Source organism: Stenotrophomonas sp. STEN038 (genome assembly GCF_056759895.1).
Genome location: NZ_JBRRDW010000003.1, coordinates 56207 through 171549 on the forward strand (window position 1 = coordinate 56207; position 115343 = coordinate 171549).

Consider the following 115343-nt stretch of genomic DNA (forward strand, 5'->3'; position numbering starts at 1 on the left):
GCATTGCCAGCCTGGTCGGTCATTACGACTTCAAACTCATGCTGACCGTCGGCAAGCTCGACGTCGGGCGTGAAAACCCAGCTGCCATCATCGGCGACCAGCGCCCCACCAATCACCTGACCGTTGTCGATGATGGTGACGGTAGCACCAGCCTCGCCCTTGCCCGACAGCGTAGGCAGGGTGTCATCCGTGCCACCACCATTGCCTATCGCGCCGGTGTGTGGCCCAACATCATCCAGCACCTCGCTGATCGAGGGTGGCTCGGGAGCCACTTTGTCAACGAAGATCACATACGGTGCGGACAGATCGCTGACATCACCGTCCTCGTACTCGTGCAGGATGCTGATGCTGTGCCTGCCATCGGACAGCGGGAAAGACGGTGTGAACGCCCATGCACCATCTGCCGCTACCCGGACACGTCCCAGCAGTTCAAAGCCGTCGTAGATATGGATGAGATCACCGGGGTTGCCTTTGCCCGTTATCTCCGGCCGACCATCATCGGTATAACCACCGTTGCCGATATCCCCCGTCCTGCTGCCCTGATCATCGATGATCGCGTCAATCACAGGTACGCTGCCAACGGCATACACATCGGGATGGTCGAGGATCGCCATCTGCCGGATCTGGTCGTAACTCACTGCGCTCATTTGTTGTCTCCATTGATTTCAATAAACCACGCAACCGCTTTGAAGCGACTGTCTGCCTGATGTCGGAACGCGGCGTGCTGGTGATCGCGCCATCTGCGGGCGCACGGCGGCGCGGCCTCCGGCACCGTTGCTGGAGATCGTTGCCGACAAAGGCGGGGCTCATCGCGAAGGCTGGGCAAACAGCGTCAATCGTCGGCCCTGGCTTTGCGCCGTAACGCTCCAATCAAGGGATTGGAGATGCTTCAACTTCCTGCATCCAGTTCCCGGTCTGATATTGCCTACAGGCCAAGGTCACCCGGTGATCCATGTATCACGCAAACAACCTCAAGTCCCAGCATCGGGAACGTGTTCCTGCCGCATCCGTCCATACCTGGAGGACCCTCGCTTGACGGGTCTGCTGCACGTTCTCAAACGCCGCGACGACTGTGTTTGCTTGTGTTCAACGCATTGATTTGAAAAAGCCTGCGCAGCGTCGGCGGCAGGATTATCGGCATCAATCCTGGCCGGAAGAATGAGAATCAGCTCGAAGCAAGGCTTTTGTTACAACCTTGAAAACCCAGATTTCAGGTAAGAAACCAGATTGGCGATAACCACCAGATATCGCCCATCCACTCATCACAGGTGGAACCTCTTGGCGATGCATCCGCGCCGTTGAATCTGCCATTCGCCACGAATGGCGAACGTGGACTGATACAGGCGGCCAGCGCGTTATAGCCAGATTTGCAGAACAGCTCGGACGACACCTACCCATCCGGTGCTGCGAAGACCACAGGCCACGCACTTCGTCTTGAGTGGCCGCCAGCGTGACTGCAGCGCAGTACTGCAACCAGGACGATGCGGCGCCCGGACGTAGGCCGACGAAGGTCGGCCCACGCCAACTCAGGCTTCGCGATAGCCTTTGCCCAGCTTCTCGGCCACCAGCTTGTCCATCTCCCGGCGTGCACGCTCGGCGCTGTCGAAGACTTTTACATTGCGCTGACCATTGCTGCCGATACGGCCATAGTTCACCGCCAACTCGCTGCCACTGACTGACACGCGCCAGAACTTGTTCGAGCTGCCCTGATCGAACACCAGGCTGCGGCTAACAGACGCCTCTGCCAATTGGGGCGGCACGTCGTCCACGCTGGCATGCACGCTCTGCGCGGGCAGCGGCTGCGCAACCAACACATCAAATGCTTCGTCCGGTTCTGCTTCCACGCCCTGCAGCGCCGCTTCGATGCGCGCCAGTACCGCGTCAGGTGCGCGCAGCCAGTCGCGTCCCGGCACATCGATCACCTTCCAGCCAAAACCACGCAGCACGCCGGGGCGGAATACATACCGTTCGCAGGTATCGGCGATGGCCTGCTGCGGATCATCGAGCAGGATCGCCAGCTGGTAATCGCCGCCAGCCGGATCAACAATGGCCAGATCGCAGCGGAACTGCGAGCGCCCCACCTGTTCATGCACCACATGCCCGCGCTGACGCAGGGCAGCGGCCAGCGCCTGACGGATTGCGTCGGGCGACGGCGCAGCCGCGAACGCCTCGCGTGCGCCCGCGTTGAGTGCGCCCAACACCAGCTGTGCGCGTTCGAAGTCACCACGCGCATTGGCCTGGGCGAACTGCAGGAATGCGCGCAACGCAGCAGCACCGTCGTTGTGGGTGTTGGTGATCGCCTCGGCGTGAATGCTCGATACCACCGCCATGCGCAGCCGCGCGCGGCTGAAGATCACGTTCAGGCGCTTCTCACCGCCACGCTGGTTGATCGGGCCGAAGTTCATCAGCATCCGACCATCCGCGCCCGGCGCATAGCAGATGCTGAGGATGATCAGGTCACGCTCATCACCCTGCACGTTCTCCAGATTCTTGACGAACAAACCATTGAACTGGTCCTCGTCCTCGCGCACGTATTCGCGCTCCAGCTGCAGTGCGAACTCCGGGTCTTCCAGGGCCAGGGCTTCCAGCGCCGATTCGATCTCCGCCTGCTGCGCCTCGGAGAAGGCAACGATGCCGATGCTCTGGCCGCTGCCACGATGCAGCAGCTCACGCACCATCTGCGCGATGTAACGCGCCTCGGCTGGATTGCGGCGCGCGCCGTACACACCATCGGCAACATGGTGGAAACTGACCGCGCGCTCGTGCAATGCGTCCGCACCGATCCCACCGGCATCTTCCTGGGTCGAATGCACCGGCGCCGGCACATCGGTTGCTGGTTCGATCCGGCGGTCCGGAATGGTGACCAACCTGCCGTCGTAGAAGGCAGCGTTGGAGAAACTGATCAAGGCTTCGTGGCGACTGCGGTAATGCCAGGCCAGCAGGGTTGCCGGCAGGTTGCGTGCGGCCTGGTTCAACAGGCTGTCCGAATCCATGTTGATGGCGATGCGCTCGCCATCTTCTTCCACCACCACTTCTTCCTCTTCTTCGCCGGCGGCGGCGGAGAAGAAGCTGGTCGGTGGCAGCTGCATCTCGTCACCAACCACCACGATCTGCCGCGCCCGGCTCAATGCCGGCACCGCTTCCTCGGTTGGAATCTGGCTGGCTTCGTCGAAGATCACCACATCGAACAGATCCGGCGACAGCGGCAAGGTATCGGAAACCGACAGGGGACTCATCAGCCAGATCGGCTTGAGGTCGTTGACGACCAGCCCAGTCTCATCGTCGGACAGGTCACGGATCGAGCGATGACGCATGCTCTTGCCGAATTCGTGTTCGAGCTCGCGACGGCCGGTGGCATAGCGCTTCTTGAAGTCCTTGCCGGCCGCATCGAGCTGGGTGGCCGACAACGACGAGGCTTGCACGTTGCCTGCAAACAGCCGATGCAGGGTGGCCTGCACCACCTTGGCATTCAGCCCCAGCAACTCGCGCTGGCCATCGCCGATATGACGGGCGGTACCCGCCAGCGCAGCACCGTCGAAGCGCGCCAACTCCGGATGCGCGCGTTCCAGCCGGCGCAGCGCCTCGTCGGCAACCAGTGACTCGATCTGCAGCACCGGCAGCGGCAGCTGCCGCAGTGCCGCACTCACCGCAGGATCACCCGCGTGCACCGCACGCAGCAGCGGCAGCAGATCCGGTAGCTCCTCCAGGCCTTCGCGCAGGTCGCGCATCAACTCGGCAACCTGCTCCAGGCGCTGCTCCGGCTGCGCGTCCACGCTTTCGCCCAGACGTTGGATCAGCTTGTGCAGCGGCGCGGCGGCCACGGTCTCATTGCGTGCGGCAGTGACCGGATCCAGCGCGCGATCCAGATGCGCCAGCATCGCCTGCATCGGTGCGGAACTGCTCTGCAGCTCGCGCAAGCGGGCCAGTGCGTCCAGCAGGCCGCGCATGCTGGTCACGCCGAACTGGCGGCAGCTGCGGGCGTCAGCCTGTGCCAACCCGGCGCTTGCGGCATGCTCGGCCGCCAACGCCTGCAGCACCCTGGCATAGCCCGGGTGCACCGCATGCTTGCCGAAATCGTAGCGTCTGCGCAGCTCGCCACGCAGGCGCCACCATGCTGGCTGCAGCCAGCGTGTCAATGAGCCTTCCAACTGTTGCGCCAGGGCCAGTGCAGCCTGGGTGTCGTCCTGGCTCAACTTGTCGCGCCAGTGGGCCGTGGCCTGGGCGCATGCGTGCAGGACTGCCTGCTGCTTTTCCAGATCGTCGCTCGCACGTTGCAGTTCCACCGCCTGCGAGGACGCTGCGTCCAGCAGCTGCAGGTGCGCGGCCATGCCGTTGTCGAGCAGCCAACGTGCCTGCTCGGCCAGCTGCAAGGCCTGCGTCGGCGTCAGCGTCGGCTTGATCAAGCCCGAACTGTCCTCCAGCACCGGGTCCAGTTGCTCCAGCAGGGTTTCGCAATCGTCCACCAGCTGCTGCACGCGGCCGAACGCACGCTCATCCGCCACCAGCGCAGCGGACAGGCGACCGAATGGATGCGCGGCCAGACTGTCGATGCCGAAGCGTTCCTGCAGGTTGCGCTGCACGCGCAGGGCAAGTTCGCGCTGCCCATCCCATGCAGCCAGGTTCGGCAGCACTTCCCGCCGCGCAGCATCCAACTCGGGCATGGCCGGCAGTTCGGCCATGCGTCGCACCAGCTGGCGAACACTGGTGCCCAGCGGCTCGGGCACTGACGACATGGCCTGCTCGAAGGCATCGATGCGCGCCTGCAGGTGTTGCAGCTTGTCCAGCACCGCATCGCGCTGCTGGTTCAGCAGCTCGCTGTCGTGCGGTTGCGCGACCCAGCGTTCGTAGCAGCCACGCAGGTCGGCGATGAAGGCCTTCTTGTCGGCCTGCGAGTCGTGGATCAGGCAGCACAGCGGATCCAGCCCAGCCTGCTTGAGGCGGTGGAACACCACGTCGAGCGCAGCACGCTTCTCGCAGACGAACAGGACGCGCTTGCCACGTCCCGCGTAATCGGCGATCAGATTGGTAATGGTCTGTGATTTGCCGGTGCCCGGCGGCCCCTGGATGATGAAGCTGCGTTGGCTGCGCGCCAGCCCCACCGCTGCCCCCTGGGTGGCATCGGAGGCGATGACGTTCCATTGTTCGCGCAGCGGCAGCACGTCCGCCGCGCCTGCATCCAGCGCGCGTGGCTCGATCGAGAACACACGGTCGAACGCCGGATTTTCGTTATTGCCTTCCAGCAGCTGGGTGTAGTCACGCACCAGCGACATTTTCTTGTAATTGAAGTTGGCCAGGGTGACCTGGGCAAGGTCCAGGTCCCAGGCATAGCGGTGCCCTTCGGCCTCCTGCAAGGCATAGCCGACGCGCTCTGCATCTGCGGCTTCCACCATCCGTGCATGGCGCGGGCCTGCGCTCGGTGCGGCGCCGGCTTCGAAGCGCTGCGGCAAGGCGCTCGGCCGCACCCAGCGCTCGAACAATGCCTGGCCCAGCGGCCGGTAGTCTTCGCGTTCGTAGCTGTAATCCGGCAGGTGCGCGCTCAATGCGCGGTTGCTGCGCCCGCTGGGGCGGCGGCGTTGGAACTGCTGCAGACGCTGCAGTGCTTTCTGCCGCACCAGCTTGATCTGTGCCTTTTCCAGCAGGCGCAGCTCGACCGAGGGTTCGGTACGACGGATCTGTGCCAGCAGGTCGGCATGGATCTGCGCGATGCTGGTTTTCTGGAGGTCCACCGTTTCCGGCAACTGGATGTCATAGAGCTGGCGCAGCTGGTGGCGCAGCACCGGATTGAACTCGGCCTCACCGTCTTCGGCCTGCAGCACGTACTGGTCACGCACGCCCTTGCGCTTGACCAGTTCCACCGGCAGCCACAACAGCGGCGTGGTGATGCGCTCTTCCGGGAATTCCTTGAGGTTGTGCCAGCGCAGGAACGCCACCACCAGGCGCAGGTTGCTGAAGCCGTATTCGGCGCGGTCGCGGCGTGTTTCCTGGATCAGCTTGTCCAGTGCCGAGGGCAGGAACGGCTGGTCGTCGAAGCGCAACCAACGCTGCAGGTCCACCGCCTTGCCGGCCATCAGCTCGGCCGCGAAAGGCCCGCTCCAGGTGCAGATGTGTTCGGGTTGGATGCTCTCCACCTGCAGCATCAACGGCACGCTGGACACGGTGATGTTGACCGAGCCCGCCGTGGGCCGGAAGAACAGCAGGCGATTGCGTCGTGACAGGTCGAACAAACGATCACGCAGATGCGACAGCACCGCGCCACGCCGCGACGACAGCCCGCTGACGCCGGACAGGGCACGCGCCACATCCAGCACGTCGGGCTGATCACGCCAGGTGCGCAGGCGCGCCGCCAGCCCGCCCAGCTCCGTGGCGCGGTCATGCCGATTGAGCGCGGTCATTTCGACGATGACGCTGGCCAGCACCGGATGCAGTCGCGGCGCCAGCACGAACAGGTTGTTGCGGTTGCCGGCGAAGCTGCGCAGGTCGTCGGTATCGTCGAAGTCCAGGCCACAGGCCAATGCCGCCAGCAGCATGCCAAGCTGGAAGATATCGGTCAGCTCGTCGTGCTGCCCCAGTGCCAATTCCCAGCTGCGATACCCCGGCAGATAAACCGGCTGTTCAATCGGCGCTTCGGTGTCGGCCTGCACGGCCAGGTCATCCACCTGCTCACGCCCGTCGGCATCATGCGCCAAGCGCAGCGCGCCGACGATGTTGAGGGTGGAGCTGGCAGCAGGCTGCACCCGGTTCATGAGCGCGGCGCTGACCGTGGTCGCGGCCTGCCCGCTGATATTACGCAGCGCCAGCGCACCCGCACCGTCCAGTACGATCACATCCGGCGACAGCGCGGCCACGCGCCCGGCCTCATGCAAGGCGGTCACCTGGGCGAACAGCGGCAGCACCAACAGCAGTACGTCATCGGTGGCGAGCGCTGCACCGGCCTGTGCATCGATCAGCGCGGCGAGGTTGCCGGAAGACAACGGGGTTTCATCGATCCCACTCATGCCCGCATCGTCCGTTCGGTGTTCTTCTTCAACTTGTCCAACTCACGTTTGCCTAGCCGCGCATCGCGCTTCAGATTCAGCTGCAATGCGTTCTCGCTGCCCAGTACATGCGCCAGCGTGCTCGCCCGGAGCAGCGCGGCGTCCTGCACGTCGTTGTCGACCAGCGCAAGATCCAGCATCAGCGCATTGAGATAGCCGCGCACACTGTCATCCACTTTCATGTCGACGATGGCCTGCGCCGACAGCGCTGCCTCGTCCGGCGTCCAGTCCGGAAACAGCTGCCGCACCTGGTTGAGCACCAGCTCGCTGCGCAATGGCTGCTCCTCGAGGAAGTGCGTGAGGAAGCCGCGCGTCAGCTGCTCAAGCCTTGTCTGATCGAGCAGATCCAGCGCTCCCAGCGACAAGCTGCCGCAGAGCTTTTCACGGACCCATTCGGCATGTTGCCCGGCCCCTTGCCACCACAGCTCCAACGCGCGTGCGCGGATGAAGGTCTCCGGATGGCTGCGCATGTTGCTGGCCTGCTTGTCGCCGGCATCCACTTCCGCGGCCTGCCGCAGGTAGGCCGCCGGATCGGGGTTGGTCATACCGGTCTGCACCTTCAGCAAGGTGCTGACCGCCGGGCTGGGTGCAGCGGCAGCCACGGCGCCGCCGCGGTCAGCGAACAATTCGGTATGCAACGAGTAGCGACGCAGGGTTTCGGCATGACTGGCCGTGGCCTGTGACGATGCCAGCGCATCATTGAGGATGCGGTCGGCAACGTGGAAATCGCCGTCCTCCAGCGACCACAGCAGGTAGTGCGCAAGCTCGTGGCCAAACAGGGCCAGCCGCTCGTCCTCGGTCAGCCGCTCCAGCAGCGGCCCCTGCAACACCACGTGCACCTCACCGGGCACGAACAGCAGCGCTGCGTTCATGTCCTGGGCACCGGCCTGGTACAGCGTGGCCGGCGCTTCCACCCCGAGCCGCTGCATCGCCAGGCGCAGGCTGGCATGTATCTCCGGATGCGCCTGCGCCTCCAGCCGGTAGGTATCACGCAGCAGATCGGCACGGACCTGTGCGAGGTGTTCTTCGCGGATCTTCTGCGATGCCGCCCAGCGCCACACATCGGGTTCGTGCTGCTTCAGGTGCGCCACCAGTTGCCGGTGGTAATCGAGCGGCGCCAGTGCGGGCCGTTCCCCGGTTGTGACATCCATGCTGGGTTTCCGTGCGTGTCCAACAGCGAGTTTAGGAGATTCCTCCAGGTGACAGGCCGCCAGGATCGGTGGGCTCCCGGCATTGGGACGTGTCCGGTAGCCACATGCCGCTGTTTGCCATCCCGATCGCTGGAAACAGCCAATGGCGCACGAACAATCAGAACGAGGGAAGTTCCCTTTTCTTCACCTTAATTTATGTACTGGTCAGTTTGATATTCAGGGTGGATTCCGTCGGCTAACGGATAATTCACAACTATCGAACGGCCACAGATTCAGGCCGTAACGATCAAGACCAATAACGAGGTAATGCCGAAATGAAGACTTCTTTGATCGCTCTGGGCCTGCTGGCCGCCCTGCCGTTCGCCGCTTCGGCTGCCGATGGCCTGTCCTACAACTATGTGGAAGGCGGCTATGTGAACACCGATACCAAGGGCGGCGACGCCGATGGTTGGGCGGTGAAGGGCTCGGTTGCGGTACATCCGAACTTCCATGTGTTCGGTGAGTACAACGCGCAGGAAACCGACAAGTTCAAGGCTGACGTCGACCAGTGGCGCCTGGGTGTTGGTTACAACTACACCGTTGCCCCGAACACCGACCTGCTGGCCCGTGCGGCCTACCAGAAGCTGGATCTGGAGTACGGCCCGAAGTTCAACGGTTACAGCGCTGAAGTCGGCGTGCGTACCGCCTTCACCCCGAACTTCGAAGGCTATGCCCTGGCTGGCTACGAGGACTACAGCAAGAAGAACGGTTACAACCCGGACGGCGAGTTCTACGGCCGCGTCGGCGCGACTGGCAAGTTCAACGCGAACTGGGGCCTGACCGGCGAAGTGAAGCTGGCCAAGGCTGGCGACAAGGAATGGTTCGTCGGCCCGCGCTTCACCTGGTAAGCGACAAAGCAACAAGCGACAAGTAGTGGTGTTGTATGGCGCGTGACCTCTCTCCCACGCGCCGCTGGAAGCCCGGTCCTCCCCCGACCGGGCTTCTTTTTTTTTGGGCGGCGCCCGGCGGTAGTGCCGAGCCATGCTCGGCAAGGCTGGCTTTCTGTAGTGCCGAGCCATGCTCGGCTGAAGCTTCACCGGTAGAGCCACTGCCGAGCATGGCTCGGCACTACAAAAAAAAGCCCGGCATTGCCGGGCTTTTTCTTTGATCGTCGCTCATCCTTACTTGAACAGCGTGTCCGGGTACTCCGGCTTCTGTTCGCGGGCCAGCAGCTGCTGCAGGCCTTCGGATGGGCTGAGTTCGCCGTGCAGTACCGACTGCACTGCCTTGGAGATCGGCAGGTCGATGCCGTGGCGGTCAGCCTGACGCATGACTTCGTCGGCAGTCTGCACCGATTCCACCACCTGGCCGATTTCCTTCACCGCATCGGGCAGGCTCTGGCCGCGGCCAAGCGCCAGACCCAGGCGGCGGTTGCGCGACAGGTCGCCGGTACTGGTCAGCACCAGATCGCCGAGGCCGGCCAGACCCATCAGGGTTTCCGGCTTGCCACCGATGGCAGCCGCCAGCCGCAGCATTTCATTGAGGCCGCGGGTGATCAGGCCGGCACGGGCATTCAAGCCCAGCTGCATGCCATCGGCCACGCCGGTTGCCACTGCCAGCACGTTCTTCATCGCCCCGCCCAACTCGGCACCGACCATGTCGTCGCCGGTATAGGCACGGAACGCCGGGCCATGCATGGCGTCGGCCACCTGCTGGGAAAACGCATCGTCATCACCGTGGACGGTAATGGCGGTGGGCAGGCCCAGGGTGACTTCCTTGGCGAAGGACGGGCCGGTGACGACGGCCAACGGCACGTCCGGGCCCAGCACCTCACGCGCTACTTCATGCAGGAAACGGCCTGAGCCGGGCTCGAAGCCCTTGGTCGCCCAGGCCACACCTGCCCCGGCCGGCCGCAACGGCGCCAGCGCGCGCACGGTTTCGGCAAAGGCATGCGAAGGCACCACCACCAAGATCCAGTCTGCCCCGGCAACGGTGGCAGCCAGGTCGGTGCTGGCGCGCAAAGATTCTGGCAAGGGAATCCCCGGCAGGTACCGGGGATTCTCATGACGCTGATCAATCGCCTCGATTACCGCTGCATCACGTCCCCACAGCACGGTCGTATGACCGTGCCGGGCCAACAGTGTAGCCAGCGCGGTGCCCCAGGAGCCCGCGCCGACAACGGCGATCTTTTCTGCGTCGTTCGTACTCATACAGGAACGCAGACGCCGATCAGGCGTTGCCAGCCGGCTCGGAGTCGGCCAGCGACGGCTCGCCCTGCTGCTGACGCTGACGCAGGGTTTCAGCGTACAGGCCTTCAAAGTTGATCGGCTGCAGGTAGAACGGCGGGAAGCCGCCAGCCTGGATCAGGTCCGAGACCATCGAACGCACGTACGGGAACAGGATGTTCGGGCACTGGGTGCCGAGCAGCACGTCGATTGCCTGCGGCTCCAGGCCGATCAGGCCGAATACGCCAGCCTGCTCGACTTCGGCCACATAGGCAGTCTTGTCGCCGGCCTTGCAGGTCAGGGTCACGCCCAGCACCACTTCGAAAGCGGTGTCGGACAGGCGCTGCACCTTCTGGTTCAGGTTCAGCTGCAGGTCCGGCTGCACGTTCTCGTTGAAGATGACCGGGGAGTTCGGCGACTCGAACGAAACGTCCTTGACGTAGATCTTCTCGATGGTGAAAGCCGGGCCGTTGGCGGATTCGTCGGCCGGGACTACGCCGTTGGTGTTCTCTTCGGACATTGCTCAAGACTCCAGAACAGATTGTTCATTGAATGGGATTAGTACAAGACCAGCGATGGGGGCGGTTGCCCACCTACACAAGCCCTGACTGAAAATTTGCTGACTCAGTTGCGGCCTTTGACCAGCAGCAGATCTGCTGCCTGCCATGCCGGCAAACCGCCATCAAGCACATAAACCTGCTCATAACCGGCTTTTTTCAGCGTTTTTGCTGCTGTTGCCGAGGCATTGCCGGTACGGCACAGCAGCACCACCGGGCTCTGCTTGGCGTTGGCCAGCAGCTTGTGCGCGGGGGTCAACTGTGCCGGCTGCACATTGCGGCTACCGGCAATATGGCCCTTCTCGAAGTCGGCGGCAGCCGACAGATCGATCACGGTCGCACCGCCGGCATTGATCATATGGGTCAATTCAGACGGCTTGAGCGACTTGTAGCCACGGAACAGGCGGGCGATCTCGGTGGCAATGATGGCCACCGTCAGGCCGACCAGGGCCAGTGACAGCATCGGATTTCGGCCGGCGAAGGCCAGCAACTCTTCGTAATTCACTCAGGTCACGGGTCGATAAGAGGGCATGGATTGTCGCACAGCCGGTGAAAATGCAGCCAATGCCTCATTGGCCCTGCCAGAAGTCCGGTAAACCGGCTGCCTGCCACCAGCGCTTGGCTTCCGGGTCCCAGCGCCAGCGCTCGTTCACGACGACCGTACGCTCTGCCTGGGTATTGCGGTTGATAACGCCCATTTCGACGCGCCGCTCGATGCTGCCATCGGCGCCAGTGCCGCCCGAACGCTCGCGGTAGCTGGACACCTGCACCTGCCGGTAGCGCTCGCGCTGCAGGTCGGTGATTGGATGCTGCTGCAGGTACAACGGGTCGATGAACTCTTCCGCCTTGTCGAAATCGCCCCAGCGCACGGCCGCAACATAGGCTTCCTGGGTAGGCACCAGCTTGTTGCGCTGTGAGCGGCTCGGGCCCTCGGCCTGGGCTGCACCAGCGACCAGCAACAGGGCGACGACAACTGACTGGAACAGGTTTCGGTACATGCAGGCCCCCTCGGTGATGGCCGATCTTAGCCTTTGCCGAGGGCAACGAAGCGCCCTTCAAACTCGGCGGCACCACCTTCGATCGCCGCCCGCACCGTCACCCGCGCGCGCCCGCGCTTACTGAACAAGGTCAGGAAGCCATCCCAATCCTGGTCCGGGGCCAGCCGTGCGCTCGCCAGCAGGTCGCCATAAACCGGCGCGCGGTAGCGGATATTGCTGTCGGCCACGTACACCTCAGCCTGCTTGCCGGCCAAGCCCAGACGCATGCTGACCAGCGCCCAGCCCGACAGGGTCATCACCGAAGCCAGACTGCCGCCGAAGGCATTGCCCTTGTCATTGATGTTCGCGTCCAACGGTGCCTGCATGCGCAGCACGCCATTGTCATAGCCGGCAATGCGAATGCCCATCGCCGCAACCGGCGGCATTGCGGTGAGAGTGCGCTGAAGGTGTTCCAGCAGCACGGGGTCAGCAAAATGTTCGGACATGTACGCGCACGCAAAACGGAAAGCGCCCGCATAATGCATGGAATGAACCGCCCCGCCTATGTGCCAGCCGACACGGTCTGGCATCTCATCTCGATGCGTCCGCAAGGGCAGCACGACACCTTGCGCAGCGCAGCTGCGCGTTTGGGTGCACGTACGCTGGCGTTGTCACCCTGGCGGCTGCAGATGCGCACCGATGAATCAACGCGCGCGCAGCTGAACGCAGCACGTGACTACGATCGACTGGTGTTCACCAGCCCCGCCGCCGCCGAAGCCGCCGCGCGCTTGCTGCCATTGGCCGAGCTTCGCGCAGGCAGCCTCATCGCCGTTGGCGAAGGCACCGCACGCGCCTTGCGTCGCCGCGGTGCGGCCAGCGTACAGGCGCCGACCCGGATGGACAGCGAAGGCCTCCTGGCCTTGCCAGCCATGCGGCACCTGCACGGTCTGCGCGTGGCCTTGGTCACCGCTCCAGGTGGTCGTGGCGTGATTGCTGCGCAGGTGCGCGAGCGCGGTGCCGAGCTGCAACGCATCGATGTCTACGAACGCGTGCCGTTGCCGGTCAGCAAGGCCACCATTGCGCGCCTGCAGGCACTGCCTATGCCTTATGTGGTGGCGATCAGCAGCGGCGAAGCGCTGCAGACGGTGCTGCCGTATCTGCCGCCAGACCTGGTGCAGCAATGGCAACAGGCCGCAGCGGTCGCCGCCAGCGCACGACTTGCCGAACTTGCCTCCGAGCTTGGCTTCCGCAACGTCAGCATCGCCACAGGCCCCCTGCCTGCACAGCTGGCCAGCGCCGCCCACGCCGCGCTTTTCCCGGCCGCAGGCTGAGCGCAACAACAAGGGCGACTTGCAGGCATTCGGCGCGCGGGCGATGCTTTGCCTGCACCAACAGCGTGGTCACCCTTGTGTCGTGGCCATGCCCGCCAAGGATGTTGCCCCCTGATGAATGAAGACGTCGCACCCGCTCAACCGCGCCGGCCCCTGCGCTGGCTCCTGCCGCTGATCGCCATCGCCGCATTGGGCGCCGCCGGCTGGTTTGGCTGGCACAGTTGGCAGAGCCGCCAGCAGCAGGCCGATCTGGCCCGCGACAACGCGACCCAGCAATTGACCGCCATGCAGCAGGGGCTGGAAGCCCTGCGCCGCGACCAGCGCGCCAATGCCCGCAGCATCCAGGACGCCGCCGCCACCAACCGCGTGCTGCGCGATGAAGTGCTGGGGCTGAGCCAGCGCAATGCGCTGCTGGAAGAAAACCTCGCCCAGTTGGCCGACAGTTCGCGCCAGGGCGCGCAGGCCGTACGCCGCGAAGAGGCCGAACTTCTGCTCAATCAAGCCCAGCAACGGCTGACCTTTGCCGGCGACCTGGATGGTGCGCGTCGTCTGTATGCACTGGCCGCCAGCGCGCTGGAAGGCATCGACAGCCCCGACTACCTCAACCTGCGCCAGGCCCTGATCCAGGAGCGCAACGCGCTGGACGCATTGGGCCCGGGTGTACGCGCCCGCACCGCTGCCCAGCTTGAGCAGTGGTCCGCTGAACTGGAACGCCTGCCCGAACACCTGCAGCTGCCCGCCGACAGCCAGCAGCCATGGTGGCAGCAGATGCTGTCGCCGCTGGTGCAGATCCGTCCGGCCGACGGCAAGGTACTGGTTGCCCGCTCCGAGCGGATCGCCGCCAATGACTCGCTGCAGATCGAGCTGAGCCTGGCCCGCGCTGCCCTCGAACGTGGCGATGACAAGGCCTGGCAGCAGGCACTGGACCGTGTAGATGACTGGCTGCAGCGGCTGTGGCCGGATTCGCCGCAGCGTCAACAGCGCCGCCGTGAACTACGCGAGATGCACGGCGTGGAACTGCGCCCCAACCTGCCCGAGCTTGGCAGCACCCTGCAGCAACTGCGCAGCACGCGCACCGCCAAGGACGCACCATGAAGGCTTTCCGCTCGCTGTTGCTGGTGCTGCTGGTCGCCGCTGCCGGCATCTTTGGTGCGCAGTGGCTGGGCCAGGACTCGGTACGCAGCTTGGGCGAAGTGATCGTCCGTGCCGGCGACCACGACTACATCGCCACCTTGCCGCAGGCTGCCTTGGCGGTACTGATCGCCGCATTGCTGGTCTGGCTGCTGTGGTCGCTGGTCAGCACCCCATTCCGGGCCTGGGCACGGCATCGCCGCAAGCAGGGCCGCGCGCGCCTGATCGATGGCCTGCAGGCACTGGATAACGGCCAATGGCAGCGCGCCGAAAAACTGCTGCAGAACGCCGCAACGGAGAAAGCCGTACGCCCGATCGCACTGGTCGCCGCCATGCGTGCGGCCGAAGCACGCGAGGACAACAGCAGCGCCGGCCAGCACCTGCAGCAATTGGCCGAAGCCGATCCGCACCTGCACGCCCTGCACAGCGCCGAGCGTTGGCTGCAGCTGGACAAGCCGCTGGAAGCGATCAACGCGCTGGACCTCCCGGCCCTGCAACCCTTGCCGCCACGCGGCCTGTGGCTGCGCACCGAGGCATTGCAGCGCGCCGGTCGCGCTGAAGAGGCGTACGGCCAATTGGGTGCATTACGCCAGCAACAGGTGCTGCCGCCGAGCGCCGTTGCCGGACTGGAAACCACGCTTGCCCTGCAGATGCTCGACGAAGCCAGCGACGTCAATACCCTGGCTGCTCGCTGGGAGGTGCTACCCAAGTCGCTCCGCGTCAGCCCGCAGGCGGTGGCGCGCTACGCACAGCGCGCGGTGGCACTGAACTGGACCGACGTCGCCCTGCGCAGCATCGAGCAGACCCTCGACAGCCACTGGGACGAAGCGCTGGTCAGCCTGTACACGCAGCTGCCGGTGGAGAAATACGATTCGCGCCGGGCAAGCGCCCAGCGTTGGCTACAGTCGCATCCCAACAGCCCTGCCCTGCTGTTGGGTTTGGCGCGCCTGGCCGCTGGTCAAGGCCAATGGGCGCAAGCCGAGGAATTCCTGCATCGCGCCATCGCCCAGGATGCCGGTGCGGACGCCTGGGAAGCCTTGGGCGAGGTGTTTGCCGCACAGGATGAGCAGGCGCTGGCAAACCAATGCCTGCTCAATGCGGTGCGTCAGCGCCGCGGCGAAACGCCGCAACCGATCCAACGCCGCAACCTGCAGCAGCAGATCCAGGACCAGGCCGTGGCCGAAGAGCGCGATGCGCATGGCTTGCCGCGTTTGCCGGGTTGAGTCTCTGCAGGTGCACCTTCGACGCTTTCCGTAACGAGCCGCAATGAACATACCCCCGGATATCCACGCGCGCGTGGTCGCACTGACCGACGCCATCCTCAACGCCTGCGAAGATGGCGAAGAGGACGCCAGTGCATCGCTATATGCACAGCTGCATGCTTACTGCGATTCAATCGCCGCTGCCGGCCGCGATCATCCATTCCTGTGGGAAACGCTGGCCGACTTCACCAGCGATGATCACCTTGCCATCAAGTACTACACCCACGCCTTGATGCTTGCCAACGCTGCGCAGGCGATCAACTACGAAGCCTCGATCTGCCTGGCGCTGGCCGAACGTCACTCCAACCTGGGCGATGTTGCCGCTGCGCACGAACACGCGCTGCGCGCAGATGCATTGGCACAGCGCACGGAAGACCTGCCACTGCGCCAGGCCATCAGCCAGTTCCTGCTGGATCACGCGCAGGCGACCAACGAGGACTGAGCTGGCGCTGTATCGTCCTGGCGTATTGCGCTTTCCTGGGCTTCGTTGGCCGCTGCCGAACTAGTCGCGGCGATACGGATAGCGTGGCAGGCGCGCCAGGAACGCCGGCGATACCCCGCGATACACAGCCAAGGACACATCGATCTTCCTGGGCTTGAGTATCTGCATGCCGATCAGGCCCCACAGCACCATCACCAGGAAGGTCAGTATTCCCAGGCCGATCACCGCACCGCTGTCGAACAGGAAACAACCAAACAGCGGCACCAGCGACGCCCATGCCATCAGGATGAAATTCAACCGCCGCTTGCGGTGCGCCGAACGCAGGCCGACGTTGTGCACTGCCGTCTTGCGCACCGCCAGTGCGGCAATCAGATAGACCAGGAAGTGCAGCAGGATCAGCAGATACATCCACGGTGAATGCCAATAGAACTTGCGCTGGCGGTATTCCAGCGCTGGCTTCCCGCATTTGACACAGTAGCGCGGCAGATCGCTATGCGGCAGCGCCAGCAGCTGATCACCGTCGCGCCAGCAGGTCCCGTTATCCGGGCTGGTGTTGGCAAGCGGCGGCGGCAAGGCCTCCGGCGCCGCATACGGGTTGAACTCATCCATTCGTTACGTCCCCTGTGAGATCCAAGCGGGCCGCCTCTCGAGCGAACCGCAGCTACGCCGCTGGCGTGGCAGCGCGGTGTGCGGCTGCACAATCCATCGGCGAACCGGCGCTCAGAACACAGCCCAACGAACACACCGCCAGCTACGCCGCTCAGCGCCGCCCTTGTTGTGGCTTGACGTCGCTCGCATCGTCACTGGCAGCTGCATCTGCAGCCACTCCCGCCGCATAGGCGGCATCTGCGGCTGCGGCTGCGGCGGCAGCTGCCGCATCGGCGGCGGTGCGGGCTGCGGCTTCCGCGGCCTCCGGCGAAATCGGGCCCGCTGCCGTCTCCTTGGCCGGCGGCGGTGCATTCGCATCCACCGCCATGGTGTTCATCGGGTTGTTGTCGGCGATCAGCTGCAGCTGCTGTGCAATTTCGGCGACGTACTGGCGACGCGCGCGCTCGCGGTCCTGTCCACGCACCAGACGCTCCGGAAGCGGCTGCAGGCGCTCGAAGCGCGCGCGCGCGGAATCGAAACGCGACAACCTGCGTTCCCATTCGCCCAGCAGCATCTGGCAGTACAACCAGGACTCGTCCTGATCGGCGACGGCGCGCGCATCCGGGCATTGCGGCGCGATCGCCGCCGATGCGGCTTGCACGTAACGTGGATATTGCTCAGGCGAAGCCTGCCAGGTCGCACTCTGCAACACCCCGGCACGCTCCTTCAACGGCGCATCGACGGCTTCAAACAGGCGCGCCAGCAACCAGTAGCTGGTTTCAGTCCCACGCATGCGCTGGTACTCGTCGCTTGCGACCACGGCGGACAGGCGCTTGATTTCCTCGGCACTGTAGTTTTTTTTGTAGATGACGAAGCCGTTGCCCGGACAGGACACCAGTGGCCACGGCGATTCGATGGGGCCATACAAGCGTCCGTCAAGGAAGCGGCTGTACGCCGTGCCCGAACCCATTTCCTGGGCACTGAAGCGTTCACCGCCAATGGGGCAGACATGCTCCACTTTCATGAAGGTCATCGCAGCAGCCGGTGCCGCCCATCCTGCCAACAACACCGCCAAACCGATCGCAATACGCTTCATGCCCTACCCCCGTCCTTTGGTCAGCAGACAATAGGGGTGCCGGGCCGGCCCCCGCAAGGGCACCGTAGTGCCGACCCATGGTCGGCAAACGGCATTACCGGGCACGCAACTGCCGAGCATGGCTCGGCGCTACATCAACTGCAGCAACGCTCAACAATAGCGACCGCGCCGTAGTGGCGACCCATGGTCGGCAAACGGCATTACCGGGAACGCAACTGCCGAGCATGGCTCGGCACTACACCAACTGCAGCAACGCTCAACAATGGCGACCACGCCGTAGTGCCGACCCATGGTCGGCAAACGGCATTACCGGGAACGCAACTGCCGAGCATGGCTCGGCACTACATCAACTGCAGCAACGCTCAACAATGGCAACCACGCCGTAGTGCCGACCCATGGTCGGCAAACGGCATTACCGGGAACGCCTCTGCCGAGCATGGCTCGGCACTACAAACAGCGCATCAGCGCTCGACGATGGCGACCACGCCCATGCCGCCGGCGGTGCAGATCGACACCAGTGCACGACCGCCGCCGCGGGCAGCCAGTTCCTTGGCCACGGTACCGATGATGCGGGCGCCAGTGGCTGCGAACGGGTGGCCGGTGGCCAGCGAGGAACCCAGCGGGTTGATCTTGGCCGGATCGATACGGCCCAGCGCTGCATCCAGGCCCAGGCGGTTGCGGCAGTAATCCTCGCTTTCCCAGGCGCTCAGCGTGCACAGCACCTGCGCAGCGAAGGCTTCGTGGATTTCGTAGATATCGAAATCCTGCAGGGTCAGACCATTGCGCTTGAGCATTTCCGGCACAGCGGTGGTCGGTGCCATCAGCAGGCCTTCGCCATGCACGAAGTCCACTGCTGAAACCTGCGAATCACGCAGGTAGGCCAGCGGCTCGTGGCCGTGCGCACGTGCCCACTCTTCGCTGGCCAGCAGCACCGCGGCGGCGCCATCGGTCAGCGGGGTGGAATTGGCGGCGGTCAGGGTGCCGCGGCCAGAGGCCTTGTCGAAGGCCGGCTTCAAGGTGGCCAGCTTTTCCAGCGAGGTATCCGGGCGCAGGATGTTGTCGCGCTCGACGCCGCGGAACGGTGCGATCAGGTCACTGAAGAAACCGCGTTCGTAAGCGGCAGCCAGCTTCTTGTGCGAGGACACCGCCCATTCGTCCTGCGCTTCACGCGAGATGTTCCATTCCTTGGCCATGTCCTCGCAGTGGTCACCCATGCTCTTGCCGGTGCGCGGCTCGGCCACGCCGGGGAACTCGGGCTTGAGCTCGGAGAACTTGAAGCCCTTGAGCAGGGTGCGGATCTTGTCGCCGGTGCTCTTGGCACGGTTTGCGGCCAGCAGGCGCGCGCGCAGCTTCTTGCCGTAGACGATCGGCACGTCGGAGGTGGTATCCGAACCGCCGCCGATGCCGGACTCGATCTGCCCCAGGGCGATCTTGTTGGCGACGGTGATGATGCTGTCCAGCGAAGTACCGCAGGCGCGCTGCAGGGTGATGCCCGGGGTCAGCGGCGACAAGCCGGACGACAGCGCGGCCTCGCGGCCCAGGTTCCAGTCGCTGGGATGCTTGATCACCGCGCCCATCGCCACTTCGCCCAACTGCTGGCCATGCAGGCCAAACCGTTCAACAAGCGCCCCAAGCGTACGGACCGACATGCCAAGGTTGCCAACGTCCGAATAAGCGGTGTTCTGACGGCAGAACGGAATGCGGACACCACCGAGGATGGCGACGGGTCGAGCGCTGGGCATGCGGGTACCTGACATGGGAAAGAGTGTTCAAAGTGGCCTGCACGCGATAGCAGGCATAATGGTGTTGAGTGTAGCTTCGAGGCCGTGATGGGCCAACCGCGAATCATGAGCAATTCAAACCCCGACGTGAACGCCCTTGGCGTAGTGGCATTGGAACTGGCTGGCGGCGAGCAGCCCGGCAAGGCAGCCTTGGGCTCCGAGCAGGCTGGCGAACTGGTCGCATTGATAGGCCGCGACCTGACCAAGCTGGTCCCGCAGGTCAGCGAGCTGGACCTGGTTTTCGCCGCGGCGCATTTCGACCCGGCCGAAGTGCTGCGCCCCGGCCTGCCCATTCATCGGCGCCTGGAAGAACTGCAGATGCGCGCGCCCGGCCGCAACCACGGTGCGCGCCTGCTGGCCTTTGGTGCCGATGCCAATGGCGACATCCCGCTGCCACTGCAGGCCGATCCCGCGCTGACCGGCGGTGCGCTGCGGCTGCTGCCGTTCGTGCTGGCTGGCGGTGAAGCGGCAGTGCGCCAGGACGTGCGCGATGCGTTGGAAGATGTGCTGCTGGCCAATGGCATGGCACAACCGGATACCGCGCTGCTGGCACAGAACAGCTTTGCCGCGCAGATCGAACACGCGCGCTATTTCACCGTCAACGACCTGGCCGCGATGATGGCCATGCAGTACGACAACCAGGGCCTTGCGGATCTGTGGCCAATACTGGAGACGGCGATGTTCGCGCCGAACGAAGAACAATGGCTGGACGCCTCGCCCGAACCGCTGCTGCGTTACGTCGGCGGCGAAGTGCGGATGGCGTTGTTTGATCCAGCAGGCTGGTGCGCGCATTACGCGCAGGACAAGAACGACTGTGATCGCCTGCAACGCGTGTACGAGCAGTACATGATGCGCCAGCGGCAGATGGCCGCCGTATTGGAAGCGCATGGCATCGACGTGCTGTATGTGCACGTGAATGCCGGGCAGGATGCGAAGGCGTTGCTGGCGCACTGAGTGCGCGCTGGTGAATGCAGAGAGGCCGCGTAAGCGGCCTTTTCTGTTCCTGAAGTGCCGTGCTCTGCCCCCCTCCCTTGCGCGAAGCGCAGGGGAGGGCTGGGGAGGGGTGCTGTTGCTGTTGCCTATCGCCCCTGAACTGATCGTCTGACCTCCAAGGTCAGTGGTGAATCACGGCGAGAGCTGCATGCTGGGAGCAGATGCAAGTTCAAAGGCCAAAGCCAAAGCACCCCTCCCCAGCCCTCCCCTTCGCTGCGCGAAAGGGAGGGAGCCAATCACTCCGCCTTGGCAATCACCGCACAAGCCAGGCGTGCACCGGCATTGCCGGTCGGCTGGGTCTTGTAGTCGTCCGGGTCGGCGTGGACGATCAGGCCGCGGCCGACGATGTCGAAACCATCACCAACACCGACGTTGACGTTGCTCGCCACCGGGCCGTCGATGTGCGCGTTGCCCTGCGCATCGGCCTTGATGTTGGGCATGTCGCCGCCGTGGTGCATGGCGGTGCTGATGCTGCCGTGTTCGCTGCTGCCCGGGTTGAAGTGGCCGCCGGCGCTGGTGCCGTCCGGTGCGCTGCAATCGCCCTTCTCGTGGATGTGGAAGCCGTGCTCGCTGTCCGGCTTCAAGCCGGTGATGTCGCCGCTGGCACGCAGTTGGCCATCAACCAGGCTGAAGTTGATGGTGCCGGCGACCGTGCTGTCCTTGGTCGGCTGCAGCTGTGCGGTTGCGATTGGCTTTGCCAATTCCGGCGGTGCAGCCGGGTCGGCTACCGGTGTGGTCTCGGTCGTGGGGGCGATGCTGTCGGCCGGCACCGCATCGGGCTCTGCGCCCTTGTTGCAGGCAGTGAGGGCCAGGGCGCTGGCGAGGAACAGGCTGGTGTGGATCAGTCGCATTGGTTGACTCCCTTGCTGGTCTGGATCGAATCCGGATTGGACTTGCGGGTTGGCACGCTCAGCGCACCACACGAATCACCGCACAGGCGACACGCGCACCTGCATTGCCGGCCGGTTGGCTGCGGTAATCGTCGGCTGACGCATGTACCACCAGTGCGCGCCCAGCGACGTCGTTTGCAGCACCACCGCCGAGGGTAACGCCGCGCAGATGAACGTCCACGTTCGCCACGCCTTTGGCATCGGCCTGCAGGTTGTCCATGTCGCCGGCATGGTGCGCGCCCGCAGCGGCGCGGCCGTGCTGCTGCATGCCCGGGTTGAAATGGCCGCCGGCGCTGCTGGCATCCACCGCGCTGCAATCGCCTTTCTCATGCACATGGAAGGCGGCCTGCTGGCCGCGCGGCAAGCCACCGATCACACCGGTGATATGCACCCCGCCAGCTTCCGGCACCAGTGCGAGACGGCCACTGACCAGACTGGCCGAGGCCGGTGCGAGATTCGCTTCGGCCATCCTGGCGGTGCTGACCGTGGCCACCGGCGGCGGCGCCTCCGGCTTGGGTGCGGGCGTGGAACCGCAGGCGCTGAGCAGCACAGCAGCAATGCTGGCGGTGAGGGGAAGCAGGATGCGCATCGATATCTCCTTGCAACAGAACAGACGGGCCGGTGCCATGCTCAACTGCCGCGACGGCGGCCAGGCCCTAGTTTGCGGGTAACGGTGTTACGGCCAAGTCCCAGCCGCGTGGCGGCATCGGCACGATGGCCATCGGTGAAATCCAGTGCGGCTTCCAGCAGCACAGCGTCCAGACGCTCGCGCGCCTCGGCATGCAGGCCACTGGCGCCTTCGGCCAGACGTTGCCTGGCCCATGCCGCCAATGCCTTGTCCCAGTGCTGCGGTGCCACCGCCGCAGTGCTGCCGGTGGCGCGGCCGCCGCGGTTCAATGCGGCCTGTACGTCTTCGGCCGATACCGTATCGGCGACAGCCAATGCCGCCAGACGCCAGCAGACGTTCTCCAGCTCGCGGACGTTGCCCGGCCAATGGTGTTCGCGCAGCGCTTTCACCGCGGCCACCGACAGGCGCTTTGGCGGCATGTCGAGCCGGCGTGCGGCGTTGGCAAGGAAATTCTCGGCCAGCTGCGGCACGTCGCCGAGGCGCTCGCGCAGCGGCGGCAGCAGCAGCCGCACCATGTCCAACCGATGCAACAGGTCGGCACGGAAGCGCCCTTGTTCGACCAGTGTTTCCAGGTCCTGATGGGTGGCGGCAACCACGCGCACATCGACGCGGATCAGCTCGCGGCCACCAACGCGGAAGAACTCGCCTTCGGCCAGCACGCGCAGCAATCGGGTCTGCAGCGCCAGCGGCATGTCACCGATTTCATCGAGGAACAGGGTGCCGCCGTCGGCCTGCTCGAAGCGGCCGATGTGGCGCTTGGTCGCGCCGGTGAATGCGCCGGCTTCGTGGCCGAACAGTTCGCTTTCCAGCAACTCGGCCGGTATCGCCGCGGTATTGAGTGCGACAAACGGGCCTTTGGCGCGCGGTGACTCGCGGTGTAATGCATTCGCCACCAGTTCCTTGCCGGTGCCGGTCTCGCCATTGATCAGCACCGACAGCGGTGCCTGCGCGAGACGGCCGATGGCGCGGAACAGCGCGCGCATCGCTGGTGTGTCGCCGATCAGCTGTGGCGGCCCTTCTTCCTTCTGCGTTGCCGCAGGCGGCAGTGCCACCGGCTGCGGCAGTTCTTCGGCTTCGGGCAGCGCGCGCCGCGCCAGCTCCACCGCATCGTCCAGATCAAAGGGCTTGGACAGGAATTCATGCGCACCGCCGCGGAATGCGCCAGCGGTGCTGGCCACATCGGTGTACGCCGACATCACGATCACCGGCAACTGCGGATGCGCGGTCTTGAGCTTGTCCAGCAACACCAGTCCATCGTCACCGGGCATGCGCACATCGGTGAACAGCAGATCCGGCACCGGCTGCCGCGCCATGGCACTCAGCGCCGCGGCAGCGCTGTCAAAACCTTCCACCGTGTAACCGGCGTCGCGCAAGGCGGTGGTGAGGACAAAACGTACCGAACGGTCATCATCGACTACCCAGACGGTCGCGGCCTGTGTCGACTTAGGCATCGCCCACCTCCGGCGCTTCCTCGGCGGCTGGCAACGGCAGCAGCACGGTGAACACGGTGTGGCCGGGGCGCGAGCGGTAACTCAAGGTGCCTCGGTGTTCGCGTGCGACCTGCTGCGCCAAGGCCAGGCCAAGCCCGGTGCCTTCGGCGCGGCCACTGACCAGCGGCAGGAACAGGTGCTCGGCCAGTTCTTCCGGCACGCCACGGCCGTCATCGGCCACTTCCAGCCGCAAGGCAAGGGCATAAGGCTGCTCGGCGATGCGCAGGCCATGCTCGACGCGGGTACGCAGGGTGACGCTGGTGGCGCCGGCCTGGATCGCATTGCGGACCAGGTTCAACAAGGCCTGGGTGAGGCGATCGCCATCGCCGGGAAACTCGGGGATGCTGGGGTCGTAATCGCGCAGCAGGCGTACCGACCAGCCGGCTTCGTTCTCGACCAGGCGCAGCACGCGCTCCAGCGCGGCGTGGATGTTCAGCGGCGCATGCGGACGCTGCGGTGCTGGCGACAGCAGTTGCTCCAGCAAGGTGTTGAGGCGCTCGATCTCGGCGCCGATCAGTTCGATCAACTCGCGTTCGTCGGCATCGCGCCCGCTCGCACGGCGTGCCAGCAGCTGGGCCGCGCCTTTCAGGCCAGCCAGCGGATTGCGCAGTTCGTGGGCCAGGCCCTTCAAGGCGGCGCTGAAGGCGCCGGGCAAGACCTGCGCCGGGTCGGCGCCCTGGAACTCATCCACCGGATGCGCTTCCAGCAGCCAACCGCCCTGCTCCACCGCGCTCAACCAGCCATCGGCGAAGCGCGGGGTCTCTCCTGGCAGCGCCAAGGTCAGCCGCGGCAGGCGGGTCAGGTCGGTGGCCGGGTTGGCCAGGCGCTGCGCCAAGGCCTCGCCCTGCGCTTCCAGCGACACCAGTGGCTGGCCAAGCAGGCGCCGCACGCTCACCCCCAGCCAGCGGCAGAACGCAGGATTTGCTCCTTGGATGCGCCCGTCCACGCCACTCCAGACCAGTGGCGTGGCCAGCAATTCCGGGGTGGGTGAGAACTCGACGTCGGTCATTGCACCAATATAGTGCAAAGCAGGCCGATCACTGCTTCTGCAGCAGCAGGGAATGCAGGATGCGGGCGTCTTCGGCGTCGAGTTCGGCGGGCAGGCTGTCGCTGCCGCGGAAACGACGGTGGAAGGCCCGCGCAGCGGCAGCGCGGTCATCCAGCGCGTAACCGAAGGCCTGCATCGCCATCCAGCTGTCGAAACCAGCAGGCGCCGCGCCGTGCTTTGGGTCCGGCCACAGGCCGAAGCCGGCTGCGGCCAGCTGCTGCCACGGGAAGTAGCGGCTGGGGTCGGCCTTTCGGGTCGGGGCCAGGTCGGCATGGCCGATGATCTGGCTGCGCGGGATGTTGTAGCGCTTGCAGAGATCCTCGAGCAGGCGCAGCAGGCTGGCAATCTGCGGTTGGGTGAACGGGCTGTCGCCGTTGTTGTCGATCTCGATGCCGATCGAAGTGGAATTGAGATCGGTGAAACCGCCCCAGCGGCCACCACCGGCATGCCAGGCGCGCTCGCCATCGGCCACAAGCTGGTAGAGCTCACCATCGCTGCCGACCAGGTAGTGCGAACTGACCTTGCCGCCACTGTTGGCGCTGCGCAGCGTGTCCAGGCTTTCCTGCACCGAATCCTGCTCGGTGTGGTGCAGCACGATCAGCACCGGCTGGCGATCGTTGTAGTTCGGCGACGGCACCCACTGCGCGAGCGGATTGCGCTCCGGTGTGGAGGTACAGGCAGTCAGCGTGGCCAACAGGGCGAGCGGCAGCAGCAGTTTGGTCTTCATGGGGGACATTGCACGTTGCCGCGCGCGGCATTGCAAGTGCGCTCGGGCATGGAACGGCAACTGGGCCGATGACGGCGGCGATGTGGCTTGCGTGCATTGGAGGGCCTGCTCAGGGAGTTGGGGAGCCGACGTGATGCCGGCACGGAACATGCGCTGCATGTTCAGAACGCTTTCCGCTGGGGGATGGCTGGCCGATGTGGCTAGGCTATGCAGATGGGTGGTTCGTCGATCTGCTGGAGCGGCAATGCGTGATTCACTGAAACAGAAAATCGTTGCGGTCTGCGATGCCAGGATCGCGGCGAAGGGGGCGACGGTTGGGTTGTCGTTCTATGCGTTTTTTGCGAATCGAAATGACGATCCGGAACTGCTGATGGAAGCGGCTACGTGGTGGATCCAGATCCACCGCCTGGATCATTTTGAGAAAGCTGAGAAAGTGAAAGCGTTGGTGTTGGCCGAAGGCCTGTAGTGCCGAGCCATGCTCGGCAGTGGCCTTACCGGTAATGCCCGAAAAGCTGCCCTCACCCCAACCCCTCTCCCGCAAGCGGGAGAGGGGCTATCAATGCAGTTGCAGGGATACAGGTGGCTTCATTTGCTGTTTGTAGTGTCGAGCCATGCTCGGCAGTGGCCTTACCGGCAATGCCTCAAAAGCTGCCCTCACCCCAACCCCTCTCCCGTGAACGGGAGAGGGGCTTTGATCGCCTTGCCGGGCAGGGGCTTTGAGCAACAGCTTAGGCCTCGTAGGCCGATTCGCCGTGGGTGGTGACGTCCAAACCGGTGCGCTCGGCTTCTTCGCTGACGCGCAGGCCAACCAGGGCGCGGACCACCAGCAGGATCACAGCAGTAACCACGGCCGACCACAGCACGGTGAAGCCAACGCTGACCACCTGCACCCACACCTGGTGACCGATATCCAGATCAACCTTGGTGCCGCCCAGCGACTGTGCGCTGAACACGCCGGTGAGGATTGCGCCGACAATGCCGCCTACGCCATGCACGCCGAAGACGTCGGCGGTGTCGTCGGCCTTCAGCAGACGCTTCAATCCGGTCACGCCCCAGACGCAGACGATGCCGGTGACAAAACCAACGACGATGGCGCCCAGCGGACCGACAGTGCCGCATGCGGGGGTAACACCGACCAGACCGGCCACAGCGCCTGAGGCTGCACCAAGCGCTGACGGATGGCCCTTGGTGACCGCTTCCACCAGCGTCCAGCCCAGCACGGCTGCTGCGGTTGCCAGCACGGTGTTGATGAAGGCCAGCGAGGCAACGGTGTCGGCGGCGGCGGCGGAACCGGCGTTGAAGCCGAACCAGCCCACCCACAGCAGCATCGCGCCAATCCAGGTCAGCGGCAGGTTGTGCGGCTTCAATGCGGTCTGGCCATAACCCAGGCGCTTGCCGACGAACCATGCGGCAACCAAGCCGGCGACACCGGCATTGATGTGCACCACGGTGCCACCGGCAAAGTCGATCGCGCCCATCTCACCGAGGTAACCACCGCCCCAGACGATATGCGCCATCGGGATGTAGCTCAGGGTGAACCACAGCGCCGAGAACAGCAGCACCGCGCGGAACTTGATGCGCTCGGCGAAGGCGCCGACGATCAGTGCGGTGGTGATGCCAGCGAAGGTCGACTGGAAGGCGACGAACAGGAAGTCCGGCAGGCCGGCGATTGGCGTATTGCCCACCGAGTCCGGGGTGAAGCCCTTGAGGAAGGCGAATTCGGTGAACGAGCCAAAGAACTGGTTGCCCGCACTGAATACCGCGCTGTAGCCGTAAGCCACCCACAGGATCAGCACCAGCGAGAACACCACCAGCACCTGGCTGAGCACCGAGAGCACGTTCTTGGCGCGCACCAGGCCGCCATAGAACAGCGCAAGGCCGGGCACCACCATCATCAGCACCAGCAAGGTGGCGGTGAGCATCCACGCCACGTCACCCTTGTCGAAGCTGGGTGCGGCTTCTGCTTCAGCAGCAGGTGCGGCTGCAGCCTCTGCCGGCGCGGCAGCTACCTCAGTGGCAGCTGCAGGCGGCGCCTGCTTGTCCTGTGCCCAGGCACTGCTGGTGAACATGCCCAGCAGCATCGCGGTGAGCATGAAAGACAGGCACAGGCCTCCGAGCCGGGCTTTCAACCCGGTGAAAAATTCCGTTCGCATTGTCGACTCCGGTTGTGGGGGTGGAACCTGCCAGCGACCTGTTGTCACCTGGCGGTCGCTGCCGCCGGAGGACGGGTCGGTAGCGGGTTCTTAAAGCGCGTCGGCGCCTGTTTCGCCGGTGCGGATACGCACCACTTGTTCAAGCGCGGTAACGAAGATCTTGCCGTCACCGATCTTGCCGGTGCCAGCTGCGCCCTGCAGGGCTTCGATCACCGCCTCGACGTTGTCGTCGGTGACGGCGGTTTCAATGCGGATCTTGGGGAGGAAATCGACGACGTATTCGGCGCCACGGTACAGCTCGGTGTGGCCTTTCTGCCGTCCAAAGCCCTTGACCTCGGTGACGGTGATGCCGGAAACGCCAGTGGCGCCCAAGGCTTCACGCACTTCGTCGAGCTTGAATGGACGGATGATCGCGGAGATTAATTTCATGCGCATGTCCCGATGTGGAGGAGACCGGCCTGCGGCTGCGGGCCGGCATCGTGTCTTCCACCGGCCGATGTGTGGCCGCTGGCTGTTGCGCCGAACGCATCATGGGCCTGGCTGTTGCCGCCGGCATTGCTGCCGGCGACCGCAACCACGCGGGAGGGAGGAGTGGCCCATGCCGCGCGCTCGGATTCTCTTGCCCCTGCAGGTGTGTTGCTGGCTGTTGCTTTGCCTGTGTGCTCCCCAGCAACAAAGGCGGCGGCGATGAACGCGGATGGGAGGGGGAGGGTCCACGCCACCGCCGCCTAAAAACAGCTAGAAACTACACCTGGTGTTGCCGGCGGCCAGCGCAGTGCGGTGGCCGCCGTTACATCAGCTTGTCGACTCAGCTTGCGTAGTACAGCTGGTATTCGAGCGGGTGGGTCGCTGCGCGGAACGCGGTGACTTCCTTCATCTTCAACGCGATGTAGGCGTCGATGAAATCGTCGCTCATCACGCCGCCGGCCTTGAGGAACTCGCGGTCCTTGTCCAGCGCTTCCAGTGCCTGGTCCAGCGAGGAACAGACCTGCGGGATCAGCTTCTCTTCTTCCGGCGGCAGGTCGTACAGATCCTTGTCGCTCGGTGCGCCCGGGTCGATCTGGTTCTTGATGCCGTCCAGGCCGGCCATCATCAGCGCGGTGAAGGTCAGGTAGCCGGACTGGATCGGATCCGGGAAGCGCATTTCGATGCGGCGTGCCTTCGGGTTGGACACCCACGGAATGCGGCACGACGCCGAACGGTTGCGCGCCGAGTAGGCCAGCATCACCGGTGCCTCGAAGCCCGGGACCAGGCGCTTGTAGCTGTTGGTGCCGGAGTTGGCGAAGGCATTGATGGCACGGGCGTGCTTGAAGATGCCGCCGATGTACCACAGCGCCATCTGGCTCAGGCCGCCGTAGCCGTCACCGGAGAACAGGTTGGCGCCGCCCTTGGCCAGCGACTGGTGCACGTGCATGCCGCTGCCGTTGTCGCCGACCAGCGGCTTGGGCATGAAGGTGACGGTCTTGCCGTTGCGGTGGGCAACGTTCTTGATGACGTGCTTCATGCGCTGCAGTTCGTCGGCCTTGGTCACCAAGGTGTTGAACTTGGCACCGATCTCGCACTGGCCGGCATTGGCCACTTCGTGGTGGTGCACTTCGACTTCGATGCCGACCTTTTCCAGCACCTTGCACATCTCGGCGCGGATATCGTGCAGCGAATCGGTCGGCGGCACCGGGAAGTAACCACCCTTCACCGCCGGACGGTAGCCGGTGTTGGTGCCGTCATAGCTCTTGCCGGTGTTCCAGGAGCCTTCCTCGGAGTTGATCTTGAAGAAGGTGTGGCCCATGTCGTTGGCGAACTGGACCGAATCGAAGATGAAGAATTCCGGTTCCGGGCCGAAGAAGGCCAGGTCGGCGATGCCCGAGGACTTCAGGTACGACTCGGCGCGCTTGGCGATGCCGCGCGGGCAGCGGCCGTAGCCCTGCATGGTGGCCGGGTCGAGCACGTCACAGGTCAGCACCAGGGTCGGGTCGGCGTAGAACGGGTCAACGTAGGCGCTGGCCGGGTCCGGCATCAGCACCATGTCCGACTCGGCGATGCCCTTCCAACCGGCGATCGAGCTGCCGTCGAACATCTTGCCTTCTTCAAACAGCGACGGCTCGATGATCGATGCCGGGAAGGTCACGTGCTGCTCGATGCCACGCATGTCGACGAAACGCAGGTCGATGAACTCGATCTGGTTGTCCTTGATCAGCTTCTCAACGTTTTCCAGGGACATCGGGTGAAACCTCGGATGGATGAAGAATGTGTGTATTAAAGCAAACGCCGTGCCAACTTTGAAAACGGTGTAAGTATTTGTTTTCAATAACCAATGGTTGCACTTGCACCTTTATGGCCGCACCACATTGGTGCGATTAGTGCGTCATGCACCGTTCGGGTGCGAAAAGCACAATGGACTATGCTGTGCCCGACTCCTCTCAATCCGCTTCCATGTCCGACCTGCTCTCCGCCCTGCTCCTTGGCATCCTCGAAGGCCTCACCGAATTCCTCCCGATCTCCAGCACCGGCCACCTGCTGATCGCCCAGCATTGGCTGGGTGAACGCTCGGATTTCTTCAACATCATCATCCAGGCCGGCGCCATCATCGCCATCACCCTGGTGTTCCGGCAGCGGCTGTGGTCGCTGGCCACCGGCCTGAACCAGCACGAAAACCGCGACTACGTGATGAAGCTGGGCGTGGCCTTCCTGGTCACCGCCCTGGTCGGCCTGCCGGTCCGCCTTGCCGGCTGGGAACTGCCTGAAACCGTTACCCCGGTGGCATGGGCGTTGGTCATCGGCGGCGTCTGGATGCTGATCGCAGAGCGCTTTGCCGCACGCATGCCCGACAGCGAGACGGTGACCTGGAAAGTAGCCATCGCCGTTGGCCTGGCGCAGGTAGTGGCCGGCGTGTTCCCCGGCACCTCGCGTTCGGCTGCGGCCATCTTCCTGGCCATGTTGCTGGGCCTGAGCCGGCGCTCGGCGGCCACCGAGTTCGTCTTCCTGGTCGGCATCCCCACGATGTTCGCCGCCAGCGGTTATGCCTTCCTGGAACTGGCCAAGGACGGCAAGCTCGGCAGCGAGAACTGGACCGACGTCGGCGTGGCCTTCGCCGCCGCCGTGGTCACCGGTTTCATTGTGGTCAAATGGCTGTTGAGCTATATCAAGCGTCATTCCTTCAGCGGCTTCGCCCTGTATCGGATCGCCTTGGGCATCGGCCTGCTGTTGTTTTTGCCTGCTGGAAACTGAATGCGTCACTGCGGAGTTGACCCCGGCGCCCACGCCGGCCCGTTTATCGCCCTGAATCTTTCCACGCTCCCAAGGAGTTCCAAATGAAGCGCATCCTCCTGTTGGCCCTGCCGTTCGCCCTGATGACCGCCTGCAGCAACCCGCCGGCCGCCAAGGACGCCACCGATACGGCCGCTCCTGCAGCCACTGCAGCCGCCGCCGCGCCTGCCGCAGCAGCGGCGAACATCGACGCCAGCCAGCTCGGCGCCAACCATTGGCTGCTGGACAACGCCGTGGACGCCAGCGGCAAGCGTATCGACGGCCTGTTCGTGCAGGCCGACAAGCCGCTGACCCTGGACTTCAAGGACAACCGCCTGTCAGTCAGCAACGCCTGCAACAACATCGGCGGCGGTTACACGCTGGAAGCCGGTGCACTGACCGTCGGTAACCTGATGTCCACCAACAAGGCCTGCCAGGGCCCGCTGATGGCGGTTGATGGCCTGATCAGCGAACGCCTGCAGGGCAAGCTGACCGTGCGTGCACTGGATGCCTCGGCACTGACCCTGGTCACCGCGTCCGGCGACGTGCTCAGCTTCCGCGCCGAGCCGACCGCCGAAACCCGCTATGGCGGCCCGGGCGAAACGGTGTTCATGGAAGTGGAGCCGCAGACCAAGCCCTGCCCGCACCCGTTGATGAAGGACGCCACCTGCCTGCAGGTGCGAGAGGTGAAGTACAACGAGCAGGGCCTGGAGCAGGGCAAGCGCGGTGAGTTCACCAACTTCTACGGCAACATCGAGGGTTATACCCACGAGCCGGGTGTGCGCAACGTGCTGCGCCTGAAGCGCTACCAGATCAAGAACCCGCCGGCAGATGCACCGTCGCAGGCCTATGTGCTGGACATGGTGGTGATGTCGGAAATGGCGAAATAAGCCATCAGCGTTGAACAAACAGCAAGGGCGCCGCGAGGCGCCCTTGCTGTTTTGTAGAGCCGAACCATGTTCGGCTGGGGCATTACCGGGAAAGCCTCTGCCGAGCATGGCTCGGCACTACCTGGTTAGGCCAGCGCTTTGTTCAACGTATACGTGCCATGCACCGATGCTTCGGCCAACACATGGCCTTGCATGGCGCGGTACACATCGGCGGCGGTGAATGCACCGTCGACCGGCAGACGCTCCACATCCAGCGCGAACAGGCGGAAGAAATAGCGGTGCAGGCGCTCGTCGTTGAACGGCGGATACGGGCCGTCGTAACCCAGGTACGTGCCGCGCATCTGCGCGTTGCCGGCAAACCAGCCGGTGTAGTCGTTGATGCCCTGGCGTGCACCGCCCGGACCGGCCGGCTGCGCCTTGCCGTGCGCGGTGAAGCCATCACTGCAGCTGCCGGCAGCGATTTCGCGCAGGTCCGCGGGAACATCCACCATCACCCAATGCACGAAGTCGGCCCGCGGCTGATCCAGCGGAATGCTGACGTCATCACGACCGACCAGCTCGGCCACGGTCGGCACGTCCGGGTCCACGCAGATCAGCGCGAACGAGCGAGTGCCTGCCGGCACATCGCTCCAACCCAGCTGTGGGTTGCGGTTGCCAGCAAAGCCGTTGGCATCGCCTGCGGCAAACTCAGCCGCAATCGGCTGCCCGTTCTGAAAACTCTGACTGTCCAGTTTCATCATTTGCTCCTTGATCAGGCTTCGGGGTAACCCAGACGCACTGCGACCGGGGTCAGCACCGCAAACTCAGATGCCAGCACCTGCGCGTAGTTGCGCCAGTGGCCGGCTGGAACCGTACCCGGGCCAAGGCTGCGCACGGCCGGGAAACGCAGGCCGAAGGCCTGCTCCAACAATGCACCCATCGCCGCCGGGTCGTTCACCGCGTCGTCGGTGCGGATGATCATGTGCGTGTACAGATCCTGCTCATGCAGCAGCGCGACCTGCGCCAGCGCGCGTGCCAGCCACTGCGCAGCCTCGCTGGAGGAAGTCAGCGCCAACGGCGCCGGCGCGCCAAGCGCCAGCCACTCGACCAGCATGTCGCGCGGATCACGCAGGGCAATGACCAGGCGGCCCTCCGGCAGTTGTGGGCGCAGCGCCCACAACAATGCGTTGTCCCACCACAGCAGCCAGTCGATCACGTTGCCGTCTTCAATGCCGCGTGCAGGCAGCGCTTCGCGCCACTGTTGCACCAGCTGTTCCGGGCTGAGCGCGTCGGTGGCCAGACGCTGCAGCGTCAGGAAGTTCTGGAAAGCATCATCGGGCGGGGTCGGTCCGAAACGATCGCCGCGCAGCACGCGGCTGCCGGCCGCCATCACCGTGGCCACACGCTCCACGCCCGAACCAGGCGCGCCCCACAGGAACATCGGCCGCACCGGGTTGTCGTCCGCCACTGTGCCCAGCGCCGGCCATTCGGCCGGTGCGCGCGCCTGTTGCGGCAGCGGCAGGCGGGTAGGTGCCAGTTCCGCGTGCACATGCAACCAGGTTGCCAACGCACCTGCGCGGTCGCCGGCACGGTCCTGGGTGGCGCCCAGCCAGGTGCGCACCGCTGCGCGCGCCTGCTCGGGTGCGTTGTCCACCAGCCGCTGAACATGCGCGATAGCAGCGCTCGGCTCGCGCTGCAGCAATGCTTCGACAATGCGCTGCTCGCCGCTGACCCGGCCCGGTTCCAGTGCAACGATGTGCTGGGCGATTGCTTCGGCCTCTTCGGCCTGATCGTTCATGTCATGCAGGCTCATCCGCGCTTCCAGCGCCGGCAGATGCTCGGGCATCTGTGCCAACCAGCGCTCGACCACGTCGACCGCTTCTTCGCTGCCGACCTGGGCAACCGCCAGGCGCGCCATCCACAGATCGTGGAACTGCGGGTTCGCCTGCACCGCGGCATCCAGCTCATTGCGGGCTTCTTCGTCGCGGCCCAGGCGCTGCCAGGCCATCAACAGCATCTGCAGGGTGGCACGGTCACCGGGCACCTGCTGCAGCAACGGGCGCAGATGCTCCAGCGCCTGCAGCGGTTGGCCGGACACCAATTCCAGTTCACCGGCCATGCGACGCAGGCCCGGGGTATCCCCCTCCGCCGTGGCCAGCACCTCGCGCATCATCTCCGCGGCGCGGTCGGCGTGGCCCTGACGCAAGGCCAGCTGCACCACCATGCCGCGCAACGCGTTGTTGCTGGGGTTCAATTCGACCACGCGGCGGAACGCCTGTTCGGCGAAGGCCAACATGTCCTTTTCCAGATAGGCGAAGCCCAGTGCATACAGCACGCGGACATCCTCCGGCAGCCTTGCGCTGGCGGCCGACAGGATGGCCAGCGCGCGATCGGCGTCACCGCGACGCAGCGCGACCATGCCTTCGATCGCGCCCAGCTCGGCGCTGTCCGGATCAACACGCGCGGCCATGCGGCCCAGGCGGTCAGCCTCGTCGATATCGTCACGGGCCAGCGCCAGATGCGCCTGCATCAGGTAAGCGGAGAATTCGTTGGGGTTGAGCGAGGTGCTGCGATCCAGCGCCTGCCCGGCGGCGTCGATCTGGCGCCGCGCCAGCAGCAGGCCGGCGTGCTGCAGGTGCAGGGCCGCATCATCCGGGGCCAGGCCCAAGGCTGTTTCCAGGCTGCCTTGGGCCTGCTCCAGCTGGCCTTGCTGTTGCAGTGCCAGTGCCAGCCAGCGGTGGGCGGCGGCGTGCTGTGGTTCGGCGCCAACCCATGCCTGGGCCAGGGTCACGGCCTCGTCGGTGGCATTACGGCGCAGGGCTTCAATGATCTTGTCTTGCATGGCGGTCCAGCGTTAGCGCAAACCCGCATTGTAGCGGGCGCAGACGCGCGCGCCGGGTTCAGCCGACGGCGGCGGCCAGGTGCTGCGCCACCCAGCGCTCGGAGAAACCATCACCACGCAGGTTCTCGATGAAACCGCAGTGGCCACCCCAGCGCGCGATCTCCAGATGGGCATCGGTCGGCAGCTGCCAGTGGTCGAAGGTGGTGAAGGGGATCACCGGGTCATCGGCCGCCATCAGGATGTGGGCCGGCACCTGCAACGCGGTCAGCTTGTTGCCGGCGATGGAGTAACCGTCGAAGTACTCCTGCAGCGAGCCGAAATCGGTATGGCGATCGACCAGCCAACCTGTGAGTGCGCGGATATCCAGTTTCAACACGCTGTCGTCGCAGTCGGCAAGTTCGGGGAACAGCGCGCGCTTGCGGCGCAGTGAACCAGTCCATTTGCGGCGGAAATACCAGTCGTACATCACCGGCCCGCGCTCGATGCTGTCCATGGTGATGCCCGGATCGAGCACCGGGCACACCGACGCCACGTGTAGCAGCGGCACACCGGCGGCGGGCGCGTGCAGGGCCAGCCGCAGCACGAAGTTGCCGCCGAGCGAATAGCCCGCGGCCACCATTGGCAGGCCGGCAAAGCGCTGCGCGACATCCGCGGCTGCGTTGACCACTTCGCCGATGCGGCAGGAGTGGAAGATGCCCGGATTGAGGTGATGGGTATTGCCGTGATCGCGGAAGTTCAGCCGCACCACATCAAAGCCCTGCTCCAGCAGGCGTGCAGTGGTCATGCGCATGTAGCTGGATTCCGCGCTGCCTTCCCAGCCATGCAGCAACAACGCCAGCGCCTTGGGTGGAGCACCCTGCGGACGACTGTGCCAGGCCTGCAGGCGCACGCCTTCACCGCCATCCAGGATCAGCTCCTGGGTCTGCGCCCCGCTGGCGGCCAACAGCTGTTGCCCACGTCGCAGGCGCAGCCGGCTCGATGCAAGCATCGACTGCAGGTGCGGGTTGCGCAGCCAGCGCGGCGGCTGGTAGTTGCAGGCGCTCAGCATGACCGACCCGGTTGGCGTTGACTGCCCAACACAGCGTTGGCCGTGATCTGCACCTTACGGCCCTTCCATCACCGCCACGATGCGCGCGCGCGAGGTCTCGGCGATACGCCGGCGGCCTTCCAGATCCTGGATGGCGATGGGCTCGAGGAAATGCACCTCACCGCGCCGCGCCGGCTCACCCAGCAGGCGCAGGAAGTTGCCGGCGAAGCTCTCGCCCGGCCCGAATGCCACCGTGGTCTGCGCGTCGCCGCGCACGCCGTAACGCAGTGCGATCGGCTGCACCGGCACCCCCGCCTCGACGGCTGCCTGGAAGATACGTGCGTGGAACGGGCCGACTTCACGGCCACCGCGGGTGCGCCCTTCCGGGAACACCGCCACCGGTCGCTGTTCCTGCAGCCGCTTGACCATCTCCTCCATCACCCCGCCCAGCGACTCGGTGTTGCCGCGCTGGTGGAAGATGGTGTGGCCACGGCTGGCAACCCAGCCAACCACCGGCCAGCTGGCAATCTCGCGCTTGGCAACAAAGCCAACCATCTTCTGGCTGTGGATCACACAGATATCGACCCAGCCCACATGGTTGGCGACGAACAGCACCGCACCGGGCAGGGGTTGGCCGACCCGCTGCAGGCGGAAACCGAAGATCCACATCAGGCCACCCGACCACCAGCGCACCACCCGCTCTTCCAGCGGGTTGCTGGCGGGGCCGATACGCCCCAACGGCTGCGTCATCAGCAGCAGGATCAGCGGCAGGAACAGGACAATGTGAACCAGTAGCAGCGGGGCGCGGTACAAGTAGCGGAACACGCGGGCCACACCGCCTTGGCGGGCGGGACGGGGGGAAGTCATCCGCGCACGATACCGGATGCGGTCCGGCTTCCGCCAGCACGAGGAGCTTGCCCATTGGCTTTCCCATAGACGCTGCCAAAGGGTGCGCCGTGCCACACTATCGACAGGAAGTACCGGTCGGCCCGGATTTTGAGGGTACGCCGGCAACATTCCCGGCATGAAGTGTGTACAACAACACTATCGTTCAGGGGGACGGCATGATGGACCGGCAGCTGCTGTCATCGACAGAAGACATGCTGCATTTGTTCTCGGCGGCATTGGAGCAGATCGGCAATGGCGTGATCCTGTTCGACGACGCCAACACCATTCTGTACGTCAACCATGCCATGGAAGCCATTTCCGGCTGGTCACGCGCTGAACTGCAGGGCAAGAACCTTGGCACGCTGGCCCCGGCCAGCATGCGCGAGCGCTACAACACCCGCCTGTACCCGGGTACCAGCAACCGTGTGGAAGAGCTGGCCGCCGATCCGCATGACATCCAGATGATCCGCAGGGACCAGAGCACCTGCTGGATCAGCGTCAGCCTGTCGCAGATTGCCGACGGCGAGCGCAACATCCGCATGGTGCTGGTCAGCGACGTCACTGCGCGCCGCCAGGCACAGGCGCGCGAGCGCCTGCTTTCGCTGGGCTTCGATGAAACCCAGAGCGCGGTGCTGATCACCGATGCCGAAGGCCGCATCGTGCATCTGAACAAGGGCTTCCGGCGCCTGTTCGGCTTCCTTGATGCCGAGGCGATGGGACAGTACGTGCCGGCACTGTTGGCACCGGACAGCTTTTCGCCGGAGCAGTTGAATGCCTATACCGCGCGATTGCTGGCAGGGCAGCCAATCCGCGCCGACGAGCGGCTTTATCGCAAGAACGGACACCCCCTGTGGTGCTCGGTCAGCACCAATCCCATCTTCGATGACTACGGCACCCTGGTGAACCTGGTCATCGTGCTGATGGACATCACCCGCACCAAGGTGCACGAAGTCCTGCAGCACAAGATGCTCGATGCGATGGTGCGCGAGGTACCCACCGCCGAGGTGATGCAGATGATGTGCCTGGAGGTGGAGAAGATCGCCCCGCAGGTGCTGTGCTCGGTGCTGCGGGTCGAAGACGGACGGCTGCGCCACCTGGCTGCGCCCAGCCTGCCCGAGGCCTATACCCGGCTGGTGGATGGCGTCCCGGTGGGGCCGAAAACCGGCGCCTGCGGCACCGCCGCCCACAGCGGCCAGACCGTGGTCAGCCGCGACATCGCCACCGACCCCAACTGGGAAGGCATCAGCCACCTGGCCCTGCAACACGGCTTGGCTGCCTGCTGGTCCACCCCGATCAAGGCCAACGATGGCCGCGTGCTTGGCACCTTCGCCTTCTACTACCGGCAACCCTACGACCCGGACAGCTTCCACCATCGTCTGGTCGAGGTGATCGTGCACCTGTGCGCGCTGGCACTGGAGCGCGAGGAAGCCCGCAACCGGATCCGCCGGTTGGCGTTCTACGACGACCTCACCGGCCTGCCCAACCGCAGCCTGCTGCACGCACAGGCCGACCAGGCCATCACCGCCGCCAACCACCACGGGCAGACAATGGCGGTGATGTTCATCGATCTGGATCGCTTCAAGCAGATCAACGACTCCTTTGGCCACCCCGGCGGCGACGAACTGCTGCGGACGGTGGCACGCCGCCTGCAGGAAGAGACCGGGCCGATGGACATCGTCGGCCGGCTCTCCGGCGACGAGTTCGTGGTGATCCTCAACCGCTGCGACATACCCACGGCCAGTGAGCGCAGCGAGCGTATCCTGCGCACGCTGGGCCTGCCGTTGGCATTGGGTGATCTGGAAATCAGGCCCTCGGCCAGTATCGGCATCAGCATCTTTCCGCATGACGGCAACAACATGGATTCGCTGCTGCACCATGCCGACGTCGCCATGTACCAGGCCAAGCACAACGGCCGCAACCGCGTACGCTTCTACAGCAGCGAGATGGACGAGTGCGCGCAGGAGCGCATGGCGCTGGAAGCGGCCTTGCGCGAAGCGCTTGAGCAAGGCCAACTGCAGCTGCACTACCAGCCGCAGATCGAAATCCACAGCGGTCGCCTGCACAGCGTCGAGGCGCTGGCGCGCTGGCAGCATCCGCGCCTTGGCAGCGTGCCACCGATACGCTTCATTCCCTTGGCCGAAGAGGCTGGGCTGATCGGCGACCTCGGCCAATGGGCATTGCGCGAGGCCTGCCGGCAACTGGGCCGCTGGCGTCGGGATGGCCTGGACGTGCCGTCAGTGTCGGTGAACCTGTCACCGACCAATTTCCATAGCGCGGCGCTGCCGGACTGCATCAGCCAGATCCTGCAGCAGGAATCACTGCGTGCCAGCGATCTGATCCTGGAGATCACCGAGGACGTACTGCTTGATGGTGACCCGATCACCCTGCAGACGCTGCGGCAAGTGCATGCACTTGGCGTGCGGCTGTCGATGGACGACTTCGGCACCGGCTATTCCAGCCTCAGTTACCTGCGCCAGCTGCCGATCAGCGAACTCAAACTGGACCGTAGTTTCGTGCGCGGTATTGAAGGCGACAAGGTTGCCAGCGCACTGACCCAGGCCATCGCCCATATCGGCCAGAGCCTGCAGTTGAAGGTGGTGGCAGAAGGCGTCGAGAGCCTGGAGCAACTGAAGCTGCTGGGCGCGCAGGGTTACGAGGTCGCGCAGGGTTTTCATTTCACCCCGGCCTTGCCGGCGCCAGCCTTGGCCGATTGGGTACGCGAGCACCTGCCGGTGGCGGTGCTGGTTTAGACAAGCACTGTAGTGCCGAGCCATGCTCGGCAGAGGCTTTCCCAGCAGCGCATGTGGCAGCGGAGCAAGAGCTTCCCCTCCCCAGCCCCCCCCTTGCCTGCGGCAAAGGGAGGGGGCGCAGCTTTACCCCCTCCCTTTCGCGCAGCGAAGGGGAGGGTTGGGGAGGGGTGCTTTTGAGCTCCTAGATTTAAGCTTTTAGCCCAACCACCAACCACTCACCCAACCGCCACAACCGCCAAGGTCAGCCGCGAAATACATACCGGCTTGCCGGCCTCATCCTCGATGCGGATCTCCCACACCTGGGTGGTGCGCCCCACATGCAGCGCGCGTGCAGTGCCGGTAACCACCCCACTGCGCGCCGCACGCAGGTGGTTGGCATTGATCTCCAGGCCGACACACACCTGCTGGGCCGGGTCCACGCAGAGATTGCCGGCGCTGCTGCCAAGGGTCTCGGCCAGCACTACCGAGGCACCGCCATGCAGCAGGCCGTAAGGCTGCTTGGTGCGCGCATCCACCGGCATCGTTGCCTGCAGCCAGTCCTCGCCGGCGGCGGTGAAGACGATGCCCAGGTGATCGATCAGCGTGTTGCGGCTCAACTCGTTGACCAGCGTCAGGTCAACCGGCGCGCGGAATACTTGGCTCATTGCAGCTACCTGTTGGGGAATGGAAGGCTCAGAGAATGGGGACCAGCCCCGCGCCGAACGCGGTCAGCATGCGCACCAGCACCCACTTGGGGCCGACATTCACTTCCGGGAAGTCGCCCACCGCGGTGTAGCAGCTGTGAAAACGCGGGTCCTGCCGGGTCAGCGGCTGCGGGCAGTCCGGGCCCGGCTTGAAGGCGTAGTCGGTGGCATAGCGCCAAGGCCAGAAATCCAGGATCGGCAATGCTTCCGACGCCTTGCCGATGCTGTAGTTCAGGCCGGACAGCACCGGCGGCTTTTCGCGCGGCGCCACCACCCAGGAGTTGTCCGGGTGTACGTCGCGCAGGATGCTCTGCGCCAGCTGCTCGGCGAAGGCCGGATCTTCGATGATCACCGCGCCTTCGGTGTTGTAGTTCTCGCTGCGCGGATCGAAGTTGTGGGTGCCGATCACACCGACGCGGCGGTCCACCACCAGCGACTTGGCGTGCAGGCCCATGCGCGCGCCGCGGCGGGTCACCGGCAGTGGCCGGTTGACCGCACGCGTGCCCAGGAACGACGGCCGGGTTTCGGTACGCAGCACCTCACGCTCGACCTCGCTGCCGTCGGCGCTGAGTCGGCGCCCGGAACCGCTGCCGCGCACATTGCTGCCAGCCGCGCTGCCGCCGATCACCCGACTGCGTGCTGGTGCTGGCGGCTCGCCGTCCAGCGGCGCCGGCAACAACTGCGCATAGTCGATCGGCGCGTCCAGCGGAAACGGCTTGTATTCGTAGATGTTGAAGCCCAGCTCACGCATGTTGCGACGTTTGTACTTGTAGGACAGCGCATAGACGATGGGGTTGTCGGTGGCCGCCAGGCTGTTGGTCGACACCACGACCCGCGGCGGCGCTTCGCGCTTGCGCAGGTTCTTGAACAGCGCCTGCGCAGGCTTGGACAGCACCAGATACGGCGTCTGCAACAGCACCTCGCTCTGCGCCTGGGCAATCAGCGCATCCAGTTGCGGCTCAGTCACATGCTGACCATTGAGCGGCTGGGCCTCACGCTCGCGGCGGTGCTTGCGCGGCAGGTCGGCGACATAGCTGACCGCACTCACCGGCAGCGCCGTATCAACAAACGCCTGTTCGATGAACTCCGGGTCCGATGCCTCGGCATTCACCCGCGCAATCCGTTCCGGGCGCCGGAACGTGGCCTCCGGCAAGGCCGGCACGCCCTCGTTCAACAAGGTCTTGCCGACGTCGTTCAGGCGTTCGGCCGGGACACTGCGACGCGCCACCCAGAAGGCCTGGAAGTTGGCCGCCATCTCGCGCGCCTCCGGCCCGGCCACCACCACGTCGCGGTCGCGGAAGTTGTACTCGCTGTCCCAGTCGTAATAGTCGTCCTGGTAGTTGCGGCCACCGACCACGCCGATCACATCGTCGATCACCAGCAGCTTGTTGTGCATGCGCTGGTTGAAGCGGCGGAAGCAGCACAGCACGCTGCCGGCATAGTCGAAGTAATTGAGCTTGGCCTTGCCGAACGCCGGGTTGTAGACGCGCAGCTCGAAGTTGGCATGTGCACCGGACAAGGCCCCGAGCATCTGCAGATCGGAGATCGCCGAAAGCTGGTCGATCAGTACCCGTACCTTGACCCCACGGCGGGCAGCGGCCAGCAGTTCGTCGATCACCAGCCGCGCACTGTCGTCGGTGTCGAAGATATAGGTCTGCAGGTCCACGCTGCGGGTGGCGCTGCGGATCAGGTTCAGCCGCGCTATCAGCGACAGTTCGCCCTCATCGAGGATGGTGGCGTAGTGCCGGGGTGCCTCCACCGTCGATTCGGCAATGGCTTTGCCGCCGAGCGCACGCAGGGGCGAATCCAGCGCACAGCGGTCGGGCTGGTCGCAGTCCACCACGGTGGAACGCGCGGCCACGGCAATGCCTTCGGCACGCTCACGCTGCTGATTGGACAGCGAAGCACAACCGCTGGCCAGCAGCAGCGCCAGCACCGGCAGGATACGAAGGACAGCTTTCACTTTTTGGGGGCGCCAACCAGGCGTGTACGCAGTACGAATATCACTCGATCACTCAGGGCCATCTGCCAGCTATCCATGCCATATCGGCCGCGCAGGATGGTACCGCGGCTGACGAGGTCGCAATCATAGCCGGGCCGCGCGCATTCAGGCTTTGCCAAGCGCATCACTTCGGGCCGGCTGATGCCACGGATCGACAAGCGCCCCTGCACGTCGCCGCCGGTTTCGGTCAACCTCGGGTCATAGGGATCGGAATCGAATTCCACCACCGGGTAGCGCGCCGCATCAAAGAAGTCCTCGCCACGCATCCAGCCGGTATAGCGGGGCTTGTCAGGGATCTCCACATATTCGCTGTACATGCGCAGCCGCACCTGGTGGCGGCCATCGGGCAGCACCGTGATCCAGCCCTCGAAGCGCGGAAAGACACCCTCCACCTTCTGCCCGAAGCGGGTACGTATTTCAAAACCAAACCGGGAGTGCGCCGTGTCGAAATGCAATGGCTCGGCCGCAAGGGCCGAGCCAGCGAGCATCAACAGAATCAGCAGCAGCCAATACCGCGCCACCGCCATGGGCTCAGGGCCACCAGAATTCAGTCAGCCGGGCAATGCCAGGCTCTATCGCCGCCTCCATCGGCAGTGACAGCACCGCCACCGATGCCGGTGGCATGCCACGGTAATCGCCGGACTGGCCGCTGTGCATCAACGCCACCAGCTGCTCCAGCCCCGGGTTGTGGCCGACCACCAGCAGGCGCTCGACTTCCTTGTGTTCGTCAAGCAGGGCCGCCAGGGTGCCGGGGACGGCATCGTAGATCCGCTCTTCCAGACGCTGTTCGACGTAGCCGGTACGCTCCAGCACTGCTTCCAGGGTCTCGCGGGTGCGCCGCGCCGGCGAGCACAGCACCCGGTCCGGTACCAACTTGTGTTCCTGTAACCAACGGCCGGCCGCCTCGGCCTCGGCCAGGCCATGCGGTGAGAGGGGCCGGTCGAGATCGGCTTGGCCATCGGCCGCCGGTTCGGCATGGGCATGTCGCAGCAGGATCAATTCACGCATGGTCGGTTAGTACTCCTGATCAGACCTTGTTCAACCACTTGAGCAGCGGCTCCCAGTCTTGCTGGTGCTCGCGTACCTGTGCAGAGTGATAGTCGAACAGGCTGCGCCCAAGCCCGACCATCACCACATAACTCTGGCTGTCACGCAGTTGCGTGACAACCTCATACGGCCATTCGGCCAGCATCTGCCTGGCCTGTTGCGAGGTCTGCGTCCACGGCTTGGTGCGGTTGAGCACCAGCCCTACCGGCACCGCGCGCGAATGGATGCGCTTGATCCTGGACAGGCTGTTGAGGAAGCCGACGATGGCCTCGATGTCCAGCGCCGAGGGCAGCACCGGCACCACCACCGCATCGGCGATGTCGATGAAGCGCTCCAGGTCCTCGCCATAGGCACCGGCCGGGGCATCGATGATGACCTGCTCGGCGCCATCGGGAATGAGCTTTTCCCAGTTTTTCTTGCGGTGCACGTCCACCGGCAGCACCGCGCTCTCCAGACTGGAGCGGCGTTGCGCCCAGCGGGTGCTGGAACCCTGCGGGTCGGCATCGGCGATCACCGTTGCCTGGCCGGACAAGGCCGAGTGTGCGGCCAGATGGGTAGCGATGGTGGTCTTGCCGACACCGCCTTTGGAGCCGGCTACCAGAATCGTCTTCATGCACGCCTCGTGTTCGCGGGACTTGCCCGCAGCGTACACCGGCCCGCGTTACCAAAGGTAGTCATCCGGTGAGGACGCCACCCCGGCGAGGCCTGCGGCTTTGTTATCGTGTCGCCCCCGGCATTGGAACCACCATGAGCGAGCTACAGGACCTGACCGCACTGATCCGCGCCAACACGCCGCTGATCGTCATCGAAACGCAGGACGAGACCCGCATCGTGGGCCTGTTCCGCGAAGCCTTGATGCATGTGTGGCGCTCCCTGTACCGCTGGTCGATCACCGAGGGCCTGCGCCGCATCGACATGGACCGCGAGGACGAGGCGGTCGGCCCGCCCGATGCCAGCGCCGCCCTGCGCATGATCCAGGAGGCCGATCAGCGCGGCATCTACCTGTTGCTCGATTTCCACCCCTACCTGGGTTACGCCAGCCACCAGCGGCTGCTGCGCGACATCATCCAGCGCCGCCACAGCCAGCCACACGTAGTGGTGCTGGTCGGCGCCAAGGTCGAGCTGTCGGCCGAACTGGAAGCACTGGCGACCCGCTTCAACCCACGCCTGCCCGATGCCAACGCGCTGCTGAAGATGCTGCGCGAGGAAGCGGCCAGCTATGCCCAGGAGAACGGCGGACGCCGGGTCGAGGTGGACCAGGAGGCAGTGCAGCAGATCCTGCGCAACCTGCGCGGGCTGAGCATGACCGACGCACGTCGCATCGCCCGCCAGCTGATCTTCGCCGATGGCGCGCTGAAAGCCGATGACCTGCCGCAGCTGGCCAAGCTCAAGTTCGAGCTGCTCAACCGCAGCGGCCACCTGCATTACGAATACGACTCGGCCCGCTTCAGCGACGTGGCCGGCGCGCGCCGGCTCAAACGCTGGATCGAGCAGCGCCGCGCGGTGTTTGTCTCCGGCAACGCCCCGCCCGGGCTGGACCCGCCCAAGGGCATGCTGCTGCTCGGCGTGCAGGGCTGCGGCAAATCCATGCTGGCCAAGGCCACCGCCGCTGGCTTCGGCGTACCGCTGCTGCGGCTGGACTTCGGCACGCTCTACAACAAGTACCACGGCGAGACCGAGAAGAACCTGCGCGACGCGCTGGCCTCGGCCGAGCAGCTGGCGCCCTGCGTGCTGTGGATAGACGAGGTCGAGAAGGGGCTGGCCAGCGGTGGTGAGGACGGCGGCGTGTCGCGCCGCGTACTCGGCTACCTGCTGACCTGGATGGCCGAGCGCAAGGCACCGGTGTTCATCGTCGCCACCGCCAACCAGGTGCAGGAACTGCCGGCCGAACTGCTGCGCAAGGGCCGCTTCGACGAAATCTTCTTCGTCGACCTGCCCTCACCCGACACCCGCGTCGAACTGTTGCACCTGCACCTGCAGCGTCGCCAGCTGCAGCCGGACCTGTTCGCCCTGCCCGCCCTTGCTGCTGCCAGCGACGGTTTCTCTGGTGCCGAAATCGAGCAGGCTGTGGTCGCGGGCCTGTATGCCGCCCACGCCGAGCAGAAGCCGCTGGATACCGATCTGCTGATGGCCGAGATCCGCAATACAAGACCGCTGTCGGTACTGATGGCCGAGCAGGTGCAATCACTGCGCGTTTGGGCCCGCGAGCGCACTGTGCCTGCGGATTGAGGCCGCTCGAAGACGCAATCACTGTTGTAGCCGGGTAAGCGCAGTACGCCTGGCTACATCAACTACGCGCGGAAACCCAGTTTGTAGGAGCGGCGTAAGCCGCGAAGCACGCACCGCATCAAATCGCACTGCTGCGAAGAATTGCAACAAAGTCAGCTTCGCGGCCTACGCCGCTCCCACCACCAGCACCGTAGCCTCGGCGGGCGGCACCTACTCTCGCCACAGGCTTGAGGCCGCTCTGATCATGGCGTCACCAGCTTAGGCTGCCAATCAACAGGCGGTGCCACCGGCACACCATAGGCCGCAAGCAAACGGCGCATGGCTGGCAGCTCGCCTAGCTCTGCGAGCCAGTGCGTGTATTCGGTAGGGCTTACCTTGGTGGCCTTGCTGGTTTCGTCACCCAGGATGTCCGTCGCTTCGGTGCTGATCCATTGCAGCTCGCGCTTGCGCACCAACCATGGTGCCTGCGCCGGCCCTTGTTCCAGGTCAGCCATACGCGAAACCCCATAGCTGGCGATTAAAAGCGAGCTACTGCTGGCCATCACGTTGAACAGATGCCTGCATTGATCCCGCTTGACCGTGTCAGACACGGATTTTGGGCAGGTCTCCATCACCTGCCTCAAATCCTCCGAAAAGTGCACCGCGGCGATACTGAACAAGGCAACGGTACGGACCTGTTCAAGATAGTTGCCATTATTTTGCCGCTGCCACTCCGCTGCCTGTACAGGATCGGTCAGCGGCCAGGGATAGTCGCGCGTGGCCACATCCATGACGCCGATCAAGGTCGCTGCAGGATCACGGTAACGCGACGCTTTTGCCACACGCTGCCAGGCGCGCTCCGCCTCGATCGGATCCTTGCGCTGCTCGGCCAAACGCATCAACAGCAGCTGGCTTCCAGCGTCATTCGCGCCCTTGGCAACAAGCGTGGCGCGTGCCTGCTCCACATTGCACTCGTCCACCCGTAAGCAGCGGGTAATCGCAGCAGCGGCGATCACTGGGTCCTCGCTGCCGGTGCGTATCGCGCGCATCAACCAGGTGTCAGCCTCCGGCGAGTAGCTGGTTTTCCCACGTGCCAGATCCAGGCTCATCGGTGCCAGCAGCCATGCTGCATACAGCTTGCGCGGCTGGCCGCTTGCGGCGAGCTCCCGCCCAAGCTGCAGCCTTGCTGCGTTGCTCGCTTCGATCTGCGCGAGCATCTGCTCGGGTGTGGCTTCGACCTTTGGCGGTTGCGCAAGCACGCCAGCCGTTGCAGCCATCAAGGCCAAGCCAGTGAACATCAACCAAGGTCTACGCATCCTGCTCTCCTCGTTGTGAAGCATCCAAGCCCTAACCCTGACTCAAACCAGCCGGTCCAACACCCACACCCAAGCCGGCAAGGTAACCAAGGACAACACAATGCCATAACCGACCATCGCCGCTGCCAAGCGCGGTGCCAGCCGGTGTGAAATGGCCAGCGCAGCGGCGGTGATCATGGTCGGCATAGCGGTTTCCAGCACGTTGACCCGCAGCACTTCGCCCTGCAGGCCAAATGCCCAGGACAGCGGCAAGGCGGCGGCGGGTAACACCAGCAGTTTGAGCAGCAGGCCCACGCCTAGAGGCGCCAGTTCAGCGCGCGACAGCCGTAGCTGGATGGTCAGGCCCACTGCCAGCATCACCAGCGGCAACATCGCGTCAGATACGTTCTTCAGTGCGCCGGCGATCCATGTCGGCGGTGATGCCGGCATCACCAGCAGGGCGAAGATCAGTGCCCACAGCGGCGGGAACCGGGCGATGCGCAGCAGGATCTGGCTGGTGCTCGGCGGGGTATCACCGCTGTAACGCGCCAGCACATACAGGCCGAACGTCGACAGCATCACGAAGGTGCCGAACTGGTCATAGACCACTGCATACGGCAGGGGGTGGTCGCCCAGCAGCGCGCGCACCATCGGGTAGCCGATGAAGCTGGAGTTGCACAGCGCAACGCATAGCAGCAACACCGCGTGCACCTGCCGCTCGAAACCGAACAGACGTGTGGCCAGGCTCACCAAGGCCAGCGTCATCAGCATCAACAGCCACGGCGTCATCATGATGCCGATCAACGAGGCATCCAGCTGCAGGCGCGGCACATAGGTGAGCACCGCTGCCGGCAGGCAGATGTACAGCACCACCTTGTTGAGCACGTCGGCAGCGTTGTCCGGGAATACCCGGAAACGTGCGAACACCATGCCCAGCGCGAGCATGGTCAGGATCAGTGCGAAAGCGTCGAATGCCATGGCGCAAGCATGCGCCGGGCTGCCCCGCAGGGGGAATCAGCGCCGGCTCAAAGTCTCCTGTTACGGCATCAGCACTGGCGCGGATGCCGGCCTACGGGTACCGCGTTACGGCCACGCCGGCGGATTGGCCGCCCACGCCTGCTGTACCTGGGCCAGCTGCGTGCGTTCGGCGTCATTCCAGGACGGCAGCAACTGCGCATACGCCGCTGTATCGCTCCATTGCCCCGGCTCGGTGCGTACGGCTGCCGCATACCAGGCCACGGCTTCGTCCTTGCGCTCCAGTTTCCACAGCACCAACGCCAGCGTTGTCGGCAGCCACGACGGATTGCCCCGGGTGCTTTCGGCGGCCTTGCTCCACAGGTTCAGTGCGTCCTGCGCATCACCGCGGCGGTATAGATCCCAGCCATGGTTCCAGCGCAGGCTGCGAGCCTGCACGGAGGTGTCGGCAACGGAGGCCATGGCCTCGTCATACAGCTTGCCGCCCAGCTCGGTACGCCCATCGCGGTAGGCGATGCTGGCCAGCTGCGCGGTTGCTTCCACGCCCTTGCGGCCACGCTCGCGCAGCTTCATCAGCTGATCGACCGCATCTGCCTGTTCAGGCGGCACAGCGTGGATCGGCTTGGCCGCCACATCGTCATCGAAATAGAACTCGTTGATCTTCGGCAAGCTCTGCGCCTGCGCGTTTGCAACAAACAAGCCCGCCAGCAGCAGTGCGCCAGCGACCATGCGCTTTGTAACCCCCATGACTGCAATCCCCATCAAACAGTTATCCCCCACCCGGCCCCGATCCTAACCGCTCCGGGCGCTACGCGCGACGGGTTACAGGGTGATGAAAGCCCCCACTGCTACAATCCGCGGCTGCCACCGGCCCCGCCGGGCGGCACCTGCCAGCCGTTTCCGCAATGGGCCAGCCATGACCAGTACCGCCGAACTTACCTCGCCTGCCTCCGCCAACGATCCGCTGATCGGCGTGCGTGATTCTGATTACACTTTGGAACACAAATACACGCGCACCGATGGCCGCATCTACCTGAGCGGCGTGCAGGCCTTGGTACGCCTGCCCTTGATGCAGCAGCAGCGCGATGCCGCGGCCGGACTGAACACCGGCGGCTTCGTCAGTGGCTACCGCGGCTCGCCGCTGGGCGGCTTCGACCTGGAGCTGTGGCGGGCGCGCAAGCACCTGGAAGCGGCCAAGGTGAAGTTCGTGCCTGGCCTCAACGAGGACCTGGGCGCGACCATGGTCTGGGGCACGCAGCAGACCAACCTGTTCCCCGGTGCCAAGGTCGATGGCGTGTTCGGCATGTGGTACGGCAAGGGCCCGGGCGTGGACCGCTGCGGTGACGTGTTCAAACACGCCAACGCCGCCGGTGCCTCGAAGCATGGCGGCGTGCTGGCGCTGGCCGCCGACGACCACGCCTGCCGCAGCTCCACCCTGCCCCACGGCAGCGAAGAGGAATTCGTCAGCGCGATGATGCCGGTGCTGAACCCGGCCGGCGTGCAGGACATCCTCGACATGGGCCTGGTCGGCTGGGCGATGAGCCGTTACACCGGTCGCTGGATCGGCTTCAAGACGATTGCCGAAACGGTGGAGTCCTCGGCCTCGGTGGACGTCAACCCGTTCGCCCGCCAGATCATCCTGCCGGAAGACTTCGACATGCCCGCCGCCGGCCTCAACATCCGCTGGCCGGACCCGCCGATGGAACAGGAAATGCGCCTGCACCGTTATGCGGTGAAGGCGGCGCAGGCCTTCGCCCGCGCCAACGGCATCGACAAGGTGGTGATGGACTCGCCGCAGGCGCGGCTGGGCATCGTCACCACCGGCAAGAGCTACCTGGACGTGCTGCAGGCGCTGGAATACCTGGGCCTGGACGAAAAGGCCTGCGCCGACATCGGCATCCGCGTCTACAAGGTCGGCATGACCTGGCCGCTGGAGCCGCAGGGCATCGGTGAATTTTCCCGCGGCCTGCAAGACATCGTCGTGGTGGAGGAGAAGAAGGCCTTCATCGAGCGGCAGATGAAGGAATACTTCTACAACTGGCCGGCCAACTGGGGCGCGCGCCCGTCCATCGTCGGCAAGTACGACGAGCAGGGCGAGTGGATCCTGCCGTCCACCGGCGAGCTGACCCCGGCGACGATTGCCGGCGTGATCGGGCGCCGCATCCAGCGTTTCTTCAACACCGAGTCGATTGAAGAGCGTCTGCGCTGGATGGACGTCAAGGAAGCCGAGATGGCGCTGCCGCGCGCGCAGTTCCCGCGCGTGCCGCATTACTGCTCCGGCTGCCCGCACAACACCTCGACCAAGGTGCCGGAAGGCTCGCGTGCGCTGGCCGGCATCGGCTGCCACTACATGGTGACGTGGATGGACCGCGACACCGACACCTTCACCCACATGGGCGGCGAAGGCGTCACCTGGGCCGGCCAAGCCGCGTTCACCGACACCGAGCACGTGTTCCAGAACCTCGGCGACGGCACCTATTTCCACAGCGGCTCGCTGGCGATCCGCCAGGCCATCGCCGCTGGCGTCAACATCACCTACAAGATCCTCTACAACGATGCGGTGGCGATGACCGGCGGCCAGCCGGTGGACGGCACCCTGACCGTGCCGCAGATCGCCCACCAGATGCGCTCGGAAGGCGTGTACACCATCGTGTTGCTGTCCGATGACATCCAGAAGTGGAAGTCGCGTCGTCACGAGTTCCCGGCCGATGTGGAGTTCCACGACCGCGCCGAGCTCGACGCCGTGCAGCAGCAGCTGCGCACGGTGAAGGGCACCAGCATCCTGATCTACGAACAGACCTGCGCCACCGAGAAGCGCCGTCGCCGCAAGCGCGGCAAGATCGTCGACCCGGCCAAGCGCACCATGATCAACTCGCTGGTCTGCGAAGGCTGCGGTGACTGCGGCGAGAAGAGCTTCTGCGTGTCGGTGCTGCCGAAGGAAACCGAATTCGGGCGCAAGCGCGACATCGATCAGTCCAACTGCAACAAGGATTTCACCTGCACGACGGGCTTCTGCCCGAGCTTCGTCACCGTGCATGGCGGCCAGCTGCGCAAGGGCAGCAAGAGTGGTTCGGCCAGCCTGCTCGACAATCTGCCGGCGCCGACCTTCCGCACCGATTTCTCGCAGCCTTGGAACATCCTGATCACCGGCGTCGGCGGCACCGGCGTGGTGACCATCGGCGCGCTGCTCGGCATGGCCGGCCACCTCGAAGGCAAGGGCGCCAGCGTGCTCGACCAGACCGGTCTGGCGCAGAAGGGCGGCGCAGTCACCACCCATATCCGCATCGCCAATACGCCGGCCGACATCCACGCGGTGCGCATCGCCGCCGGTGAAGCCGACCTGGTGCTGGGCTGCGACATGGTCGTGGTCAACGACTATTGGGCGCTGTCCAAGGTGCGTGGTGAGCGCTCGCAGGTGGTGTTGAACACCTACGAAGCGATGCCGGGCACCTTCACCACCCACCCGGACATGCAGTTCCCGGCCGCCGACATCATTGCCGGGGTGAAGCTGGCACTGGGCGGTCGCGACCCGATCCTGCTCGACGCCACCCAGCTGGCCACCGCCCTGCTCGGCGACGCCATTGCCTCCAACCTGTTCATCCTCGGCTTCGCCTGGCAGCAGGGCCTGGTGCCGCTGTCGCTGGAGTCGCTGATGCGCGCGGTGGAGCTCAACGGCGCCGCCGTGACCATGAATCAGACCGCGTTCGCCTGGGGCCGCCTGGCCGCGATCGATCCGCAAGCCTTGCAGCAGGCCGCCGGCCTGGTGCGCAACGCGCCGACCGACGCCGAGCGCAAGCCGGCCGCGCTGCGCGAACTGCCGCCGGGCGAATGGGAAGGCAATGAAGCAGGCGCACCGTCTGCACCGCGCAACCCCGGCAACGAGCCGGATGTCCGTGGCCTGCCCGCCGCCAGCCAGGCCAGTGGCGAGACCGCGTTCGCATCGCTGGACGATGCGCACCTGTCGCGTTCGCTGGACGAGTTGATCGCCCGCCGCAGCAGCTTCCTCACCGATTACCAGGATGCCGCTTACGCCAATCGCTATCGCACGCTGATCGATGCCGTGCGCAAGGCCGAGCAGCAAGCGATCCCGGGCAGCACCGCATTGAGCGAAGCCGCCGCGCGCTACTTCTTCAAGCTGATGGCCTACAAGGACGAATACGAAGTAGCCCGCCTGTACACCAGCGGCGACTTCGCCAAGCGCGTGGCAGAGAAGTTCGAAGGCGACTACCAGGTCCGTTTCCACCTTGCCCCGCCGCTGTTCGCCAAGCGCGACGAGCACGGCCAGCTGCAGAAGAAGGAATATGGCCCGTGGATGTTCAAGGCCTTCGGCCTGCTGGCCAAGTTCAAGGGCCTGCGCGGTGGCCGCTTCGACGTGTTCGGTTACACCGAGGAACGCCGCGGCGAGCGTCAGTTGATTGCTGACTACGAGAAGACCCTGCAGGAACTGATCAGCGGCCTGGATGCGCGTCGTCTCGCACTGGCGGTGGATATAGCCAGCATCCCCGAGCACATCCGCGGCTACGGCCACGTCAAGGAAGCGCACCTGCATGAAGCCAAGGCGCGCGAGGCGACACTGTTGGCGACGTGGCGCAACCCGAAGGCGCTGCATATCGTGCAGGCGATCTGAGCAGGCAACGGATACGTTGCCTCTGCGCCATGCAACCTATGGGTTGCATGGCGCGGTCTGAGCTTCAGCGCCGAGGTTGAAGCTGCGGGTCGGTGCCGACTGAGCTTGCGTCAGCGGATCTCAAAGTCCATGGACACCAAGGAGGGCCGCACTTGCCCGCCAATCTGTGCCGGCGTCCATTGAACGGCAAGAATCACCTGCTTCTCCTGATCGGTCAGCCCCATTCGGGACGGATAGGAAACGATGGAGTCCTGCGGCTTGCCCGTTTCGTCCAGGACAACCACGACGCAGGTCAGGCTGCTGGAGCGCATCCAGATGCTGCGTGGAAACTGGGGGACCTTCTCCACCGGTTGCGGCTCCACATCCGCGGTTTCACCAATCACGTCGTCGGGAGGCAGCTTCTGAATTTCCGCCAGAGGCGGCGTTTTTTTTCGCATGAGCGGATGGGGCGGTCGCACGCGATTGCGCTGCTTGCAACTAGCAGCGCAATCGCAAAGACCATGATCTTGAGCATGTGTTCCAACCTTCCGATGGTTTGGGATCCGCTGGACTCGTCAGGAGCTGAGTTTGGAAACATGCGAATTCTGTTCAATGTCCGCTAACGACCCAAAGAGAACATCTCCACGTCTATCGGTGCGAGCTTGGAGCGGTCGCCCAGCCTACCGCTGGATCCGGTAGTGCGTTGTCTTGTTGCCTGGACCCGGCCGGTCTAAGCTCTAGCTGTATCAAGGGAAATCCCATTTCGTGGATAAGTCGTTTAGCCGTGGCCACGGAGACGGCTATTAGGGAGTTAGAAATGGAAAGAGGACTATCACAAGAATGAACGAGCGTCTGCAAAAGCTCCGTGTGATGTTGAGAAAGCAGGACCCTCAAGCCGCTGGTGAGGATGGTGAGCAGCACGCAGAGAGATGGCTGCAGGACAGACAATGGATCTACGAGCCCGTGAATCAGGGACGCGGGACTCTTTCAAAACAACTTCGGGAACGCGGTGGAAAGAGACCAGATTTTATCGCTGAAAATAAGGACGGCGATGACATCTTGCTTTTGGATGCAAAATACCATTCCACAGAGAATGGAACAATATTTCGTCTCTCGGACCGGGAGCTTGACCAGTATCGCGCACTGAAGTCATTCATAGAGAGCCATTACTCTGATGGAGAAGTGTGGGTGCTGTTCATGGTGCTCCCCAAAGAAAACAATGGCGAAAAACTTGTATGGGTTGATCTCGATGAATTTGATGATGCCGCCGTGTATTCCGGCTGGGCTGAATCAGCGAAGTTTGTATCGCTCACGGATCGAGATGGTCTTTGGTACGATAACCAGCAACGGATCAGTGTCTAACAATTCGCTCAAGCCGAACCTGCTTCGAGGTTCGGCTTGATACCAGAGTTGAGTAGGTCCGCTCGTGACCGCAAGCGGACCTCCAGCGGATGCAGGTGGCAACACTCATCACACGACCCTATGCGCTGACGGTCTTGCAAGCCACTTGCCCCGTATGGATGTTGATCATTGTCGTTCAGAGGCTGCGTCGATCTGGGAGCAACTGGATGCTACGAACAGTTACTCAGCAACGTTAGGCACCGAACGGACATGCTCCAACTTATCGCACGTTACTTTATAAGAGCTCAGTGGAAAGCTGCTCTACTCTTTTACAGATTTGGATTTTCTTTCATCCAATTCGCTGATGAAACTGGCGAGCCACTGTACGAACTGCGGCTTCCATATGCCTCCGTGACCGTCGACTATTGTTGAATCGGCTTGCGCAACAATAAAAGGGTTGTGGGGTAGACTTTTGTCTATGTTTCGCGTCAGACAGATGCCTTTGGCGCAGAAATTCTCAAGTGACGATCTGTCACATACTAAAGGCGTATCCGTTCCGCACGGACTCAATTGGTGCGTAATGTATTGGCTATAGTTTCCAAGCGTAGTTCGTCGACTTCGGGCGAACTCCAATCCTGCCAATTGGCCTATCGGAAAGGCGGTTTTTGTAGCACGATCATTCTCTGCTGAAATTGCAAGCAGGACGGGAAGTTGTGAGGGGAGAAAAGGTTCTTGCCAGCGACTCTGTTGAGTCGCAAATACCGAGTACAACGAGGCCTCAAATGCAGGGTTAATCAAAAGCACGAGATCTCCCGTGCCACTTACCGGCCCGAACGGGTCTCCCCTTACTCCGGGATGAGCAAGCTGAAGGCGATGAACCAATAGTTGGGCCGTCGCCGAGTAGAGGATACGCGCGCCGAAGCTATGTCCGGCATAAATGGTCAGATCGCTCGGGTTAGCTCTTTTTTCTGCAATGCTGTCGATCGCACCTAGTAACCTGGTAATTGCAGCAGATTGACTCACGCGGTCTGCTGCACGCTTTCTTCCCCAGAACGTGAGTTCCTTTAAGACGGGAGCACTGGTACGCTTTGCGTCCCAGGCAACGTATATCCCGACAACACGCCGATCATGGCCACGTGCAGCTTCATCCGAAGCTAGGGTGTTGATCAAACGACCGAACTCGATCAGGTCAGAGTCATCGCTCGCTCCATTGTGCTTCCACCCATGTACGTAGAGGACAACCATTTGTGGCTTTGGTTGTTGAAGCTCAATCAGCACGTCCGTTAAATCGCAGCGATCTGTATAGAGACCGTCATCTGTAAATTGAATTACCTTCACCGTCGCCGATTTGCCGCGTTCGGTCATGAGGCTGGGGTCGTTTCCAAAACGGTTGAGGTTGCAATCCACCTGATTGGCGCCCGCGGGAGGGAAATGGACACATCCAGTGGCAAGTAGCATCGTTCCAACTATCAAGATGAACCGAAGCATGATTCCTCCGAACCGCTCTCTAAAAGATGATGCTTTAGGCTTTCGCCGCGAGCATGCCCTAGGTATTTACTTGAAACTGAAGTGCATCCATCTACCGCATGGCCGAACATAGTCTTCTGTTACGAGCTGTAGCAATTCTGGAGTCGACAAAAGCGCAGGTTCTGCCACAAACGTGGTTGGTCCGCCTAGCAGCTCGAACCTCATCGGGTTTCCAAGCATCCATCGATAGCCCACCTTCAGCGCGGCAATCGAGTGTGTGTCCAGATAATCAGCCCCCCCTCTCAACGCAGCTATGCGTTAGCTTACATGTTTGCCGAGCCACGGCTACTATGGCTAGAGAACATCCGCTTCCTGGTTGGCAGCGGGAATTATGTGTGACAAGGGTTTCAAAGTGTTTACTCCGACAAAGGACTGGAAGGAGCGGATAGGAGCCGGACTTTCCAGTGGTAGTTGGTAGTAACGGCGACCGCTATCCATGGCAAAAGTTAATCCTGCACATCGCACTTGCATTATGGACCGCGGACTGGACGACCATGGCGATCTGAAGTAAGAATGCTTATCTCAGCTACGGACGGAAGTAGGCCTCGATGAGCCGCGTGTTCAACCCGAATACCAATCCATACATAGACGACTTGCTGCGGTTGGGGCTCGCGCCCCGTACACGGTTCTCAGCAGTGCAGCGGCATACCATCGGACAGATGCTGGCGGCAAAGCTCTACGGACTGGACGATCACTGGGACTATCCTTACAACTACACTTGGAATATGCACTATTGGCATCGCAGCAGTGGCAAGTTCATCGCCATTGTACTGTTTTTTGATGGCGATAATGAGGTGCCTGATCGACGGCTCCGCGGTTATTCTGCAGACACGTTGATTGCCTTAAACATCGGTCCCGCTGGTGTTGTCGAGGTTTACAACGGGGAATGGAGAGCCGATTTAGACGATGTCATTCTGGATGCATTGGATCGAGTCAGGCGCGGGGGTGAAGGATTCGAAAGCGCGCAATCGACAGTACTGCCGGTACACAGTGATGAGGAACTGCGCCTAGACTATTTGGGCCATAGCCGGGATGGGGAGGGGCATCGTGAGGGTTCTGGCGATGGTGCTGGAGGCGGAAATGGTGGAGCTGGCGACGGACCATCGGGCGGAGGCGGGAGCGGCGCAGGAGGTGCGCGAGAATTGTTGAATCACCCCGTCCTCTTTTCGATCGATGGCGATATATACGATGCCATTCTGGAGCAAGTATGATGGTCGGTTCGGGAATCGATGCATTGCCGCTGCTAGCGCACAAGATCGCGCCTCGTCAATTCGATCTGAGTTATCGTTTCTCTCACATTAGCTTGCGTGACCAAGTGGTTCGCGCACAGATGCTGGTGAGAACGTTGCTTGAAGTGGAACTGGTCAAGAGTGGGGCTCCAGAAAACAGGGAGGATTTTCAGCTTCTGATCTGCGGCGGGGGGATGGCGGGACTGGCGGCTGCAAAAGAGGCCCATGATCTAGGGATTAGCTTCATTTTGATAGAAAAGGGTACTCAGGTGCCTGGCGGGGTTCTTGCATCACGCGCAAGCCGTTATGTCAGTACTGGCATGTATGAGTGGCCCCACCCCAATCATGCTCGCCACAACTATCCACTAGATTCCCCGCACCTGCTCGACATGAAGGATGCTTCAGAACACGCACTGCAGCTCTCATTCGATGCTCCAAAGTTGATCCAAGACTTCGCTTCGAAAGTTAAGCGCGCAATGCATAGTGACCTGACCGACTGGGAGCGCAATTATCAGAATCTACGCAACGGGTCCGGAAGTTATGAGCTGGGTCATCTAGCTGTAAAGACAAAACTAAGTAAATCGAGTAAGGAATCCTTGCGTAATTTGCTTTCAGCTAAAGTGAGTATTCATGGCGTGCCACTGAACGATTGTTCACTACCCTTGGTGGATCTGGACGAAGAAGGCGTAGCGCTGCCGATCAGCGGATTCGGCTTTCGCTATGTCATTTATGCAGTTGGCTTCGCGAGCGAGACGACGGAGTACGCAGAAAACAAGGTTCCATCCAGCAGCTATCAGCACGTTCCGTTCTGGGAGTCCGACGCTATTGCAAATGAGAAGCTTGGCTTCAATGAACCGCCTCGCGTCGGGATCCTGGGTTCTGGAGACGGCGCAATGCAGGACGCATTGCGCTGCCTCATTCGCGCAGACATTCCACATGCACTTGCAGCGTGGGATTTCATGATAACTAAAGGAGATTTACTGGAATCCCTGCACGTAACCAAGGCCATGGCTGAGATAACTGCGGCGGATGGGTATACGACGGGTGGTGCTATCTGGACTCACAAGACGCACATATTTGAGGCCCTTGACAAGGTCTTTATTAGTATTGCAGCCGACCTGATTGCAGCCGAATCGGTTGCGCTCCATAAAGCATTGAATGATTTGATCCGAGAAGATGTCGTTAAGGTAACTCTGATCAGTCAATCAGGACATTTTACTAAGGCATATGCGCTCAACCGGTTCATGGTTTTGCTAATTGAGCAACTGCTACAATATCCGCTATCAAAGCACTACCGGAAATTTGAAATTCTATCAGGCAAGGTAATCGAGTTCTCCGAAAATAATGACAACTACCGGGGGGCAAAACTAAAGATTTGCACGACCAATGGCATCGAAGACAGGGATTGCGACCTTGTCGTCATTCGTGGCGGCCTCGACAAGGCAGCATCACCTACCCAATTGCTCGGCCTCTCTGGAATGGACGCCGGGCGTGCTGAATTGGGTCGTATCCCTCCGCCCGTACGCCCTTTTTGATTGTGTCATTCCTCAAGATTCCGACAGCGAAGTATCTGTCCGGAAAGAAATGATCGGAATCATATTCCACAATCGCTCGATATCCGTATGTCCACTTTCGGCCAGAAGCAGACATCGGAACGCCTGAGTTAAGCCGCGCTGCGAAGCGGCGTCGACTTCAATGAACTGCTAGACGGGTGCTACCGCCAACTTGGACTTATTGACTAGTTGAAGTCCAAGCTGCGGCGCCGAAGCCAAGGATCTGAATCGTCCAAGCTTGATAGCCATCGCTACTTCCGCACATGTCTAAAGAGCAGACCTGTTGGTGAATTCTTACGCACCTCGTCTGCAGCCGCCTGCTCCTTAAACTTCGATCTGATATCTCGCAAATTCGGTAGGCCTCCCATTCCAAGAACCGCAGACGTAACTCCCAATGCGACGTTTCCTGTCACGGCGGCGGTGACTGCGATGGCGCCGGTCGCTACGAAGCTACCGACATCAATCCCGTAGAGCTTCAACTTTTTGTTCCTTGCTTCGAGGAGCTGCCGTTCGTGTTGTTCGAAGGCACGGTCGAGGTTATCAACAACGCGATTAGACGTCTGAAAGTAGTTATCCGACTTCAGCGCGATGAGCTCATCGAGACCTGCACTTAGGATATGTCGGAGTTCCTCAGCATGCCCTCTTTTGCGGATATCGAGGACTGTTTCCGGTGGAACGTTCCCAAGCCAAGACAGATTCTTGGCTCCCTCTGCTACGAGCGCACGAGTGACATGCGACGACTTGCCACCAAGCAACTCTTGAGTTGAAATAGCTGACTCATATTCTAGGAACCACGTGTAGTAGCTCCAAGATGTCTCTGCTCCAATTAATGGGGTTCCCCCAAAATTCAGTGCAGCGTCTCGAGAGCCTAGTGCCTGAGGCATTCGACCTACGCTCGTGTTAAAGACTTGAACTCCAGCGCTGTTGCCGTCAGATCCAGGTAGCGTGGGGAGCGGATCCTTCATCAGACGTGCCAACTGTGCTTCTGCTCCTAAATCCCATTCCGAATCAAACAGGATGCGATCGGGTCTCTTGAGCTCCGCAATAACCTGTGGGATCGTCTTCAGGGCTGCACAGAACTCTTCGTAGTCATCGATATCCGCAAAATTCCGGTCAAACAGGTATGCGCCATGCTTCAGGATGGCTGGCGTCGCACGGACAACAATGTCGTTGCTCTCACCTCTGACAACATCGCCGTGGTGAGGCAAAATCAATACGATGGGCGGGCTAATATCGGCAGTAGCAACATCACGATATGTCATCGCCGTCAAGACGTGCTTGACCAACAGGCGAGCGATCTCAGCTTCCGGATAGAATCCTTGAAGGGGTGCAATGCGAAGAATGGGGCATGGCAGAACTATTGTGTCTACATACAGGCCAGCTGTAGAAACTACGTTTTCCAGGTGCGACGGAAAAAGGTCTCCAGAGAATGTTGCCTTCAATTGCCCGCCATCCTGCAAATGAAAAGCGCCCGCTTCGGCGGCACTCTCCCAGAAAGATTTCACCTCCTTTCCAAGCTCCGGCAGCCCCATTTTTACACTTTTTATAAAATTAGGATCTTTTACAAGTGCCACGCTAGCCTGGTGGGGGTTTAAGCCGTTTTTTTGCATGCGCTCATAAATCGGGCCAAATTGGGTAAACAGCATCTCGAAGTACAAATTCTGAATTTCACCGACACTTATGTCGTTTTTCAGATCTTCGCGGTACTTGAAGTGCTTTATGGCTAGGGTGGCGCTCCGGATTCGGCCATCGACAGTTTTCGGATCTACAAGTCCATCATCTGTCAGCCGAATTGCCTCGTAGCTTTCAATAAATCCATTAATCAGATGGCTCGCAAAGTGAATTTTTCCTTCTTCGATGCTCTGACGCAGCAAGAATACCCTGTCAGTCAGATCTTTGATTTCATCTTCAGAGTATTGACGATCGGTCATTATTAATCCCGCGTTCTCGGTGAATCTGGATTGTAGCTGTGATCGCACGACGGAGCTGATACACCAGCGAAGCTGCCGTTATGCTATCGAGTGCATGAAGGAGACGCGCCACAGGGGCACAACTCAGGCTGGTGCGCAGAAGTTTGTACGGCTCTGAATCGCCCAGCTATACCTAGACTGTGTACGACCGCTTTGGGTCGAAAGCGGACGCTAGCACCCGTCTTTTTGCCCCGAAAGCCCGAATGCCCCCTTCGCCCAGAGACGGACATTGTTACCCGTGGAGCATGGAGCCGCCGCTGTCTTGCCTCGCGAGAAGGGCAGAGACAAACTGTATTTTACGCGCTATAACGCGCAATCAACGCACTGAAGCCGTCATCACTCTTACTTCGAGGAGAATTGTGCAAAATTGAACCAATCAGAGAAGCAGTACAACAGCGCGCGCAGGAATGCCAAACGGAAGTGGGAGAACGCTTTAAGAAGTCAGTCGGAATCATCTACGGGTACAACGCAAAGAAGCAGTTCATTGCATATGGAAGCTGTACATTCCTTGAGGTTGAAGGCCGGAAGTATCTTGTGACAGCCGCGCTCGTAATTGACGATGCAAAAGAGTTTGGCTTCGCCATCATTGGAGGCAGCGGCCTGATTCAAATCATGGACGACTTTCTGGTGACGATGAAGGTCGACGGAAGCCGAGGCAAAGACAAGCACGACTTCGCTTTCCAACGACTCAACGATCAAGCGATTGCTGGGTTGGGTGACGCCGTTGAATTTGTCGACGCGCGCCAGGTATCTCAGAATCGAGGGACGATGAGGGGCCGTCAATATCTCGTGGTTGGATATCCGGCGTCGCAGAACACGCGTCTAATTGACAGAAGCTCACAGAGGCTGCGCCCGCAACCTTGGTCGTACCGAGGAGCAGCTGTCGCTGACATGGACACGGGAATTAGTCAGCGCACCGGCCTAAAGCAAGAGACCAATTTGGCGATTTCCTTTATTCATGAAGAAATTGGCGACTACACCGGCGTGCCCGTCGACCCGGTAAGTGCGCGCGCTAGCTAGCCGCAGACGCAGCAGCGATTTACCATGCCTCCATCCCTGCAGATCCCGGGCGCCAGACGCACTTTTCCGTGAAAGCTCTTATCACCGGTAGCTCAGGCCGGATTGGCCGCGCAATCTACAGCACGATTGCAGCAAACCATGAGGTCATTGGCCTCGACCGCTCCCCTTTCTCCTGCTCGTCGCTTATTGGTGACTTCACCGACAGCCGATTGCTGCACTCGGCATTGCAGGGTGTGGACGTGGTCTTCCACACCGCCTCGTACCATGCGCCGCATGTCGGCCTGGTATCTGATCGCGAGTTCGAGCGGGTGAATGTGGCGGGTGTGCAGCAGTTGCTGGAAGCTGCGCAGCAGGCTGGTGTGAAGCACGTGGTCTACACCAGTACCACCGCACTGTATGGCGATGCTGTCGCCGAGCAGGGTTGCACCTGGATCGACGAATCCGTGGTTCCGCAACCCAAGACTGTGTATCACCGCACCAAGCTGGAAGCCGAGCAGATCCTGGCCGAGTGGTCCGGTGCAGGGCTGACACGTAGCGTCATCCGCATGTCACGCTGTTTCCCGCAACCTGCGGATCAGATGTCGGTGCTGCGCCTGCACCGCGGTATTGATGTCCGCGATGTTGCTGATGCGCATGTGGCGGCGTTGGCCCTGCCGGCTGGATCATTCAGTAAATTTGTCGTCAGCGGCTCGACGCCGTTTCGGCGGGAGGACCTTGAGCAGTTGGGGCGTGATGCCGCTGAAGTTCTGCGTCTGCGCTGCCCGGAGTTGGTTGCCGAACATGCGCGGCGTGGTTGGCCGCTGCCATCGGTCATTGATCGGGTTTACGACAATGCCGCTATCCGGCGGGCATTGGGTTGGGAGCCTGCGTTTGGCTCCAACGAAGTTTTGGCGCAGGTGGATCGGCGTAGTTTGGAGGTGTTGCCTTATACGCGCGGTTTTGTTGATAGGACTGTGGATTGATTCGGTTGCATTGGTAGGTCGATAGGCGGTGCTTGCTTCGCGGCTTACGCCGCTCCTACAAAAGAAAGAGCCTCTCGCTTTTGATGCGGATGCGCAGGCCGGGCACCGTCTTCAGCGCCCGGCGTGTTTGCCTTCGCTGTCTTTCCCGGCGGCGCGACTCTTTGCGAACTCCGGGAAGGTCGCTTCCAGGCTGTCCTTGTCCGGCAGGATGTAGAACAGGCCGCCGCGCTCGAATGTCGGGCTGACGATCTGTTCGTAGAAGTCCGGCGCGATGTTGATGCAGCCGTGGGTGACACGGTTGTCGTCCGGTGTTGGTGATGCGAGGCGCTCTGCGCGTCGCTCGGCGGGCACGCCGGTAGCGGTGGGATGGATGGAGACTGCGGAATCGTAGTCCACCCACAGCACGCGGCCCGCATCGAGCGAGGGGCCGAAGCCGCCGATGTAACGGCCCGCAGGTGTGGTGCGGTCGCGGCCCGGAATCTCGCGCAGCGCGAGACCGGCGACGCCGGGGGCTACGTGATCGCCGGTTGCCGAGCCAAACAGTCCAGGCGTGGCGCCGCGTAGTCGGCCGTCGCCGCTGAACACCAGGATCTGTGCAGCGGCCTTGTCCATGATCGCGAAGGGATAGCCCTGGTTGTCCTTGCTTGCGACAACCCAGCCGGCGAGTTCAATCACCGTGTCCGACACCTTCTGGTCCGGTGGAAGCTGATCGACGGCGGTTGCCGTTTGTTGCACCGTGGCATCCTTGGCACTGGCCGCGTCGATGCTCGCGAACGCCAGCACGCCAAAGGCGGCGAGGATTACAGGGTAGGTGTGCGTACGGATGGGACGGTTCCTTGCGGTGAAGACTGACTGAGGGAGGAAGCCAGTGGCCGGTAAAGGCCACCGGATCCTGAATTCAGGTATTCATCATGAATCGAGCGGAGCGATCAGCCGCGCGGTGTGCGGCGTGGTGCCCTTTCGAGTTGCTGGACGCGACCTTCAATTTGATCCAGCCGTTGGTTTGCCTGCTGTGCGGACTGATTGGCGGACTCGGCGCTCTGTGCTGCGCCTTGCACCCTCGTGTCGAGTTGGTCGAGGCGTGAGTTGATCCCTGCGAACTCTTCTTTATAGGTTGCACAGGACGCCAGGCTCATGACGACGACTGCCACGCCGAGCGTACGCGCCATCACCATTTTCTGCTTGGTCATGAACATTCCACTTCCTCCTACGTTTGGGGGATCTCGAATATAGCTACGTTTTTGCAGAGCAGCGTGATGCGCTTTCAGCTGACGTTTGCACAGATAAATGAACTGTGAAGGTGCTTGAATGAGCAGCGTTGTTGCTTGAATTCAGCAAGCTCAAGGAATGCCGTTGAATTTGATGGACCAATGCGTGATGTGCGCAGTCATCTATGCAGATACGAAGTGAAAATTTACGGGTGAACAGGCGTTCGCTTCTGCGCTGACGGTCATGCAGTGATGTCTTCGACTTGCCAATTCATCGGTATGAATTGGCATCGTGTTCGGCTGCTAGGCGTGCACGAAGTGGGTGTGATCTCTGCATGCAACATGCGACTACTGCGTCGCACGGTGTGGTGGCTTCATGCCACGAGCTGTCTATCGGAACGTTCGGCGCGATGATCACGTTCTGCGCGTTTGTTGATCAGTTCGTTCGCTGCCAGCTGGCATCATTGAATGCGCGGACCGTGCAGGCGTTTTGGTTTGGTGGCTTCGCGGCTTACGCCGCTCCCACAACCGCCGCAGCGTCTACAACGCTGTGTTGGCTACTTCAGCTGCGAGGGTGATGTGCCGTACTGGCGTTTGAATGCGGCGCTGAAGCTGCTGGTGTGCGCATAGCCGGCGATGGTGGCAGCTACATCCACGGGAACGCGCTGGCGTAGCAGTGCCTGGCGGGCGCGTTCCAGCCGTAGCTCGCGCTGGTAGTTGGCGATGCTTTGGCCATGGCAATGCTGGAAGCCACGCTGGAGGTCCACTGCATTGGTGCCGAGCTGGCGTGCCATCTGCGCGATGCTCAGTGTGTCGGCCTCTCCACTTTGCAACCACTGGTGCAGGCGGGTGACGCAGCGCTGCAGGTGTGAGCCCAAAGGCCTTTCGCCACCCTCGCTGGCCAGTGTCTGCAGCACGTCCCCCGCCAGTTCCAGGGCAAAGCTTTCCTGCTGCAGGCGGCGCAGCAATGGCAGCGAACCGGCCTTGTTCTCCAGCAGCTGCGCTGCACGCTGCACCAACGGCGCCGGTGGCCGCCATGCATGGTTGTCGGCGTGGCCATGAAAAACGCGTGCCAATCGGGCGCTGCCACGGGAATCGGCCTGCAGCTGCCGCTGCAACCAGTCACCGCTGAGATGCAGGCTGACCTTGCCTTCCTGTCGCCCGGCCTGCCAATGGCGCTGGAAGCTGTCTTCCTCACGCAGGTGGACCAACATCGTCGGCATTCGCCGATGGTTACCCTCCAGCCGCAAGCGATGCGTGCCGATGGCAACGTCGGCCTCGCCATCCACCAGGAACCCGGCGGTGATGCCGGGTGCCAGACGGTTGAGGCTGCAGCCGCCCACCATGTCGCGGCTGCGGCTCAGGTAGAGCGACACGCCATCGTCCAGCGCATGCACCTGCTGCCAGCCCGCCAGCACTGGCGTGGCGTCGGCCATGCCGGCGTCGAAATCAACCTGCCCGCCCAGCGCGTTTGCGGCGGTCATTAGTTCGGCGCAGGTGAAAACCTGCATGCAGGGCATCCCGGAATATGGTCCTGCCTAAATTTTCCTTCGCTGCGCCTAAACTTTCAATGGTATTGATAACTATTCTTATTTGAGGGGCCGCGTATGGACGGCCCTGCCCCGTATTCAGTGAAGGTCAGTGGCAATGGGTTTGACGATCAAGCAGGCGGCCGTGGTCCGCGCCGTCTTCCACGATGCGGTCAGCGCGGACGAGATCCGCCACTGGCTGCAGCGCGTGGAAGCCTTGATCGTGGCCGCCACGCCGTTCTACTTCATTGCCAGCACCGAGCCCGGCGCCAGCTTCAGTGACGATTACCGCGCCATCCAGGCGCTCTGGTACAAGCAGCACAAGCCCGCCTTCCGCGTTTACTGCAAGGGCCTGGTGCGCATCGCCAGCAGCGCCGCCGAGCAGCAGCGGCTGGATACACCGGCCCTGCATGCGGCCTGGGGCGTGCCCTACTACGTCACCACTGACGACGCCGACGGCATGCGCTGGGTCGGCCAACAGCTGGAGCATGCCGATGCGTACTGAGCACGGCGCGGCCTCGCGTTTCGGCCTGGGCGTCATCGTGGTGCTGTACATGGCCCACGCGCTGCCGCTGTATTTCTACAACGTGGCGGTACCAGCCATCCTGCGCAGCCAGGGCGTGGACCTGCGCTGGATCGGCATGTTGTCGCTGCTGTATCTGCCGTGGGCCTTCAAATTCCTGTGGGCACCGCTGGTGGACCGCTGGCATCTGCCAGCCCTGGGCGGTCGCCGCAGCTGGTTGTGGCTGACCCAGTTGTTGTTGCTGGTCGGCATCCTGGTGTTGGCCTTCACTGGTCTGGACCATGGCCTGACTGTGTTCGTGCTGGTCGGCATGTGGATCTCCACCATCGCCGCCACCCAGGACATCGCCATCGATGGCTATACGGTGGAAGCCTTGGCACCGGCCGAGCACCGCCTCGGCAGCATGGCGCAGAGCGTGGGCGTGGCGCTGGGCAGCATGGTCGGCGGCGCAGGCGTGCTGTGGCTGTACGAAACGCGCGGCTGGAACGTGGCCCTGCTGAGTCTGGCGGCGATGAGTGCCCTGACCCTGTTCGCCGTGCAGCAGATCAACGAGGTGCCACGGCCGGCGGCCAGCCAGCGGCCGAGCGTGCTGCGTGCGCTGCGCCGGCCCGAGCTGCGCTGGGCGCTGCTGCTGATCGTCCTGTATCGCATGGTGGAAGCACCGGCGATGGCGATGGTCAATCCGCTGCTGGTCGACCAGAAGTGGAGCCTGACCGAGATCGGCCTGCTGATCTCGGTGGGCGGTGCCGGCGTTGGCATGTTGGCTGCGGTGGGCGCGGCCTGGCTGCTCAAGCAGCGCAGCGCCGAACAACTGCTGATGCACGCCGGTTGGTGGCGCACGCTGCTGTATGTGCTGCTGGCCGCCTTGCTGTACAGCGGAGTGCTTGCCTCATCGCAGTTTTGGCTTGGCGCGCTGGTGATCGCCCTGCTCGCCCTGCGCTATGTCGCCATGACCAGCCTGTATGCCTTGTTCATGCGGATCAGCTCGCGCGAGCAGGCCGGCACCGACTTCACATTGCTGGTGTGCTTCGAACTGCTGATCTATTTCATCGGTGGTGCCTTGTCCGGCTTCCTCGCCAAGGGCCTGGGTTACCCCGCTTATTACGTGGCGCTGGCGATCGTCTCCGCGCTTGGGTTGCTGTTGTGCCGGCCGCTGCTGCGCCGCTTCGCGCCCTCTCCTTCTTCTCCCTGATACGTTCCGAGGACACCATGCGGCATACCGCAGCAACGCTTCCGCTCGCCCTGCTGAGCCTGGCCATCAGTGGCCAGCTGGCAGCACAGGCCAACACCACCAGCGGCACCCGCCAGCTGGATGCCGTCAGCGTCACCGCCGTGCGCGGTGCACGCAGCGTGGCCGAGATCGCCGGCACCGTGTACGCCATCGAGCGTGAGCAGATCGTCCAGCAGACCGCTGCCGGCCGCAGCACCGCCGACATCCTCGGCCAGCTGGTGCCGTCGCTGGCACCGGCCAGTGGCACCACCAGCAACTACGGCATGACCATGCGTGGTCGCAGTGTGCAGGTGATGATCGATGGCGTGCCGCTGACCGGTGCACGCGATGGCTCACGCCAGCTCAACAGCATCTCGCCGACGATGATCGAGCGCATCGAGGTGATCTCCGGTGCCACCGCGCTGTACGGCGCCGGTGCCAGCGGCGGCATCATCAACATCATCACCCTGCAGCCGGGCGACGCGCCGGTGCAGCTGGCCAGCCAGCTCGGCCTGCGCACGCCCTCCGATGTATCCAGCGACAACCTGGCCTGGAACGCCGCGCAGACCATGACCGTGCGCGGTGACAGCTTCAGCGGTGCCTTTGGTATCGCCTATGGCCGCCAGGGCGCATCGCTGGATGCGCATGGCCGCCGCATCGGCCCGGAGATCGCCCAGACCGACCGCCAGGACACCGAGACCAAGGAACTCAACGCGCGCCTGGAGTGGGTACTTACCCCGGCCCAGCAGCTCAGCCTCGGCGTGCGTTGGTATGACGACCAGCAGGACAGCGACTACGGCCCCGACTACGGCCCGCGCCTGGCGGTGCTGTTCAACCCCGCCTACCAGCCCAGCCACAACGCCGTCGATGGCCTGCAGTTGAACGCACAGCCGCGTACCCGCCACCAAGGCGTCAATGCGCAGTACCGCAACCGCGATGTACTCGGCGGCCAGGAGCTGAGCGTGGAAGCCTATTACCGTAATGAGCAGGGCCGCTGGTTCCCGTCGGTATCGACGCTGGTGCACCCGGCGCTGCCCGGTGGCTATGCCTATGTGGCCATGCAGTCCAATACCGACATCGACGTCTGGGGCCTGCGCAGCGCCCTGCACAAGGGTTTCGATATCGGCGGGCGCAGCCTGCAGCTGTCCTACGGCGTGGACCATGAGCGCGAAGAGGACAGCCAACGCGGGCAGATGTACGACATCAACCGTTTCATCGCCAGCAATGGCTTGAACTATGTGCCGACCGCGCAATACGCGATGGGCCCGGATGTGCGTGTGGACACCACCGGTCTGTTCCTGCAGGCCGACCATGCACTGAGCGAACGCTTCAGCGTGCAGGCCGGTGTGCGTCACCAGATCCTGCGCAACAACGTGGACGATTCGCTGCCCTACACCGAGGCGATCACTGCCGACGCGGTGGTCGGCTATCAGCCGCAGCTGCTGGCCGGTGGCCGCGTGCGGCATTCGCAGACGCTGTTCAATGCCGGCGTGGTCTACAAGTTCAGCGATGCGCAGCAGTTGTTCGCCAACTTCTCGCAGGGTTTCAGCCTGCCCGATACGCAGCGCATGCTGCGTGACGTGCCAGCCAACTTCGTCATCGACAGCCGCAACATCGGCCCGATCAAGGTCGACAACTACGAGCTGGGCTGGCGCTTGAACAACACGCAGCTACAGAGCGCAGTGACCGCGTTCTACAACCGCTCGGACAAGACCGTGCAGTTCAACCGCAACTACAGCGTGTCGGTAGCCGATACCGATGAGCGCGTCTACGGCGTGGAAGCCAACCTGCGCTATACGCCTACCGCGCAACTGGAGCTGGGTGCGAGCGTGGCCAGCACCCACGGCCAGTACCGTGATGCGGCCGGCCAGTGGCGCGAGCTCAACGCGTTCCGCGTATCGCCGTTGAAGGCAGGCGTGCATGGTCAGTGGCGCTTTGCCAACGATAGTCTGCTGCGCCTGCAGGGCCAGGCCGTCGGTGGCACTGATGATGCGTGGCGTGACGCGCAGCTGGCATCGGTCAGCCCGACCATCCGCGCGACACCGGCGGCGAAGATCAGCGGCTATGCGGTGTTCGATCTGATTGGGGAGCTGCCGCTGGCTGGTGGGCGTTTCAGTGTTGGGGTCTATAACCTGGCTGATCGCGACTACAAGACCGTGTATGGCCAGCAGGCGGAAGCGACCTACGGCAAGATTTCCAGCGTGCCGGCGCAGGGGCGTACGTTTGGGGTTGGGTATCGGGTGGAGTACTGAGGCCTCAACGTATTCGGAATGCTAGAGGCGCAAGAAGCCCCTCTCCCGCCTGCGGGAGAGGGGTTGGGGTGAGGGGAAGCTTCTAGCGAGCAGACCCAACGCTTTAAAAGCTTCCCCTCATCCGTCCCTTCGGGGCACCTCGCTCCGCGCCCCGGCCCCGCGTAGCACGCGGGGCGTACGAACCGTCACGAGCCTTTGGCTCGTAAGCGCCTGTTCTTAACCCCGCTCGCGGGAGAAGGGATAGCTAGCGGCGCTGGTGGTTCGTTACCGCTTGGCCGCCAAAATCCGCGTCAACAGATCCGCCGTCCCTGCAATCCTCCGCAGGTGCGGATACCGCAGCCCTTCGCGGTAATCGATACGCACGGTACGGAAGCTATCCGCCTGGCGCACGATCAACTCGATCGGCGCCCCACTCTGCTTTCCGTCCGTCAGCGCCTGCTTGATCCGGCCACCGCTGTAGGCCAAACCGTTCACCGCAATAATCGTCACATCCTTGGCCAAGCCCGCCTTGAATGCAGGGCTGTCCCAACCAACCGCCTGCAACACACCATCGCTGCCAACCTTCAAACCCAGCGAATACTGCAGATCGGTAGCGCCATCGGCCTCACCATCGGCAACCACAAGATTCGGCTGGTCGTCGAAGTACAGCTCCCAGCCCGCAGCGCTCAAACCATCCGGCGCCTTGCCATCACGCGCATCCAATCGGCTGCCGATGAAGGCATCCCAGTTGCCGGCCTGCACCGCTTCCAGGCCCTGCATCACGTCAGCGCGATCGTACAGGCGAATCTCACCCTGCTTTCCGCCCTGGTGGAAGCGCTTGGCGAAATCATCCAGCGTGACCTTGCCCTTCGACAGGCTGCGCAGGCGTGCATCCACGCCCAGCCATAGCAGGGTGCTCTCGTTATAGAACTCGAACGCACGCTGCCAGTCGGCCCATGCCTGCGGCTTGGAATTGAAGTCGAGGATGCCCTGGTGCACGGTGTCGTGCAGGTCGCGCCATTGCCGGCCCGGCTGTGTTGTGTAGTTGGCCTGCAGCTGTGCCAGCATCGCCATCGCGTAGTCCGGCTTCCACAGCCCGGAGCGCGCTGCCAGTACCACTGCCCAGTACTGGGTCTGGCCTTCGTACATCCACAACTCGTCGTTGTGCATCGGCGCGTTGTAATGCGGCACCCAGGTCGGGCGCGGGCGCCAGGCCTTACCTACCCACGCGTGTGCGTATTCGTGCGGCAGCAGATCATTGTCGAGGAAGGGTCGCTCGCCACGCAGGTAACCGTCGTGCATGCCGTTTTCGCTGCTCTGCGCGTGCTCAAGGCCGATGCCGCTGAACACGTCCGATACCGCCAGCAGGAAGTTGTAGCGGGTGTAAGGGCGTGAACCGAACACCGCATCGGCCTCGCGCACCAACGCGCGGTGCGCGTCCAGCACCTTGGCATCGGCCTGCAGGCCCTGCGGGTTCTCGCCGACCACGTCCAGCCACACCGGTTGCTTGGATGCTTCGTCCAGCGCGAAGCGCTTGAAGTACTGGCCGGCAAATACCGGTGAATCGATCAAGGTCATCAGCGACACCGGTGCGTACTGCTCATTGCCGCCGCTGCGCTGTGCAACATCCAATGCCGTGCCGCTCTGCCAGCCGTCGGGCAGGCGCAGGCTGGGTTTGACCTGGATGCCGCGTGCGTCATAGCCAGCCGGGTACAGCAGCACGCGATGCCACTGCAGATCGAGCATGTTCGGTGTCATCGCGACCCGGCCCTGATCGCTGGCGGTCGGTGACAGGTACTGGAACTCGATATCGAGCGTGCTGACGCCCTCGGGCACCTGCAGCTTGAACGCGTACATATCGCCGGAGTCGCGCGTCCACTGCAGCACCTGACCATTGCCACGGATGACCAGTCCGGCCATCTGGTTGATCGGGCCGGTCGGCGCGTGATTGCCGGGGATCCACTGCGGGTACCACAGGGTCAGCGCACCTGCCGCTACAGGAATGCGCTGGTGCACGCGCTGGATACGGCGCTGGATGTCGCTGGCATCCACCTCCAGCTCGATCACGCCCGGGTAGCTTGCCTGCACCTGCACCGCCGCTGCCCGCGCATCCAACGGCTGCGCCTGTACGCATGCCAGCGGTGCAAGCCCCAGCACCATCGCCACCAACCACTTACGTCCGTGCATCACGCCCCGCCCCTTGCCTGAAGTCTTCGCATCCTAGCCCGGCCGGCTTCAGCTGCGCATCCGTCGCCATACCAGGCAGCGATTGTTGGCCGGCATCGCCACGTCCTCATGCAAGGCCAACTGCTGCGCGCGTGCCAGGACATCGACCGCCTCGAAATCGCGGATGCCCGAGCGCGGGTCCCGCGCCTTCAGCCAGCCGTCGAAGTTGCGGTTGCTGTCGCTGGTGAAGGCACCGTTGTAGTTGAACGGGCCATAGGCGACCAACAACCCTTCTGGCGCCATCAGCGACGGCAACCCGGCGAACAGCGCCTGCACCTCCTCCCAGCCCATGATGTGCAGGGTGTTGGCAGTGAATACGGCATCGAAGCCGGCCACGCCGTCATGCACCGGCAGCGGCGGCAAGGGCTGCAGGCCTTCGCCAATCACTGCCTGCAGTTCCAGCGGCGCAGGCGTGTTCGGCAGCGCCGCCTCGTCCAGCCATTGGCGTATCCCGGGCAGGTAGTCGCAGTGATCGCTGGCCTGCCAACGCAGCCATGGCATCGCAGCGGCAAAGTGCACGGCATGCTGGCCGGTGCCGCTGCCGATCTCCAGGACAGTGCGGGCCTGGCCCAGATGCTGCTGCAGCACCTGCAGGATGGGTGCGCTGTTGCGCTCGCAGGATTCGGAGTACGGCTTGCTGGTCATCGCGGGCGGCCTGGGGGAATGCAGCGCAGATTGTGCCGCAGTGCCTGTTTAGCGCCATGCATGACCATGGTCACTTGTGCCTGCACCCCCGCGCCATCGAGATTCAAGGGTCTTGTGCGATGCATTGCATCGCTGGCTCTGGAGTTCCGCCCATCATGCAACGCCGCCAGTTTCTTTCGCTCTCCGGCCTCGGCCTCGCCGGCTTCATGCTGCCCAATGCACAGCTGATTGCCGCCGAAGAATTATTGGCCCCGGCCGATGTGGCCAAGAAGAAGCTGCTGGCCGACACCGTGCTGGCGTTGGCCAAGCAGGGCGGCGCCAGTTACTGCGACGTGCGCATCGGTCGCTACCTCAACCAGGCCATCGTCACCCGCGAAGACAAGGTGCAGAACGTCACCAACAGCGAGTCGGCCGGCGTCGGCATCCGCGTGATCGTCAATGGTGCCTGGGGCTTTGCCGCCAGCAACCAGTCCACCACGCAGGGCGTGGCCAACGCGGTGGCGCAGGCGATTGCCATTGCCAGGGCCAACGCGAAGATCCAGACCAGGCCGGTGCAGCTGGCACCCACGCCGGGCGTGGGTGAGGTGCAGTGGAAGACGCCGATCCGCCAGAACGCGATGGCGGTGCCGGTCAAGGACAAGGTGGAGCTGCTGCTGTCGATCAATGCGGCGGCAATCAATGCCGGTGCCAACTTCATCAACTCGCAGCTGTTCCTGGTCAACGAGCAGAAGTACTTCGCCTCCAGCGATGGTTCGTGGATCGACCAGGACGTGCACCGCATCTGGCTGCCGTTCACCGCCACCGCCATCGACAAGGCCAGCGGCAAGTTCCGCACCCGTGCCGGACTGTCCGCACCTGCGGGCATGGGCTGGGAATTCCTCGAGGGCAATGCCGCCGACAAACACCAGCTGCCGGGTGGCGTGGTGGCCTACGGTCATTCCTATGACCCGGTGGAAGATGCCATCGCCGCCGCCAAACAGGCGCGCGCCAAGCTCACCGCGCCATCGGTGAAGCCGGGCAAATACGACCTGGTACTGGACCCGTCCAACCTGTTCCTGACCATCCACGAGAACGTCGGCCATCCGCTGGAGCTGGACCGTGTGCTCGGCTACGAGGCCAACTACGCCGGTACAAGCTTCGCCACGCTGGACAAGCGCGAGGCCGGTTTCCGCTGGGGCAGCGACATCGTCAACTTCACCGCCGACAAGACCGTGCCCTACAGCCTGGGTGCGGTGGGCTATGACGATGAGGGCGTAAAGACCAGGCAGTGGGATCTGGTCAAGGACGGCATCCTGGTCAACTACCAGGCCACCCGCGATGAGGTGCATATCCTTGGCGAGAACGCCTCGCACGGTTGCAGCTACGCCGACTCGTGGAAGAGCGTGCAGTTCCAGCGCATGGCCAATGTGTCGCTGGCACCGGGCAAGACGCCGCTGACCCCGGCACAGATGGTCAAGAACGTGGAGAACGGCATCTACATCCACGGCCGTGGCTCGTACTCAATCGACCAGCAGCGCTACAACGCGCAGTTCGGTGGGCAGCTCTGCTACCAGATCAAGAACGGCGAGATTGCCGGCATGGTCGAGGATGCGGCCTACCAGATCCGCACGCCTGAGTTCTGGAATGCCTGCAGCGCGATCTGCGATGAACGCGATTTCCGCATGGGCGGTTCGTTCTTTGACGGCAAGGGCCAGCCGGGGCAGGTTTCTGCGGTGTCGCATGGTTCGGCCACCACGCGCTTTGATGGGGTGAACATCATCAATACGGCGCGGTCGTTGGGGTAAGGCTTGAAGCAGGGGCAGAAGCAGGGGCTTGCCCTCACCCCAACCCCTCTCCCGCCTCGCGGGAGAGGGGCTTTCAAAGCAACCGCTACCGCTACCGCCAAAGCCAAAGCGAGAGCCAGAGCACACCCCTCCCCAGCCCTCGCCTTCGCTGCGCGAAAGGGAGGGAGCGGTCCGTGCAATCGCGGAACTGCTGACGATCTTGGCTTGTGCCCCCTCCCTTCCGCACAGCGAAGGCAAGGGTTGGGGTGGGGTTGCCTTTAGCAGGAAGCCTCAAAAAAATTGGCTCTTCCATGCCTAAAGTCACTACCGCTGCAAACACCTGCCCGCAAGAATCGAACAGTTCGCAGAACACCGCGAAGCCACCGTCGTTTGTTGCCGTAGCGCCCGCCTTGCGGGCCTTGCCCCGTGGAGAGCAGCCTTGCAGAGACGTGACTTCCTAGCCCTGACCGGGCTTACCGCTGGCGGCCTGATGGTGCCGTCCTTCTTCGGCAAGGCCATCGCCGCCGAACAACTGTTGACCGCACTCGATCCAGCCTTGAAAAAGCGCCTGGCCGATGACGCACTCAATGCCGCACGTGCCGCAGGCGCCACTTACTGCGATGTCCGCATCGGCCGCTACCTGCGTCAGTTCGTGATCACCCGCGAGGACAAGGTCCAGAACGTGGTGAATACCGAGTCCACCGGTACCGGCATCCGCGTCATCGTCAATGGGGCCTGGGGCTTTGCCGCCACCAATGACCTGAGCCCGGCAGGCGTGGTCAAGGCCGCGCAGCAGGCCGCCGCCATTGCCAAGGCCAATGCCAAGGTGCAGACCGCGCCGGTGCAGTTCGCCAAGGCACCGGGTTACGGCGAGGTCAGCTGGCGCACGCCGATCAAGAAGAACGCGATGGAAGTGCCGATCAAGGACAAGGCCGATCTGCTGCTGGGCGTGAACGCCGCAGCCATCGGTGCCGGTGCCAGCTTCGTCAATTCGATGCTGTTCCTGGTCAACGAGCAGAAGTACTTCGCTTCCACCGACGGCTCCTACATCGACCAGGACGTGCACCGCATCTGGGCACCGATGACGGTCACCGCCATCGACAAGGCCAGCGGCAAGTTCCGCACCCGTGCCGGCCTGTCCTCGCCGATGGGCCTGGGCTACGAATACCTGGATGGCGACGCCTCCGGCAAGACCGTACTGCCCAACGGCGTCACCGTCTACGGCCAGTCCTATGACATGCGCGAAGACGCCATCGCCGCCGCCAAGCAGACGCAGGAAAAGCTCAAGGCACCGTCGGTCAAGCCCGGCAAGTACGATCTGGTCCTGGATCCGTCGCACACCTGGCTGACCATCCACGAGGCCGTGGGCCATCCGCTGGAACTGGACCGCGTGCTCGGCTACGAAGCCAACTATGCCGGCACCAGCTTCGCCACCTTGGACAAGCGCGAGCAGCGCTTCCAGTACGGCAGCGACAAGGTCAACCTCTTCGCCGACAAAACCCAGCCCGGCTCACTGGGCGCGGTCGCCTACGACGACGAAGGCGTGAAGACCAAGCGCTGGCCGCTGATCAGCGACGGCAAGCTGGTCGACTACCAGACCATCCGTGACCAGGCGCATATCCTCGGCAAGACCGAGTCCGATGGCTGCTGCTACGCCGACTCCTGGTCCAGCGTGCAGTTCCAGCGCATGGCCAATGTGTCGTTGGCGCCGGGCAAGACCCCGCTGTCGGTGGCCGACATGATCAAGAACGTCGAGAACGGCATCTACATCATCGGCGATGGTTCGTTCTCCATCGACCAGCAACGCTACAACGCGCAGTTCGGCGGTCAGCTGTTCTATGAAATCAAGAACGGCCAGATCACCCGCATGCTCGAGGACGTGGCCTACCAGATCCGCACCCCGGAATTCTGGAACGCCTGCAGCGCCATCGCCGACGAACGCGACTACCGCCTGGGCGGTTCGTTCTTCGACGGCAAGGGCCAGCCGGGTCAGGTCTCGGCCGTGTCGCACGGCTCGTCCACCGCCCGTTTCGACGGCATCAACGTCATCAATACCGCGCGCAGCCTCGGCTGATCGTCAAGGAGCTTCTGAACCATGATCATCTTCACCGAACAGGAAGCCAAGGCCATCCTGGACAAGGTCATCGCGCTGTCCAAGGCCGATGAATGCACTGCCACGCTGGCCGGCTCGGTCGACGGCAACATCCGTTTCGCGCTGAACAACGTCTCCACCAGCGGCATCGTCAGCAACGCCGAACTCGCCGTGCAGGTTGCCTTTGGCAAGCGCGTCGGCACCGCCTCGATCAATGAGTTCGACGACGCCTCGCTGGAGCGCGTGGTCCGTCGCGCCGAAGATCTGGCCAAGCTGGCACCGGAGAACCCGGAGTTCATGCCGGCCATCGGCAAGCAGCAATACCGCTCGACCCCGACCTTCAGCGAATCGACCGCGGCAATCACCCCGGAGTTCCGCGCCCAGGTGGCCGCTGACTCCATCACCCCCTGCCGCGGCCATGGCCTGATCGCTGCCGGCTTCCTGGAAGACGGCAACGGTTTCGTCGCCATCGCCAACAGCAATGGCAACTTCGGCTACCAGAAGACCACCAACTTCAACTACACCTGCACCGTGCGCACCGAAGACGGTCGCGGCTCGGGCTGGGTGGGCCGCAACCTCGCCAATGCTGCCGACTTCAAGGCAGACCAGGACATCGAGATCGCCAAGCGCAAGGCCACCGAATCGGCCGAAGCCAAGGCACTGGAGCCGGGCAAGTACACGGTGATCCTGGAGCCGGCAGCCGCTGCTGGCCTGATCAGCTTCATGATGAATTTCTTCAGCGCACGCTCGGCAGATGAAGGCCGCAGCTTCCTGTCCAAGAAGGGCGGCGGCAACAAGCTGGGTGAGCAGGTCTACGACAGCAAGGTCAATCTGTTCGCCGATCCGTGGCATCCGGACGCAGCGGTGCTGCCGTGGGATGGCGAAGGCCTGCCGCGCGAACGTATCGCCATCATCGAGGACGGCAAGGTCGCCAACCTGGATTACTCGCGCTTCTGGGCACAGAAGCAGGGCAAGACCGCCAAGGCCAGCGCCGGCAACCTGCTGATGGGCGGCGGCACCAAGTCGATTGCCGAACTGGTGCGTGGCACCGAGAAGGGCATCCTGGTCACCCGCACCTGGTACATCCGCATGGTCGACCCGCAGACCGTGCTGCTGACCGGTCTGACCCGTGACGGCACGTTCTACATCGAGAACGGCCAGATCAAGCACCCGGTGAAGAACTTCCGCTTCAACGAATCGCCGGTGATCATGCTCAACAACATCGATGAACTGGGCAAGCCGGTGCGTGTGGCTGGTGATGAATCCAGCTTCGTGATGATGATCCCGCCGATGAAGCTGCGTGACTTCACGTTCACGTCGTTGTCGGATGCGGTGTAAGGGCTTTTAGCTCTGGCTTTTAGCTTTGGCTTTTAGCTCTGGCTTTGGCTTTTGGCTTTTGGCTTTGGCAGTTGCAGTTGCTCCATCCCTTCTCCCGCCTGCGGGAGAAGGTGCCCCGAAGGGGCGGATGAGGGGAAGCTCTTGCTCCACGTGCTTTAGGAGCGCCCTCACCCCAACCCCTCTCCCGCACGCGGGAGAGGGGCTTTCAGCACCCTGAGATTTTCGCCCTTGTCCCCACCCCGTCTGACGCGAGCGCAATTCCTTCACCTGCTGCTGGGCGGCGTGGTGGCGGCTGCCTTGCCGGGTATCGCGCGGGCACAGGCCAGCCGCTACGACTTCTGGTTCACCCGCCTGCGCTACGACTCCGGTGACTGGGACGTGGATGCGCGCATGCCGTCCAACCTGATCACCTCGCTGGTCGATTACACCACCCTGCGCGTGGACCCCAAGGAACACGTCATCGCGCTGTCTGACCCGAAGATGCTGGCCGCACCGTTCTGCTACCTGGCCGGGCACAAGCTGGTCGAGTTCAATCCGGAAGAGCGCCGCAACTTCGAGCGTTACGTACGCAACGGCGGCTTCGTCTTCGTCGATGACTGCAACCATGACATCGACGGTCTGTTCGCCACCTCCTTCGAAGCTCAGATGCGCAGCATCTTCGGCGCCAACGCAATGAAGAAACTGCCCAACACCCACGCCATCTACAACAGCTTCTTCAAGTTCCCCGAGGGCCCACCGGCCACCGGTTTCGAACTCAACGGCTGGGGTGATGACCTGGTCCACGACTACCTCAAGGGCATCGAAATCGATGGCCGGCTGGGCGTGCTCTACAGCAACAAGGACTACGGTTGCGAATGGGACTACGACTGGCGCAACAAACGCTTCCTGGCCGAAGACAACACCAAATTCGGCGTGAACATCGTGATGTACGCACTGACGCATTGACCCCACAGGTGACCGCATGACCGCCCCCGATCTGGACTCTCTGCTGCCGCGCTTGAACGAGCTGCGCAGCGCGCTCGCACAGGCCGTGGTCGGCCAGCATGAGGTTGTCGAACAACTGCTGATCGGCCTGCTGGCCGGCGGCCACTGCCTGCTCGAAGGCGCGCCCGGCCTCGGCAAGACCTTGCTGGTGCGCTCGCTCGGCCAAGCACTGGAGCTGCAGTTCCGGCGCGTGCAGTTCACCCCCGATCTGATGCCCAGCGACATCCTCGGCACCGAGCTGCTGGAAGAAGACCATGGCACCGGCAAGCGCGCGTTCCGCTTCCAGCAAGGGCCGATCTTCACCAACCTGCTGCTGGCCGACGAACTCAACCGCACCCCGCCCAAGACCCAGGCCGCGTTGCTGGAGGCGATGCAGGAACGCACCGTCAGCTACGCCGGCACCACCTACGCCCTGCCCTCGCCGTTCTTCGTGCTGGCCACGCAGAACCCGATCGAGCAGGCCGGCACCTATCCGCTGCCGGAAGCCCAGCTGGACCGCTTCCTGCTGCATGTGCGCGTCGACTACCCGAGCGAAACCGAAGAACGCGACATCCTCGCCCAGACCACCGGCAGCCACAGCGGCGCCGTGCCCAAGGTGATGGACGCCGAAGCAGTAAAGGCACTGCAGGCCGCCGTGCGTGAAGTGCATATCAGCCCCGACCTGCTCAGCTGGATCACCCGTCTGGTCCGTGCCAGCCGCCCCGGCGACGGCGCGCCTGCCGAAGTGAACAACTGGATCAAATGGGGCGCCGGCCCGCGCGCCGGTCAGTCACTGGTGCTCGCCGCCAAGGCACGCGCCCTGCTGCAGGGCCGCTTCGCCGCCACCCGCGAGGATGTGCAGGCGTTGGCGGCACCGGTGATGCGTCATCGCTTGCTGCTGTCGTTCGCTGCCGAGGCCGAGCACAAGAGTGCCGATGACGTGATCGCCGCCCTGCTGCGCGCGGTGCCGTTCCCGGCCTGATCGACAAGACGTTCCACATGGCCGCTCCCACGCCACCGCTGATTCCCGCCGACGTGCGCAGTCGCCTGCGCAGCCTGCGGCTGTGGCCGCAGCGGGCCAGCGGCAGCCGTGGCATCGGCGCGCATGCCAGCCGCAGCCGCGGTGCCGGCTTGGAGTTCGCGCAGTACCGCGCCTACGAACCTGGCGATGAGCTGCGCCAGATCGACTGGAAGCTATATGCACGCTCGGATCGCTTCTTCGTGCGCGAGTCCGAACGCGAAAGCCCGATCACCGTCTGGCTGCTGCTCGATGCCAGCGCCTCGATGGCACAGGCTGATCAGGCACGACCCGACTGGCAGCGCCTGGACGCGGCAAAGGCACTGGTCGCCTGCCTTGCCGAGCTGGCGATGCAGCAAGGCGATGCCTTCGGCTTGATCGCACTTGGCGGCGATGGCGTGCAGTTGCTGCCGGCCGGCAACGGTCTGCGCCAGCGCGATCGCCTGCATCTGCAATTGCATGCGCTGCAGCCCAAGGGGCAATGGCCACCGCAGCAGCGGCTATCACCGCTGTGGGAACGCATTGCCAGCAACGACCTGGTGGTGATGATCGGCGACGGCTTTGATGCAGCGGGCATCGAACTGGCCGAGCGCCTGGCCAAGGCCGGTCGCGACGTCATACATCTGCAGTTGTTGACGGTGGAGGAGCGCGACTTTCCGTTCCGCGATGGCCATCGTTTCCGTGACCCGGAAACCGGCGACGAGCTGCTCAGCGATGGCGCAACGGTCCGCGGTGAATACCTCGCCCGCTTCAAGGAAGCACAGCGCGTGCTGGATGCACGGCTGCAGGCCGCCGGTATCCGCCATGACACCGCCTATCTCGATGAAGCCATCGATGCACCGTTGCAGCGCCTGTTCGGGCGCCGTGCCGGGAGCGGTGCATGAGCCTGCTATGGCTGTTCCCAACCGGTTTCCTTGCATTGGCAGGCCTATTGCTGCCGCTGCTGATCCACCTCGCCCGCCGCAGCGAACAACGCATCATCGATTTCGCCGCGCTGCGCTGGCTGTCGGCCAAGCCGCGCCCGCGTCGCCGCATCCGCTTCGACGAATGGCCGCTGCTGGTGCTGCGTCTGCTGCTGCTCGCCTTGCTGGCGGTACTGTTGGCACGGCCGGCACTGACGGGGGTGCCTGATACACAGCCGCGCATCGCCGTAGTGCCCGGGGTTGACCTTGCCGCCGCCCAACGCAGCGTTGGCAATGCCGACGCGCAGTGGCTATGGCTGGCGGCTGGCTTCCCGTCCATCGACAACACAGAAGTACCGCAAGGCCCACAGCCACTGTCCAGCCTGCTGCGCGAGCTGGACGCCAGCCTGCCGGTCGACGCCCCGCTCACCGTGGTTGTCCCGTCGGCGCTTGATGGTTTGGACGCGCAACGTCCGCAGCTGTCACGCGCGGTACGGTGGCAGGTGCTGGAGCAGACCAGCGCGACGGAAACGCCGACGACCATCGCGCCGCCGCAGCTGCAGATCCGTCACGACGAAGCTGGCAAGCAAGGCGTGCGCTATCTCGATGCGGTTGCCAACGCATGGCGCACAGCCAAGCCGCAGGCGAGCGACGACACTGCCGCGTTCAACGATGACGACAAGCTGCATGTCTGGCTGTCGGCCAAGCCGCTGCCCGCCGATACCAGTGCATGGCTGCAGCGCGGTGGCCGCCTGCTGGTGGATGCACGTACACCGGTACCCACCGATGCGCAGCGCACCCCGCTATGGCGCGACGCCAACGGTGTGCTGGTAATCGAGCAGATTGGTACGGCGCACGGCCAATGGTTGCGCTGGGCGGCGCCGCTGCAGCCGGCAAGCCTGCCGGTGCTGCTTGATGCCGAATTCCCCGCCGGGCTGCGCTCGGTACTGCAGGCTGCACCCACGCCGCGACGCGCCCTGGCAGCGACGATGCAGCCGCAAACCGGCACTACGCCGTATCCACAGCCTGCAACCGAGCTGAGCCATTGGCTGCTGTTGGCAATCGCCTTGTTGTTCCTGCTTGAGCGCTGGCTGGCCAGCGCGCCGCGTCGACGGGGCCAGGCATGAACGCGCCTGCGCTGCTGCGCGCTGCACGGCGACGCACGCTGCTGATCGGCTTGTCCGCCGGACTGCCGCTGGCCCTGGCGGTCAGCGTGCTGGCAACGCGCATCTTCGGCTTCGATGCCGGTTACATCACCGTGACGGCGGCCTTGCTGGTTGCTGCGGGCATCGCGGTTTGGCGAGCGCGACGCCTGGATGCGCGCTGGCTGGTCGCGCGTCTGAACGATCATCCGCGCTTCGAGGACAGCGCCGACCTGCTGTTCGCCACCGCCCCCACGCTCAACCCGCTACAGCAACGCCAGCGCCGCCATATCGAGCAGCGCCTGCAGAGCAATCCGCCGGACCTGCGTCCTCGCTGGCCCTGGCAGCGACTGCTGTTGTGTCTGTTGGCTGCCGCGCTGATCGCAGGTGCTGCGCTGCTGTGGCCGCGCGCTACAGCCAACGCTCCGGTCACCGCTGGTGGAAGCGCTACCGAAACTGCCGCGACGGACAGCACCCCTGCATTGCGCGGCAGCTGGCTGCAGATCACGCCCCCTGCCTACAGCGGCCAGGCAGCAAGCTCCGGCGACAAGCTCGATGCACGCGCCCTGCAAGGCAGCCACCTGCAGTGGCGCCTGCAGTTCGCACCACAACCGCAGCAAGCGTGGCTACAGTTCCACGACGGACGCCGGGTAGCATTGCAGCGCGATGGCGATTACTGGCGCGGTAGCGAGGTGTTGCAGCGTGCAGGCCTGTACCGCATCCAGACCGAACCGGCGATGGCAGCTGCTGGACGCGCCTATCGCCTCGATGTGGTGGTGGACCGCCCGCCACAGGTCAAGGTCATCGAGCCAGCGCAGACACTCAACCAGGCAGCGCCGCGTCAGCGCATGTGGCAGCTGCGCTTTGAAGCCAGTGACGACTTCGGCGTCAACAGCGCCGCGACGCTGGATATCACCACGGCAAAAGGCAGCGGCGAGAACATCAGCTTCCAGCAACGCCAACTGACGCTGAGTGGCAGCGGCCCGGCGACGGCGCGACGCTTTGCCTACAGCGCTGACTTGGCTGCACTAGGCCTTGAGCCGGGTGACGAAGTAGTCGCGCGGCTGACCGTGCGTGACAACCGCAACCCGCAACCGCAGGAAGCACGCAGCGCCAGCCTGATCCTGCGCCTGCCCAGCGAACAGCAGGTGCAGGCCAGCGACCTGGAGGGCGCAATCAAGAAGGTGATGCCGGCCTACTTCCGCAGCCAGCGGCAGATCATCATCGACGCCGAAGCCCTGCTCAAGCAGCGCGGCAGTCTGGATGCGGACACCTTCATCAAGCGTTCCGATGGCATCGGTGTGGACCAGCGCATCCTGCGCCTGCGCTACGGCCAGTTCCTCGGCGAAGAAGCCGAGGGTGGTGCGAAGGCACCGCCGACCGGCGACCTGCCGACCAGCGATGCAGCCGGCGCCGAAGGACATGCGGATCACGCCGATCATGCGGAAGAGGATGGACACGGCCACGACCACGGCGGTGCAGCTGAAAACACACCGGTATTCGGCAGTGCCACCGACGTGCTGTCCGAGTACGGCCACACCCACGACCATGCCGAAGCAGCGACCCTGCTCGACCCGCAGACCCGCGCCATCCTCAAGTCCGCGCTCGACCAGATGTGGCAGTCCGAAGGCCACCTGCGCCAGGGCCATCCGGACCAGGCGCTGCCATACGCCTACAAAGCCCTGGCCTTCATCAAACAGGTACAGCAGGCCGAGCGTATCTACCTGGCGCGCGTGGGCAGTGAACTGCCACCCATCGACATGGCCCGCCGCATGACCGGCAAGCGCGATGGGCTTGGCAATCGCGCAGTGCAACTGGCGGCGCGTCCAGCGGGTGATGACGTCGTCGCCAATGCGTGGCATGCCTTGGCTTCCAGCGACGGCAACGTGGATCTGGATGCGTTGTCGCGTTGGCTGGACGCACACCCCAACGCCGCGCCCGATCCGCTGGACGTCGTCGCGGCGATAGACGCGCTGCGCCAGCAGCCCGATTGCCACACCTGCCGCAGCGAACTGCGTGCGCAACTGTGGCCGGCCCTGCGTCGCGCCGACGGCCCTCCCGCGCGCCGCAACGCAGCGGACGCCGCCGGTCGCCGCTACCTTGAAGCACTCTCGGCGCCACAGGAGCCAGCACGATGACGCCCTGGCTCCCGCTCGTCCTGATCACACTGGCCGTCGTGCTGGGCAGCCTGCGCTTCGCGCTGTCGCCACGGCCGCGCACACCGCGTCTCGCCGCCTTGTTGTTGCTGCAGCTTGCTGCCGCTGTGTTGCTGTACTTCACCCTGTATCCACCATCACGCTCCGGTCGCGCGGGGACGCTGGTGGTTGCCACGGCAGGCGCAAGCACGGCGGAGGTTGCGGCTGTACCGGCAGCAACCTATGTGCGCCTGCCGGAAGCAGCGGCACTGACATCTGCGACGGCAGTGCCGGATCTTGCAACCGCACTGCGCCAGCACCCAGGTACACGCGAGCTGGTGATTGTCGGCCAGGGCCTGCCAGCACGTGATCGTGAGATCGCGCTGCCGCCGCTGCGTTTCCTGCCCGGCCCTGCACCACGGGGGCTGGTGGAGTTGCAGGCGCCGCCGTTGCTCGCGCCGGGTGCGGCCTTCACCGTGCACAGCCGCGTGCAAGGCATGCCTGAAGTGCGCGTGGAACTGCTGGACCCTGCCGCTCATCGTGTCGATATCAGCGCTGTTGACGCAGCAGGCCGGGCGAGCTTGCGTGCCAGCGCGCGCGAACCCGGCGATGTGGTTTTCACGCTGCGCGTGTTGGATGCCGGCGGCAAGGTGCTGGACCAACTTCCGGTGCCCGTGCGTGTACGCGCAGGCACAGCTCCCAGCATCCGCGTTCTCGCCGGTGCCCCTGGCCCTGAACTGAAGTATCTGCAACGTTGGGGCAACGATATCGGCGCGAAGCTGCAGACCAGCATGTTGATCGGCGGCGGCCTGCAGATGGGCGATGCGCCAGCTTCACTCGATGCTGCCAGTCTCACCCGCTTGGACCTGCTGCTGCTTGATGAGCGCCGTCTTGCGGCCTTGTCATCCGCACAGCGTGCGGCGATCACCGAGGCGATACGCGGCGGACTGGGTGTACTGGTTCGTACCAGCGGTGCCCTCGACGGCAGCGCTCGCCGCGCGTTGCGCGAATGGGGCCTGGAGACACGCGGCGGTGACCAGACCAAGCCGGTCACGCTAGGCAGCCTCACCGATACCGAACAGAACAGGACCACGCTCGCGGTCGAACGCTTCAACCTTGAATTCAGCAGCGTTGATGTAGTGCCCTTGTTGCGCGCCGCGGACGGCAGCGCGATAGGTGGCTGGCGCGCACTTGGCCTGGGCAGGGTTGGCGTGCTGCCGATCACTGACAGCTATGCGCTGGTGCTCTCGGGCCATGCCGACATGCACGCTGAACTGTGGAACGCCGCCTTGGCAAGCGTGGCCCGGTCGCTTCCGGATTCGCCCACGCTGCCATTGCCCGCCTGGGCCTGGAGTGGCGAACGCATCAGTCTTTGCGGACTGACCGCTCCGGCGCAGATGGTCGCCGAGGACGGCAGCCGTACCGAACTACTGCCCGACCCTTCCGCTGGCAACTGCGCTGCGGCATGGCCACAGACGGCCGGATGGCACCGCGTTGAAGCAGGCGAACAGCAGCAGAGCATGCTGCTGTTGGTTCCGGAGAAAGCAGTCGCATTGCATGCGCAACAGATGCGCGATGCGACGTTTGCATTGAGCGGCGGTGCTGTGCGTACAGCTCCACTGCCGATACCGGGGCCGCGTTGGCCCTGGCTGCTGGGGTTTGTGCTTATCGCCTCCTTGCTTTGGTGGCTGGAGCGCAGGCGAATGGGTGGACCGGCAACACAAGACTGAAGTGATTGATGGCTTGAAAAGAACAACATCAACTGCGCCCCCTTCCGCCCTTCGGGCACCCCCGCCTTCGCGGGGGCAGGCCCTTTGATCCCCCGCATGCGGGGGAAGGAAAGTCAGCAGCAGATAGTGCGTCGGGGCGCATGATCTGCCCCCTCCCTTTGCCGTAGGCAAGGGGAGGGTTGGGGAGGGGTGCCCTTCGCATCGGGTTGCGGTCACACCTACAAACAAGCAATCCCACAACTCCTTGAACCCCATCACTGATTGGCCCCGACCTTCACCCACGAAGGAAACCACTGCGGTAGAACCACAACCGCAGGGGGTTCCAAGCTTTGGGGGTCCTACCGATGATGCACCGTCATACCGCCGTGCTGCTGTCTGCCGTCATCACCAGTGCCGTAGTTGTTCCCGCACTTGCGCAAACCACGATCAAGGCACCTGTTGCCAACAACGAACAGGTGCTGGACATGCAACTGAAAATGGAAGAAGCACGCATGCTGCCCTTGCGGGCGATGTACGCACGCTACTTCCAGCAAGCATATCGCCGCTATCCCGGCATCCCGCGCGGCACGCTGGAGTCGCTGGCGTTCGTGCAAAGCCGCTGGTCGCCATTGCAACCCGATGCACCCGACCAGGATCAAGCGCATCTGCGCATGCCACCCGCGTGGGGCGTGATGGGGTTGTATGCCGGTGGCGGCTTCGAGGACCAGGTTGGCGAAGCCGCCAAGCTGCTTGGCGTATCCACAACTGCCGTGCGCAACGACGCGGCAACCAATATCCTCGCGGCCGCTGCGTTGTTGGATGCACAGATCCGTCTGGACCATCCCGACGCCGGCACTGGCAGCGCGCCGGCACCTGAAGCCATCCGTCCCGCACTGATGCGCTACGCGGGCTATGCGCCCCGCGGCAGCAGCCTGGCTGCACGCAGCGCCGTCGACGACTACGCGCGCACCAGCTTTGCCTACGATGTGCTGCTGGCGCAGGATCGCGGGGTCAATGATCGCGGCATCGTCGTACCCGAGCATGCCATCGCCTGGGAGCTGGCCTTCGACGCGCCGCAGCTGGTGACATTGCGCGCACCAATGGTGCGCCTGGATGTGAGCAGGGACCGCGTCGAGACCGACGCGTTCCGTATCGACCCAATCAGCGAAACCCTGCAGGCAGGCAGCGCTGCCGCCAGAGACGCTGCCGTCAGCCCTGCGCTGGATGCCAGCATCCAGAGCACCGACTATGGCCCTGCGATCTGGAGCGCCGCCTCAACCTCCAACTACGCGGCATCGCGCTCCGCAGCGATCAGTGCAGTGACCATCCACACCACGCAGGGCAGCTACGCCGGCACCATCTCCTGGTTCAAGAATGCCTCCGCGCAGGTGAGCGCGCACTATGTCATCCGTTCCTCCGATGGCCAGGTGACACAGATGGTCCGCAACGCCGATACCGCCTGGCACGTCGGCAGCCAGAACAGCTATACCTTGGGCATCGAGCATGAGGGCTATGTCGATAACAGCTCCTGGTACACCAATGCCATGTATGACGCTTCGGCAGCACTGGTCCGCAACTTCTGCGCCACGTATAGCGCGATCAGCTGCGCCAGTGCGTATAGCGGGGCATCCAGCAGCGGTATCAATGTGTTGCCCACCAGCGTCAAGATCAAGGGCCACCAGCATTACAGCGGCCAGACGCACACCGACCCCGGCATCAACTGGAACTGGTCGAAGTACTACGGCCTGTTGAATCCCGGCAGCGGTGGCGGTACGGGCACCATCACCTGGCTGGATCGCTTCGAGAGCAGCGTTGGTCATTTCGATACCAGCCCCAGCTATTCGGGAAGCACCTTTGGCATCAGCACCGCGTCCACGGCTACGCGTGATTGCGCCACGCAGAAGAACGGCAGCTGCTCACTGCGCGTGTTGCTGAAGGACAACACCGCAAGCACCACCGATTGGGCAGTGCGCTTGTTGTCGGGTAGCGGTGCACCTGCCAGCAACACCGCATTGACACGTGCCAATGCGGTTGTTGGCTTCTGGGTGTGGAGTGGCGGCACCGGAACCACGGTTGGCATCGGCATCGACGATAGCGATGGCACCGAGATATCAACCAGCAAGGCCGTCGCAGCCAACACCTGGACGTATGTATCGTGGGCCTTGAGCGATGCGGCGCAGTGGAATGCATGGGTAAACGGCAATGGCGCCATCACCGGCAGCAGTGTCACGCTGGATGCGATCTGGCTGTATCACGCCAATACCGCGTATGACCTCAACGTGTATATCGATGATGTGCAGGTAGCGAATTGATCATTGCCCAGGTGCTGCTGTTTTAGCCCTTCTCGGGTTGGGATGAGGGGCTTTTGATCCTGCTGGTAAGGCCCCTGCCGAGCATGGCTCGGCACTACAGGTGCCCGCCGGCCTTGCTTTGGCTTTGGCTTTAGCCCTTCTCCCGCTTGCGGGAGAAGGGTTGGGATGAGGGGGAGCTTTTGATCTCGCTGGTAAGGCCCCTGCCGAGCATGGCTCGGCACTACAGTCCCCTGTCTACTTGCGGGCGGTGAAGATTGGGGTCAGGTAGTCGGTGCTGCCGTCGATCCGCTCCAACGTCGGGTAACGCAGGCCGCCGTGGTAGTCGATGCTCAGCGTGCGGTACACGTCCACTTCCTTCACCAATAGACGCACTGGCTGCTTGCTGGTCTTGGCTGCACGTACCGCTTCTTCCAGCTCGTCGGCGCTGTACTGCAGATCGTTCACTGCCAGTACCTGCATGCCCGTACCAACACCTGCATTGAACGCGGCACTGTCCCAGCGCACTTCGTTGACGTAGCCGGCCGGGCTCAAGGAAACGCCCAGCGAGTAGATGAAGTTGGCACCGCGACCCTTCATCGTCGACTTGAAGTAGGCGCTGGGCTTGTCCTTGTAGACCAGCTTCCAGCCAGCCGCTTCGATGCCGCCGACCAGACCGGTCTTGCGTTCGAGACGATCACGCAGGAACTGCGACCAGTCGCCGGTTGGCTGCACCTGCTCCAGGGTCGCGGCAACATCGTCGTAGGTGTAGGTGTCCGGGCGTTCCCATTGGCCATCATTCTGGCCGAAGAAGGCCTTGGCGAAATCATCCAGGCTGCGCTTGCCGCCACTGAGCGTGCGCAGGCGCACGTCGGCTTCCAGCCACAGCATCTGCCCGCCCTGGTAATAGTCCTCGCTCATCTGGTAGCCGCGATACGGCTTGGGTTTGCGACGGGCGATCACTGGATCATTGGTGGTATCGCCCAGCGAGCGCCATTCCAGACCGGGGCGGTTATCCGCATAGGTCGCCGCAACCATCGCCAGCGCATCACGGGAAGCATCCAGCGGACGGATGCCAGCGCGCGCGGTCAGCACATTGCCCCAGTACTGGGTCTGCCCTTCGTAGACCCACAGCAGGCTGCCTTGCATCGGCACGTTGTAGTTCAGCGTGGCCAGATCGGCCGGGCGACGGTACTTGCCATCCCAGGAATGGGTGTACTCATGGCCAAGCAGATCACTACTGCCGACCTTGGCATCCCAACCGCTGAAGTAATCGCGGTCTTCGCTGTTCTCGCTGGAACGCTGGTGCTCCAGGCCGATGCCACCGAGTTGGTTGGTCACGGCGAACAGGAAGTCGTAGTGATCGTAGTGCTCGGCGCCGAACAGCTTGCGTGCCTGCGTCACCAGCGCGCGGTGCTGCTCGATGTGCTCGGGCTTGGCTTCCAGATCCTTTGCGCGGTCGGCAAACACGTTCAAACGCACCGGGCGGGTACCGGCCGGGGCCAGATCGAACATGCGGTGGTAGCGGCCGGCGAACACCGGCGAGTCGACCAGGATTTCCAGATTGGTCGGCGCATAGTTGACGGTGTCGCCGCTGCGGCTGGCCACCGTCAACGCGCTGGCTGCGTCCCAGCCCTGCGGGTAACGCGCACTGGCCTGATACGTGATGGCATGCGCGGCGTGACCGGCCGGGTACAGCAGCATCGCGTTCCACTGCAGGTTGAGCATGTTCGGCGTCATCACCGTGCGGCCCTGCGCCGAATCGGTGGGGCTGAGGAACTGGAAGTCCATGCGCAGCTCATTGACGCCTTCGGGCACCTGCACATTGAAGGTGTAGACATCGAGCGGGTCGCGTACCCATTGCAGGCGCTGGCCATTGGCGTTGATCACCAGCCCGGCCAGCTTTTCGATCTGGCCACTGGGCGAATGGCTGCCCGGCAACCAGGCCGGGTAATGGAAGCGCTGCAGGCCCGGCTGCACCGGCACCGTCTGCCGCACTTTGAACACGCGCTGGCCAAGATCGGTGGCGTCGACCTCGAGGCGGATGGTGCCCGGATACGCGGCCTCGCTGATCTTCACCCCGCGTGCGTCCACGTCAGCCACCGCCGGCGCCGCATTGGCCAAACCCATGGCGGCCATCAGGGCCAACCCCAGTACTGCAGGACGGAACACATGCATCACCAACCTCTCGCTTGTCTGAGAGGGCCATGATGCGGCAAGCCTGCGCTGCATGACACGGGCCGATGGTCATCAACACCTCAGCGGTAGTGCCGAGCCATGCTCGGCAAGGCGCTCCATGCACCAACCCAAAAAGCACCGGCTAGCCCCGATTTGTAGGAGCGGCGTCAGCCGCGAAGCCACGAATGTTGGCAGGGCTGGCATTCGTGGCAATTGCTGTTGGCCGGGTTGGATTTTGCTGTCTGCTGCTTCGGTGGGGGCAGTGGCTCCGCGGCTGACGCCGCTCCTACAAAACAGCCATCACGTCCTTACGAATATCTCGACCCGCCGATTCAACTGCCTGCCGCTGGGGCTGTCCTTGCCATTGACCTCATTCGGCGCAACCGGCTGCGATTCGCCGTAGCCATGTGCGGCCGCGTCGGTGGCACTGCCACGCTGGCGCAATGCTGCCAGCACCGCCTGTGCACGGCGCTCGGACAGATCCTGGTTGTAGTCATCACTGCCCTTGGAGTCAGTATGGCCGCGGACCTCCATCGCGCTCGATGGCACCTTGCCCAGCGCCGTCGCCAGCACATCCAACACCTTGCCAGCATCAGGACGGATCACGTCCTTGTCGAAGTCGAACAACACCTTGTCGTTGAGGGTGATCACGTAGCCGCACGGCGCACCGGACGGCTTGAATTTATCCAGCAGCGGGAACTTCCCTGCAGGCGGCAACGGCGGCAGTGGCGCCATCTTCACTTCACGCGGGACCGCGCCGATGGTGCCGGTGCCGTCACCGCGATTTTCAACGATGCCTTCAGGACCACCGATCCACTTGCCAGAGCCGTCGGCATTGATCTCGATGTTGCCGTCGCCGCCAACCCAGCTGCCCGAGCCATCGCCGTGGTTCTCGATGCTGCCGAAGCCACCTACCCAGCTGCCGGCACCCTTGCCATCCAGCTCGATATTGCCGTGCGCGCCCACATAGGTGCCGGAGCCATCGGCATTCACTTCAAAGGTGCCTGCCTCGTTGACCACGCTGCCGCTGCCATCCGGCTTTACTTCCACCACACCATCGCCCGTCACCGCCTGGCCGCTGCCATCGGCACCGATGTTGAACACGCCGTGGCCGCCGACGCGCTCCAGGTTTCCTTGTGCATCGACGTTGGTGAAGCCGCTTTCATTGACCAGGCCACCATCGGTGGCGCAGTTGGCCGGGCGCACACTGATGCCGGCGACCGGATCGATCAGTGATTGCATCGACAGCTCCAGCCGCTTCTGCGCTGGGCCGCTGCCGATGATGCTGGGCACCATGATGGTCGGTATCACCGGGAACTCGATGCTGCCTGCAGTCAGCACTTCCGTGCTGGACGATGCCGGCGCTGCGGCCGCCGCAGGCGCAGATTCCGGTGCTGCAGCAGTTTGATCGGCAGGTGCATCGCGCCCGCAGGCGGCGACAAGAACGCTGAGACAAGCCAGTGACACAGCAGCAACACGCATGCAGCAACTCCGTTTGTGCGAGAGCAGGCATTGTTGCCAAGGCGCCGTTCAATTTCCGTGACCAGCGCACCGCCTCAGGTGCTTCGCTCAGGATTCATCCAGCGCAGCGAAGGACGCCGCAAGGTGGTCGATGAACAAACGCACTGACGGCAATAAGCCGCGCCTGGAAGGAAACACCGCGTGGATGATTTCCTTCGGTGGCGCCCAGTCCGGGGCGACATTGACCAGCTCTCCGGCCTCCAGCGCATCGCGCACGATCATCGTCGGCAACTGCGCCACGCCAACGCCGGCCAATGCCGCGGCACGCAACGCCACCATGCCGCGGGTGATCAAACGCGGATGATGCGGCACTTCGGCGGTCGCGCCATCCGGGCCGATCAAGCGCCAGACATGCTCACCCTGCGGCACACCCAAGGCGACGCTGGGCAATAGATGCAGATCCGCCGGGCCATGCGAATGGCCATGCGTTTCGAGCAAAGAGGGGGCCGCCACCAGGCATTGGGTGCGCTCGGCCAAAACCTTCAACACCAGTTCGCTGTCTTCCAACGGCGGCGGACGCACGCGGATGGCCACATCGACACCTTCAGCGATGACATCGACGCGGCGGTTGGTGGCATCCAGGTGCACTTCCACATCCGGGCAGTGCGCCATGAACTCGGCCACCATCGCCGCCACCCGGAAATCCAGCAGCATGGTCGGGCAGCTGACCCGCACCACGCCGCGCGGCTGCGAGCGGGTCAGCTCGATGGATTCGGCCGCGGCCTCGGCCTCCACCAGCATCGCCCGGCAATGCGCGTAGAAGGTCTGGCCAACCTCGGTGACCGAGAAGTGGCGGGTGGAACGCTGGATCAGGCGCACGCCCAACCGTTCCTCCAGCAGGGCGATACGCCGGCTCAGCTTGGACTTGGGCTCGCCCAGCGCGCGCCCGGCCGGGGCAAAGCCGCCGTGCTCGACCACCTTGGCAAAGTAGTACAGGTCGTTCAGGTCCTGCATTGCAGCTCCAGCGTTCACCAAATAGGACTATCAGACCACTTTTTGCCGTCTACCGGCGTGATCGTCCCAAATCTAATCTTTGCTCCAACGCCGGCGCACCCCGCGCCGCCCGAGGAGCAGACAGATGAAGAAGATCAGTGGCCTGTACAGCGCGCCCCGCCCGCATTGGGTCGGTGATGGCTTCCCGGTCCGTTCGTTGTTTTCGTACAACACCCACGGCCGCCAGCTCAGCCCCTTCCTGCTGCTGGACCACGCCGGCCCGGCCGAGTTCAGCCCCACCACCAGCCCACGCGGCGTTGGTCAGCATCCGCACCGTGGTTTCGAGACCGTCACCATCGTCTATGAAGGCGAGGTGGCACACCGCGATTCCACCGGCGCAGGCGGCGAGATCGGCCCGGGTGACGTGCAGTGGATGACCGCTGCCTCCGGCATCCTGCATGAGGAGTTCCACTCCGAAGCCTTCACCCAGCGCGGTGGCAAGCTGGAGATGGTGCAGCTGTGGGTCAACCTGCCGGCCAAGGACAAGATGTCGGCACCGGGCTACCAGAACATCAGCAACGCCGACATTCCGGTGGTGCCGCTGGCCGATGACGCAGGCAAGGTGCGGGTGATCGCCGGTGAATTCGGCGGTCAGCGTGGCCCGGCCCATACGCATACGCCGATGGACGTGTGGGACCTGCGCCTGTCGCGTGACAAGCACACCACGCTGCAGTTCGCCGAAGGCCACACCGTGGCGATGGTGATCCTGCACGGCACTGTGTTGCTCAACGGCAGCCAGCTCGCCCGCGAAGGCCAGCTGGTGCTGTTCGACCGTGCTGCCGGTGAGGTGGAACTGGAAGCCAACGCCGACGCCACCGTGCTGGTGCTTGCCGGTGAGCCGATCGATGAGCCCATCGCCGGCTACGGCCCGTTCGTGATGAACACGCAGGAAGAAATCCGCCAGGCGATGGATGACTTCAACTCCGGCCGCTTCGGCCAGATCGCAGCGTAATCCGCCGATGACCGGGTTTAACCACCCGGTCATCTTTCTCTCGCGCTGGCGTTACCCCGTCGGCGCGACCCTGCCCCTCCCAGTGATGAGACAGCCATGTATACCTTCCCGCAAGTTGCCAACTTCAACGGCGCAAAACCCGTCATCGACCCGAACAACGTCGCGATGCTGTTGATCGATCACCAGAGCGGCCTGTTCCAGACCGTGCACGATATGCCGTTCACCACCTTGCGCAGGCTGGCCTCGACGCTGGCCAAACTGGCATCGCTGGCGAAGATCCCGGTGATCACCACCGCCTCGGTGCCGCAAGGCCCGAATGGCCCGCTGATTCCGGAGATCCACCAGAACGCACCGCATGCGAAATACGTGGCGCGCAAAGGTGAAATCAACGCCTGGGACAACCCGGACTTCGTGAAGGCAGTGAAGGACACCGGCAAAAAGCAGTTGATCATCGCCGGCACCATCACCAGCGTGTGCATGGCATTCCCGTCGATCGCAGCGGTGGCCGATGGCTACCAGGTGTTCGCGGTGATTGATGCCTCCGGTACCTACTCCAAGCAGGCGCAGGAAATCACCTTGGCGCGGATGATGCAGGCCGGTGTCGTCGTCATCGACGTGGCCGCGGTCGCCTCGGAACTGCAGAAGACCTGGAACCGCGAAGACGCCGCCGAATGGGCGCAGGCATATACCAACATCTTCCCCAACTACCAGTTGCTGATCGAGAGCTACAGCAAGGCGCAGGAAGTGGTGACCAACCACGAGCAGCTCGATTCGCAGCGCAGCTGAGCCCGGTCGCGAGTTGGCTCCGCTGCAACGGCAGGGCGGAGCCAACATCGCAACCGAACGTGCAACGGTCCACGCCGCCGGGAGTTCCCATGTCCGAGCTGTTCATCAATGTTGTTCTTTACGCCAAGCAGGGCCGCGAGCAACAGCTGCACGACGCACTGAAGGTCGTCGTCGATGCATCGCGCAAGGAAGAAGGCGCGCTGCGCTATGACCTGTATCGCGACCAGGCGGACCCACGCCGCTTCATCTTCGTCGAGCACTGGGCCAGCCATGAGCTGCGCGAAAAGCACCATCACCACGGTCCACACATCAAGTACTTCGAAACGCACCACGCCGACGCCGTCGAGCGCACGGAAGCGGCGTACTTCATGGACCCCGTCGAGTAAGCCCCCCGTTTACCCCGCCGCGATATGCGGCGCGATGCCCAAGCGCGTGCTGCGCCTTCAGCACCCCAGAAAGGAACCTCGCCATGACCAGTGAAACCAAGCGTGACCCCAAACGTGACGACCTGCTGACCCCGGAAAACGCGGCACTGATCGTCATCGACTACCAGCCGGTACAGGTGAACTCCATCGCCTCGATGGATCGCCAGCTGTTGGTCAACAACATCGTCGGCGTGGCCAAGGCCGGCAAGGTCTACGGCCTGCCGATCGTGCACTCCACGGTCAACGTGAAGACCGGCCTGAACCACCCGCCGATCCCGCAATTGCGCCGTGTGCTGAAGGATGAGCCCACCTACGACCGCACCACCATCAACTCCTGGGAGGACGTGGAGTTCCGCAAAGCCGTGGAAGCCACCGGCCGCAAGAAGCTGATCATGACCGCACTGTGGACCGAGGCCTGCCTCACCTTCCCGGCGCTGGACGCACTGCGCGAAGGCTATGAGGTGTATGTACCGGTGGACGCCGTGGGCGGCACCTCGCTGGCCGCGCACGATGCGGCATTGCGCCGCATCGAGCAGGCCGGCGGCAAGCTGATCAGCGTGCCGCAGCTGTTCTGCGAACTGCAGCGCGACTGGAACCGCGCCGACACCGCCAAGCAGTTCATGGAGCTGTTCATCAGCACCGGCGGTACCGCCGGCATCCAGTTCTCCTACGACGCTGCCGAGTAAGCAGATAGCCCCCTCCCTCTCCGGCAAACGGAGAGGGAGGGGTAACGTGGCTGCGCCCAGGCCATCAGCAGGCATCGCGCCGGTTGCGACCTCCTGCATGAATACGCAGGCACTATCCGAAGGTCCAGTTCCACCCATCACCGCTGCCGCGCTACCGTCGCCCGGTTGTTTCCCCACGGTACCCGCCCCATGCAGCCCACTACCCAAGACACCGCCTCGGCGCGCTTCGCGATCCGCTGTGCGAATTTCGCCGAACGCTGGTTCCCCGATTCGTGGGTGTTCGCCGCCCTCGCCCTGGCCGCGGTCTCGCTGGCCGCGCTGTCCATTGGCGCCGCGCCTACCGACACCGCCAAGGCCTTCGGTGACGGCTTCTGGAGCCTGATCCCCTTCACCATGCAGATGGCCTTCGTGGTGATCGGTGGCTATGTGGTGGCGTCTTCCGGCCCGGCCTCGCGCTTGATCGACCGACTGGCGCGCGTGCCAAAGAACGGCCGCAGCGCAGTCGCCCTGGTCGCCATCGTGTCGATGACCGCATCGTTGTTGAACTGGGGCCTGAGCCTGGTGTTCGCCGGCCTGCTGGTGCGCGCCCTGGCCCGCCGCAGTGAATTGAAGATGGATTACCGCGCCGCCGGTGCCGCGGCGTATCTCGGCCTGGGTGCGGTTTGGGCCTTGGGGCTGTCCTCATCGGCCGCGCAGCTTCAGGCCAACCCGGCCAGCCTGCCGCCGTCGATCCTGTCGATCACCGGCGTCATTCCCTTCACCGAAACCATTTTCCTTTGGCAGTCCGGCGTATTGCTGGCCGCATTGGTGGTGGTATCGCTGATCATTGCCTACGTCACCGCACCGGCCGCCAATTCCGCGCGCGATGCCGCTGATTGCGGCGTCGATGTCACCGCCGATGCCGCCCCGGCCAAGGCCAAGCCCACCCGCCCCGGCGAATGGCTGGAGCACAGCCCGCTGCTGATCCTGCTGCTGGTTGCGCTGGCCGCTGGCTGGTTGATCCACGAGTTCAGCACCAAGCCTGCGATCCAGGCGATCTCCGGTTTGAACACCTACAACCTGCTGTTCCTGATGGCTGGTGCGTTGCTGCATTGGCGCCCGCGCAGTTTCCTCGATGCGGTCTCACGCGCAGTGCCCTCGACCACCGGCGTGCTGATCCAGTTCCCGCTGTACGGCTCCATCGCCGCCATCATGACCACGGTCAACGGCAGCGAAGGCCATAGCGTGGCCCACATCATCTCCACCTTCTTTACCCAGATCGCCAGCCACGACACCTACGCGCTGCTGATGGGCAGCTACTCGGCGGTGCTGGGCTTCTTCATCCCCTCCGGCGGTGGCAAGTGGATCATCGAAGCGCCCTACGTGATGCAGGTAGCCAACGACCTGCACTACCACCTCGGCTGGTCGGTACAGATCTACAACGCCGCCGAAGCCCTGCCCAACCTGATCAACCCGTTCTACATGCTGCCGCTGCTCGGCGTACTCGGCCTGAAGGCCCGTGACCTGATCGGCTTCACCTTCGTGCAGCTGCTGGTGCACACCCCGCTGGTGCTGCTGCTGTTGTGGGCATTGGGCGCGACGCTGGCGTATACACCGCCCGTAATGCCCTGATCGATTGCTGCAACGATTGAAATCAGAACGCCACGCATTGCGTGGCGTTCTGATTTCTGCACCCTGTAGTGCCGAGCCGTGCTCGGCAGGAGCTTTCCAAGCAATCAAAGCGACAACCGCACAGGCGCTTCAACAATGTAACCACAGCGCCGAAGTCAGCTGAATATCACCTTGGTGCCATCAATCTTCAATGTGCCCGCCTTCTTCAGACCCACGATCAGCGCATCAACCTCCTGAGTATTGATCTGATTCTGAAAATTGGACGCGATGTGTTTCTTCAACGCCGCCAGAGTTCCAGGCTTACCACTTGTCATCTTGGCCAACAGCGCCTTCATTCGAGCGAGCTTTTCTGCCGCTGTCATCGCCTTCGCCTGTACAGCCTTCTTGGCCACGGCAACCGCAGGCTTCTTGGCGGGCGGTTGGGCTTTTTCAACTACAACCGTCACTTTCTTCGCATTCGCTTTTTCAGCGGCCTTTGACGCAGACACCACAGGCTTGTCGGCGAGTACGGGCTTGAACAGCGGCATATCACCAACCGCTGCCGATCGGCAGGCAAGAATCTTCTTCGTCTTCAGATGCAGTACCAGAGGATCGAATCCGGTGCCCTTGGAGATGATGTGGAAGAACCCACGTGGGTCGACTGTCGCCAACTGTCCGATATGGAAGGCGATATGGAAATCCAAGGCATTGGAACCATTGCCAGATATCCGCACATAGTCGGCGCGCTCGCGCATGACCTGCATCTGGATTGCCAGTTCTGACGACAGTTTGGTCTGCGCGGCACCAACGAATACCCAGAGACGGACGTCCTCTCGATCAAGCAGATTCAGATCGGTCGGCTGGACGTTCTCGTGATCGACCAACACGTAGTTGATGCGCCGGTTCTCTATCGGCACCAGCGTCGCAATAGTTTCAGCTTGCATTCCCTGCAGTCCCCCTGAAGCCCCTTCTGGATATTCGCCCAGCAGCGTGCGTTTGCCAAACGGCGCCCTGGAACTGAACAAATTCAGCTCGCTGGCGCCTGCGCCGCGACAACGCAACTGCCAATGACCTACAGCCCATGGCATCCCCACCAGTAACTGCCACGATTCCCCAGCCACCACCCATCAGGAACCGGCCATGCTGTCAGCTGCGCTACGCGTGTTTGTTGTGGGAATGCTCTGCGTCGCCGGCAACGCCGTGGCGGCGCCACCGGACGCGGCCACCCTGCAGGCCATCGAGGCGACCGCCTACGACTACATGGACGGCCAGCTGGAAGGCGATGTCGCACGGGTGACGCGTGCGCTGCATCCAGACCTGGCCAAGCGCAATCTCGTTGCCAATCCGAATGAAACCCTGGGGCTGGGCCGGATGAGCTCGGATGAGCTGATCCGCTTCACCCGCGAGGGCGCGCTGAAGACGCCGCGCGAGCAGTGGCAGCGCACGGTGACGGTGCTGCAGGTGGACGAGGACATTGCCACGGTGCGGCTGGAGAGCCCTTGGTTCATCGATCACTTGCAGATGGGGCTGTTTGATGGGCGCTGGGTGATCGTCAATGCGTTGTGGCATCGGAAGGTGCGGGGTGGTTGAGTGGGTGATTTGGCGTTTTGGTCTACGTGCCAGAAGCTTCCCCCACCCCAACCCCTCCCCCGCAAGCGGGAGAGGGGCTTTGCTTCGTTTTGTTTTTTTCTTGAACTGACACTGAACGGAGCCGCCAAACCCCGTTATCGTATGCGGCTTCCAACCGTTGCCCGCCGCGCCAGCCATGAGCCAGACCGAAGTCGTGCATTCCACTTCCGAACACGGTGCCTGCGAGAACTGCCGCACGCCATTGCAGGGCCACTACTGCCATGGCTGCGGGCAGTCGGCGCATAACCCGCTGAAGAACTTCGGGCATGCAGTCGAAGAGGTGTTCGAATCGTTCTGGCATCTGGATGGGCGCATTTTCCGCACCCTGCGCGATCTGCTGGTACCGGGCCGGATCGCCGTCAACTTCCTAAAGGGTCAGCGCGTCGGCTATGTGCAGCCGCTGCGGCTGTTCGTGATCCTCACCCTGTTCACCTTCTTCGTCGGCAAACTGACCCTGCACAGCGACGACTTCGGCACCGGCAGCAACGCCGATCCGGCCTTCGCCAAGGCGGAGACCGTAGCCGAGGTGGAAGCGGTGCGCGCCGCCCAGGTGGCGCAGATCGAGCAACAGCAGAAGACAAATCCTGCGGCGGCGCCAGCACTTGCCATTGCCATGGCAGCGATCAACACCTCAGCGGCGCAGCGCAGCGCGGAACTCGAAGCAAACGCGCAGCCATCCGCACGCAGCGCTACCGACTCGGCGCTGGCGCGTGCTGACGAGGCTGCCGAGCGTGTCAGTGCGGAGAAAAAAGCCGTCTTCATCAATGTCCCGATCAACGGCAAACCCTGGGACCCTGAAACCAATCCCGTCGTGCTCGCTGGCTGGCCGAAGTTCGTCAGCAACTGGCTCAATCGGCGCCTGGCCAATGGCCAAGCCAACGTCGAACGCATGGGTAGCAAGACCGATCTGTATGTGCAGGCCATCCTGACTTCACTGCCCGGTGCGCTGTTCTTCCTGATGCCGATCTTCGCGCTGGTGTTGCGCGTGGCTTACACCATGCGACGGCCGATGGGTTACCTCGAACACCTTGTGGTGGCGCTATACAGCCACTGCTGGCTGATGCTGGTGCTGTTGACCACCTTCCTCATCGCCGGTATCAGCGGTGCAATCGGCAATGCGGTGGTCAGCTCGATTTGTGCCTGGCTGTATGTGCTGTTGTGGCTTGCTGTGCCGGTATATCTGTTCTGGATGCAGCAGCGCGTGTATGGCGGCAACCCGATCCTGACCCTGCTGCGCTACAGCTTCATCGGTTTCATCTATTTCTTCCTGGTCACCTTCGTGGTGATGTACGCGGTGCTGGCCGGCGTGTCGGCTTGAACCCGGCCTAGGCCTGCGTTGCCTGCATCCATCCCTTGCGTGCAGCGGCGGGATGGAAGCTCCAGGCAACAAAGCGGCTCTGTTTGTTGCCCTGTGCCATCGCCACCTCGCGCACCTCGGCCACGCCAACTTTTGCCAGCTGCTTGTGGATATCGGCCAGATGCTCGCTCTTGGCCACCAGCGAGCTGAACCACAGCACCTGATTCTGGATATCCGAGCTCTCACGGATCATCCGCCGCAGGAATGAGGCCTCACCACCGGTGCACCACAGCTCGTTGGCCTGGCCGCCGAAGTTGAGCGCTGGTGCCTTGCTGCTGCGTGCTTGCGCGCCACCGAGATTGCGCAGCTTGCGCTGGCTACCCTGTGCCGCCTCCTTGGCCGAGGCATGGAATGGCGGGTTGCACAGGGTCAGATGGAAACGCTCATCGGCCTGCAGCAGGCCGGCAAACAGATTGCCGCGTGCATGCTGTTGGCGCAGTTCGATGAGATGACCGAGACCATTGGCCTGCACATTGGCATTGGCGGCCTGCAGCGCATCCGCATCGATATCGCTGCCAAGGAAACGCCAGCCGTATTCGGCCTGGCCCAACAAGGGATAGATGCAGTTGGCTCCGATACCAATGTCCAGCGCGCGCACCGTGGGGCCGCGTGGGATCACGCCGTTGTTGTCTGCAGCCAGCAGATCGGCCAGACCGTGCAGGTAATCCACCCGGCCCGGCACCGGCGGGCACAGGTAGCCATCCGGGATATCCCAATGCGGGATACCGTAGTCGCTGGCGAGCAGCGCGCGGTTGAGTTCGCGCACGGCAGCCGGGTTGCTGAAATCGATGCTGTCGGTGCCAGCCGGGGTGCGGATCAGGTGCGCGCGCAAAGCGGGATTCGCCGCAACCAGACGCACCAGGTCATAACGGCCTTGATGGCGGTTGCGGGGATGCAGCAGCGCTGCCGGTGCAGAATTGGGCTTGGCGCGTGGGCGTTGAGACGAAGAAGTCATGTGCTTATTGGATGCCAAGCGCGACACGCGGAGGCTCTCGTTGTTTGTGGGAGCGGCGTCAGCCGCGATGCACGTACATCATCAGATGGCACACGCTGCCTGCGCTTCAACAACCTCGGCTTCGCGGCTGACGCCGCTCCCACAAGGTGGGATGCGGGCACCGCCAGCTGCAACAGCCTTCTACAGCTCCAAACCCTGCACGTTCTGCAGCAACTGCGCGCCCTGTTCACCCACGCGCAGGGCCAAGGCCGCGGCAATCGCCGCATGCGCATCAGCCAGCACTTCGGCTTCGTTGCGGCTGGCGTCGATGACCTGCTTGTTGGGCAGCTCCAGCTGCTGGAAGATCAGCCGGCAACGCTCAAGGTTCTGCGCGGTCTCGAAGTGGTTGGGCTTGTCGCCACGGGCGCGGATGCGCTCCAGCCCCTGCTCCGGCTGCAGGTCCAGCAACAGCAGCAGGTTCGGGCGTGGCGCGAAATCGTTGGCCTGCAGCATCTCGTCCAGCGGCAGGCCGGCGGCGCCCTGGTAGGCGACCATCGACGGGAAGTAGCGGTCGAGAATGACGACTTCGCCACGGGCCAGGGCCGGGACGATGACCTCTTCCACGTGCTGGCGGCGGTCGTGCAGCAGGTATTCCACCTCCTGCTCCGGGCTCAGCCGGCCGGTGGCGGCGGTAGCGCGCAGGCGCGTGCCCCACGGGCCATTGGTCGGTTCCTTGCCCAGTACCACCTGTGCCCCTGCAGCGCGCAGGTGCTGGGCCAGTGTATGAGCAAGCGTGGTCTTGCCGGCGCCATCAATGCCTTCGATGGCAATGAGCAGGCCGCCGGGAATCTGTTGGTTATCCATGGGCGCTACTTTAATCGGAACCGGCCGATATCGCGCGGCTTGACGTCGCTGCAGCCCGGCCAACCGCCACGCGGGGAACAGCCCACACTCAGCGCGCGGGCGCGGTGCAACCGTTGACCGCACAGTACTCAGCCGCCCGCTTCTGCTCGTCCTCGGTCAGTTCCGGCGGTGGCCGGGCGATGGCGGACTGGATCTGGTCGGGGCCGCCGGTCAGCTTGTTCAGACCTTGCCCAGCCTTCATCAGGCCGTAGCCGATGCCCATCATCAGGTAACCGCCACTCATGCCAACCTGTTCGGGCGTGGGCGGTTCGCTCCAGTTCTTGCTGAAGCGGTTGGGCGCGGCCTGGACCGGGTTCTTGAAGCGATACAGGTCCAGCGGCTCGTCGTCTTCGGGCTTGATGGCACGCACTTCGCCCAGGGTGGTGACGTTGCCTTGCACCGGCACCTCCACGACATCGCTCGGATCGGCTTGCGCGTTGTCGGCACGTTCCGGTTCGACTACCACGGCCCCGGGAGGCGCGGCAGCCGTGCTTGCCGGCACTGCTTGCTGTGTCTGTGCCACTCCCGCCAGCATCATGCCGGCCAACAATGTGCTCCATTTTGCCGGTAATGCCACAGCCACCCACCCTGCCTGTTGCGCGTCGCCTGCAGCATACGCAGGCAGTCCTTCACATTTTGTTGGAACACCGCGGTCCGTTCAGCATGTCGTAATCCCAATGGGTCTCACGGCGTGAGACACCGATATGCTTCCATGACACTCTTTGATCGGCAGTTGCGTGCATGGCGTTCTCCCTCGCTCCCCGCACCGAAGCCAGCGAACGGGCGCTGGCAACCACCGATGGCCTGCCATCGCGTGACGGTTCGCTGCTCGGCCAGCGTCTGGCCCGGCGCTACAAGGACCGGGTCACCGGCAGCTTCACCATCCCCGGCCGCGAAGGCAGCTATGCGCCGATTCCCGATGACGTGCCTGATGCGCTGAAAGCCGCATTGAAGGCGCGCGGCATAGAGCAGCTGTACTCGCATCAGGGCGAGGCTTGGGACGCCACCCAGCGCGGCGAGCATGTCGCCATCGTCACCCCCACCGCCTCCGGCAAGTCGCTGTGCTACACGCTGCCGGTGGTAAGCGCGGCGATGCAGGGCAATGCCAAGGCGCTGTACCTGTTCCCGACCAAGGCGCTGGCGCAGGATCAGGTGGCCGAGCTGCTGGAGCTCAACCGGGCCGGTGATCTGGGCGTCAAGGCGTTCACCTTCGACGGTGACACGCCCGGCGATGCACGGCAGGCGATCCGCCTGCATGGCGACATCGTGGTCAGCAACCCGGACATGCTGCATCAGGCGATCCTGCCGCATCACACCAAGTGGGCGCAGTTCTTCGAGAACCTGCGCTATGTGGTGATCGACGAGATCCACACCTATCGCGGTGTGTTCGGCAGCCATGTCACCAATGTGATCCGCCGGCTCAAGCGCATCTGCGCGTTCTATGGCGTGCAACCGCAGTTCATCCTGTGCTCGGCCACCATCGGCAACCCGCATGCGCATGCCGAGGCACTGGTGGAAGAGAAGGTGCATGCGATCACCGAATCCGGCGCACCGACCGGGCCCAGGCACGTGCTGCTGTGGAACCCGCCGGTGATCAACCCGGATCTTGGCCTGCGCGCCTCGGCGCGCTCGCAGGCCAACCGCATCGCCCGCATCGCGATCAAGAGTGGCTTGAAGACGCTGGTGTTCGCACAGACGCGTTTGATGGTGGAGGTGCTGACCAAGTACCTGAAGGACATCTTCGACAACGACCCGCGCAAGCCGGCACGCATCCGCGCCTATCGCGGCGGCTACCTGCCGACCGAGCGCCGCGAGGTGGAGCGGGCCATGCGTGCCGGCAACATCGACGGAATCGTCAGCACCTCGGCGCTGGAGCTGGGCGTGGATATCGGCGCGCTCGACGTGGTCATCCTCAACGGCTACCCCGGCAGCGTTGCGGCGACGTGGCAGCGCTTCGGCCGCGCCGGTCGTCGCCAACAGGCAGCGCTGGGCGTGATGGTCGCCAGCAGCCAGCCGCTGGATCAGTACGTGGTGCGGCATCCGGATTTCTTTGCCAACGCGACGCCGGAGCACGCACGCATTTCGCCCGACCAGCCGCTGATCCTGTTCGACCACATCCGCTGCGCCGCCTTCGAGCTGCCCTTCCTGGCCGGTGAACCGTTCGGGCCGATCGATCCGCTGGTGTTCCTGCAGGCGCTGGCCGAGACCGAAGTGGTGCACCAGGAAGGCGACCGCTGGGAGTGGATCGCCGACAGCTATCCCGCCAATGCGGTGAGCCTGCGCGCCGTTGCCGACGGCAACTTCGTGGTGGTTGACCGCAGCGACGGCAAGCAGCAGATCATCGCCGAGGTGGATTATTCCGCTGCCGCGTTGACCCTGTACGAAGGCGCCATCCACATGGTGCAGAGCACGCCGTACCAGGTGGAGCGGCTGGACTGGGATGGACGCAAGGCGTACGTCACCCGCACGCATGTGGATTACTACACCGACAGCATCGACTACACCAAACTCAAGGTGCTGGACCGCTTTGACGGCGATGGTGCCGGCCGCGGTGATTCGCATCACGGCGAAGTACATGTGGTACGACGCGTCGCCGGCTACAAGAAGATCCGCTACTACACGCACGAGAACATCGGCTACGGCCCGGTCAACCTGCCCGATCAGGAGCTGCACACCACCTCGGTGTGGTGGCAGCTGCCGCAGGCCACGCTGCTGCGCAGCTTCGCGCAGAAGCAGGATGCGCTGGATGGTTTCCTCGGCGCCGCCTATGCGCTGCACATCGTCGCCACCGTCGCGGTAATGGCCGATGCGCGTGATCTGCAGAAGGCGGTTGGCAATGGCGACGGCGCTTGGTTTGCGGTGGCCGATCAGACTGGCCGTGGTCAGCTACGTGGCAATGAAGCTGGTGAAGCCACGGTGGAACTGATGCAAAGTTTCGTGCCAACGGTGTACCTGTACGACAACTTCCCCGGTGGTGTGGGCCTGAGCGAACCGCTGTGGCAACGCCAGGGCGAACTGGTGCAGCGCGCGTTGGAGCTGGTGGAGCGTTGCGACTGCAATGCCGGTTGCCCGGCTTGCGTTGGCCCGGTATTGGCTGCACAGGAAGAAGAAAAAGGCCCGACGCCACGCTCATTGGCGCTGACCGTGTTGTCGCTGCTCTCGGCCGAGCGTTGCGATCAAGTGCCAACGATCGTCATGGACGAGGCACTCGACCTGCTGCCATGAGCATCAGCCTGGACAAACTGAAAGCCCTGCGTAAACAGGCGGGGCTGGCGACGGCACCGCCTGCGGGGCCCGCAGCTGTTGTAGGAGCGGCGTCAGCCGCGAAGCCACCAATGGTGGACGCTGCAGCAGTGCCTGTTGCTCCAGATACATCGGGTTCTTCGTCGGCTGCGGAAGCTGTATCGGCTTCGCGGCTTACGCCGCTCCTACAACAACAGCCGAAGCAGGAATCGTCGGTATTCGGCTGGGTCGATCAGATCCAGCACAAACCCGCCGTTCCGCAGGACGGCGCTGCATTGCGACGCTTGTTGGCAACACGCAACCGCGCCATCGCACCGACACAGCCAGTCGAACGCGGTCCGGTTGATCGCGATCTGCCCGGCACCGAAATCGCGCCCGGCCTGCACCTGATCGAAGCCTTCATCCCGCAAGCGATTCCCAGCACTCCTTTGTCACTGGCTTTCAGCAAGCGTCCCGAAGAATCAGTCGCGCCACAGGACCTGTTGTTCTTTGATACCGAAACCACCGGCCTTGCCGGTGGCACCGGCACCCGCGCCTTCATGATCGGCGCCGCCGACTGGCATCACGATGCAGCGCGCGGCGAAGGCCTGCGCGTGCGCCAGTTGTTGATGTCGACGATGGGCGCGGAGAGCACGATGCTGGAATTGTTCGCGAGCTGGTTGTCACCAAGCACCGTGCTTTCCAGCTACAACGGCCGCTGCTACGACGCACCGCTGTTGAAGACGCGTTACCGTTTGGCGCGGCGTGGTGATCCGATTTCCGCGCTGGATCATGTTGATCTGCTGTTCCCTACTCGCCGTCGCTATCGCGGCACTTGGGAAAACTGTCGCTTGGCGACCATCGAACGGCAGTTGCTGCTGATCGCGCGCGAGGATGACTTGCCGGGTTCGGAAGCGCCTGCGGCGTGGTTGAGTTATCTGCGTGGCGGCAGCGCGCGCAATCTGCGTCGTGTTGGTGAACACAATCACCAGGACGTGGTGACGTTGGCGCTGCTGTTCCTGCGCCTGGTACAGGCGGAAGCGGATGAGCGGGCGGAATTGGCGCTGGAGGCTGAGGGCTGAGTTTCAATTGCTCGTCAGACGTTGCTTGAAGCGCTTACCCCTCCCCAACCCTCCCCTTGGCTGCGCCAAAGGGAGGGAGCAGAGCTTGGCCCCCTCCCTTTCGCCGTAGGCGAAGGGGAGGGCTGGGGAGGGGTGCTTTTGCTGTAGCTCTAAAGCCAAACCCCAGCAAACCCTCCCAGAACGTCAACCGCCAAGCGGTTGCGCAGTTCCGTTGCTGATCGCTTCGCGGATCATCTGCTCGGCATCACGATTGGCCTTGGCGCTGGCCGCTGCCTGCTGCCTGCCCAGCTCGGCCTGCTGCTTGCCCAATGCCGCCTGCTGTGCAGCCAGGCTTTCCATCTCCGCACGCATCGCCGGGTTGTCCATCTCCTCGCGGGCCTGTTCCAGCTTGCGACGCGCTGCTTCGTATGCACGGCGCTGTGCATCGCTGCGTTCACCCGAACTCAGTGCCAGCTCCGCCTGCTCACTCGCCAGCTCACCAATCCGTGCGCCAATCTCGCCCATGCGCTCACCGATCTGCCCCTGGCGGTCGCCCAACGCTCCCTGCCGGTCACCCAGACGGCCCTGCGCATCGCCCAGACGCACGCTTTCGGCATACAACCGCTCAAAGCGCGACAAGGTTGCCGCATCACGCACCAGATAGCGTTTGCCATCACGGCGCACCAGCAATACACCCTTGCCATCGTCCAAGCGCTTGGCTTCGCGCAGATCCGCAACGGTGCCATTCATGACGTTGTGGTTGCCCTTGATCAGCACATAGCCATCGTCGTTGTATCTGTTTGAAAGGTGAATCACGCCCTGCGTGCGCAGCGGTTCGGCAGGTGCTGGCGGAGCCGCCGGCGGTGCGGGTGGCACCACCAACGCCGGTGGTGCCGGTGGTGCTGGCGGCGCGGCTGGTACAGCGGCACCGGCGACCACCGTGCGTGTCACCGAACGTGCAACCGGTGCGGTTGGCGCCACCGGTGCGGCGGGCGCGGCCAGAGGGGCCGGCGGTGCGGGCGGCACAGGCGGTGCCGGCATCGCCACCAGACGCAGCGGTGCCACGCCGATCACGGCGACAGCAGCAATGATCAGGGCCGCACCGACGCGCGGGAAAGATGAAGTGTCCTGCAACATGAGCAATCTCCGCTTGAGGCTGAGGAAGGTCGGCGACGCGCTGGCCAAACCAGCGCCCGGCCGGGGAGCAACGCCCAACTGCAACAGCAGGCGTCCGTAGTGTTGGCGGCAGTGCCGGTCACCGGCGACCACCGCGGCATCCACCGCGGCTTCGCGGGCAATGCCGTATTCGCGGGCGGCCAGGTGCACCACCGGGTGGAAGAAGAACAGGTGCTGGGCAAGTGCAGGCACCAATCCCAGCCACAGGTCATGGCGTTGCAGATGCACGAGTTCGTGCGTCAGCGCCATGTCCAACTGGTCGTCGCCCATGCGCTGCAGGCCACGCGCCGGCAGCAGCAACACCGGACGCCATGGGCCAATCAGCTGCGGCGAGTCGATCGCAGTGCTGAGCATCAAGCGCGGTGCGCGGCGCAGGCCATGCGCATCGGCCGCCAGTGCAAGCGCGGCGTTGAGCTTGTGATCGCGGCAGGGCTGCGCGGCACGCAACAGGGCACGACTGGCGCGATACGCCAGCACGGTGCGCAAGGCCATCACCAGCACGCCGGCGGCCCACATCGCCATCAACACCAGGCTCCATGACCAACTGCTGTCCGCCGGCAAGGGCTGCATCACGATGAGCGGCGCGGTAGTCACCGGTGCAGCGGTTACTACAGCCTGCGCCACCATCGGTGCAGCATCGACGGCGGGTAGCAATGGCAACTCCAACGGTGACGCCCAGAACAGGCCAACCACAGCCTGCACCGCCACCAGCCACCACAGCGCGCACTGGGTGCTGGCCGGCAGACGTCGCACGTAGCGGCACAACAGCCACACAAGACCTGCCAACAGCGCGGTCTGCACGCTGGTCGCCAACAGGCGGCTGCCCAACAACTCAAGCGTCATCGACATGGCTCAATCCTCCCGGCGCTGCGACTGCAGCTTGCTGACCAGCGCTTCCAGTTCGGCGAGTTCGTTGTCGCTGACCTCGGCCTTCTCCGACATCCACGCCACGAACGGCGAGATCGAACCCTGCAGGGTCTTTTCGACGAAGCTGCCGACAGCACCGTTGACCACTTCCTGCTGTTCGGCAGTGGAGCTGTAGCGGTACACGCCCTCCTCCTGCTCGCGCTGCAGATAGCCCTTGGTACGCAGGCGCTCCATCATCGTCAGCACGGTGGAACGGGCCAGCCCGCGGGCCTCACCAAAGCGCGCGGCTACCTCGCCGACGCTGGTGGGTTCGTTCTCTCCGATGTACTGCAGCAGGGCCAGTTCCTGGTCCCCGATGGTCTTGCGGCGCATGGCCGTCTCCGTGACTACATTTGTCGTCACGGTAGATCTGCCTACATTTGTAGTCAATAGTCCGGATGGCACCCTGACCGCTGCCGGACTGAACGATTCAGCTGACCGCGCTATCGATCTGCCAGCGTGCGAACTCGCTTTCGAACTCGGCCAGGCTGAGCAGGCCGAGACAAGCATGGGCGCCGACTGGCAATCCCTCGCCACGGGCAAAGCGGCGCGCCAGCAGCACGGCCGCGAGGGTGGGGATCTCCGGGCCGTGCAGCATTGGCGCGGTCAGATCCCAATGCACGGTGCGCTGCAGGCCTCCACGTTGGCCACGCAGGGTGATGCGCATGCCGCCCAGATCAGTGCCGAAGCGATCGAACCAGCGACCGGCGCGGGCAAATACGCCGGCCAGCGCTTCCATCGGCAATGGCAGGCCATGCCGACGCAGCCAGGCCAGCGTCGCCAGGCAACGCGACAGGAACTTCAACTCCAGCGCTGCGCGGAAACGCACGGTCGCCACGCCCGGATAGCGTTGCACCAGCAGCGAGTGGTCCGGCACATCACAGGGCGAAGCCAGGCGCGGACCGATGCGGGCGAAGCGCACCGGTTGTGGCTCGGCCCAACCGATCACCGTCTGCCAACGCCCATCCACCCAGCACTCGAACGGCTTGCCGCAATACGACAGCACCGCGCGCACCGTGGCCATGCCCAGTGGCGTTGCCTGTGCCGGTGCGATCACCATGTCGATGCTGTGCAACTGATCGAACTGTGGAGCGAGCGCATCCACAACCGCGCTGGACAGCGCAGGCAAGGTGCTGGCACCACTGATCGCACTGCGCTTGGTCTGCTCGGCCAGGGCCTGCAGTTGCTGCGGGAAGTCGGCGACAAAGTCGCGACCATCGGCCAGATCGATGTAGTGCATGCCAGCGCGCAGGCAAGCCTGTGCCACGTCGTAACCCTGGCCCTGGAAGGGACCGGCGGTGTGGATGACCACTGCGGCTCGCGTGTTGGCGAGTTGAGTCTCGAAGTCCGGCGCAGCGGTATCCAGCCGGCACAGTTCGATCGTCGCCAGATCCACGCCCGGCAGATTGGCTGCCGCCTGCGAAGGGTTGCGACCGGCAGCGATGACGGTGATGCCCGGCGTGATGGCAAGTGCACGCACGATACGCGCGCCGAAATGGCCGTAACCGCCCAACACCAGAACACGACAGCTTTCCTGCTGCGACATCGGATCTTCCTGCGTTGATTGCTGGGTGGATTATCAGCGAGGAATGAGCAGCTTTGGCCCCTCCCCTTTGGCGCAACCAAGGGGGAGGTTGGGAGGGGGTGGCTTTGGCCGTTGCTTGCGCTGGTTGTTTGTTGCTCCAGCGAACAGCACCCCTCCCCAACCGTCCCCTGCGCCTTGCGCAAGGGAGGGAGCAGATCCGCTGCACCTCGTGCAAGGGAGGGCGCATGCGGCGCTCTTCATGCTCCTCTTACACAAACAACAGCACCCTGCATGCATACCACCGCTCGGAGTCCGCCATGTATCGGATGCTGGTCATCGCCTGTTTCAGCGCCATCACCGCCACTGCCTGCAGCACTGCCCAGGTCAGCCAGGTGCAACCCATCGATGGCGTCATCTCCGGCCAATGTCATACCGACATGATGCGCGGCGCGGTCGGCCTTGCCGCCGGACCGGATACCGTCGAGCGCGCCCGCGTGGACAGTGACAGCCTGCAGGTGCAAGTGGTGCGCGGCAACGATCAACCCGACAGCGCGGCTTCCATCCAGACCCAGGCCTCGACGGGCGGTGATCGCCTGACCATCGAAATCGGCCGCACCAACAACATCACCGCCATGCGCTGCGGCTGAGTCCGCCGTCAACCCGCCCGATGTGCGGCGCGCAGGAAACGCAGTGCGGCGGCCTCCCATTGGCGGGGGCCGCGCAGGGACTGCATCGTGCTGAGCCGGCCATCACGCCAGCCGTCGAACACGCAGGGATCGATATAGGCCTTGCGACACACCGCCGGGGTGTTGCCCAGCATTGTCGCCACCGCAGCAATCACCTGGTTCTGCAAGGCGCTCAGCGCGCGCTCGCCGCCGGTTTCGGGCACCGTGAGCTGGGCCAGCTCACGCAACGCCACCAGCGTGCCGCCCCAGGTGCGGAAGTCCTTGGCGCTGAAGTCAGCGCCGGTGGCGTTGCGCAGGTACTCGTTGACATCGCTTGAGCCGACCGGCCGCACCTTGCCGTCATCGTCGCGGTACTGGAACAACAGCTGCCCCGGCAGTTGCTGGCAGCGTCGCACCAGCGCTGATAGCTGGCGGTCGTCGATGACCAAGGCCTGCGCCTGCCCGGACTTGCCGCGGAAGCGCAGCCGCGCCTTGCCTTCGCCAGCGCGTTCCAGATGGCGGTTGCGCAGCGTGGTGAGCCCGTAGGAATGGTTGGCGCGTGCATAGGCATCGTTGCCGATGCGGGCCAGCGTGCGGCCCATCACCGAGACCACGATTGCCAGCACCTTCTCGCGCGGCAGTCCGGGCAAGGCCAGGTCGCTGCGCACGCACCGACGCAGTCTTGGCAATGCCTTGCCGAATGCAACGATGCGATCGAACTTATTGTCACTGCGCGTGCGTACCCAGTCCGGGTGGTAACGGTATTGCTTGCGCCCGCGCGCGTCGCGGCCGCAGGCCTGCAGATGACCGTTGGCCTGCGCACAGATCCATACCTGGGTATAGGCGGGCGGAATGGCCAGACGCCGGATGCGCTCCAGCGTGGCCGGCGCCCGCACCGGCTTGCCACGCGCATCCACATAGCGGAAGCCGCGCCCGGCGCGCTGACGGACAATCCCAGGTTCTCCATCATGGCTATGACGCAATGCAGGCACTGACGATGTCGCGGCCACCGCTGCTCCAGCAAATAAACGGTGGCGGAGTATCGCGCAGTGCTTTGCGACGCAGCGTCAACATGGCCGTCACTTGGCTATATGCTTGGGATGTCTCTCAACACCCTGGAGTTCCGATGCAGTTCCCGTCGACGCCGTGCGCCCTGCGCCGCCCCGCCGCCCTGATTGCCACCGCCACCCTGATGTTGGCCCTGAGCGCCTGCACCAAGCCGGCCCCGGAAGAACAGGATGAGGCACTGAACCAGTCCCAGCAGGCCGCCGAAGCCGCTGCCGCACCCGCTGAAGCCACGCCGCCGCCGGGCGCTTGTGATGCCAGCCAGGTACAGGGCCTGGTCGGCCAGGCCTATACCGACGCAATGCAGGCCCAGGCCAAGGAAGATGCCGGTGCCAGCGATGTGCGCGTGCTCAAGCCCAACCAGCCGGTCACGATGGAGTTCATAGGCGAGCGCCTGAACATCGAACTTGATGAAAAGGGCACGATCAGCGGCGTGCGCTGCGGCTGAATTGGCAGCGCCAAAGCCTTGCTGGGCAAGGCTTTGGTTGCGCTCGCAACGATGTATTGCGGCGTTGCAACAACTGTGATTTAGTCGAGCCATCCGGTGACCTCAAGGTGCGCTCCAGGTTGAGCACATCATGTGCATTGGATGGGCGCGAGGGCGCTTGGGTCAGGCGTAAGACGCCATCGGGGCGTGCGCCGGGTCTTATCCCAACAGCACGTGCGGCAGCACGGCGCGAACCATCTGATAAGCATGACGTGCTCTGCGAGCGGGCAGGAGTGTCGCCGCTCACCTGAATCGCAGCCGAGGCACAGATGGCAGTCCGCACCCCGCAAGGGCTTTACGACCCGCAAGACGAACGCGACGCCTGTGGTTTCGGCATGGTCGCCCAGCTCGACGACCAGCCATCGCGCCTGTTGGTGGATACCGCCATCGCCGCCCTGTCGCGCATGACCCACCGCGGTGGTGTTGCCGCCGATGGGCTCACCGGCGACGGCTGCGGCCTGCTGCTACGCAAACCCACCGTGTTCCTGCGCCAGTTGGCTGAAGAAGCCGGCATCGCGCTCGGCCCGAATTTTGCAGCGGGTGTGGTGTTCCTGCCGCACGATGCCGTTGCCGCGCAGCGATGTCGTGAGGAACTGGATGCACAGCTGCGTGCCGCCGGCTGCCATCCGCGCGGTTGGCGTGAAGTCCCTACCGATGACAGCGTTTGTGGCCAGTTGGCGCGCGACACGCTGCCGAAGATCGAACAGGTGTTCGTCGATGCCGACATCGAGCAGAGCGCCGAACAATTCGCACTGGCGCTGTTCATGGCCCGCCGCCGCAGCGAACAGACCCTGCGCGATGTCGCTGACTACTACGTCACCACGCTCAGCGCCGAAGCCATCAGCTACAAGGGCATGGTGCTGCCGGACAAGCTGAGCACCTTCTTCCCCGACCTGCAGCGCCACGAACTCGCATCCAGCGTGGTGGTATTCCACCAGCGCTTCTCCACCAACACGATGCCGCGCTGGCCGTTGGCACACCCGTTCCGCATGCTCGCCCACAACGGCGAGATCAACACCATCGAAGGCAACCGCCACTGGGCGCAGGCGCGCAGCAAGGTGTGGAAGACGCCGAAGTTCGACATCGCCGAGCTCGATCCGGTGATCTCGATGCACGGCTCCGATTCGCAGAGCATGGACAACATGCTGGAGCTGATGGTGGCCGGCGGCATGGAGCTGATCCAGGCGCTGCGCATCCTGGTGCCACCGGCAACCCAGTCGCTGGAATTCAAGGACGCTGATCTCGCCGCGTTCTACGAGTTCTACGGTTTGAACAGCGAGCCGTGGGATGGCCCGGCCGGCATCGTCGCCTGCGACGGCCGCTATGCCGCCTGCACGCTGGACCGCAACGGCCTGCGCCCGGCGCGCTGGATGCTGACTTCCGATCGCCACTTCCTGGTCGCCTCCGAAGCCGGCGTGTGGGAAGTGCCGACCGAGCGCGTCGTGCGCAAGGGCAAGCTCGGCCCGGGCCAGATGATGGCCATCGATCTCAAGCGTGGCGACCTGCTCGACTCGGAAGCCATCGACCGCATCAACCGTGCACGTGCGCCCTACAAGCAGTGGCTGCATCAGGGCGTGACCTACCTGCAGACCGAGCTGATCGATCCCTCGCTGGCCGAGGAACCGTTCGACGAAGCGACGCTGTGCAGTTACCACAAGCTGTTCCAGCTCACGACCGAGGAACTGGAGCAGGTGCTGCGGCCACTGGCCGAAACGGGGCAGGAAGCCACCGGATCGATGGGCGATGACACGCCCATCGCCGTGCTCAGCCGCCACACCCGGCCGCTGTACGACTACTTCCGCCAGGCCTTCGCGCAGGTCACCAACCCGCCGATCGATCCGCTGCGCGAAGAATGCGCGATGTCGCTGACCACCCAGCTTGGCAAGGAGACCAACATCTTCCACGCCGGCGCAGAGACGGTGAACCACGTCATCCTCAACTCGCCGGTGCTGAGCCAGCGCAAGCTGCGCCAGTTGCTGAAGATGGATCAGTACGTCGAGCGCAATCGTTTGATCGACCTGTCCTATAGCGTCGAAGAAGGCCTGAAGGCCGGCATCGAGCGCATCTGCGCCGAGTGCGAGCAGGCCGCACGCGATGGCGTGGTGATGCTGCTGCTGTCCGACCGCTACCCGGTCGCTGACCGGCCGATGGTGCATGCACTGCTGGCGACCAGCGCCGTGCATCACCATCTTTCCAAGGTCGGGCTGCGCTGCGACGTCAACCTGATCCTGGAAACCGGCACCGCCCGCGACGCGCACCACATGGCCTGCCTGCTGGGCTTTGGTGCCACCGCGGTGTATCCGTACCTCGCCTACCAAACGTTGTTCGATCTTGGCCGGCGCGGCATCCTGCAATTGAAGAAGGGCGGTGAGGTCTCGCAGATCGGCCGCAGCTACCGCAAGGGCATCTACAAGGGCCTGAGCAAGATCATCTCCAAGATGGGCATCTGCACCATTGCCAGTTATCGCGGCGCGCAGCTGTTCGAGATTGTCGGACTGGATCCAGACGTGGTTGAACTGTGCTTCCCGGATACCGCTGCCCGCATCGGTGGCGTTGGCCTGGCGCGTCTGGATACCGAAGCACGCGAGCTCACCGTGCGTGCCTGGAACGATCTGGCGCAGCCGGAAGTAGGCGGCCTGCTCAAGTACGTGCACGGCGGCGAATACCATATGTACAACCCGGACGTGGTGATGACGCTGCAGCGCGCATCACGCACCGGCGATGCCGAAGATTGGCGCAAGTACATGGACGCGGTGCATTCGCGCCCGACCTCGGCGCTGCGCGATCTGCTGCAGCTCAAGCCTGCAGCAACGCCGGTGCCGCTGGACGAGGTGGAACCGGCCGAAGCGCTGTTCAATCGTTTCGATACCGCTGCGATCTCGTTGGGCGCACTGTCGCCGGAAGCGCATGAGGCGCTGGCGATTGCGATGAACCGCCTCGGCGGCCGCTCCAACTCCGGCGAAGGCGGCGAAGATCCGGCGCGCTACGGCACCGAGAAGCGTTCCAAGATCAAGCAGGTCGCCTCCGGCCGCTTCGGCGTCACCGCCGAATACCTGGTCAATGCCGAAGTGCTGCAGATCAAGGTCGCGCAGGGCGCCAAGCCCGGCGAAGGCGGCCAGCTGCCCGGCCACAAGGTCAACGAGCTGATTGCGCGCCTGCGTTACGCCAAGCCCGGCATCGGCCTGATCTCGCCGCCGCCGCATCACGACATCTATTCGATCGAAGATCTGGCGCAGCTGATCTACGACCTGAAGCAGGTCAATCCGGATGCACTGGTGTCGGTAAAGCTGGTATCGCATGCCGGCGTCGGCACCATTGCCGCGGGCGTGGTGAAAGCCGGCGCCGACCTGATCACCGTATCCGGCCACGACGGTGGCACCGGTGCCTCGCCGATCAGTTCGATCCGCTATGCCGGCGTGCCGTGGGAACTGGGCGTGGCCGAATCGCATCAGGCGCTGGTCGGCAACGACCTGCGCAGCCGCACCATCCTGCAGACCGACGGTGGCCTGAAGACCGGCCTGGATGTGGTCAAGGCCGCACTGCTCGGCGCCGACAGCTTTGGCTTCGGTACCGGCCCGATGATCGTGCTCGGCTGCAAGTACCTGCGCATCTGCCATCTCAACAACTGCGCCACCGGCGTCGCCACCCAGGACGAGCGCCTGCGTGCCGGCTACTTCACCGGCCTGCCGGAACGCGTGGAGAACTTCTTCCGCCTGTTGGCCGAGGAAGTGCGCGAGTGGCTGTCGTATCTGGGCGTGCGTTCGTTGGATGAGATCGTCGGCCGCACCGATCTGCTGCAGCAGCTGGAAGTGTCGCCGCGCGAAGGCGTCAAGGTCGATCTGTCGCGTCTGCTTGCGCCTGCGCATTACGACGGTGCGCATTGCGCCGCGCAGCGCCTGTACCAGTCGCCGGACAGCCTGGCCACGCAGATGGACAACCTGCTCGCCGCTGCCATCGCCAACAAGCAAGGTGGTGAGCATCGCTTCCTGATCCACAACACCGACCGCTCGGTGGGCACGCGCCTGTCCGGCACCATCGCCCGCGCGCATGGCAACCACGGAATGAGCGAAGCGCCGTTGAGCCTGCGCTTCCGCGGCACTGCCGGGCAGAGCTTCGGCGCATTCAATGTTGGCGGTTTGAATCTGGAAGTCGAAGGCGAAGCCAACGACTACGTCGGCAAGGGCATGGCCGGCGGCCGCCTGGTGGTACGTCCACCGCGCGGCGCCCGCTTCGAGGCACGCAACACCGCCATCATTGGCAACACCTGTCTGTACGGCGCTACCGGCGGCGAGCTGTTTGCCGCAGGACGCGCTGGCGAACGCTTCGGCGTGCGCAACTCCGGCGCACTGGCGGTGATTGAAGGCGCCGGCGACCACTGCTGCGAGTACATGACCGACGGTGTGGTCGCGGTGCTCGGCAAGGTTGGCCTGAACTTCGGTGCCGGCTTCACTGGTGGTCTGGCCTATGTGCTCGACGTCGATCGCGATTTCGTCGACCGCTACAACCACGAGTTGATCGACATCCATCGCATCTCGACCGAAGGCTTCGAGAACCATCGCCAGCACCTGCACACCTTGATCGGCCGTCACCGCGAGTTGACCGGCAGCATCTGGGCACAGCAGATCCTCGACGAGTTCCGCGATTACGTCGGCAAGTTCTGGCTGGTCAAACCCAAGGCCGCCAGCATCGAGTCGCTGGCCGAATCTTTGCGCCGCGCCGCTTGACGGCCTGAGCCCCTCTCCCGCCCGCGGGAGAGGGCCGGGATGAGGGCCGCTTCAAAAGCCCCTCATCCGCCCCTTCGGGGCACCTTCTCCCGCCTGCGGGAGAAGGGCTCCTCCCT

Annotated in this window: 91 protein-coding genes and 1 pseudogene (1 of these 92 cut by a window edge); 42 read left to right on the forward strand and 50 right to left on the reverse strand. The window is 63.7% G+C overall.

The annotated features are described in order from the left end of the window. The 3 genes from ACVOLS_RS01920 to ACVOLS_RS01930 form a co-directional block, all read right to left on the reverse strand. Positions 1-647 carry the start of an Ig-like domain-containing protein gene (locus ACVOLS_RS01920; RefSeq protein ID WP_481544236.1) on the reverse strand. It extends 1624 nt beyond the left edge of the window, so the window shows 647 of its 2271 coding nt (coding positions 1-647); its start codon is at positions 645-647; its stop codon lies beyond the left edge, outside the window. Positions 648-1526: 879 nt separating this feature from the next. Beyond that, a complete protein-coding gene (locus tag ACVOLS_RS01925; protein WP_481544237.1) occupies positions 1527-6995 on the reverse strand; it encodes an AAA domain-containing protein in 5469 nt (1822 codons plus the stop codon). Continuing rightward, on the reverse strand, positions 6992-8185 hold the full coding sequence (locus tag ACVOLS_RS01930; RefSeq protein WP_481544238.1) for a M48 family metalloprotease: 1194 nt from the start codon (positions 8183-8185) through the stop codon (positions 6992-6994). Before ACVOLS_RS01930 ends, ACVOLS_RS01925 begins: the two co-directional genes overlap by 4 nt. Before the next feature lie 314 nt (positions 8186-8499). Between ACVOLS_RS01930 and ACVOLS_RS01935 the strand changes: the two genes are divergently transcribed. Continuing rightward, positions 8500-9072 (forward strand): OmpO family porin, encoded by a 573-nt coding sequence (locus ACVOLS_RS01935; protein WP_481544239.1) that lies wholly within the window; start codon positions 8500-8502, stop codon positions 9070-9072. Between the two features lie 273 nt (positions 9073-9345). Here ACVOLS_RS01935 and ACVOLS_RS01940 read toward each other — a convergent pair whose 3' ends face one another. The 5 genes from ACVOLS_RS01940 to ACVOLS_RS01960 all read right to left on the reverse strand — a co-directional run bounded on the left by ACVOLS_RS01940 (position 9346) and on the right by ACVOLS_RS01960 (position 12429). Further along, positions 9346-10374, reverse strand: a complete 1029-nt coding sequence (locus tag ACVOLS_RS01940) for an NAD(P)H-dependent glycerol-3-phosphate dehydrogenase (protein WP_481508654.1) — start codon at positions 10372-10374, stop codon at positions 9346-9348. A gap of 19 nt (positions 10375-10393) precedes the next feature. Further along, positions 10394-10909: a protein-export chaperone SecB gene (gene secB / locus ACVOLS_RS01945; protein WP_481508655.1), complete on the reverse strand. Its 516-nt coding sequence runs from the start codon at positions 10907-10909 to the stop codon at positions 10394-10396. Positions 10910-11013: 104 nt separating this feature from the next. Further along, positions 11014-11451 (reverse strand): rhodanese-like domain-containing protein, encoded by a 438-nt coding sequence (locus ACVOLS_RS01950; RefSeq protein WP_346499887.1) that lies wholly within the window; start codon positions 11449-11451, stop codon positions 11014-11016. Positions 11452-11515: 64 nt separating this feature from the next. After that, complete coding sequence (locus tag ACVOLS_RS01955) at positions 11516-11944, reverse strand: hypothetical protein (protein WP_481544240.1); 429 nt, start codon at positions 11942-11944, stop codon at positions 11516-11518. A 26-nt stretch (positions 11945-11970) separates the two neighbouring features. Beyond that, positions 11971-12429 (reverse strand): YiiD C-terminal domain-containing protein, encoded by a 459-nt coding sequence (locus ACVOLS_RS01960; protein WP_481544241.1) that lies wholly within the window; start codon positions 12427-12429, stop codon positions 11971-11973. Positions 12430-12471: 42 nt separating this feature from the next. Between ACVOLS_RS01960 and ACVOLS_RS01965 the strand changes: the two genes are divergently transcribed. The 4 genes from ACVOLS_RS01965 to ACVOLS_RS01980 all read left to right on the forward strand — a co-directional run bounded on the left by ACVOLS_RS01965 (position 12472) and on the right by ACVOLS_RS01980 (position 16089). Continuing rightward, positions 12472-13254: a uroporphyrinogen-III synthase gene (locus ACVOLS_RS01965; RefSeq protein WP_481544242.1), complete on the forward strand. Its 783-nt coding sequence runs from the start codon at positions 12472-12474 to the stop codon at positions 13252-13254. A gap of 114 nt (positions 13255-13368) precedes the next feature. After that, positions 13369-14349: a uroporphyrinogen-III C-methyltransferase gene (locus tag ACVOLS_RS01970; RefSeq protein WP_481544243.1), complete on the forward strand. Its 981-nt coding sequence runs from the start codon at positions 13369-13371 to the stop codon at positions 14347-14349. After that, a complete protein-coding gene (locus ACVOLS_RS01975) occupies positions 14346-15608 on the forward strand; it encodes a heme biosynthesis HemY N-terminal domain-containing protein (protein ID WP_481544244.1) in 1263 nt (420 codons plus the stop codon). The genes ACVOLS_RS01970 and ACVOLS_RS01975 overlap by 4 nt, the downstream gene beginning before the upstream one ends. 43 nt (positions 15609-15651) lie before the next feature. Continuing rightward, positions 15652-16089 (forward strand): hypothetical protein, encoded by a 438-nt coding sequence (locus tag ACVOLS_RS01980; RefSeq protein ID WP_481544245.1) that lies wholly within the window; start codon positions 15652-15654, stop codon positions 16087-16089. A 60-nt stretch (positions 16090-16149) separates the two neighbouring features. Here ACVOLS_RS01980 and ACVOLS_RS01985 read toward each other — a convergent pair whose 3' ends face one another. The 3 genes from ACVOLS_RS01985 to ACVOLS_RS01995 all read right to left on the reverse strand — a co-directional run bounded on the left by ACVOLS_RS01985 (position 16150) and on the right by ACVOLS_RS01995 (position 19530). Continuing rightward, positions 16150-16698 (reverse strand): hypothetical protein, encoded by a 549-nt coding sequence (locus ACVOLS_RS01985; protein WP_481544246.1) that lies wholly within the window; start codon positions 16696-16698, stop codon positions 16150-16152. Positions 16699-16849: 151 nt separating this feature from the next. Further along, the gene (locus tag ACVOLS_RS01990) at positions 16850-17773 is read right to left on the reverse strand and encodes a hypothetical protein (protein WP_481544247.1); all 924 of its coding nucleotides are present in this window, start codon (positions 17771-17773) and stop codon (positions 16850-16852) included. 461 nt (positions 17774-18234) lie between these two features. Beyond that, positions 18235-19530, reverse strand: coding sequence for an acetyl-CoA C-acetyltransferase (locus ACVOLS_RS01995; protein ID WP_282269672.1), 1296 nt, complete (start codon positions 19528-19530; stop codon positions 18235-18237). A 90-nt stretch (positions 19531-19620) separates the two neighbouring features. Between ACVOLS_RS01995 and ACVOLS_RS02000 the strand changes: the two genes are divergently transcribed. Continuing rightward, positions 19621-20508 (forward strand): hypothetical protein, encoded by an 888-nt coding sequence (locus ACVOLS_RS02000; protein WP_481544248.1) that lies wholly within the window; start codon positions 19621-19623, stop codon positions 20506-20508. A gap of 275 nt (positions 20509-20783) precedes the next feature. Here the strand turns inward: ACVOLS_RS02000 and ACVOLS_RS02005 are convergent, their stop codons facing one another. Genes ACVOLS_RS02005 through ACVOLS_RS02025 form a run of 5 tightly spaced genes read right to left on the reverse strand, consistent with a single transcriptional unit; the run spans position 20784 to position 25339 of the window. Beyond that, on the reverse strand, positions 20784-21398 hold the full coding sequence (locus ACVOLS_RS02005; RefSeq protein ID WP_481544249.1) for a superoxide dismutase family protein: 615 nt from the start codon (positions 21396-21398) through the stop codon (positions 20784-20786). Positions 21399-21456: 58 nt separating this feature from the next. Further along, positions 21457-22026 carry a superoxide dismutase family protein gene (locus tag ACVOLS_RS02010; protein ID WP_481544250.1) on the reverse strand — a complete coding sequence of 190 codons (570 nt, stop codon included), beginning with the start codon at positions 22024-22026 and terminating at the stop codon, positions 21457-21459. A gap of 41 nt (positions 22027-22067) precedes the next feature. Continuing rightward, complete coding sequence (ntrC, locus tag ACVOLS_RS02015) at positions 22068-23516, reverse strand: nitrogen regulation protein NR(I) (RefSeq protein WP_481544251.1); 1449 nt, start codon at positions 23514-23516, stop codon at positions 22068-22070. Further along, entirely contained in the window at positions 23509-24564 is a 1056-nt protein-coding gene (locus ACVOLS_RS02020; protein ID WP_481544252.1) for a two-component system sensor histidine kinase NtrB, read from the reverse strand. The genes ntrC and ACVOLS_RS02020 overlap by 8 nt, the downstream gene beginning before the upstream one ends. A gap of 28 nt (positions 24565-24592) precedes the next feature. Continuing rightward, positions 24593-25339, reverse strand: coding sequence for an N-acetylmuramoyl-L-alanine amidase (locus tag ACVOLS_RS02025; protein WP_481544253.1), 747 nt, complete (start codon positions 25337-25339; stop codon positions 24593-24595). A gap of 235 nt (positions 25340-25574) precedes the next feature. Here ACVOLS_RS02025 and ACVOLS_RS02030 point away from each other — a divergent pair, with 235 nt between their 5' ends. Further along, complete coding sequence (locus ACVOLS_RS02030; protein WP_481544254.1) at positions 25575-25796, forward strand: DUF6500 family protein; 222 nt, start codon at positions 25575-25577, stop codon at positions 25794-25796. A gap of 262 nt (positions 25797-26058) precedes the next feature. On the opposite strand, the gene ACVOLS_RS02035 is transcribed toward ACVOLS_RS02030, so the two are convergent. The 3 genes from ACVOLS_RS02035 to glnA form a co-directional block, all read right to left on the reverse strand. After that, positions 26059-27483: an ammonium transporter gene (locus tag ACVOLS_RS02035; protein ID WP_481544255.1), complete on the reverse strand. Its 1425-nt coding sequence runs from the start codon at positions 27481-27483 to the stop codon at positions 26059-26061. Positions 27484-27573: 90 nt separating this feature from the next. Further along, positions 27574-27912 carry a P-II family nitrogen regulator gene (locus ACVOLS_RS02040; RefSeq protein WP_282269689.1) on the reverse strand — a complete coding sequence of 113 codons (339 nt, stop codon included), beginning with the start codon at positions 27910-27912 and terminating at the stop codon, positions 27574-27576. 379 nt (positions 27913-28291) lie between these two features. Continuing rightward, positions 28292-29701: a type I glutamate--ammonia ligase gene (glnA, locus tag ACVOLS_RS02045; protein ID WP_282269691.1), complete on the reverse strand. Its 1410-nt coding sequence runs from the start codon at positions 29699-29701 to the stop codon at positions 28292-28294. A 212-nt stretch (positions 29702-29913) separates the two neighbouring features. Between glnA and ACVOLS_RS02050 the strand changes: the two genes are divergently transcribed. After that, positions 29914-30708: an undecaprenyl-diphosphate phosphatase gene (locus ACVOLS_RS02050; protein WP_303748027.1), complete on the forward strand. Its 795-nt coding sequence runs from the start codon at positions 29914-29916 to the stop codon at positions 30706-30708. An 83-nt stretch (positions 30709-30791) separates the two neighbouring features. Then, positions 30792-31616 (forward strand): DUF4377 domain-containing protein, encoded by an 825-nt coding sequence (locus ACVOLS_RS02055; protein ID WP_481544256.1) that lies wholly within the window; start codon positions 30792-30794, stop codon positions 31614-31616. A gap of 125 nt (positions 31617-31741) precedes the next feature. On the opposite strand, the gene ACVOLS_RS02060 is transcribed toward ACVOLS_RS02055, so the two are convergent. The 4 genes from ACVOLS_RS02060 to ACVOLS_RS02075 are packed head-to-tail and all read right to left on the reverse strand — an operon-like array spanning position 31742 to position 36331. Beyond that, positions 31742-32353, reverse strand: a complete 612-nt coding sequence (locus ACVOLS_RS02060; RefSeq protein ID WP_481544257.1) for a YbhB/YbcL family Raf kinase inhibitor-like protein — start codon at positions 32351-32353, stop codon at positions 31742-31744. A gap of 14 nt (positions 32354-32367) precedes the next feature. Next, the gene (locus ACVOLS_RS02065; RefSeq protein WP_481544258.1) at positions 32368-34437 is read right to left on the reverse strand and encodes a tetratricopeptide repeat protein; all 2070 of its coding nucleotides are present in this window, start codon (positions 34435-34437) and stop codon (positions 32368-32370) included. A gap of 58 nt (positions 34438-34495) precedes the next feature. Further along, entirely contained in the window at positions 34496-35482 is a 987-nt protein-coding gene (locus ACVOLS_RS02070; RefSeq protein WP_481544315.1) for a YheT family hydrolase, read from the reverse strand. Positions 35483-35539: 57 nt separating this feature from the next. Then, positions 35540-36331 carry a lysophospholipid acyltransferase family protein gene (locus ACVOLS_RS02075; RefSeq protein ID WP_296252745.1) on the reverse strand — a complete coding sequence of 264 codons (792 nt, stop codon included), beginning with the start codon at positions 36329-36331 and terminating at the stop codon, positions 35540-35542. Between the two features lie 200 nt (positions 36332-36531). On the opposite strand from ACVOLS_RS02075, the gene ACVOLS_RS02080 reads away from it, so the two are divergent. Further along, positions 36532-39102, forward strand: coding sequence for an EAL domain-containing protein (locus ACVOLS_RS02080; protein ID WP_481544259.1), 2571 nt, complete (start codon positions 36532-36534; stop codon positions 39100-39102). Positions 39103-39317: 215 nt separating this feature from the next. On the opposite strand, the gene ACVOLS_RS02085 is transcribed toward ACVOLS_RS02080, so the two are convergent. Genes ACVOLS_RS02085 through ACVOLS_RS02105 form a run of 5 tightly spaced genes read right to left on the reverse strand, consistent with a single transcriptional unit; the run spans position 39318 to position 43447 of the window. Then, positions 39318-39746 (reverse strand): hotdog fold thioesterase, encoded by a 429-nt coding sequence (locus ACVOLS_RS02085; protein WP_481544260.1) that lies wholly within the window; start codon positions 39744-39746, stop codon positions 39318-39320. Positions 39747-39774: 28 nt separating this feature from the next. Beyond that, complete coding sequence (locus tag ACVOLS_RS02090; protein ID WP_481544261.1) at positions 39775-41748, reverse strand: phospholipase D family protein; 1974 nt, start codon at positions 41746-41748, stop codon at positions 39775-39777. After that, a complete protein-coding gene (locus ACVOLS_RS02095; RefSeq protein WP_481544262.1) occupies positions 41745-42314 on the reverse strand; it encodes a YceI family protein in 570 nt (189 codons plus the stop codon). Before ACVOLS_RS02095 ends, ACVOLS_RS02090 begins: the two co-directional genes overlap by 4 nt. A gap of 4 nt (positions 42315-42318) precedes the next feature. Then, positions 42319-42795, reverse strand: coding sequence for a SixA phosphatase family protein (locus ACVOLS_RS02100; protein WP_481544263.1), 477 nt, complete (start codon positions 42793-42795; stop codon positions 42319-42321). Positions 42796-42814: 19 nt separating this feature from the next. Then, positions 42815-43447 carry a ParA family protein gene (locus tag ACVOLS_RS02105; protein WP_481544264.1) on the reverse strand — a complete coding sequence of 211 codons (633 nt, stop codon included), beginning with the start codon at positions 43445-43447 and terminating at the stop codon, positions 42815-42817. Between the two features lie 134 nt (positions 43448-43581). Here ACVOLS_RS02105 and ACVOLS_RS02110 point away from each other — a divergent pair, with 134 nt between their 5' ends. Further along, positions 43582-45063: an AAA family ATPase gene (locus tag ACVOLS_RS02110; protein WP_481544265.1), complete on the forward strand. Its 1482-nt coding sequence runs from the start codon at positions 43582-43584 to the stop codon at positions 45061-45063. A 242-nt stretch (positions 45064-45305) separates the two neighbouring features. Here ACVOLS_RS02110 and ACVOLS_RS02115 read toward each other — a convergent pair whose 3' ends face one another. From ACVOLS_RS02115 to ACVOLS_RS02125, 3 genes are all read right to left on the reverse strand, one after another. Next, positions 45306-46358: a hypothetical protein gene (locus tag ACVOLS_RS02115; RefSeq protein WP_481544266.1), complete on the reverse strand. Its 1053-nt coding sequence runs from the start codon at positions 46356-46358 to the stop codon at positions 45306-45308. A gap of 42 nt (positions 46359-46400) precedes the next feature. Continuing rightward, positions 46401-47315 carry an AEC family transporter gene (locus ACVOLS_RS02120; RefSeq protein WP_481544267.1) on the reverse strand — a complete coding sequence of 305 codons (915 nt, stop codon included), beginning with the start codon at positions 47313-47315 and terminating at the stop codon, positions 46401-46403. A 105-nt stretch (positions 47316-47420) separates the two neighbouring features. Further along, positions 47421-48059: a tetratricopeptide repeat protein gene (locus tag ACVOLS_RS02125; RefSeq protein WP_481544268.1), complete on the reverse strand. Its 639-nt coding sequence runs from the start codon at positions 48057-48059 to the stop codon at positions 47421-47423. 169 nt (positions 48060-48228) lie between these two features. On the opposite strand from ACVOLS_RS02125, the gene ACVOLS_RS02130 reads away from it, so the two are divergent. Continuing rightward, the gene (locus ACVOLS_RS02130) at positions 48229-51939 is read left to right on the forward strand and encodes an indolepyruvate ferredoxin oxidoreductase family protein (RefSeq protein WP_481544269.1); all 3711 of its coding nucleotides are present in this window, start codon (positions 48229-48231) and stop codon (positions 51937-51939) included. A gap of 110 nt (positions 51940-52049) precedes the next feature. On the opposite strand, the gene ACVOLS_RS02135 is transcribed toward ACVOLS_RS02130, so the two are convergent. After that, positions 52050-52376 (reverse strand): hypothetical protein, encoded by a 327-nt coding sequence (locus tag ACVOLS_RS02135; protein WP_481544270.1) that lies wholly within the window; start codon positions 52374-52376, stop codon positions 52050-52052. A gap of 382 nt (positions 52377-52758) precedes the next feature. Here ACVOLS_RS02135 and ACVOLS_RS02140 point away from each other — a divergent pair, with 382 nt between their 5' ends. Next, positions 52759-53280: a hypothetical protein gene (locus tag ACVOLS_RS02140; protein WP_481544271.1), complete on the forward strand. Its 522-nt coding sequence runs from the start codon at positions 52759-52761 to the stop codon at positions 53278-53280. A gap of 300 nt (positions 53281-53580) precedes the next feature. Here ACVOLS_RS02140 and ACVOLS_RS02145 read toward each other — a convergent pair whose 3' ends face one another. After that, entirely contained in the window at positions 53581-54747 is a 1167-nt protein-coding gene (locus ACVOLS_RS02145; RefSeq protein WP_481544272.1) for a hypothetical protein, read from the reverse strand. A gap of 587 nt (positions 54748-55334) precedes the next feature. Here ACVOLS_RS02145 and ACVOLS_RS02150 point away from each other — a divergent pair. After that, complete coding sequence (locus ACVOLS_RS02150; protein ID WP_481544273.1) at positions 55335-55997, forward strand: hypothetical protein; 663 nt, start codon at positions 55335-55337, stop codon at positions 55995-55997. Beyond that, positions 55994-57550, forward strand: a complete 1557-nt coding sequence (locus ACVOLS_RS02155) for an NAD(P)-binding protein (protein ID WP_481544274.1) — start codon at positions 55994-55996, stop codon at positions 57548-57550. The genes ACVOLS_RS02150 and ACVOLS_RS02155 overlap by 4 nt, the downstream gene beginning before the upstream one ends. Positions 57551-57819: 269 nt before the next feature. Here ACVOLS_RS02155 and ACVOLS_RS02160 read toward each other — a convergent pair whose 3' ends face one another. Beyond that, entirely contained in the window at positions 57820-59499 is a 1680-nt protein-coding gene (locus ACVOLS_RS02160; RefSeq protein ID WP_481544275.1) for a hypothetical protein, read from the reverse strand. A 396-nt stretch (positions 59500-59895) separates the two neighbouring features. On the opposite strand from ACVOLS_RS02160, the gene ACVOLS_RS02165 reads away from it, so the two are divergent. Together ACVOLS_RS02165 and ACVOLS_RS02170 are read left to right on the forward strand one after the other, a co-directional pair. Next, positions 59896-60558 carry a hypothetical protein gene (locus ACVOLS_RS02165; RefSeq protein WP_481544276.1) on the forward strand — a complete coding sequence of 221 codons (663 nt, stop codon included), beginning with the start codon at positions 59896-59898 and terminating at the stop codon, positions 60556-60558. Positions 60559-60626: 68 nt separating this feature from the next. Continuing rightward, entirely contained in the window at positions 60627-61520 is an 894-nt protein-coding gene (locus ACVOLS_RS02170; RefSeq protein ID WP_481544277.1) for an NAD-dependent epimerase/dehydratase family protein, read from the forward strand. Between the two features lie 111 nt (positions 61521-61631). Here ACVOLS_RS02170 and ACVOLS_RS02175 read toward each other — a convergent pair whose 3' ends face one another. The 3 genes from ACVOLS_RS02175 to ACVOLS_RS02185 form a co-directional block, all read right to left on the reverse strand. After that, positions 61632-62300: a hypothetical protein gene (locus tag ACVOLS_RS02175; protein WP_481544316.1), complete on the reverse strand. Its 669-nt coding sequence runs from the start codon at positions 62298-62300 to the stop codon at positions 61632-61634. Positions 62301-62449: 149 nt separating this feature from the next. After that, positions 62450-62716, reverse strand: a complete 267-nt coding sequence (locus tag ACVOLS_RS02180; RefSeq protein ID WP_296249044.1) for a hypothetical protein — start codon at positions 62714-62716, stop codon at positions 62450-62452. Positions 62717-63285: 569 nt separating this feature from the next. Beyond that, positions 63286-64239 carry a helix-turn-helix domain-containing protein gene (locus ACVOLS_RS02185; RefSeq protein ID WP_481544278.1) on the reverse strand — a complete coding sequence of 318 codons (954 nt, stop codon included), beginning with the start codon at positions 64237-64239 and terminating at the stop codon, positions 63286-63288. A gap of 136 nt (positions 64240-64375) precedes the next feature. Here ACVOLS_RS02185 and ACVOLS_RS02190 point away from each other — a divergent pair, with 136 nt between their 5' ends. From ACVOLS_RS02190 to ACVOLS_RS02200, 3 genes are read left to right on the forward strand one after another with little or no spacing between them, the layout of a single operon-like run. Next, entirely contained in the window at positions 64376-64762 is a 387-nt protein-coding gene (locus tag ACVOLS_RS02190) for a hypothetical protein (protein ID WP_481544279.1), read from the forward strand. Next, positions 64752-65972, forward strand: coding sequence for an MFS transporter (locus ACVOLS_RS02195; protein ID WP_481544280.1), 1221 nt, complete (start codon positions 64752-64754; stop codon positions 65970-65972). The genes ACVOLS_RS02190 and ACVOLS_RS02195 overlap by 11 nt, the downstream gene beginning before the upstream one ends. Positions 65973-65989: 17 nt before the next feature. Further along, positions 65990-68242, forward strand: coding sequence for a TonB-dependent receptor (locus ACVOLS_RS02200; RefSeq protein WP_481544281.1), 2253 nt, complete (start codon positions 65990-65992; stop codon positions 68240-68242). Positions 68243-68506: 264 nt separating this feature from the next. On the opposite strand, the gene ACVOLS_RS02205 is transcribed toward ACVOLS_RS02200, so the two are convergent. Further along, a complete protein-coding gene (locus ACVOLS_RS02205) occupies positions 68507-70408 on the reverse strand; it encodes a M61 family metallopeptidase (protein WP_481544282.1) in 1902 nt (633 codons plus the stop codon). A 48-nt stretch (positions 70409-70456) separates the two neighbouring features. After that, a complete protein-coding gene (locus tag ACVOLS_RS02210) occupies positions 70457-71116 on the reverse strand; it encodes a DUF938 domain-containing protein (protein WP_481544317.1) in 660 nt (219 codons plus the stop codon). Between the two features lie 131 nt (positions 71117-71247). Here ACVOLS_RS02210 and ACVOLS_RS02215 point away from each other — a divergent pair, with 131 nt between their 5' ends. The 10 genes from ACVOLS_RS02215 to ACVOLS_RS02260 all read left to right on the forward strand — a co-directional run bounded on the left by ACVOLS_RS02215 (position 71248) and on the right by ACVOLS_RS02260 (position 86466). Next, positions 71248-72876 (forward strand): TldD/PmbA family protein, encoded by a 1629-nt coding sequence (locus ACVOLS_RS02215; protein ID WP_481544283.1) that lies wholly within the window; start codon positions 71248-71250, stop codon positions 72874-72876. A gap of 418 nt (positions 72877-73294) precedes the next feature. Then, entirely contained in the window at positions 73295-74929 is a 1635-nt protein-coding gene (locus ACVOLS_RS02220; protein WP_481544284.1) for a TldD/PmbA family protein, read from the forward strand. Between the two features lie 21 nt (positions 74930-74950). Further along, on the forward strand, positions 74951-76285 hold the full coding sequence (locus ACVOLS_RS02225; RefSeq protein ID WP_481544285.1) for a TldD/PmbA family protein: 1335 nt from the start codon (positions 74951-74953) through the stop codon (positions 76283-76285). A 243-nt stretch (positions 76286-76528) separates the two neighbouring features. Then, positions 76529-77230 carry a DUF4159 domain-containing protein gene (locus ACVOLS_RS02230; protein ID WP_481544318.1) on the forward strand — a complete coding sequence of 234 codons (702 nt, stop codon included), beginning with the start codon at positions 76529-76531 and terminating at the stop codon, positions 77228-77230. Between the two features lie 16 nt (positions 77231-77246). After that, positions 77247-78230 (forward strand): AAA family ATPase, encoded by a 984-nt coding sequence (locus tag ACVOLS_RS02235; RefSeq protein ID WP_481544286.1) that lies wholly within the window; start codon positions 77247-77249, stop codon positions 78228-78230. A 17-nt stretch (positions 78231-78247) separates the two neighbouring features. After that, positions 78248-79150 carry a DUF58 domain-containing protein gene (locus ACVOLS_RS02240; RefSeq protein ID WP_481544287.1) on the forward strand — a complete coding sequence of 301 codons (903 nt, stop codon included), beginning with the start codon at positions 78248-78250 and terminating at the stop codon, positions 79148-79150. Then, positions 79147-80295: a BatA domain-containing protein gene (locus tag ACVOLS_RS02245; RefSeq protein ID WP_481544288.1), complete on the forward strand. Its 1149-nt coding sequence runs from the start codon at positions 79147-79149 to the stop codon at positions 80293-80295. The genes ACVOLS_RS02240 and ACVOLS_RS02245 overlap by 4 nt, the downstream gene beginning before the upstream one ends. After that, positions 80292-82448: a hypothetical protein gene (locus ACVOLS_RS02250; protein WP_481544289.1), complete on the forward strand. Its 2157-nt coding sequence runs from the start codon at positions 80292-80294 to the stop codon at positions 82446-82448. Before ACVOLS_RS02245 ends, ACVOLS_RS02250 begins: the two co-directional genes overlap by 4 nt. Further along, the gene (locus tag ACVOLS_RS02255) at positions 82445-84175 is read left to right on the forward strand and encodes a carboxypeptidase regulatory-like domain-containing protein (RefSeq protein ID WP_481544290.1); all 1731 of its coding nucleotides are present in this window, start codon (positions 82445-82447) and stop codon (positions 84173-84175) included. Before ACVOLS_RS02250 ends, ACVOLS_RS02255 begins: the two co-directional genes overlap by 4 nt. 344 nt (positions 84176-84519) lie before the next feature. Then, on the forward strand, positions 84520-86466 hold the full coding sequence (locus ACVOLS_RS02260) for an N-acetylmuramoyl-L-alanine amidase (RefSeq protein WP_481544291.1): 1947 nt from the start codon (positions 84520-84522) through the stop codon (positions 86464-86466). A 234-nt stretch (positions 86467-86700) separates the two neighbouring features. Here ACVOLS_RS02260 and ACVOLS_RS02265 read toward each other — a convergent pair whose 3' ends face one another. The 3 genes from ACVOLS_RS02265 to ACVOLS_RS02275 all read right to left on the reverse strand — a co-directional run bounded on the left by ACVOLS_RS02265 (position 86701) and on the right by ACVOLS_RS02275 (position 91095). Further along, a complete protein-coding gene (locus ACVOLS_RS02265) occupies positions 86701-88620 on the reverse strand; it encodes a M61 family metallopeptidase (RefSeq protein ID WP_481544292.1) in 1920 nt (639 codons plus the stop codon). Positions 88621-88920: 300 nt separating this feature from the next. Continuing rightward, positions 88921-90102 carry an OmpA family protein gene (locus ACVOLS_RS02270; RefSeq protein ID WP_481544293.1) on the reverse strand — a complete coding sequence of 394 codons (1182 nt, stop codon included), beginning with the start codon at positions 90100-90102 and terminating at the stop codon, positions 88921-88923. Positions 90103-90189: 87 nt separating this feature from the next. Beyond that, on the reverse strand, positions 90190-91095 hold the full coding sequence (locus tag ACVOLS_RS02275) for a LysR family transcriptional regulator (RefSeq protein WP_481544294.1): 906 nt from the start codon (positions 91093-91095) through the stop codon (positions 90190-90192). Between the two features lie 124 nt (positions 91096-91219). On the opposite strand from ACVOLS_RS02275, the gene ACVOLS_RS02280 reads away from it, so the two are divergent. The 5 genes from ACVOLS_RS02280 to ACVOLS_RS02300 all read left to right on the forward strand — a co-directional run bounded on the left by ACVOLS_RS02280 (position 91220) and on the right by ACVOLS_RS02300 (position 95594). Further along, positions 91220-92086: a pirin family protein gene (locus ACVOLS_RS02280; RefSeq protein WP_481544295.1), complete on the forward strand. Its 867-nt coding sequence runs from the start codon at positions 91220-91222 to the stop codon at positions 92084-92086. A 96-nt stretch (positions 92087-92182) separates the two neighbouring features. Next, positions 92183-92872 (forward strand): isochorismatase family protein, encoded by a 690-nt coding sequence (locus ACVOLS_RS02285; protein WP_481544296.1) that lies wholly within the window; start codon positions 92183-92185, stop codon positions 92870-92872. Positions 92873-92961: 89 nt separating this feature from the next. Further along, positions 92962-93258, forward strand: a complete 297-nt coding sequence (locus ACVOLS_RS02290; RefSeq protein ID WP_481544297.1) for a putative quinol monooxygenase — start codon at positions 92962-92964, stop codon at positions 93256-93258. Between the two features lie 83 nt (positions 93259-93341). Further along, complete coding sequence (locus ACVOLS_RS02295) at positions 93342-93983, forward strand: hydrolase (RefSeq protein ID WP_481544298.1); 642 nt, start codon at positions 93342-93344, stop codon at positions 93981-93983. Between the two features lie 189 nt (positions 93984-94172). Continuing rightward, the gene (locus tag ACVOLS_RS02300) at positions 94173-95594 is read left to right on the forward strand and encodes a short-chain fatty acid transporter (protein WP_481544299.1); all 1422 of its coding nucleotides are present in this window, start codon (positions 94173-94175) and stop codon (positions 95592-95594) included. 155 nt (positions 95595-95749) lie between these two features. Here the strand turns inward: ACVOLS_RS02300 and ACVOLS_RS02305 are convergent, their stop codons facing one another. Continuing rightward, positions 95750-96661 carry a PIN domain-containing protein gene (locus ACVOLS_RS02305; protein ID WP_481544319.1) on the reverse strand — a complete coding sequence of 304 codons (912 nt, stop codon included), beginning with the start codon at positions 96659-96661 and terminating at the stop codon, positions 95750-95752. A 52-nt stretch (positions 96662-96713) separates the two neighbouring features. Between ACVOLS_RS02305 and ACVOLS_RS02310 the strand changes: the two genes are divergently transcribed. Both ACVOLS_RS02310 and ACVOLS_RS02315 read left to right on the forward strand, forming a co-directional pair. After that, entirely contained in the window at positions 96714-97163 is a 450-nt protein-coding gene (locus tag ACVOLS_RS02310) for a nuclear transport factor 2 family protein (RefSeq protein ID WP_481544300.1), read from the forward strand. Between the two features lie 175 nt (positions 97164-97338). Next, positions 97339-98520, forward strand: a complete 1182-nt coding sequence (locus ACVOLS_RS02315; protein WP_481544301.1) for a DUF3667 domain-containing protein — start codon at positions 97339-97341, stop codon at positions 98518-98520. 7 nt (positions 98521-98527) lie between these two features. Here ACVOLS_RS02315 and rlmF read toward each other — a convergent pair whose 3' ends face one another. The 3 genes from rlmF to ACVOLS_RS02330 all read right to left on the reverse strand — a co-directional run bounded on the left by rlmF (position 98528) and on the right by ACVOLS_RS02330 (position 100934). After that, a complete protein-coding gene (gene rlmF / locus ACVOLS_RS02320) occupies positions 98528-99514 on the reverse strand; it encodes a 23S rRNA (adenine(1618)-N(6))-methyltransferase RlmF (protein WP_481544302.1) in 987 nt (328 codons plus the stop codon). 180 nt (positions 99515-99694) lie between these two features. After that, positions 99695-100357: a dTMP kinase gene (tmk, locus tag ACVOLS_RS02325; protein WP_481544303.1), complete on the reverse strand. Its 663-nt coding sequence runs from the start codon at positions 100355-100357 to the stop codon at positions 99695-99697. Between the two features lie 88 nt (positions 100358-100445). Then, positions 100446-100934: a hypothetical protein gene (locus ACVOLS_RS02330; RefSeq protein WP_481544320.1), complete on the reverse strand. Its 489-nt coding sequence runs from the start codon at positions 100932-100934 to the stop codon at positions 100446-100448. A 203-nt stretch (positions 100935-101137) separates the two neighbouring features. On the opposite strand from ACVOLS_RS02330, the gene ACVOLS_RS02335 reads away from it, so the two are divergent. Together ACVOLS_RS02335 and ACVOLS_RS02340 are read left to right on the forward strand one after the other, a co-directional pair. Beyond that, positions 101138-103621, forward strand: a complete 2484-nt coding sequence (locus ACVOLS_RS02335) for a DEAD/DEAH box helicase (protein WP_481544304.1) — start codon at positions 101138-101140, stop codon at positions 103619-103621. Beyond that, a pseudogene (locus ACVOLS_RS02340) lies at positions 103516-104700 on the forward strand (ribonuclease H-like domain-containing protein); the annotation flags it as partial. The gene ACVOLS_RS02335 and the pseudogene ACVOLS_RS02340, both read left to right, overlap by 106 nt. 183 nt (positions 104701-104883) lie before the next feature. Here the strand turns inward: ACVOLS_RS02340 and ACVOLS_RS02345 are convergent. The 3 genes from ACVOLS_RS02345 to ACVOLS_RS02355 form a co-directional block, all read right to left on the reverse strand. Next, on the reverse strand, positions 104884-106704 hold the full coding sequence (locus tag ACVOLS_RS02345; RefSeq protein WP_481544305.1) for a M56 family metallopeptidase: 1821 nt from the start codon (positions 106702-106704) through the stop codon (positions 104884-104886). A gap of 3 nt (positions 106705-106707) precedes the next feature. After that, complete coding sequence (locus ACVOLS_RS02350) at positions 106708-107094, reverse strand: BlaI/MecI/CopY family transcriptional regulator (protein WP_481544306.1); 387 nt, start codon at positions 107092-107094, stop codon at positions 106708-106710. 97 nt (positions 107095-107191) lie between these two features. After that, positions 107192-108307 carry a saccharopine dehydrogenase family protein gene (locus ACVOLS_RS02355; protein WP_481544307.1) on the reverse strand — a complete coding sequence of 372 codons (1116 nt, stop codon included), beginning with the start codon at positions 108305-108307 and terminating at the stop codon, positions 107192-107194. A gap of 296 nt (positions 108308-108603) precedes the next feature. On the opposite strand from ACVOLS_RS02355, the gene ACVOLS_RS02360 reads away from it, so the two are divergent. Further along, positions 108604-108933: a hypothetical protein gene (locus tag ACVOLS_RS02360; RefSeq protein WP_481544308.1), complete on the forward strand. Its 330-nt coding sequence runs from the start codon at positions 108604-108606 to the stop codon at positions 108931-108933. Positions 108934-108941: 8 nt separating this feature from the next. Here the strand turns inward: ACVOLS_RS02360 and ACVOLS_RS02365 are convergent, their stop codons facing one another. Further along, positions 108942-109994 carry a DNA topoisomerase IB gene (locus tag ACVOLS_RS02365; RefSeq protein ID WP_481544321.1) on the reverse strand — a complete coding sequence of 351 codons (1053 nt, stop codon included), beginning with the start codon at positions 109992-109994 and terminating at the stop codon, positions 108942-108944. An 83-nt stretch (positions 109995-110077) separates the two neighbouring features. Here ACVOLS_RS02365 and ACVOLS_RS02370 point away from each other — a divergent pair, with 83 nt between their 5' ends. Then, on the forward strand, positions 110078-110464 hold the full coding sequence (locus ACVOLS_RS02370) for an I78 family peptidase inhibitor (RefSeq protein ID WP_481544309.1): 387 nt from the start codon (positions 110078-110080) through the stop codon (positions 110462-110464). Between the two features lie 308 nt (positions 110465-110772). Beyond that, on the forward strand, positions 110773-115227 hold the full coding sequence (gltB, locus tag ACVOLS_RS02375; protein WP_481544310.1) for a glutamate synthase large subunit: 4455 nt from the start codon (positions 110773-110775) through the stop codon (positions 115225-115227). The last annotated feature ends 116 nt before the right edge of the window (positions 115228-115343 follow it).

What these genes read in the sequence shown, in the direction of transcription:
- ACVOLS_RS02335 (WP_481544304.1), top strand. Translation starts at nt 101,138, where the DNA reads ATGGCGTTCTCCCTCGCTCCCCGCACCGAAGCCAGCGAACGGGCGCTG.
- ACVOLS_RS02155 (WP_481544274.1), top strand. Translation starts at nt 55,994, where the DNA reads ATGATGGTCGGTTCGGGAATCGATGCATTGCCGCTGCTAGCGCACAAG.
- ACVOLS_RS02355 (WP_481544307.1), bottom strand. Translation starts at nt 108,307, where the DNA reads ATGTCGCAGCAGGAAAGCTGTCGTGTTCTGGTGTTGGGCGGTTACGGC.
- ACVOLS_RS02160 (WP_481544275.1), bottom strand. Translation starts at nt 59,499, where the DNA reads ATGACCGATCGTCAATACTCTGAAGATGAAATCAAAGATCTGACTGAC.
- ACVOLS_RS01940 (WP_481508654.1), bottom strand. Translation starts at nt 10,374, where the DNA reads ATGAGTACGAACGACGCAGAAAAGATCGCCGTTGTCGGCGCGGGCTCC.
- ACVOLS_RS02255 (WP_481544290.1), top strand. Translation starts at nt 82,445, where the DNA reads ATGACGCCCTGGCTCCCGCTCGTCCTGATCACACTGGCCGTCGTGCTG.
- ACVOLS_RS02360 (WP_481544308.1), top strand. Translation starts at nt 108,604, where the DNA reads ATGTATCGGATGCTGGTCATCGCCTGTTTCAGCGCCATCACCGCCACT.
- ACVOLS_RS02310 (WP_481544300.1), top strand. Translation starts at nt 96,714, where the DNA reads ATGCTGTCAGCTGCGCTACGCGTGTTTGTTGTGGGAATGCTCTGCGTC.
- ACVOLS_RS02030 (WP_481544254.1), top strand. Translation starts at nt 25,575, where the DNA reads ATGCGTGATTCACTGAAACAGAAAATCGTTGCGGTCTGCGATGCCAGG.
- ACVOLS_RS02100 (WP_481544263.1), bottom strand. Translation starts at nt 42,795, where the DNA reads ATGCGTGAATTGATCCTGCTGCGACATGCCCATGCCGAACCGGCGGCC.
- gltB (WP_481544310.1), top strand. Translation starts at nt 110,773, where the DNA reads ATGGCAGTCCGCACCCCGCAAGGGCTTTACGACCCGCAAGACGAACGC.
- ACVOLS_RS01955 (WP_481544240.1), bottom strand. Translation starts at nt 11,944, where the DNA reads ATGTACCGAAACCTGTTCCAGTCAGTTGTCGTCGCCCTGTTGCTGGTC.
- ACVOLS_RS01975 (WP_481544244.1), top strand. Translation starts at nt 14,346, where the DNA reads ATGAAGGCTTTCCGCTCGCTGTTGCTGGTGCTGCTGGTCGCCGCTGCC.
- ACVOLS_RS02265 (WP_481544292.1), bottom strand. Translation starts at nt 88,620, where the DNA reads ATGCATGTGTTCCGTCCTGCAGTACTGGGGTTGGCCCTGATGGCCGCC.
- ACVOLS_RS02140 (WP_481544271.1), top strand. Translation starts at nt 52,759, where the DNA reads ATGAACGAGCGTCTGCAAAAGCTCCGTGTGATGTTGAGAAAGCAGGAC.
- ACVOLS_RS01930 (WP_481544238.1), bottom strand. Translation starts at nt 8,185, where the DNA reads ATGGATGTCACAACCGGGGAACGGCCCGCACTGGCGCCGCTCGATTAC.
- ACVOLS_RS02295 (WP_481544298.1), top strand. Translation starts at nt 93,342, where the DNA reads ATGACCAGTGAAACCAAGCGTGACCCCAAACGTGACGACCTGCTGACC.
- ACVOLS_RS02180 (WP_296249044.1), bottom strand. Translation starts at nt 62,716, where the DNA reads ATGTTCATGACCAAGCAGAAAATGGTGATGGCGCGTACGCTCGGCGTG.
- rlmF (WP_481544302.1), bottom strand. Translation starts at nt 99,514, where the DNA reads ATGACTTCTTCGTCTCAACGCCCACGCGCCAAGCCCAATTCTGCACCG.
- ACVOLS_RS02125 (WP_481544268.1), bottom strand. Translation starts at nt 48,059, where the DNA reads ATGGGGGTTACAAAGCGCATGGTCGCTGGCGCACTGCTGCTGGCGGGC.
- ACVOLS_RS02260 (WP_481544291.1), top strand. Translation starts at nt 84,520, where the DNA reads ATGATGCACCGTCATACCGCCGTGCTGCTGTCTGCCGTCATCACCAGT.
- ACVOLS_RS02115 (WP_481544266.1), bottom strand. Translation starts at nt 46,358, where the DNA reads ATGCGTAGACCTTGGTTGATGTTCACTGGCTTGGCCTTGATGGCTGCA.
- tmk (WP_481544303.1), bottom strand. Translation starts at nt 100,357, where the DNA reads ATGGATAACCAACAGATTCCCGGCGGCCTGCTCATTGCCATCGAAGGC.
- ACVOLS_RS01965 (WP_481544242.1), top strand. Translation starts at nt 12,472, where the DNA reads ATGAACCGCCCCGCCTATGTGCCAGCCGACACGGTCTGGCATCTCATC.
- ACVOLS_RS02250 (WP_481544289.1), top strand. Translation starts at nt 80,292, where the DNA reads ATGAACGCGCCTGCGCTGCTGCGCGCTGCACGGCGACGCACGCTGCTG.
- ACVOLS_RS02055 (WP_481544256.1), top strand. Translation starts at nt 30,792, where the DNA reads ATGAAGCGCATCCTCCTGTTGGCCCTGCCGTTCGCCCTGATGACCGCC.
- ACVOLS_RS02290 (WP_481544297.1), top strand. Translation starts at nt 92,962, where the DNA reads ATGTCCGAGCTGTTCATCAATGTTGTTCTTTACGCCAAGCAGGGCCGC.
- ACVOLS_RS02330 (WP_481544320.1), bottom strand. Translation starts at nt 100,934, where the DNA reads ATGATGCTGGCGGGAGTGGCACAGACACAGCAAGCAGTGCCGGCAAGC.
- ACVOLS_RS02280 (WP_481544295.1), top strand. Translation starts at nt 91,220, where the DNA reads ATGAAGAAGATCAGTGGCCTGTACAGCGCGCCCCGCCCGCATTGGGTC.
- ACVOLS_RS02150 (WP_481544273.1), top strand. Translation starts at nt 55,335, where the DNA reads ATGAGCCGCGTGTTCAACCCGAATACCAATCCATACATAGACGACTTG.
- ACVOLS_RS02205 (WP_481544282.1), bottom strand. Translation starts at nt 70,408, where the DNA reads ATGCACGGACGTAAGTGGTTGGTGGCGATGGTGCTGGGGCTTGCACCG.
- ACVOLS_RS02195 (WP_481544280.1), top strand. Translation starts at nt 64,752, where the DNA reads ATGCGTACTGAGCACGGCGCGGCCTCGCGTTTCGGCCTGGGCGTCATC.
- ACVOLS_RS02190 (WP_481544279.1), top strand. Translation starts at nt 64,376, where the DNA reads ATGGGTTTGACGATCAAGCAGGCGGCCGTGGTCCGCGCCGTCTTCCAC.
- ACVOLS_RS02075 (WP_296252745.1), bottom strand. Translation starts at nt 36,331, where the DNA reads ATGACTTCCCCCCGTCCCGCCCGCCAAGGCGGTGTGGCCCGCGTGTTC.
- ACVOLS_RS01980 (WP_481544245.1), top strand. Translation starts at nt 15,652, where the DNA reads ATGAACATACCCCCGGATATCCACGCGCGCGTGGTCGCACTGACCGAC.
- ACVOLS_RS02010 (WP_481544250.1), bottom strand. Translation starts at nt 22,026, where the DNA reads ATGCGCATCCTGCTTCCCCTCACCGCCAGCATTGCTGCTGTGCTGCTC.
- ACVOLS_RS02105 (WP_481544264.1), bottom strand. Translation starts at nt 43,447, where the DNA reads ATGAAGACGATTCTGGTAGCCGGCTCCAAAGGCGGTGTCGGCAAGACC.
- ACVOLS_RS02135 (WP_481544270.1), bottom strand. Translation starts at nt 52,376, where the DNA reads ATGCGAAAAAAAACGCCGCCTCTGGCGGAAATTCAGAAGCTGCCTCCC.
- glnA (WP_282269691.1), bottom strand. Translation starts at nt 29,701, where the DNA reads ATGTCCCTGGAAAACGTTGAGAAGCTGATCAAGGACAACCAGATCGAG.
- secB (WP_481508655.1), bottom strand. Translation starts at nt 10,909, where the DNA reads ATGTCCGAAGAGAACACCAACGGCGTAGTCCCGGCCGACGAATCCGCC.
- ACVOLS_RS02270 (WP_481544293.1), bottom strand. Translation starts at nt 90,102, where the DNA reads ATGCGTGTTGCTGCTGTGTCACTGGCTTGTCTCAGCGTTCTTGTCGCC.
- ACVOLS_RS02315 (WP_481544301.1), top strand. Translation starts at nt 97,339, where the DNA reads ATGAGCCAGACCGAAGTCGTGCATTCCACTTCCGAACACGGTGCCTGC.
- ACVOLS_RS02085 (WP_481544260.1), bottom strand. Translation starts at nt 39,746, where the DNA reads ATGAGCCAAGTATTCCGCGCGCCGGTTGACCTGACGCTGGTCAACGAG.
- ACVOLS_RS01935 (WP_481544239.1), top strand. Translation starts at nt 8,500, where the DNA reads ATGAAGACTTCTTTGATCGCTCTGGGCCTGCTGGCCGCCCTGCCGTTC.
- ACVOLS_RS02350 (WP_481544306.1), bottom strand. Translation starts at nt 107,094, where the DNA reads ATGCGCCGCAAGACCATCGGGGACCAGGAACTGGCCCTGCTGCAGTAC.
- ACVOLS_RS02285 (WP_481544296.1), top strand. Translation starts at nt 92,183, where the DNA reads ATGTATACCTTCCCGCAAGTTGCCAACTTCAACGGCGCAAAACCCGTC.
- ACVOLS_RS02040 (WP_282269689.1), bottom strand. Translation starts at nt 27,912, where the DNA reads ATGAAATTAATCTCCGCGATCATCCGTCCATTCAAGCTCGACGAAGTG.
- ACVOLS_RS02245 (WP_481544288.1), top strand. Translation starts at nt 79,147, where the DNA reads ATGAGCCTGCTATGGCTGTTCCCAACCGGTTTCCTTGCATTGGCAGGC.
- ACVOLS_RS01970 (WP_481544243.1), top strand. Translation starts at nt 13,369, where the DNA reads ATGAATGAAGACGTCGCACCCGCTCAACCGCGCCGGCCCCTGCGCTGG.
- ACVOLS_RS02020 (WP_481544252.1), bottom strand. Translation starts at nt 24,564, where the DNA reads ATGACCGACGTCGAGTTCTCACCCACCCCGGAATTGCTGGCCACGCCA.
- ACVOLS_RS01960 (WP_481544241.1), bottom strand. Translation starts at nt 12,429, where the DNA reads ATGTCCGAACATTTTGCTGACCCCGTGCTGCTGGAACACCTTCAGCGC.
- ACVOLS_RS02025 (WP_481544253.1), bottom strand. Translation starts at nt 25,339, where the DNA reads ATGTCCCCCATGAAGACCAAACTGCTGCTGCCGCTCGCCCTGTTGGCC.
- ACVOLS_RS01925 (WP_481544237.1), bottom strand. Translation starts at nt 6,995, where the DNA reads ATGAGTGGGATCGATGAAACCCCGTTGTCTTCCGGCAACCTCGCCGCG.
- ACVOLS_RS01985 (WP_481544246.1), bottom strand. Translation starts at nt 16,698, where the DNA reads ATGGATGAGTTCAACCCGTATGCGGCGCCGGAGGCCTTGCCGCCGCCG.
- ACVOLS_RS02185 (WP_481544278.1), bottom strand. Translation starts at nt 64,239, where the DNA reads ATGCAGGTTTTCACCTGCGCCGAACTAATGACCGCCGCAAACGCGCTG.
- ACVOLS_RS02275 (WP_481544294.1), bottom strand. Translation starts at nt 91,095, where the DNA reads ATGCAGGACCTGAACGACCTGTACTACTTTGCCAAGGTGGTCGAGCAC.
- ACVOLS_RS02345 (WP_481544305.1), bottom strand. Translation starts at nt 106,704, where the DNA reads ATGTCGATGACGCTTGAGTTGTTGGGCAGCCGCCTGTTGGCGACCAGC.
- ACVOLS_RS02370 (WP_481544309.1), top strand. Translation starts at nt 110,078, where the DNA reads ATGCAGTTCCCGTCGACGCCGTGCGCCCTGCGCCGCCCCGCCGCCCTG.
- ACVOLS_RS02120 (WP_481544267.1), bottom strand. Translation starts at nt 47,315, where the DNA reads ATGGCATTCGACGCTTTCGCACTGATCCTGACCATGCTCGCGCTGGGC.
- ACVOLS_RS02095 (WP_481544262.1), bottom strand. Translation starts at nt 42,314, where the DNA reads ATGGCGGTGGCGCGGTATTGGCTGCTGCTGATTCTGTTGATGCTCGCT.
- ACVOLS_RS02305 (WP_481544319.1), bottom strand. Translation starts at nt 96,661, where the DNA reads ATGCCATGGGCTGTAGGTCATTGGCAGTTGCGTTGTCGCGGCGCAGGC.
- ACVOLS_RS01990 (WP_481544247.1), bottom strand. Translation starts at nt 17,773, where the DNA reads ATGAAGCGTATTGCGATCGGTTTGGCGGTGTTGTTGGCAGGATGGGCG.
- ACVOLS_RS02080 (WP_481544259.1), top strand. Translation starts at nt 36,532, where the DNA reads ATGGACCGGCAGCTGCTGTCATCGACAGAAGACATGCTGCATTTGTTC.
- ACVOLS_RS01995 (WP_282269672.1), bottom strand. Translation starts at nt 19,530, where the DNA reads ATGTCAGGTACCCGCATGCCCAGCGCTCGACCCGTCGCCATCCTCGGT.
- ACVOLS_RS02240 (WP_481544287.1), top strand. Translation starts at nt 78,248, where the DNA reads ATGGCCGCTCCCACGCCACCGCTGATTCCCGCCGACGTGCGCAGTCGC.
- ACVOLS_RS02200 (WP_481544281.1), top strand. Translation starts at nt 65,990, where the DNA reads ATGCGGCATACCGCAGCAACGCTTCCGCTCGCCCTGCTGAGCCTGGCC.
- ACVOLS_RS02130 (WP_481544269.1), top strand. Translation starts at nt 48,229, where the DNA reads ATGACCAGTACCGCCGAACTTACCTCGCCTGCCTCCGCCAACGATCCG.
- ACVOLS_RS02235 (WP_481544286.1), top strand. Translation starts at nt 77,247, where the DNA reads ATGACCGCCCCCGATCTGGACTCTCTGCTGCCGCGCTTGAACGAGCTG.
- ACVOLS_RS02300 (WP_481544299.1), top strand. Translation starts at nt 94,173, where the DNA reads ATGCAGCCCACTACCCAAGACACCGCCTCGGCGCGCTTCGCGATCCGC.
- ACVOLS_RS02050 (WP_303748027.1), top strand. Translation starts at nt 29,914, where the DNA reads ATGTCCGACCTGCTCTCCGCCCTGCTCCTTGGCATCCTCGAAGGCCTC.
- ACVOLS_RS02145 (WP_481544272.1), bottom strand. Translation starts at nt 54,747, where the DNA reads ATGCTTCGGTTCATCTTGATAGTTGGAACGATGCTACTTGCCACTGGA.
- ACVOLS_RS02225 (WP_481544285.1), top strand. Translation starts at nt 74,951, where the DNA reads ATGATCATCTTCACCGAACAGGAAGCCAAGGCCATCCTGGACAAGGTC.
- ACVOLS_RS02110 (WP_481544265.1), top strand. Translation starts at nt 43,582, where the DNA reads ATGAGCGAGCTACAGGACCTGACCGCACTGATCCGCGCCAACACGCCG.
- ACVOLS_RS02000 (WP_481544248.1), top strand. Translation starts at nt 19,621, where the DNA reads ATGAGCAATTCAAACCCCGACGTGAACGCCCTTGGCGTAGTGGCATTG.
- ACVOLS_RS02005 (WP_481544249.1), bottom strand. Translation starts at nt 21,398, where the DNA reads ATGCGACTGATCCACACCAGCCTGTTCCTCGCCAGCGCCCTGGCCCTC.
- ACVOLS_RS02060 (WP_481544257.1), bottom strand. Translation starts at nt 32,353, where the DNA reads ATGAAACTGGACAGTCAGAGTTTTCAGAACGGGCAGCCGATTGCGGCT.
- ACVOLS_RS02065 (WP_481544258.1), bottom strand. Translation starts at nt 34,437, where the DNA reads ATGCAAGACAAGATCATTGAAGCCCTGCGCCGTAATGCCACCGACGAG.
- ACVOLS_RS02215 (WP_481544283.1), top strand. Translation starts at nt 71,248, where the DNA reads ATGCAACGCCGCCAGTTTCTTTCGCTCTCCGGCCTCGGCCTCGCCGGC.
- ACVOLS_RS02035 (WP_481544255.1), bottom strand. Translation starts at nt 27,483, where the DNA reads ATGCGAACGGAATTTTTCACCGGGTTGAAAGCCCGGCTCGGAGGCCTG.
- ntrC (WP_481544251.1), bottom strand. Translation starts at nt 23,516, where the DNA reads ATGCCTAAGTCGACACAGGCCGCGACCGTCTGGGTAGTCGATGATGAC.